Origin of the sequence: Nocardia sp. NPDC087230, from assembly GCF_044744725.1 — a bacterium.
Lineage (GTDB): Bacteria > Actinomycetota > Actinomycetes > Mycobacteriales > Mycobacteriaceae > Nocardia > Nocardia canadensis.
Window position 1 is genome coordinate 1 of sequence record NZ_JBIUYV010000001.1, and the last position, 110,743, is coordinate 110,743.

General features: G+C 69.5%; 115 protein-coding genes and 3 riboswitches (1 of these 118 cut by a window edge). Of the genes, 56 read left to right on the forward strand and 59 right to left on the reverse strand.

The window, feature by feature from the left end; translation table 11 throughout:
* On the reverse strand, positions 1-560 hold a 560-nt coding region (locus ACIO52_RS00005; protein WP_402640341.1), incomplete at its 3' end, for an FAD-dependent oxidoreductase.
* Between the two features lie 189 nt (positions 561-749).
* Between ACIO52_RS00005 and ACIO52_RS00010 the strand changes: the two genes are divergently transcribed.
* The 3 genes from ACIO52_RS00010 to ACIO52_RS00020 all read left to right on the forward strand — a co-directional run bounded on the left by ACIO52_RS00010 (position 750) and on the right by ACIO52_RS00020 (position 3,025).
* Entirely contained in the window at positions 750-1,208 is a 459-nt protein-coding gene (locus ACIO52_RS00010) for a hypothetical protein (RefSeq protein WP_402640344.1), read from the forward strand.
* Positions 1,209-1,254: 46 nt separating this feature from the next.
* A riboswitch (SAM riboswitch) is annotated at positions 1,255-1,372 on the forward strand.
* Between the two features lie 17 nt (positions 1,373-1,389).
* Complete coding sequence (locus ACIO52_RS00015; protein WP_218722192.1) at positions 1,390-1,806, forward strand: rhodanese-like domain-containing protein; 417 nt, start codon at positions 1,390-1,392, stop codon at positions 1,804-1,806.
* Positions 1,807-1,816: 10 nt separating this feature from the next.
* Positions 1,817-3,025, forward strand: coding sequence for an O-succinylhomoserine sulfhydrylase (locus ACIO52_RS00020; protein WP_342801835.1), 1,209 nt, complete (start codon positions 1,817-1,819; stop codon positions 3,023-3,025).
* Positions 3,026-3,096: 71 nt separating this feature from the next.
* On the opposite strand, the gene ACIO52_RS00025 is transcribed toward ACIO52_RS00020, so the two are convergent.
* The 3 genes from ACIO52_RS00025 to ACIO52_RS00035 form a co-directional block, all read right to left on the reverse strand.
* On the reverse strand, positions 3,097-3,612 hold the full coding sequence (locus tag ACIO52_RS00025; RefSeq protein WP_402640348.1) for a hypothetical protein: 516 nt from the start codon (positions 3,610-3,612) through the stop codon (positions 3,097-3,099).
* Complete coding sequence (locus tag ACIO52_RS00030; protein ID WP_402640351.1) at positions 3,609-4,316, reverse strand: hypothetical protein; 708 nt, start codon at positions 4,314-4,316, stop codon at positions 3,609-3,611. Before ACIO52_RS00030 ends, ACIO52_RS00025 begins: the two co-directional genes overlap by 4 nt.
* A gap of 103 nt (positions 4,317-4,419) precedes the next feature.
* Positions 4,420-4,794 (reverse strand): hypothetical protein, encoded by a 375-nt coding sequence (locus ACIO52_RS00035; protein ID WP_218722187.1) that lies wholly within the window; start codon positions 4,792-4,794, stop codon positions 4,420-4,422.
* A 104-nt stretch (positions 4,795-4,898) separates the two neighbouring features.
* Between ACIO52_RS00035 and ACIO52_RS00040 the strand changes: the two genes are divergently transcribed.
* Complete coding sequence (locus ACIO52_RS00040) at positions 4,899-5,438, forward strand: hypothetical protein (RefSeq protein ID WP_342801839.1); 540 nt, start codon at positions 4,899-4,901, stop codon at positions 5,436-5,438.
* 12 nt (positions 5,439-5,450) lie between these two features.
* Here the strand turns inward: ACIO52_RS00040 and ACIO52_RS00045 are convergent, their stop codons facing one another.
* The 3 genes from ACIO52_RS00045 to ACIO52_RS00055 form a co-directional block, all read right to left on the reverse strand.
* Positions 5,451-5,798, reverse strand: a complete 348-nt coding sequence (locus ACIO52_RS00045) for a hypothetical protein (protein ID WP_218722185.1) — start codon at positions 5,796-5,798, stop codon at positions 5,451-5,453.
* 89 nt (positions 5,799-5,887) lie between these two features.
* Complete coding sequence (locus ACIO52_RS00050; protein WP_218722184.1) at positions 5,888-6,985, reverse strand: flotillin family protein; 1,098 nt, start codon at positions 6,983-6,985, stop codon at positions 5,888-5,890.
* Between the two features lie 2 nt (positions 6,986-6,987).
* Positions 6,988-7,209: a hypothetical protein gene (locus ACIO52_RS00055; RefSeq protein ID WP_218722183.1), complete on the reverse strand. Its 222-nt coding sequence runs from the start codon at positions 7,207-7,209 to the stop codon at positions 6,988-6,990.
* A gap of 120 nt (positions 7,210-7,329) precedes the next feature.
* Between ACIO52_RS00055 and ACIO52_RS00060 the strand changes: the two genes are divergently transcribed.
* On the forward strand, positions 7,330-7,953 hold the full coding sequence (locus tag ACIO52_RS00060; protein WP_402640357.1) for a DJ-1/PfpI family protein: 624 nt from the start codon (positions 7,330-7,332) through the stop codon (positions 7,951-7,953).
* Complete coding sequence (locus ACIO52_RS00065) at positions 7,950-8,402, forward strand: MarR family winged helix-turn-helix transcriptional regulator (RefSeq protein WP_218722181.1); 453 nt, start codon at positions 7,950-7,952, stop codon at positions 8,400-8,402. Before ACIO52_RS00060 ends, ACIO52_RS00065 begins: the two co-directional genes overlap by 4 nt.
* Positions 8,403-8,477: 75 nt before the next feature.
* Here ACIO52_RS00065 and ACIO52_RS00070 read toward each other — a convergent pair whose 3' ends face one another.
* From ACIO52_RS00070 to ACIO52_RS00085, 4 genes are all read right to left on the reverse strand, one after another.
* Positions 8,478-9,026: a YceI family protein gene (locus ACIO52_RS00070; protein ID WP_218722180.1), complete on the reverse strand. Its 549-nt coding sequence runs from the start codon at positions 9,024-9,026 to the stop codon at positions 8,478-8,480.
* Positions 9,027-9,051: 25 nt separating this feature from the next.
* Positions 9,052-9,672: an FMN reductase gene (locus tag ACIO52_RS00075; protein ID WP_218722179.1), complete on the reverse strand. Its 621-nt coding sequence runs from the start codon at positions 9,670-9,672 to the stop codon at positions 9,052-9,054.
* Positions 9,669-10,760, reverse strand: coding sequence for an LLM class flavin-dependent oxidoreductase (locus ACIO52_RS00080; RefSeq protein ID WP_218722178.1), 1,092 nt, complete (start codon positions 10,758-10,760; stop codon positions 9,669-9,671). The genes ACIO52_RS00075 and ACIO52_RS00080 overlap by 4 nt, the downstream gene beginning before the upstream one ends.
* A gap of 88 nt (positions 10,761-10,848) precedes the next feature.
* Positions 10,849-11,607 carry an HAD-IIA family hydrolase gene (locus ACIO52_RS00085; protein ID WP_255588796.1) on the reverse strand — a complete coding sequence of 253 codons (759 nt, stop codon included), beginning with the start codon at positions 11,605-11,607 and terminating at the stop codon, positions 10,849-10,851.
* A 165-nt stretch (positions 11,608-11,772) separates the two neighbouring features.
* Between ACIO52_RS00085 and fgd the strand changes: the two genes are divergently transcribed.
* Positions 11,773-12,783, forward strand: coding sequence for a glucose-6-phosphate dehydrogenase (coenzyme-F420) (gene fgd, locus ACIO52_RS00090; RefSeq protein WP_218722176.1), 1,011 nt, complete (start codon positions 11,773-11,775; stop codon positions 12,781-12,783).
* A 104-nt stretch (positions 12,784-12,887) separates the two neighbouring features.
* Here the strand turns inward: fgd and ACIO52_RS00095 are convergent, their stop codons facing one another.
* The gene (locus ACIO52_RS00095) at positions 12,888-13,271 is read right to left on the reverse strand and encodes a MerR family transcriptional regulator (RefSeq protein ID WP_402640363.1); all 384 of its coding nucleotides are present in this window, start codon (positions 13,269-13,271) and stop codon (positions 12,888-12,890) included.
* 78 nt (positions 13,272-13,349) lie between these two features.
* A complete protein-coding gene (locus ACIO52_RS00100; protein ID WP_316576314.1) occupies positions 13,350-13,856 on the reverse strand; it encodes a nitroreductase/quinone reductase family protein in 507 nt (168 codons plus the stop codon).
* 74 nt (positions 13,857-13,930) lie between these two features.
* Between ACIO52_RS00100 and pta the strand changes: the two genes are divergently transcribed.
* Positions 13,931-16,009: a phosphate acetyltransferase gene (gene pta / locus ACIO52_RS00105; RefSeq protein WP_342801840.1), complete on the forward strand. Its 2,079-nt coding sequence runs from the start codon at positions 13,931-13,933 to the stop codon at positions 16,007-16,009.
* Positions 16,010-16,026: 17 nt separating this feature from the next.
* Positions 16,027-17,247 (forward strand): acetate kinase, encoded by a 1,221-nt coding sequence (locus ACIO52_RS00110; RefSeq protein WP_402642108.1) that lies wholly within the window; start codon positions 16,027-16,029, stop codon positions 17,245-17,247.
* Here the strand turns inward: ACIO52_RS00110 and ACIO52_RS00115 are convergent.
* From ACIO52_RS00115 to ACIO52_RS00125, 3 genes are read right to left on the reverse strand one after another with little or no spacing between them, the layout of a single operon-like run.
* A complete protein-coding gene (locus ACIO52_RS00115; protein ID WP_402640366.1) occupies positions 17,244-19,742 on the reverse strand; it encodes a tetratricopeptide repeat protein in 2,499 nt (832 codons plus the stop codon). The genes ACIO52_RS00110 and ACIO52_RS00115 overlap by 4 nt on opposite strands.
* A 5-nt stretch (positions 19,743-19,747) precedes the next feature.
* Positions 19,748-20,710, reverse strand: a complete 963-nt coding sequence (locus ACIO52_RS00120) for a glutamate ABC transporter substrate-binding protein (protein ID WP_218722171.1) — start codon at positions 20,708-20,710, stop codon at positions 19,748-19,750.
* Positions 20,707-22,179, reverse strand: coding sequence for a hypothetical protein (locus tag ACIO52_RS00125; protein WP_255588747.1), 1,473 nt, complete (start codon positions 22,177-22,179; stop codon positions 20,707-20,709). The genes ACIO52_RS00120 and ACIO52_RS00125 overlap by 4 nt, the downstream gene beginning before the upstream one ends.
* 129 nt (positions 22,180-22,308) lie before the next feature.
* Between ACIO52_RS00125 and ACIO52_RS00130 the strand changes: the two genes are divergently transcribed.
* On the forward strand, positions 22,309-22,938 hold the full coding sequence (locus ACIO52_RS00130) for an NUDIX hydrolase (RefSeq protein WP_218722170.1): 630 nt from the start codon (positions 22,309-22,311) through the stop codon (positions 22,936-22,938).
* A gap of 6 nt (positions 22,939-22,944) precedes the next feature.
* On the opposite strand, the gene thiE is transcribed toward ACIO52_RS00130, so the two are convergent.
* Positions 22,945-23,649: a thiamine phosphate synthase gene (gene thiE, locus ACIO52_RS00135; RefSeq protein WP_218722169.1), complete on the reverse strand. Its 705-nt coding sequence runs from the start codon at positions 23,647-23,649 to the stop codon at positions 22,945-22,947.
* Positions 23,650-23,728: 79 nt separating this feature from the next.
* On the opposite strand from thiE, the gene thiO reads away from it, so the two are divergent.
* The 6 genes from thiO to ACIO52_RS00165 all read left to right on the forward strand — a co-directional run bounded on the left by thiO (position 23,729) and on the right by ACIO52_RS00165 (position 28,603).
* Positions 23,729-24,811: a glycine oxidase ThiO gene (gene thiO, locus ACIO52_RS00140; protein WP_316576310.1), complete on the forward strand. Its 1,083-nt coding sequence runs from the start codon at positions 23,729-23,731 to the stop codon at positions 24,809-24,811.
* Positions 24,808-25,023 carry a sulfur carrier protein ThiS gene (gene thiS, locus ACIO52_RS00145; protein WP_218722167.1) on the forward strand — a complete coding sequence of 72 codons (216 nt, stop codon included), beginning with the start codon at positions 24,808-24,810 and terminating at the stop codon, positions 25,021-25,023. The genes thiO and thiS overlap by 4 nt, the downstream gene beginning before the upstream one ends.
* 49 nt (positions 25,024-25,072) lie before the next feature.
* Positions 25,073-25,777, forward strand: coding sequence for a thiazole synthase (locus ACIO52_RS00150; RefSeq protein WP_402642111.1), 705 nt, complete (start codon positions 25,073-25,075; stop codon positions 25,775-25,777).
* A 94-nt stretch (positions 25,778-25,871) separates the two neighbouring features.
* On the forward strand, positions 25,872-26,804 hold the full coding sequence (locus tag ACIO52_RS00155) for an ABC transporter ATP-binding protein (protein ID WP_218722163.1): 933 nt from the start codon (positions 25,872-25,874) through the stop codon (positions 26,802-26,804).
* Complete coding sequence (locus tag ACIO52_RS00160; protein WP_218722162.1) at positions 26,804-27,562, forward strand: ABC transporter permease; 759 nt, start codon at positions 26,804-26,806, stop codon at positions 27,560-27,562. Before ACIO52_RS00155 ends, ACIO52_RS00160 begins: the two co-directional genes overlap by 1 nt.
* Before the next feature lie 177 nt (positions 27,563-27,739).
* Positions 27,740-28,603, forward strand: a complete 864-nt coding sequence (locus tag ACIO52_RS00165; RefSeq protein ID WP_394358763.1) for an adenylate/guanylate cyclase domain-containing protein — start codon at positions 27,740-27,742, stop codon at positions 28,601-28,603.
* A gap of 110 nt (positions 28,604-28,713) precedes the next feature.
* On the opposite strand, the gene ACIO52_RS00170 is transcribed toward ACIO52_RS00165, so the two are convergent.
* Positions 28,714-28,857, reverse strand: coding sequence for a hypothetical protein (locus tag ACIO52_RS00170; RefSeq protein WP_218722217.1), 144 nt, complete (start codon positions 28,855-28,857; stop codon positions 28,714-28,716).
* Positions 28,858-28,942: 85 nt separating this feature from the next.
* Between ACIO52_RS00170 and ACIO52_RS00175 the strand changes: the two genes are divergently transcribed.
* The 7 genes from ACIO52_RS00175 to ACIO52_RS00205 all read left to right on the forward strand — a co-directional run bounded on the left by ACIO52_RS00175 (position 28,943) and on the right by ACIO52_RS00205 (position 38,435).
* Positions 28,943-30,658, forward strand: coding sequence for an acyclic terpene utilization AtuA family protein (locus ACIO52_RS00175; protein WP_402640374.1), 1,716 nt, complete (start codon positions 28,943-28,945; stop codon positions 30,656-30,658).
* Positions 30,659-30,731: 73 nt separating this feature from the next.
* Positions 30,732-31,883 (forward strand): acyl-CoA dehydrogenase family protein, encoded by a 1,152-nt coding sequence (locus ACIO52_RS00180; protein ID WP_316576307.1) that lies wholly within the window; start codon positions 30,732-30,734, stop codon positions 31,881-31,883.
* A complete protein-coding gene (locus ACIO52_RS00185) occupies positions 31,880-33,478 on the forward strand; it encodes an acyl-CoA carboxylase subunit beta (RefSeq protein WP_218722159.1) in 1,599 nt (532 codons plus the stop codon). The genes ACIO52_RS00180 and ACIO52_RS00185 overlap by 4 nt, the downstream gene beginning before the upstream one ends.
* Positions 33,479-33,528: 50 nt before the next feature.
* The gene (locus tag ACIO52_RS00190) at positions 33,529-35,601 is read left to right on the forward strand and encodes a biotin carboxylase N-terminal domain-containing protein (protein WP_402640378.1); all 2,073 of its coding nucleotides are present in this window, start codon (positions 33,529-33,531) and stop codon (positions 35,599-35,601) included.
* A 71-nt stretch (positions 35,602-35,672) separates the two neighbouring features.
* Positions 35,673-36,833 carry an acyl-CoA dehydrogenase family protein gene (locus ACIO52_RS00195; protein WP_316576305.1) on the forward strand — a complete coding sequence of 387 codons (1,161 nt, stop codon included), beginning with the start codon at positions 35,673-35,675 and terminating at the stop codon, positions 36,831-36,833.
* 206 nt (positions 36,834-37,039) lie between these two features.
* On the forward strand, positions 37,040-37,822 hold the full coding sequence (locus ACIO52_RS00200; protein WP_218722156.1) for an enoyl-CoA hydratase family protein: 783 nt from the start codon (positions 37,040-37,042) through the stop codon (positions 37,820-37,822).
* Positions 37,823-37,826: 4 nt separating this feature from the next.
* Entirely contained in the window at positions 37,827-38,435 is a 609-nt protein-coding gene (locus ACIO52_RS00205; protein WP_218722155.1) for a TetR/AcrR family transcriptional regulator, read from the forward strand.
* Between the two features lie 313 nt (positions 38,436-38,748).
* Here the strand turns inward: ACIO52_RS00205 and ACIO52_RS00210 are convergent, their stop codons facing one another.
* Together ACIO52_RS00210 and ACIO52_RS00215 are read right to left on the reverse strand one after the other, a co-directional pair.
* Positions 38,749-40,806, reverse strand: coding sequence for a glycosyltransferase family 39 protein (locus ACIO52_RS00210; protein ID WP_402640383.1), 2,058 nt, complete (start codon positions 40,804-40,806; stop codon positions 38,749-38,751).
* Positions 40,803-42,086 (reverse strand): bifunctional glycosyltransferase family 2/GtrA family protein, encoded by a 1,284-nt coding sequence (locus ACIO52_RS00215; protein ID WP_316576302.1) that lies wholly within the window; start codon positions 42,084-42,086, stop codon positions 40,803-40,805. Before ACIO52_RS00215 ends, ACIO52_RS00210 begins: the two co-directional genes overlap by 4 nt.
* 136 nt (positions 42,087-42,222) lie before the next feature.
* Between ACIO52_RS00215 and ACIO52_RS00220 the strand changes: the two genes are divergently transcribed.
* Positions 42,223-42,729, forward strand: coding sequence for a DUF6790 family protein (locus ACIO52_RS00220; RefSeq protein ID WP_218722152.1), 507 nt, complete (start codon positions 42,223-42,225; stop codon positions 42,727-42,729).
* A gap of 7 nt (positions 42,730-42,736) precedes the next feature.
* Here ACIO52_RS00220 and ACIO52_RS00225 read toward each other — a convergent pair whose 3' ends face one another.
* Positions 42,737-43,363, reverse strand: coding sequence for a class I SAM-dependent methyltransferase (locus ACIO52_RS00225; protein WP_316576301.1), 627 nt, complete (start codon positions 43,361-43,363; stop codon positions 42,737-42,739).
* Positions 43,364-43,502: 139 nt separating this feature from the next.
* On the opposite strand from ACIO52_RS00225, the gene ACIO52_RS00230 reads away from it, so the two are divergent.
* Complete coding sequence (locus ACIO52_RS00230) at positions 43,503-44,225, forward strand: TetR/AcrR family transcriptional regulator (RefSeq protein ID WP_218722150.1); 723 nt, start codon at positions 43,503-43,505, stop codon at positions 44,223-44,225.
* Between the two features lie 115 nt (positions 44,226-44,340).
* Here the strand turns inward: ACIO52_RS00230 and thiD are convergent, their stop codons facing one another.
* Complete coding sequence (gene thiD, locus ACIO52_RS00235; protein WP_402640387.1) at positions 44,341-45,189, reverse strand: bifunctional hydroxymethylpyrimidine kinase/phosphomethylpyrimidine kinase; 849 nt, start codon at positions 45,187-45,189, stop codon at positions 44,341-44,343.
* Between the two features lie 77 nt (positions 45,190-45,266).
* Between thiD and ACIO52_RS00240 the strand changes: the two genes are divergently transcribed.
* Positions 45,267-46,415 carry a GTP-binding protein gene (locus tag ACIO52_RS00240; protein ID WP_402640390.1) on the forward strand — a complete coding sequence of 383 codons (1,149 nt, stop codon included), beginning with the start codon at positions 45,267-45,269 and terminating at the stop codon, positions 46,413-46,415.
* 104 nt (positions 46,416-46,519) lie between these two features.
* Here ACIO52_RS00240 and ACIO52_RS00245 read toward each other — a convergent pair whose 3' ends face one another.
* Positions 46,520-47,665: an epoxide hydrolase family protein gene (locus ACIO52_RS00245; protein ID WP_218722147.1), complete on the reverse strand. Its 1,146-nt coding sequence runs from the start codon at positions 47,663-47,665 to the stop codon at positions 46,520-46,522.
* An 88-nt stretch (positions 47,666-47,753) separates the two neighbouring features.
* Here ACIO52_RS00245 and ACIO52_RS00250 point away from each other — a divergent pair, with 88 nt between their 5' ends.
* The 5 genes from ACIO52_RS00250 to ACIO52_RS00270 all read left to right on the forward strand — a co-directional run bounded on the left by ACIO52_RS00250 (position 47,754) and on the right by ACIO52_RS00270 (position 51,636).
* The gene (locus tag ACIO52_RS00250; RefSeq protein WP_316576298.1) at positions 47,754-48,401 is read left to right on the forward strand and encodes a TetR/AcrR family transcriptional regulator; all 648 of its coding nucleotides are present in this window, start codon (positions 47,754-47,756) and stop codon (positions 48,399-48,401) included.
* An 84-nt stretch (positions 48,402-48,485) separates the two neighbouring features.
* Positions 48,486-48,908 (forward strand): VOC family protein, encoded by a 423-nt coding sequence (locus ACIO52_RS00255; RefSeq protein ID WP_218722145.1) that lies wholly within the window; start codon positions 48,486-48,488, stop codon positions 48,906-48,908.
* A 45-nt stretch (positions 48,909-48,953) separates the two neighbouring features.
* Positions 48,954-49,760, forward strand: coding sequence for an ABC transporter permease (locus ACIO52_RS00260; RefSeq protein WP_402640396.1), 807 nt, complete (start codon positions 48,954-48,956; stop codon positions 49,758-49,760).
* A 97-nt stretch (positions 49,761-49,857) separates the two neighbouring features.
* The gene (locus ACIO52_RS00265) at positions 49,858-50,610 is read left to right on the forward strand and encodes an ABC transporter ATP-binding protein (protein ID WP_316576296.1); all 753 of its coding nucleotides are present in this window, start codon (positions 49,858-49,860) and stop codon (positions 50,608-50,610) included.
* Positions 50,611-50,640: 30 nt separating this feature from the next.
* Positions 50,641-51,636: an ABC transporter substrate-binding protein gene (locus ACIO52_RS00270; protein WP_218722142.1), complete on the forward strand. Its 996-nt coding sequence runs from the start codon at positions 50,641-50,643 to the stop codon at positions 51,634-51,636.
* A 6-nt stretch (positions 51,637-51,642) separates the two neighbouring features.
* Here ACIO52_RS00270 and ACIO52_RS00275 read toward each other — a convergent pair whose 3' ends face one another.
* The gene (locus ACIO52_RS00275; protein ID WP_402640401.1) at positions 51,643-52,887 is read right to left on the reverse strand and encodes a KasA/KasB family beta-ketoacyl-ACP synthase; all 1,245 of its coding nucleotides are present in this window, start codon (positions 52,885-52,887) and stop codon (positions 51,643-51,645) included.
* 39 nt (positions 52,888-52,926) lie between these two features.
* Here ACIO52_RS00275 and ACIO52_RS00280 point away from each other — a divergent pair, with 39 nt between their 5' ends.
* Positions 52,927-53,532 carry a TetR/AcrR family transcriptional regulator gene (locus ACIO52_RS00280; RefSeq protein WP_218722140.1) on the forward strand — a complete coding sequence of 202 codons (606 nt, stop codon included), beginning with the start codon at positions 52,927-52,929 and terminating at the stop codon, positions 53,530-53,532.
* Here ACIO52_RS00280 and ACIO52_RS00285 read toward each other — a convergent pair.
* Positions 53,506-54,792 (reverse strand): amidohydrolase, encoded by a 1,287-nt coding sequence (locus tag ACIO52_RS00285; RefSeq protein WP_316576293.1) that lies wholly within the window; start codon positions 54,790-54,792, stop codon positions 53,506-53,508. The two genes, ACIO52_RS00280 and ACIO52_RS00285, sit on opposite strands and share 27 nt — an antisense overlap.
* A 219-nt stretch (positions 54,793-55,011) precedes the next feature.
* Here ACIO52_RS00285 and ACIO52_RS00290 point away from each other — a divergent pair, with 219 nt between their 5' ends.
* From ACIO52_RS00290 to ACIO52_RS00305, 4 genes are all read left to right on the forward strand, one after another.
* Positions 55,012-56,532, forward strand: a complete 1,521-nt coding sequence (locus ACIO52_RS00290; RefSeq protein WP_218722138.1) for an MFS transporter — start codon at positions 55,012-55,014, stop codon at positions 56,530-56,532.
* 72 nt (positions 56,533-56,604) lie between these two features.
* Positions 56,605-57,036, forward strand: a complete 432-nt coding sequence (locus ACIO52_RS00295) for an SRPBCC domain-containing protein (protein WP_218722137.1) — start codon at positions 56,605-56,607, stop codon at positions 57,034-57,036.
* Entirely contained in the window at positions 57,026-57,355 is a 330-nt protein-coding gene (locus ACIO52_RS00300) for a helix-turn-helix transcriptional regulator (protein WP_218722136.1), read from the forward strand. The genes ACIO52_RS00295 and ACIO52_RS00300 overlap by 11 nt, the downstream gene beginning before the upstream one ends.
* Positions 57,356-57,372: 17 nt before the next feature.
* Entirely contained in the window at positions 57,373-57,885 is a 513-nt protein-coding gene (locus tag ACIO52_RS00305) for an SRPBCC domain-containing protein (RefSeq protein WP_218722135.1), read from the forward strand.
* On the opposite strand, the gene ACIO52_RS00310 is transcribed toward ACIO52_RS00305, so the two are convergent.
* From ACIO52_RS00310 to ACIO52_RS00365, 12 genes are all read right to left on the reverse strand, one after another.
* On the reverse strand, positions 57,886-58,680 hold the full coding sequence (locus tag ACIO52_RS00310; protein ID WP_402640407.1) for a thioesterase family protein: 795 nt from the start codon (positions 58,678-58,680) through the stop codon (positions 57,886-57,888).
* A gap of 68 nt (positions 58,681-58,748) precedes the next feature.
* Positions 58,749-58,958, reverse strand: coding sequence for a hypothetical protein (locus ACIO52_RS00315; RefSeq protein WP_218722133.1), 210 nt, complete (start codon positions 58,956-58,958; stop codon positions 58,749-58,751).
* A gap of 86 nt (positions 58,959-59,044) precedes the next feature.
* Positions 59,045-59,587: a hypothetical protein gene (locus ACIO52_RS00320; RefSeq protein WP_402640410.1), complete on the reverse strand. Its 543-nt coding sequence runs from the start codon at positions 59,585-59,587 to the stop codon at positions 59,045-59,047.
* Positions 59,588-59,628: 41 nt separating this feature from the next.
* On the reverse strand, positions 59,629-60,654 hold the full coding sequence (locus ACIO52_RS00325; RefSeq protein WP_402640413.1) for a linear amide C-N hydrolase: 1,026 nt from the start codon (positions 60,652-60,654) through the stop codon (positions 59,629-59,631).
* A 125-nt stretch (positions 60,655-60,779) separates the two neighbouring features.
* Positions 60,780-62,420, reverse strand: a complete 1,641-nt coding sequence (gene thiC, locus ACIO52_RS00330; RefSeq protein ID WP_218722130.1) for a phosphomethylpyrimidine synthase ThiC — start codon at positions 62,418-62,420, stop codon at positions 60,780-60,782.
* Positions 62,416-62,541: riboswitch (TPP riboswitch) on the reverse strand. (Overlaps the previous gene by 5 nt.)
* Positions 62,542-62,730: 189 nt before the next feature.
* Complete coding sequence (locus tag ACIO52_RS00335) at positions 62,731-64,992, reverse strand: MMPL family transporter (protein WP_218722129.1); 2,262 nt, start codon at positions 64,990-64,992, stop codon at positions 62,731-62,733.
* Between the two features lie 133 nt (positions 64,993-65,125).
* A complete protein-coding gene (locus tag ACIO52_RS00340; protein WP_218722128.1) occupies positions 65,126-65,314 on the reverse strand; it encodes a hypothetical protein in 189 nt (62 codons plus the stop codon).
* A 68-nt stretch (positions 65,315-65,382) separates the two neighbouring features.
* Complete coding sequence (gene fahA, locus ACIO52_RS00345; RefSeq protein ID WP_342800492.1) at positions 65,383-66,570, reverse strand: fumarylacetoacetase; 1,188 nt, start codon at positions 66,568-66,570, stop codon at positions 65,383-65,385.
* The gene (locus tag ACIO52_RS00350) at positions 66,567-67,769 is read right to left on the reverse strand and encodes a homogentisate 1,2-dioxygenase domain-containing protein (protein ID WP_218722213.1); all 1,203 of its coding nucleotides are present in this window, start codon (positions 67,767-67,769) and stop codon (positions 66,567-66,569) included. The genes fahA and ACIO52_RS00350 overlap by 4 nt, the downstream gene beginning before the upstream one ends.
* A 74-nt stretch (positions 67,770-67,843) precedes the next feature.
* On the reverse strand, positions 67,844-68,659 hold the full coding sequence (locus ACIO52_RS00355) for an exodeoxyribonuclease III (RefSeq protein ID WP_218722126.1): 816 nt from the start codon (positions 68,657-68,659) through the stop codon (positions 67,844-67,846).
* A 16-nt stretch (positions 68,660-68,675) separates the two neighbouring features.
* Positions 68,676-69,602, reverse strand: a complete 927-nt coding sequence (locus tag ACIO52_RS00360) for a GNAT family N-acetyltransferase (RefSeq protein ID WP_402642115.1) — start codon at positions 69,600-69,602, stop codon at positions 68,676-68,678.
* Between the two features lie 138 nt (positions 69,603-69,740).
* The gene (locus ACIO52_RS00365) at positions 69,741-70,331 is read right to left on the reverse strand and encodes a peptide deformylase (RefSeq protein ID WP_218722125.1); all 591 of its coding nucleotides are present in this window, start codon (positions 70,329-70,331) and stop codon (positions 69,741-69,743) included.
* A 181-nt stretch (positions 70,332-70,512) separates the two neighbouring features.
* On the opposite strand from ACIO52_RS00365, the gene ACIO52_RS00370 reads away from it, so the two are divergent.
* The 5 genes from ACIO52_RS00370 to ACIO52_RS00390 all read left to right on the forward strand — a co-directional run bounded on the left by ACIO52_RS00370 (position 70,513) and on the right by ACIO52_RS00390 (position 74,877).
* The gene (locus ACIO52_RS00370) at positions 70,513-70,830 is read left to right on the forward strand and encodes a DUF3263 domain-containing protein (RefSeq protein WP_218722124.1); all 318 of its coding nucleotides are present in this window, start codon (positions 70,513-70,515) and stop codon (positions 70,828-70,830) included.
* A 115-nt stretch (positions 70,831-70,945) separates the two neighbouring features.
* The gene (locus ACIO52_RS00375) at positions 70,946-71,518 is read left to right on the forward strand and encodes a LytR C-terminal domain-containing protein (protein WP_316576285.1); all 573 of its coding nucleotides are present in this window, start codon (positions 70,946-70,948) and stop codon (positions 71,516-71,518) included.
* Positions 71,519-71,637: 119 nt separating this feature from the next.
* Positions 71,638-72,330: a superoxide dismutase[Cu-Zn] gene (sodC, locus tag ACIO52_RS00380; RefSeq protein WP_402640421.1), complete on the forward strand. Its 693-nt coding sequence runs from the start codon at positions 71,638-71,640 to the stop codon at positions 72,328-72,330.
* 10 nt (positions 72,331-72,340) lie between these two features.
* Positions 72,341-73,483 (forward strand): glutamate--cysteine ligase, encoded by a 1,143-nt coding sequence (locus ACIO52_RS00385; RefSeq protein ID WP_218722122.1) that lies wholly within the window; start codon positions 72,341-72,343, stop codon positions 73,481-73,483.
* Positions 73,484-73,533: 50 nt separating this feature from the next.
* Positions 73,534-74,877 (forward strand): phosphatase PAP2 family protein, encoded by a 1,344-nt coding sequence (locus tag ACIO52_RS00390; RefSeq protein WP_255588745.1) that lies wholly within the window; start codon positions 73,534-73,536, stop codon positions 74,875-74,877.
* Here ACIO52_RS00390 and mnhG read toward each other — a convergent pair.
* From mnhG to ACIO52_RS00430, 8 genes are all read right to left on the reverse strand, one after another.
* A complete protein-coding gene (gene mnhG / locus ACIO52_RS00395) occupies positions 74,874-75,209 on the reverse strand; it encodes a monovalent cation/H(+) antiporter subunit G (RefSeq protein WP_218722121.1) in 336 nt (111 codons plus the stop codon). The two genes, ACIO52_RS00390 and mnhG, sit on opposite strands and share 4 nt — an antisense overlap.
* Positions 75,206-75,466 carry a monovalent cation/H+ antiporter complex subunit F gene (locus tag ACIO52_RS00400; RefSeq protein ID WP_218722120.1) on the reverse strand — a complete coding sequence of 87 codons (261 nt, stop codon included), beginning with the start codon at positions 75,464-75,466 and terminating at the stop codon, positions 75,206-75,208. Before ACIO52_RS00400 ends, mnhG begins: the two co-directional genes overlap by 4 nt.
* Positions 75,463-76,023 carry a Na+/H+ antiporter subunit E gene (locus ACIO52_RS00405; RefSeq protein ID WP_218722119.1) on the reverse strand — a complete coding sequence of 187 codons (561 nt, stop codon included), beginning with the start codon at positions 76,021-76,023 and terminating at the stop codon, positions 75,463-75,465. The genes ACIO52_RS00400 and ACIO52_RS00405 overlap by 4 nt, the downstream gene beginning before the upstream one ends.
* Positions 76,020-77,615, reverse strand: a complete 1,596-nt coding sequence (locus ACIO52_RS00410) for a Na+/H+ antiporter subunit D (RefSeq protein ID WP_218722118.1) — start codon at positions 77,613-77,615, stop codon at positions 76,020-76,022. The genes ACIO52_RS00405 and ACIO52_RS00410 overlap by 4 nt, the downstream gene beginning before the upstream one ends.
* On the reverse strand, positions 77,612-77,995 hold the full coding sequence (locus ACIO52_RS00415) for a Na(+)/H(+) antiporter subunit C (RefSeq protein ID WP_218722117.1): 384 nt from the start codon (positions 77,993-77,995) through the stop codon (positions 77,612-77,614). Before ACIO52_RS00415 ends, ACIO52_RS00410 begins: the two co-directional genes overlap by 4 nt.
* Positions 77,992-80,778, reverse strand: a complete 2,787-nt coding sequence (locus ACIO52_RS00420) for a Na+/H+ antiporter subunit A (protein WP_342800494.1) — start codon at positions 80,776-80,778, stop codon at positions 77,992-77,994. Before ACIO52_RS00420 ends, ACIO52_RS00415 begins: the two co-directional genes overlap by 4 nt.
* 117 nt (positions 80,779-80,895) lie before the next feature.
* A complete protein-coding gene (locus ACIO52_RS00425; protein ID WP_402640428.1) occupies positions 80,896-82,170 on the reverse strand; it encodes a hypothetical protein in 1,275 nt (424 codons plus the stop codon).
* A gap of 162 nt (positions 82,171-82,332) precedes the next feature.
* Positions 82,333-84,537, reverse strand: coding sequence for an AAA family ATPase (locus tag ACIO52_RS00430; RefSeq protein ID WP_316576282.1), 2,205 nt, complete (start codon positions 84,535-84,537; stop codon positions 82,333-82,335).
* Positions 84,538-84,748: 211 nt separating this feature from the next.
* Here ACIO52_RS00430 and ACIO52_RS00435 point away from each other — a divergent pair, with 211 nt between their 5' ends.
* Complete coding sequence (locus ACIO52_RS00435) at positions 84,749-85,138, forward strand: hypothetical protein (RefSeq protein WP_316576281.1); 390 nt, start codon at positions 84,749-84,751, stop codon at positions 85,136-85,138.
* Between the two features lie 5 nt (positions 85,139-85,143).
* On the opposite strand, the gene ACIO52_RS00440 is transcribed toward ACIO52_RS00435, so the two are convergent.
* From ACIO52_RS00440 to ACIO52_RS00460, 5 genes are all read right to left on the reverse strand, one after another.
* On the reverse strand, positions 85,144-85,497 hold the full coding sequence (locus ACIO52_RS00440) for a UBP-type zinc finger domain-containing protein (protein ID WP_218722113.1): 354 nt from the start codon (positions 85,495-85,497) through the stop codon (positions 85,144-85,146).
* The gene (locus ACIO52_RS00445; protein ID WP_402640432.1) at positions 85,497-86,966 is read right to left on the reverse strand and encodes an ATP-binding protein; all 1,470 of its coding nucleotides are present in this window, start codon (positions 86,964-86,966) and stop codon (positions 85,497-85,499) included. Before ACIO52_RS00445 ends, ACIO52_RS00440 begins: the two co-directional genes overlap by 1 nt.
* An 82-nt stretch (positions 86,967-87,048) precedes the next feature.
* On the reverse strand, positions 87,049-88,716 hold the full coding sequence (locus tag ACIO52_RS00450; RefSeq protein ID WP_218722111.1) for an FAD-dependent oxidoreductase: 1,668 nt from the start codon (positions 88,714-88,716) through the stop codon (positions 87,049-87,051).
* A 46-nt stretch (positions 88,717-88,762) separates the two neighbouring features.
* Complete coding sequence (locus ACIO52_RS00455) at positions 88,763-88,942, reverse strand: hypothetical protein (protein ID WP_218722110.1); 180 nt, start codon at positions 88,940-88,942, stop codon at positions 88,763-88,765.
* Between the two features lie 191 nt (positions 88,943-89,133).
* On the reverse strand, positions 89,134-90,162 hold the full coding sequence (locus ACIO52_RS00460; protein WP_316576279.1) for a beta-ketoacyl-ACP synthase III: 1,029 nt from the start codon (positions 90,160-90,162) through the stop codon (positions 89,134-89,136).
* 239 nt (positions 90,163-90,401) lie between these two features.
* Between ACIO52_RS00460 and ACIO52_RS00465 the strand changes: the two genes are divergently transcribed.
* The 5 genes from ACIO52_RS00465 (at position 90,402) to ACIO52_RS00485 (ending at position 94,462) form a co-directional block, all read left to right on the forward strand.
* Positions 90,402-90,674: a GlsB/YeaQ/YmgE family stress response membrane protein gene (locus ACIO52_RS00465; RefSeq protein ID WP_218722108.1), complete on the forward strand. Its 273-nt coding sequence runs from the start codon at positions 90,402-90,404 to the stop codon at positions 90,672-90,674.
* A gap of 76 nt (positions 90,675-90,750) precedes the next feature.
* Entirely contained in the window at positions 90,751-91,464 is a 714-nt protein-coding gene (locus tag ACIO52_RS00470; protein WP_218722107.1) for a phosphatidylserine decarboxylase, read from the forward strand.
* Positions 91,461-92,330, forward strand: coding sequence for a phosphatidylcholine/phosphatidylserine synthase (locus tag ACIO52_RS00475; RefSeq protein WP_218722106.1), 870 nt, complete (start codon positions 91,461-91,463; stop codon positions 92,328-92,330). The genes ACIO52_RS00470 and ACIO52_RS00475 overlap by 4 nt, the downstream gene beginning before the upstream one ends.
* Before the next feature lie 70 nt (positions 92,331-92,400).
* The gene (locus tag ACIO52_RS00480; protein WP_218722105.1) at positions 92,401-93,291 is read left to right on the forward strand and encodes an RNA polymerase sigma-70 factor; all 891 of its coding nucleotides are present in this window, start codon (positions 92,401-92,403) and stop codon (positions 93,289-93,291) included.
* A gap of 82 nt (positions 93,292-93,373) precedes the next feature.
* Complete coding sequence (locus ACIO52_RS00485; RefSeq protein ID WP_402640440.1) at positions 93,374-94,462, forward strand: NAD(P)/FAD-dependent oxidoreductase; 1,089 nt, start codon at positions 93,374-93,376, stop codon at positions 94,460-94,462.
* A gap of 33 nt (positions 94,463-94,495) precedes the next feature.
* Here the strand turns inward: ACIO52_RS00485 and ACIO52_RS00490 are convergent, their stop codons facing one another.
* Positions 94,496-95,770, reverse strand: coding sequence for a hypothetical protein (locus ACIO52_RS00490; RefSeq protein WP_402640443.1), 1,275 nt, complete (start codon positions 95,768-95,770; stop codon positions 94,496-94,498).
* 72 nt (positions 95,771-95,842) lie between these two features.
* Here ACIO52_RS00490 and ACIO52_RS00495 point away from each other — a divergent pair, with 72 nt between their 5' ends.
* Together ACIO52_RS00495 and groL are read left to right on the forward strand one after the other, a co-directional pair.
* On the forward strand, positions 95,843-96,574 hold the full coding sequence (locus ACIO52_RS00495; protein ID WP_218722103.1) for a Clp protease N-terminal domain-containing protein: 732 nt from the start codon (positions 95,843-95,845) through the stop codon (positions 96,572-96,574).
* Between the two features lie 243 nt (positions 96,575-96,817).
* A complete protein-coding gene (gene groL, locus ACIO52_RS00500) occupies positions 96,818-98,440 on the forward strand; it encodes a chaperonin GroEL (RefSeq protein WP_218722102.1) in 1,623 nt (540 codons plus the stop codon).
* Between the two features lie 73 nt (positions 98,441-98,513).
* Here the strand turns inward: groL and ACIO52_RS00505 are convergent, their stop codons facing one another.
* The 4 genes from ACIO52_RS00505 to ACIO52_RS00520 all read right to left on the reverse strand — a co-directional run bounded on the left by ACIO52_RS00505 (position 98,514) and on the right by ACIO52_RS00520 (position 102,915).
* On the reverse strand, positions 98,514-99,470 hold the full coding sequence (locus ACIO52_RS00505) for a hypothetical protein (RefSeq protein WP_218722101.1): 957 nt from the start codon (positions 99,468-99,470) through the stop codon (positions 98,514-98,516).
* A gap of 322 nt (positions 99,471-99,792) precedes the next feature.
* Entirely contained in the window at positions 99,793-101,241 is a 1,449-nt protein-coding gene (locus ACIO52_RS00510; RefSeq protein WP_218722100.1) for a GTP pyrophosphokinase family protein, read from the reverse strand.
* 151 nt (positions 101,242-101,392) lie between these two features.
* Complete coding sequence (locus tag ACIO52_RS00515) at positions 101,393-102,145, reverse strand: DUF6585 family protein (RefSeq protein WP_308248712.1); 753 nt, start codon at positions 102,143-102,145, stop codon at positions 101,393-101,395.
* 188 nt (positions 102,146-102,333) lie between these two features.
* A complete protein-coding gene (locus tag ACIO52_RS00520) occupies positions 102,334-102,915 on the reverse strand; it encodes a TetR/AcrR family transcriptional regulator (protein ID WP_402640448.1) in 582 nt (193 codons plus the stop codon).
* Positions 102,916-102,969: 54 nt separating this feature from the next.
* Here ACIO52_RS00520 and ACIO52_RS00525 point away from each other — a divergent pair, with 54 nt between their 5' ends.
* From ACIO52_RS00525 to ACIO52_RS00535, 3 genes are read left to right on the forward strand one after another with little or no spacing between them, the layout of a single operon-like run.
* Positions 102,970-103,341 (forward strand): DUF2867 domain-containing protein, encoded by a 372-nt coding sequence (locus ACIO52_RS00525; protein ID WP_402640451.1) that lies wholly within the window; start codon positions 102,970-102,972, stop codon positions 103,339-103,341.
* Complete coding sequence (locus ACIO52_RS00530) at positions 103,331-103,996, forward strand: molybdopterin-dependent oxidoreductase (RefSeq protein WP_218722096.1); 666 nt, start codon at positions 103,331-103,333, stop codon at positions 103,994-103,996. The genes ACIO52_RS00525 and ACIO52_RS00530 overlap by 11 nt, the downstream gene beginning before the upstream one ends.
* Before the next feature lie 47 nt (positions 103,997-104,043).
* The gene (locus tag ACIO52_RS00535; protein WP_402640454.1) at positions 104,044-104,823 is read left to right on the forward strand and encodes an alpha/beta fold hydrolase; all 780 of its coding nucleotides are present in this window, start codon (positions 104,044-104,046) and stop codon (positions 104,821-104,823) included.
* Between the two features lies 1 nt (position 104,824).
* On the opposite strand, the gene ACIO52_RS00540 is transcribed toward ACIO52_RS00535, so the two are convergent.
* Complete coding sequence (locus ACIO52_RS00540) at positions 104,825-105,793, reverse strand: SMP-30/gluconolactonase/LRE family protein (RefSeq protein ID WP_402640457.1); 969 nt, start codon at positions 105,791-105,793, stop codon at positions 104,825-104,827.
* A gap of 114 nt (positions 105,794-105,907) precedes the next feature.
* Between ACIO52_RS00540 and ACIO52_RS00545 the strand changes: the two genes are divergently transcribed.
* Positions 105,908-106,354 (forward strand): MarR family transcriptional regulator, encoded by a 447-nt coding sequence (locus tag ACIO52_RS00545; protein WP_316576271.1) that lies wholly within the window; start codon positions 105,908-105,910, stop codon positions 106,352-106,354.
* Positions 106,355-106,411: 57 nt separating this feature from the next.
* Here the strand turns inward: ACIO52_RS00545 and ACIO52_RS00550 are convergent, their stop codons facing one another.
* The gene (locus tag ACIO52_RS00550; protein WP_316576270.1) at positions 106,412-106,864 is read right to left on the reverse strand and encodes an SRPBCC family protein; all 453 of its coding nucleotides are present in this window, start codon (positions 106,862-106,864) and stop codon (positions 106,412-106,414) included.
* A 144-nt stretch (positions 106,865-107,008) separates the two neighbouring features.
* A riboswitch (SAM riboswitch) is annotated at positions 107,009-107,126 on the forward strand.
* Between the two features lie 14 nt (positions 107,127-107,140).
* Between ACIO52_RS00550 and ACIO52_RS00555 the strand changes: the two genes are divergently transcribed.
* Genes ACIO52_RS00555 through ACIO52_RS00565 form a run of 3 tightly spaced genes read left to right on the forward strand, consistent with a single transcriptional unit; the run spans position 107,141 to position 109,475 of the window.
* A complete protein-coding gene (locus ACIO52_RS00555) occupies positions 107,141-107,917 on the forward strand; it encodes an AfsA-related hotdog domain-containing protein (RefSeq protein ID WP_402640461.1) in 777 nt (258 codons plus the stop codon).
* Positions 107,914-108,639, forward strand: coding sequence for an HAD family hydrolase (locus ACIO52_RS00560; RefSeq protein WP_402640463.1), 726 nt, complete (start codon positions 107,914-107,916; stop codon positions 108,637-108,639). The genes ACIO52_RS00555 and ACIO52_RS00560 overlap by 4 nt, the downstream gene beginning before the upstream one ends.
* Positions 108,633-109,475 (forward strand): hypothetical protein, encoded by an 843-nt coding sequence (locus ACIO52_RS00565; RefSeq protein WP_402640466.1) that lies wholly within the window; start codon positions 108,633-108,635, stop codon positions 109,473-109,475. The genes ACIO52_RS00560 and ACIO52_RS00565 overlap by 7 nt, the downstream gene beginning before the upstream one ends.
* 29 nt (positions 109,476-109,504) lie before the next feature.
* Here the strand turns inward: ACIO52_RS00565 and ACIO52_RS00570 are convergent, their stop codons facing one another.
* Positions 109,505-110,398: an ADP-ribosylglycohydrolase family protein gene (locus tag ACIO52_RS00570; protein ID WP_402640468.1), complete on the reverse strand. Its 894-nt coding sequence runs from the start codon at positions 110,396-110,398 to the stop codon at positions 109,505-109,507.
* A gap of 106 nt (positions 110,399-110,504) precedes the next feature.
* Positions 110,505-110,743 carry the final stretch of a DUF4265 domain-containing protein gene (locus ACIO52_RS00575; RefSeq protein ID WP_316576268.1) on the reverse strand. It continues 592 nt past the right edge of the window, so 239 of the gene's 831 nt are visible here — the last part of the coding sequence; the start codon falls outside the window, past its right edge — the gene reads right to left on this strand; its stop codon occupies positions 110,505-110,507.

Below are 110,743 nucleotides of genomic sequence, written 5' to 3' on the forward strand. Positions count from 1 at the left end.
AGCCCCTTGTAGACGTTCGGCGGGATCTCGGTCGGCAGCAGCTCGTCACCGGTCTTGGCCAGCACGCGCGCCACGTCGAGGGCGACGTTGCCGACGCCGAGCACGGCGACCTTCTCCGCGTCCAGCGGCCACGAGCGCGGCACGTCGGGGTGTCCGTCGTACCAGGACACGAAGTCGGCGGCACCGTAGGAACCGTCGAGGTCGATGCCGGGGATCGGCAGGGCGCGGTCGGCGTTGGCGCCGGTGGAGAAGATGACCGCGTCGTAGAACTGGCGCAGGTCGTCGAGGGTGATGTCGGTGCCGTAGTCGATGTTGCCGAGCAGGCGCACCTGGTCTTTGTCGAGGACCTTGTGCAGGGCGGTGATGATGCCCTTGATGCGCGGGTGGTCGGGGGCGACGCCGTAGCGGATCAGGCCGAAGGGCGCGGGCATGCGCTCGTAGAGGTCGATGCTGACATCGGCATCGGACTTCATCAATGCGTCGGCGGCGTAGATACCGGCCGGTCCTGCGCCCACGATCGCAATGCGGAGCGGGCGGGTCGCTGCACTCTGTTCGGTCATTTTCTACGCGCACCCTTTGGTCGAGAACTGTTGACGGCGTCGATTTAGCTTAGGCTAAGTTGACGATCCGGCTGCTGGCAGCTGCCTTCCGAGTCGGCAGCGCACCGCATTCTGGCGATTCTATCTGCGGCGTTGTGGCCACCCGGCGTGCGGTGTGGTTGCCCGCACCGGGTCTGTCAGGATTACAGCATGAACGAGGAGCAGACAGGCTCGGACGACCAGTCCATCGTGGTGGATCAGACCGACAAGCGTTCCATCGTCCCGTTCGTCGCGGCCGCGGTGATCGCGGTCATCGTGCTCATCGGCATCGTGCTCGGCGGCCTGCTCTCGCCCGCTGAGAAAAATGTCACAGAGGCCGACCGTCTCGCCGCCGCTGTCACCAACTATATCGACGCGCGCTCGCGCAGCGAGCTGCGTCCGCCGGCCGGTGTCGCCTGCCCCGGCTTCGACGAGGAGAAATCCGGCCTGTCGGAGCGGCTCGGCGGCCCGAAATCGGCAGTGACGATCGACAAGAAGAGTTTCGACAAGGCGACGGTGAACGGCGACCGGGCCAAGATCGACGCCACCGTGCAGATCGGCGACACGTCCGCCACCAGCACCTGGAACCTGACCAGGGTGGACGGCACCTGGCTGGTCTGCACTCCGTAGCACTGTTTGACACGGTGACCTGTGCCGGGGCAATCTCAGATCGCAAGGTCATGAGTACCAGCGCCAAGCCCCGGCTCGCTGGTCGGCAACCCTCCTCCGCGGTGGGGTGCTCCGGGTGACGACCTGGCCGTGTGTCCGGACAACCGGCACGGCAAGAGCGGATTCACGCAGGAGGTTCGACATGACTTACGCCGGCGACATCACCCCTGAGAAGGCGTGGGAGATCCTGACCGAGCACCCCGACGCGGTGCTGGTCGACGTGCGCACCGAAGGCGAGTGGGCGCAGATCGGTATCCCCGACACCAGTTCGATCGAGCGCCCGGCCCACTTCATCGAGTGGGTCGACGGCACCGGAACCCGCAATCCGAACTTCGGCGCGCAGCTCGAGCAGGCGCTGGGTGATCGGCCGGACGGCGCGCCGGTGGTGTTCCTGTGTCGCTCCGGCCAGCGCTCCATCGGGGCGGCGACCGTGGCGACCGCGGCGGGCATCACCCCGTCCTACAACGTGCTGGACGGTTTCGAGGGCGGTCCCGACGCGTTCGGGCAGCGCGGCAGCGTCGGCTGGCGCGCGGTCGGCCTGCCGTGGCGTCAGGCATAAGGAGAACAGCATGATCACCGGTGGTTCGTTCGACAAGCCACTGCCCGAGGGCGTCGGCCCGGCCACTCTCGGCGTCCGCGGCGGCCTGCGCCGCTCCGGCTTCGAGGAGACCTCCGAGGCGCTGTACCTGACCTCGGGTTTCGTCTACGAGAGCGCCGAGGCCGCCGAGGCGTCCTTCACCGGCGAGGTCGAGCACTTCGTCTACTCGCGTTACGGCAACCCGACCGTGGCCATGTTCGAGGAGCGCATCCGGCTGCTCGACGGCGCCGAGGCCGCGTTCGCCACCGCCTCCGGCATGTCCGCGGTGTTCACCGCGCTGGGCGCGCTGCTGAAGGCGGGCGATCGCCTCGTCGCGGCCCGCAGCCTGTTCGGCTCGTGCTTCGTGGTGTGCAACGAGATCCTGCCGCGCTGGGGCGTGGAGACCGTCTTCGTCGACGGTGACGACCTCGAGCAGTGGGAGCAGGCGCTCTCGGTCCCCACCCAGGCCGTGTTCTTCGAGACCCCGGCCAACCCGATGCAGACCCTCGTCGATGTCCGCAAGGTCACCGAGCTCGCGCACGCCGCGGGCGCGAAGGTGGTGCTGGACAACGTCTTCGCCACCCCGCTGTTACAGCGCGGCTTCGAACTCGGCGCCGACGTGGTGGTCTACTCCGGCACCAAGCACATCGACGGCCAGGGCCGCGTGCTCGGCGGCGCAATCCTCGGCGCCCAGGACTACATCGACGGCCCGGTCAAGAACCTGATGCGCCACACCGGCCCCGCGCTGAGCCCGTTCAACGCCTGGACCCTGCTCAAGGGCCTGGAGACGATGCCGCTGCGTGTGCGCCAGTCCACCGAGTCGGCACTGCGGGTCGCCCGGTTCCTGGAGACGAACAAGTCGGTCAACTGGGTGAAATACCCCTTCCTCGAGTCCCACCCGCAGCACGCCCTCGCCACCGCCCAGATGTCCGGCGGCGGCACGGTCGTCACCTTCGAACTGGCCGGCGACGACGGCAAGAAGCGCGCCTTCGAGGTCCTCAACCGCCTGCGCATCATCGATATCTCCAACAACCTCGGTGACGCGAAGACCCTGATCACCCACCCCGCCACGACGACCCACCGTGCGATGGGCCCCGAAGGCCGCGCCTCGATCGGCCTCTCCGACGGCGTGGTCCGCATCTCGGTCGGCCTCGAGGACATCGAGGACCTCCTCGGCGACCTCGACCACGCCCTGCGCTGAGTCCGCGAATACCCCGGGTCAGCCTCTCGAAACGAGACTCGGCCGGCCGTCCTGGGGCTTTCGATCGGTTGTTACAGCGGGTGGGGACTGCAGAAGGAGCGGAAGGTCTTCCCGTCCTGCGCGGCGACATCGGCCGCGTTCAGCCAGCCCACTCCCTGGAACCAGTAGGTATCGGCGGGGTGCGCCGCGGAGTCCCGCACAATGGTCTCGATGTCGGCGGCCACGCCCGAACCCGCGTCGATCTGCGTGAGGTAGAGCTTTCTCTCGTTTCTCCACTCGAAGCCAGGAGGGAGCGGCTCCGCGATCTTCCAGCCGGGGTTCGGTCCGACTGTCAAATACTCGATATCGGTTCCCGCTCCGCTCGCGGGAACCAGAATGAGCGCGGAGTGGCTCGGCTCGAAGGCGACAACGGCCCGTTCGGCGCCAAGGCACCGCGATCCGGTCCAGATCCGCAATTCACCATCGGTGATCCGCGCGCCGAAGGCATCCGGTAGCCCTGGCCGCAGGTCCACTTGGTCTTTGCCGAATATGCCGCAGGAGGTCAGCAGCGCAGCGATGGCGACGAGTACGGCGGCCCGGCGAATCATTTCTTGTATCCCCCGTCGTGCAGGCCGGCGTCTTCTTCGATCTCGTCGTCACTGTCGGTCCACCACGCCTTCAGACCGGACCAGGCCACCGACCCGATCATGCCTGCGTATCCCTTCTCCGCCCACTGCTGGGAGTGCCGTTCCTCGTGGTGCAACAGGCGATCCAGATCGGTCGTACTCTGCTGTGGTCCGCTCCCGTTGTCGAACCACTTACTTCCGGATTCGGCGATCTCGCGCAGCTGGCCGGCCGGGTCGTCGAGGTCATCGAGATTCATCATGAAGATGTCGCCGTAGGTGGTGCCACCCTTTTGGCTGTACAAATCCTGTAGCTCGTTGCCCCCGAGTCCCATGAGCATGCCGTTGGGTGTGGTTGCGAGCCGCCCACCGTTGCTATCGATGAACGCTACGTCTTGGTCGTAGCTCCAGTCGTTCTTGTCCTGCCGGTCGATGATCCGCTGTACTTCCGCACTGGAGTACGGCGTTTCCTCGAAGTCGTTGACGACACCCGGTACCAGGCCGGCCTTGTCGTAGTCGGTGCCCGCGTTGAGGATGTAGGTCATGAGCACCGCCTTCTGCGCATCGTCGCCGCTGGTGCCGGAAGGCATGATGAAGTAGGTCTTGCCGTCTTTGTCGGTGACCGGCTCCATTCCGTCGAGCACGGTGAAGTCCTCCGGGGTGATGCCGTGCGTGCCGGCGATCTCCACGATGGTCTCCGGTGACACGCCCCGCCGTTCCGCGCCTGCTGCAGATCGGCGGGCACGCCGGCGACGTTCTTGCCCGCCGCGAGGTCCTGGATCTCCTGGGTGGTCAGTCCCTTGGGCCGGTGCGCCATGATGGCGGCGGCCTCGGTGTAATCACCGCGCCGCAGCGCGGCGGCGAGCGCGGCACCGTCTGCGCGAAGTCCTCATCTGTGGCCTGAATACTCGACGCAGTGGCGGTCACCGCCGTCGAGATCTCGTGCAACCGATTGGTCACCCGCCAATAGGCGCCTTCGATGAACTCACCCAGCTGTACGCACGCCGCCACCACGTCGGTTCCGGCTACCGCCGTACCGAGATGATCGGATTCGCAACGGACGTCCCGTTGGTCGATCTCTCGACCGACGTCATCGAGGACCGTCACCAGCTTGCCCAATTCATCGATATCGGCCTGCAACATCCGCCCGCCCCCGGCCTCGATCACGTTCTTGTCCGGGAACCTAACACGTCCCCCGAGATCTTGCCGTGGTGCCGGGCTGTCAACCGCCATCGTTACCGGATGGCTTGGCGCGCTGTTAGTTTCGGGTGATGAACGCCGAGGAGCGCGCGGCCTACTATGCCGAGAACGATCGCCGCAGGCAGCGGGCGCAACAGCTCTTCGACGAGCGGACCTGGCACTTCCCGATCGACGACTCGATCGAGGCGTGGGCAGGCCGCACCTACACCGGGCCCGCCACCGAGCTGCCACTGCGCGAGGAGCACCGGGGTCCGTGGTCCGCGGAGGTCGGTTACGCCACGGCCATCGGCCTCACCGGGGTCATGGGGAAGATTCTCGATCGCGCGGTGGCCGACGGGATCGTGCGGCTGCCCGAACCGGGTCGGATCGATTCGGCCTACTCGACCCGGCACGAGTACTACGAGACCACCGACGGCATCGGCTACGGCTTCTATCCCGCCCGTACCGACGAGCTCATCGTCTACGCCGGCGCGGCGGTGAAGTTCGCGGCGATCGAGCGATGGCCCGAGGTCGGGCCCGATGCCGCGGTGCGGGTCGTGCGTGCGGTGATCGCCACCTTCGCCAGCCCACGGCCGGGTTTCCGGCAGGCCCCGTCGAACTGGCGGGGGTGACGGTCTTCGGCGCTACGAGGGCACTGCGGCGTCGAGGACAGCGAGCACCTCGTCGAGCTTTCCTATGACGAAGAGTTCGGTGCCGGTGTCGGTCTCGATGCGCAGGCGAGTGCGCAGGCCACCGCTGAACAGTCCACCGTCCGGACTCTGTCGGCCGATGGCACGCACCCGGCTCAGCGGTATCTCCCAGCGCTTGCCACCGGTGAGCGCGTCCAGATGATTGGGCACGAAGAGCAGGCGGGTGTCGGTCAGGGAGAGGCGTCCGCCGACGGCCCGGCCACCCTGCGTTCGATTGGCGAGCTGCTGCCAGATCACCTTCTCGGCGGCGCCCAGCTCGGGGTTACCGATCCACAATCCCATCAGTCATTCCTTGCGTCGATCCCGGCGTTCGTGCCAGAGAATCGACATCCGGTCGGGCACCGTTAATGGCGCCCGGCCGGATGCCGGGATCAGACCTTGTCGACCTCGCCGTTGGACAACGCCTTCTGCAAGGAGTTGAAGACGGTCAGGCCCTGGCCGACCATGCCGTTGACCAGTTCGCCGACGCCGTCGGGCCCGTTGAGGACGGTGAGGTTGGCGTTGGCGAGGCCGTTGGAGGCCTGCTTGACGATTTCGGGCAGTTGCTCGATGAGCAACTGGTCCAGGGCGATCCGGTTGTTGGAGGCGGCGGCCTCGGCCTGGATGCGGGTGCGGTCGGCTTCGGCCTCGGCGAGGATGCGGACGCGTTCCGCTTCGGCCAGTGCGGGTTTCACGACCTCGGCCTGGAGTTCCTGCTCGCGCAGTTCGGCGTTCTTGCGGGCCTGCTCGGCCTGGGCGGTGAGGACTTCCTGGCGGGCGATGGCGTCGGCGAGCGGACCCGCTTGGGCCGCTTCGGCATTGGCCTTGTCGATGTCGCGCTGGTACTGCGCCTTGAGGATCGCGGTCTCCCGCTCGTACTCGGCGCGGCGGCGCAGCGATTCCTGTTCGGCCTCGGCGGCGCGCTGGGCGGCCTGAGCCTGGGCGATCTGGGCATCGCGCTGCACGGCGGCGTTGTGCGGTGCGGCCAGGGCATTGATGTAGCCCAGGTTGCCGTCGTCGATGGACTGGATCTGGAACGAGTCGACCCACAGGCCGATATTGCTCATCTCCACCTTCGAGGCGAGCAGCACCTCGTCGGCCAGCTTCTGGCGTTCGCGGATGATCTCCTCGACTGTCATCGAGCCGACGATGGAGCGCAGGTGACCGGAGAAGATGCGGCCGGTGAGCACCGACATCTCCTGCTCCTGCTCGGACAGGAAGCGCTGGGCCGCGTTGACGATCGAGGAGGTGTCGTTGGCGACCTTGAACGCGATCACCGCGCGCACGTCGAGCTGGATGGCCTGCTTGGTGACGCAGCGTTCCCTGATCTCGGACTCGAACATGGCCAGCGACAGGTAGCGGACCTTGCGGAACAGCGGCACCACCCAGGTGCCGCGGCCGATGACCACCTTGAAGGGGGCGTTGTCCTTGGTCTTGGCGCCGCTGACCAGCATCGCCTCGTCGGGATCGGGAACGTGATAACCCAGCATGTTCAGTCCTCCTTGGTGAGCGGAATCCAGGCGACGACGTCGACCAGCCGGCCGGGATGCACCGCGACGATCAGAACGGTGGCACCGGCCGGGAGGGGCTCGTCGGCCCGCGCGAGGTAGGTCTCGGTTCCCCCGCGGATCGCCACGAGTACTTCGCCCAGCGCGCCCGCGGCCCGGATCGGTGACGTGAGCGTGCCCGTGAGGCCGTGCACCGGGTCGGTCATCGCGCTGAGTCTCCTTGTCTCGCATCGAATGACGTCAGCGTACGATGCGCGGCCTGCCGATGGGTTTCAATATTCTTATTGACAGCTTGCTGTCAATTATGACAGGATACTGTCATGACGATGCGAACAGTTCACATGGCCGTGTACGACACTCTCGCCGACTGGGAGGTGGGCGCCGCCACCGCGCACATCGCCAACGGTGGTTGGCATCGCGAGCCGGGCACGTTCGAGGTGAAGACGGTCGGGCTCAGCACCGAACCGATCACCACGATGGGCCGACTGCGGGTCACCCCGGACCTCGCGCTGGCCGATCTCGACCCGGCCGACAGCGTGATGCTGATCCTGCCCGGCGCGGATCTGTGGGAGGGTGAGGAGCTGGTGCCGTTCGCGGAGAAGGCGCGTCAGTTCCTCGACGCGGGCGTGCCGGTCGCCGGAATCTGCGGCGCCACCTTCGGATTGGCCAAGGCGGGCCTGCTCGATGATCGCGCGCACACCTCCAACGCGGCCGAATACCTGGTCTACAGCGGATATTCGGGTGCCGAACACTATGTGGAGGCGCAGGCGGTCACCGACCGCGACGTGATCACCGCCGACGCCATGTCGCCGTTCGAGTTCGCCAGGGAGATCTTCACCCGCCTCGAGGTGTCTGAGCCGCACGTCATCGACGCCTGGTACGTCCTGTTCGCGCACCGCGACCCGGCGGCCTACGCGGTGCTCGCCGAGTACGAAGCCGCCAACGCGTGACAGCCGGCGAGCAGGAACTGTTCTCGACCGCGGCGATCACCTCGTTCAAGCTCAACGGCCAATTCCTCGCCATCGCCGAGGAATTGGCCGCCCCGGCCGGTCTCACCGCGGCCTGGTGGCAGGTGCTCGGCGCGGTGCTCGCCGAACCGCTGCCGGTCGCGGGCATCGCCCGCGCGATGGGCATCACCCGGCAGAGTGTGCAGCGCATCGCCGACCTGCTCGTCGACAAGGGACTGTGCGAATACCGGCCCAACCCCGCGCACAAGCGGGCGAAGCTGGTCGCGGCGACGGAATCGGGCCGCGCGGCGGTCCAGCGCATCAATCCGCAGCACGCGAGAATCGCTCGCCGCCTCGCCGACGAGCTCGGTCCGGTGGAGTTCGCGGCGATCGTGGCCGCGCTGACCCGGCTGTCCGCCGCGGTCGAGGCGATCACCGTCGCCGAGGAGTGAGGTCGTCGGCAGCCGGCACACCGACGCCCCCGTCGCCGAAGTGGCGACGGGGGCGTCGGACTGTGCGGTCGGAGCTCAGCTCTGGAGGCCGACCTCGATCTCGAGGGTGAGGGTGATCTTGTCGCCGATGACGGCGCCGCCGTCGGGCAGCGGCATGTCGATGTCGAGGCCGAAGTCACGGCGCGAGACCACGGTCTTGGCTTCGAAACCGGCGACCGGGCCGTTGCCCATGCCCTCGTTGACGCCGAGGAACTCGACCTCGAGGGAGACCGGCTTGGTGTTGCCGCGCACGGTGAACTCGCCGTCGACGACGAAGTCGCTGCCCTCGCCGCGGAACCCGGTGGACTTGAAGGTCATCACAGGAAACTGTTCGGCGTGGAAGAAGTCGGCGGTGCGCAGGTGGCCGTCGCGCTGGGCGTTGTCGGTGGTCAGCGAGTCGACGCGGATCTCGGCGTGCGCGGAGGCGGTGCCGTCCTCGCCGATGACGAGCGCGCCGTCGAAGTCGGTGAAGCGGCCGCGGACCTTGCTCACCATGAGGTGACGTACGGAGAAGCCGACGGTGGAGTGAGCGGGGTCGATGGCCCAGGTGCCCGCGGTGAGGCCGTTGGCGATGGCGGTGGTCATGGGAACTCCTTGTGGGGGTTGGGTTCTAGCGTGGGAGGTTGGCGGCGAGCAGATCCGCGAACGGGGTCGGCTCGTCGTACGGGTCGGCGGGTCCGGCGCTGGGCCTGCCGAGGATCTGGGTGGCGAATTCGCTTGCGGCGCGGTCTATCCGGTTGTTCAGCGCCTGGTCGGCACCGTGGGCGCCCCAGTCCGACGACGCGGCGTACACGGCGGTGGGTACGACGATCGAGCGCAGGTAGGCGAACAGTGGACGCACCGCGTGTTCGAGGGCCAGCGAGTGCCGTTCGGTGCCGCCGGTGGCACCGGCCAGCACCGGCTTGCCCGCGAGCGAATCCGGTTCCAGCACATCGAAGAAGGTCTTGAACAGACCGCTGTAGGAGGCGCTGAAGATCGGCGTCACCGCGATGAGCCCGTCGGCGGTGACGACCTGGTCGATCGCCGAGCGCAGCGACGGCGCGGGGAATCCGGTGATCAGGTTGTCGGCGAGTTCGCGGGCGTGATCGCGCAGGTCGACGAAGTCGAGTTCGACCTCGGCGCCGCCGGCGCGCAGCTCTCGTGCGGTGGCGGTGGCCAGCCGGTCGGCCAGCAGCCGGGTCGACGAGGGCTGCGACAGCCCGGCCGACACCACCGCGATGCGAGTGGTCATGCGGTCACCTCCGTGGTGGTCTCGGCGGCGAGCAGCGAGGCGTGGGTCGGCGCGTCCGGCACGTGCGCGGGACGCCCGGCGGCGAATTCCTTGCGCAGCACCGGAATCACTTCCTCGCCGAGCAGGTCGAGCTGTTCGAGCACCGTCTTCAGCGGCAGGCCGGCGTGGTCGACCAGGAACAGCTGGCGCTGGTAGTCGCCGAAGTGCTCGCGGAAGGTGAGCGTCTTCTCGATGACCTGCTCCGGGCTGCCCACGGTGAGCGGGGTCTGCTCGGTGAATTCCTCCAGCGACGGGCCGTGTCCGTAGACGGGCGCGTTGTCGAAGTACGGGCGGAACTCGCGGATCGCGTCCTGGGAGTTCTTGCGCACGAACACCTGGCCGCCGAGGCCGACGATGGCCTGGTCGGCGCTGCCGTGGCCGTAGTGCTCGTAGCGGCGGCGGTACAGCTCGATCAGCCGCTGGAAGTGGTCGGTGGGCCAGAAGATGTGGTTGGCGAAGAAGCCGTCGCCGTAGTAGGCGGCCTGCTCGGCGATCTCCGGGCTACGGATGGAGCCGTGCCAGACGAACGGCGGGACGTCGTCGAGCGGGCGCGGGGTGGAGGTGAACGACTGTAGCGGCGTGCGGAACTTGCCCTCCCAGTCCACGACGTCCTCGCGCCACAGGCGGTGCAGCAGGTGGTAGTTCTCGATGGCCAGCGGGATGCCGTCGCGGATGTCCTTGCCGAACCACGGGTAGACCGGGCCGGTGTTGCCGCGGCCGAGCATCAGGTCGACCCGGCCGTCGGCCAGGTGCTGCAACATCGCGAAGTCCTCGGCGATCTTGACCGGGTCGTTCGTGGTGATCAGCGTGGTGGAGGTGGACAGCAGGATCTTGTCGGTGCGGCCCGCGATGTAGCCGAGCATGGTGGTCGGCGAGGACGGCACGAAGGGCGGATTGTGGTGCTCGCCCATCGCGAACACGTCGAGTCCCACCTCCTCGGCCTTCTGCGCGATCGCGACCATCGCCTTGATCCGCTCGGCCTCGGTGGGGGTGCGGCCGTTCGTGGGGTCGGTGGTCACATCGCCCACGGTGAAGATTCCGAACTGCACGGGCCCTCCTCGACTCGCTTTGGTTGCCATGGCAACTATAACCAGCGAGGGCGGGAACCTATTCCACTGTGAGGCAGCTCACATGCAGCTACTCCGGGAAGGGGGAGCGGGTGCGGCCGATCAGGTCGGCGACCGAGTCGACGACCAGGGTGGGGCGGAACGGGTATTTCTCGACCGAGTGCTTGGTGGAGATGCCCGAGGTGACCAGGATCGTGCGCAGGCCGGCTTCCAGGCCGGAGATGACGTCGGTGTCCATGCGGTCGCCGATCATCACCGTGGTCTGGGAGTGCGCGTCGATGCGGCGCAGGGCCGAGCGCATCATCAGCGGATTCGGCTTGCCCACGTAGTACGGGTCCTTGCCGGTGGCGTGAGTGATCAGCGCGGCGACCGACCCGGTCGCGGGCAACACGCCGTCGCGGGACGGACCGGTCGCGTCGGGATTGGTGGCGATGAAACGGGCGCCGCGATCGATCAGGCGGATCGCGGTCGTGATCGCCTCGAACGAATAGGTACGGGTCTCGCCGAGGACCACATAGTCGGGGTCGACGTCGGTGAGGACATAGCCGATCTCGTGCAGCGCGGTGGTCAGGCCGGACTCGCCGACGACGTAGGCGGTGCCGTTGGGGCGCTGGTCGTCGAGGAAGGTGGCGGTGGCCAGCGCCGAGGTCCAGATGGATTCCTCGGGGATGTCCAGGCCGGTCTGGCGCAGCCGGGCCTGCAGATCGCGTGGGGTGCGGATCGAGTTGTTGGTCAGGACCAGGAACGGGATCTCGTTGTCGCGCAGCTCGGTGAGGAATTCGTCGGCGCCCGGGATCAGTTGATCCTCGTGCACCAGCACGCCGTCCATGTCGGTCAGGTACGACAAGATCTGCTCATCCTTGGCGGTCACCAGCTAATCATCCGCTAAAACCGGCGGCGGTGCGAGCCACCGCTCCCGGAGAACTCGGTGACGGTGTTGGTTAGTGTCGATGCGGCAGGGGCCGCGACGAAGCGAACGACAGGAGTGGCTGAGATGGTTGATCTCAAGCTCGGATACAAGGCATCGGCAGAACAGTTCGGGCCGCGTGAGCTCGTCGAGCTGGCGGTGGCCGCCGAGGAGCACGGTCTCGACAGCGCGACAGTCAGCGATCACTTCCAGCCGTGGCGGCACGACGGCGGGCACGCGCCGTTCTCGCTGGCCTGGCTGGCCGCCACCGGTGAGCGCACCGAGCGGATCATGCTCGGCACCTCCGTGCTCACCCCCACCTTCCGCTACAACCCGGCGGTGATCGCCCAGGCCTTCGCCACCTTCGGCTGCCTGTACCCGGGCCGGGTGATGCTCGGGGTCGGCACCGGCGAGGCGCTCAACGAGATCGCCACCGGTTACAAGGGCGAATGGCCCGACTTCAAGGAGCGTTTCGCCCGGCTGCGCGAGGCGGTGTCGCTGATGCGCGCGCTGTGGACCGGCGAGCGTACCGATTTCGACGGCGAGTACTACCACACCGTCGGCGCCTCCATCTACGACGTGCCCAAGGGCGGCATCCCCGTCTACATCGCCGCGGGCGGCCCGGTCGTGGCCCGCTACGCCGGTCGCGCGGGCGACGGTTTCATCTGCACCTCGGGCAAGGGCATGGACCTCTACACCGAGAAGCTGCTGCCCGCGGTCGCCGAGGGCGCGGCCAAGGCCGAGCGCGACCTCGCCGGCATCGACAAGATGATCGAGATCAAGATCTCCTACGACACCGATCCCGAACTGGCGCTGCAGAACACGCGCTTCTGGGCCCCGCTGTCGCTGACCCCGGAGCAGAAGCACGACATCACCGACCCGATCGAGATGGAGGCCGCCGCCGACGCGCTGCCGATCGAGCAGGTCGCCAAGCGCTGGATCGTCGCCAGCGATCCCGACGAGGCCGTCGCCCAGATCAAGCCCTACCTGGACGCGGGCCTCAACCACCTGGTCTTCCACGCCCCCGGCCACGACCAGCTGCGCTTCCTCGACCTGTTCAAGCGCGACCTGGCACCCCGCCTGCGCGCGCTGGGCTGATCCTTCGACGCTCACCCGCCCGGGTGGTTCGGTGTCACGCCGAACCACCCGGGCGGTGTCGTCTCCGATGAGTGATCCTCCGGGACACCGGAATTCGACGCGACTCAGCGCAGCGAACAGGCGGGGTCGCCGGGTTCGGTGGCGAGGGCGTCGGCGAGCTGGGTGGCCAGCTGGGTCCGGATCGCGGCCAGGCGGCGGGTGGCCGCGTCGACCTCGTCGAGTTTGCGGCGCAACTCCTCCACGGAGTCGGGGCAGCCGTCGCCCGAGCCGTCGCCCGCCCGCAGACAGGCGACGAACGGGTGCATGTCGGCCAGTTCGAAGCCGACGGTGCGCAGGGCGTGGATCTTGCGGACGACGCGCAGTTCGACGTCGTCGTAGATCCGGTAGCCCTTGCCGTCGCGGCGCGGTTCGACCAGTCCGTGCTGTTCGTAGTAGCGCAGCGCGCGAGCGCTGGAACCGGTGCGCTCGGCCAGTTCGCCGATCAGCATGCGACCTCCTCGATGACCGTGGCCGTCACGGTAGACCTTGCCGCCGGTGTCAAGGCAACAACGCCGCGGCGGTCGGCCCTATGCCCGGCGCAGCGCGAACATGCGCAGGTCGCGCGTGGTCCGGTCGCGGTAGGCGGCGTAGGCGCCGGTGATCTCGATGAAGCGGGCGAACAGCGCTTCCTTGTCGGCGTCGGGTACCGGGGTGGCGACGACGGGGATGCGCTCACCCGCGATGGCCACGGTGGCCGCCGGGTTCGCCAGCAGGTTTCCCGTCCACGCGGGATGGTGCTCCTGGCCGAAGTTGGAGCCGACCACGTACAGGGTGTCGCCGTCGTGCACGTAGAGCAGCGGCTGGGTGCGCTGCGCGCCGGATTTGCGGCCGGTGGTGGTCAGCAGGATCACCGGCGCGCCGATCGGGCCGAGCACGGTGTACTTGGCGTCGGTCCGCTCGAGCAAGGCCCGATCCAGCGGGGTCACCGTGCGGATCAGCCAGGAACCCGGCTTCGTCGCGGCGAAACGATTGGCGGCGCGGGACAGGAGATTGGTGCGCGAACCCCATTGCCGATCCGGGAACTGCGATGTCATGGGCCGGACTATAACGCGGCCGATCGCGCCACACCGAACCCCCGAATCGCCGTCGATTAACTAAGCTCGCGACCATGGTCGAACATGCCACGTCCACCGTGTACATCGCTTCACCCGAGGGTGACACCGGAAAATCCACGGTGGCGCTGGGCGTGCTCCAGATGTTGTGCGCGACCACCGCGCGCGTCGGGGTGTTCCGCCCGATCACCCGCTCGACCGCCGAGCCCGACTACATCCTCGAACTGCTGCTCGAGCACAGCACCGCCGATATCGGCTACGAGCAGGCCATCGGCGTCACCTACGAGGACGTGCACCGCGACCCCGACGCCGCGATCAGCGAGATCGTCATGCGGTTCCACGACGTCGCCAAGGCCTGCGACGCGGTGGTGATCGTCGGCAGCGACTACACCGATGTCGCCAGCCCGAGCGAGCTGCGCTACAACGCGCGCATCGCGGTGAACCTGGGCGCGCCGGTGTTGCTGGTGGTGCGCGGCGCCGAACGCACGCCCACCGAGGTCAAGCAGCTGGTGGAGCTGTGTTCGACCGAGCTGTCCGCCGAGCACGCCCAGCTGGTCGCGGTCGTCGCCAACCGCTGCGCGCCCGCCGAGATCGACGAGATCGGCGCCGCGCTGGCCGGTTTCGACGTGCCGTCCTGGACGCTGCCCGAGGTGCCGCTGCTGATGGCGCCGACCATGGGCGAGCTGTGCGGCGCCATCGACGGCGAGATCTACAGCGGCGACCCGGAACTGCTGCAGCGCGAGGCGTTGCGGATCATGGTCGGTGGCATGACCGCCGAGCACATCCTGGAACGACTAACCGACGGAGTGGTCGTGATCGCCCCGGGCGACCGCTCCGATGTTCTGCTCAGCGTGGTGAACGCCCATGAGGCGGAGGGCTTTCCGTCGCTGGCCGGCGTCATCATGAACGGCGGCATCCGCCCCCATCCGGCCATCGCGCGCCTGATGGAGGGCCTGCACCCCAAACTGCCGATCCTCACCACCGAACTCGGCACCTACGACACCGCCAGCGCGGTACACCGCACCCGCGGCCGGATGTGGGCCGGCAGCCCGCTCAAGGTCGACACGGCGCTGGCATTGATGGAAGAGCGCGTCGACGCGCCGGAACTGCTGCGGCGCATCCAGGTACCGCCGTCGAACGTGGTCACCCCGCAGATGTTCGAGTACCGGCTGATCGAGCGGGCCAGGGCCGATCGCAAGCGGATCGTGCTGCCCGAGGGCGACGACGACCGCATCCTGCGCGCCGCGGGCCGGGTATTGCAGCGCAAGATCGCCGACCTCACCATCCTCGGTGACGAGACCTCGGTGCGGGCTCGCGCCGCCGAACTGGGCGTCGACATCGCCGCCGCGCAGGTGCTCGACCCACGCACTTCCGGCTACCTCGACGAGTTCGCCGCCGAGTACACCGAATTGCGCAAGCACAAGGGCATGACGCTCGAGCGTGCCCGCGAAACCATGGCCGACATCTCGTATTTCGGCACCATGATGGTCTACAAGGGGATCGCCGACGGCATGGTCTCCGGCGCCGCGCACACCACCGCGCACACCATCCGGCCCTCCTTCGAGATCATCAAAACGGTGCCCGGCGTCGCCACGGTGTCGAGCGTGTTCCTGATGTGCCTGGCCGATCGGGTGCTCGCCTACGGCGACTGCGCGGTGGTGCCCGACCCGACCTCGGAGCAGCTCTCCGATATCGCGATCTCCTCGGCGGGCACCGCTGCTCGGTTCGGGATCGATCCGCGGGTGGCGATGCTGTCGTACTCGACCGGGTCGTCGGGGTCGGGCGCCGATGTCGACAAGGTCAGGGTCGCCACCGAACTCGTGCGCGAACGCGCGCCGGAGCTGCCGGTGGAGGGGCCGATCCAGTACGACGCGGCGATCGAGCCGACGGTCGCCAGTACCAAGCTGCCCGACTCCGAGGTGGCCGGGCGGGCGACGGTGTTCGTCTTCCCCGACCTCAACACCGGTAACAACACCTACAAGGCCGTGCAGCGCAGCGCGGGCGCGGTCGCGATCGGCCCGGTGCTGCAGGGCCTGCGCAAACCCGTCAACGACCTCTCGCGCGGCGCGCTGGTCGCCGACATCGTCAACACGGTGGCGATCACCGCGATCCAGGCGCAGGGCGACCAGGCATGAGCGGTCAGCGCCCGAGCATGCCGAACGGAGACAGTGTGAGCGACCTGGTGCTGGTGCTGAACTGCGGCTCCTCCTCGATCAAATACCAACTGCTGCACGCCGACTCGTCCGAGGTGCTCGCCTCCGGGCTGGTCGAGAAGATCGGTGAGTCACACGGCGGCCGGATCGTGCACGAGTGCGGGGACCGCAAGCTGGTGCACGAGGGCGTCATCGCCGACCACCGGGCGGGACTGCGCCAGGCGTTCGAGATGTTCCGCGACACCGGCATCGACCTGACCACGATCGGCATCGGCGCGGTCGGGCACCGGGTGGTGCACGGCGGCGAGGTGTTCTGGGAGCCGACGCTGATCACCGACGAGGTCCTGCGCACCATCGACGAGCTGTCGGTGCTCGCGCCGCTGCACAACCCCGCCAACGTGGTCGGCATCGAATCGACCAGGGAACTGCTGCCCGGCATCCCGGAGGTCGCGGTCTTCGACACCGCCTTCTTCCACACCCTGCCCGAGGCGGCCAAGACCTACGCGATCGACGCCAAACTGGCCGCCGCGCACGGCGTCCGCAAGTACGGGTTCCACGGCACCTCGCACCAGTACGTCTCCGCCAAGGCGGCCGAATTCCTGGGCAGGCCCGTCGAGGAGCTCAACCAGATCGTCTTCCACCTCGGCAACGGCGCGTCGGCCTCGGCCGTGGCGGGCGGCGTCGCGATCGACACCACCATGGGCATGACCCCGCTGGAGGGCCTGGTGATGGGCACCAGGCCGGGCGATCTCGACCCCGGGATCCTGCCGCACCTGATGAACGTCGCCGGGCTGGACCTGCCCGCGGTCGAGCAGTTGCTCAACCGCAATTCCGGCATCAAGGGACTGTCCGGCGTCAACGACTTCCGCGAATTGCAGCAGCTCATCGACAACGGCGACGCCGCCGCGAAACTGGCCTACGACGTCTACATCCACCGCCTGCGCCGCTACCTGGGCGCCTACCTGGTGGAACTCGGCGGGATCGACAGCATCGTCTTCACCGCGGGCGTCGGGGAGAACAGCGCGTCGGTGCGCGCGGACGCGCTGGCGGGGCTGCAGAACCTCGGCATCGAGGTCGACCCGGTTCGCAACGAGACCAGAACCCCCGGTGTCCGCCATATCTCGCCGGAGTTCGCGCCGGTGCACGTGCTGGTGGTGCCGACCAACGAGGAACTCGCGATCGCCAGGGCCGCGCACGCGCTGGTCGGCGGGTCGGCCTAGAACCAGGACTTCGCGCGCAGCGAGTTGGCCAGGTCGACCAGGGCGTAGCGGTGCCCGCGGTCGGGCGCGTTGCGGGCCAGCGCGCGCAGGCCGGTCTCGGTGCCGTCGCGAAGGTCGCGTTCGTCGAAGGGGCGGCCGAACAGCTTGGCGTCCTTGCGCTTCGGTGTGTTGCCGGCCTGCAGCCAGGCCAGCGCCGTGCCCTGCACCAGGGTGCGCATGAGAGTGGAGCGGTGTTCGCCCGGCGGGATGGACTGGGCCCGGGAGGCGGCCAGGCGCAGCACCTGTTCGTCGAGCTGGGCGACGGGAGCGCTGGTGAGCAGCAACAGGATCGCCGTGGTCTGAGCGGTCGTGAAGTGCCGGGACGCGGCGGGGACGTCGTCGAGGGCGTGCACCGCCTCGCCGACCCGGCCCGCCACCGCCAGCTGCCTGGCCAGACCGAACGCGGCGCTCACCACCGCCCGATCGGTGCGCCACACGGTGTCGTAGTAGCGCTCGGCGAAGGAGCGCCACTGTTCGGGCGCTTCGGAATCCCAGTGCTGCAGAATCAGTTCCGCGGTGGCGGCCAGCGCGAGCTTGGGCGCGATCTCGCCGGGCAGCACCCGCAGCACCGCTTCGAAGGCGGCGAAGGCGGCCTCGTAGTCGAGTTCGAGCAGGTAGGCCTGGCCGGTGAACCAGTCGGCGCGCCAATCGGATTCGCCGGAGACGCGGTCGAGCAGATGCAGCACCGCCGCCGATTCGCCGAGCTCGAGCCGGGCCCGCGCCTCGGCGAAGACCAGTTCGCCCGCCAGCGTTTCCGGCGCGTTGTCCGGGTCGGCCTCGGCGCGTTCGCGCGCCTCGTGCAGGGCCTCGAGCACCCGCTCGGGTTCCAGATTCGCGGTCGCGGCCAGCAGCGGCGCCGACGGATCGGCGGGGTCGATCAGCGGAACCGGTAGCGCGGCGACCACATCGCCGGAGTCGAGCAGGGGAGAGCGGCCGACGCCGTCGAGGTAGGCATCGGTCTGGCTGATCAGTTCCTCGGTGCCGAAGCTGGTGCGCTGGGGACTGAACACGGTGGACAGCTGGGGGTGCTCGGCGCCGGTGTCGTAGGCCAGGATCTCCCGCAGCACGCCCGCCAGCTGGGCCGACATCGCCCGCGCCGACGGAAACCGCCGGGCCGGATCAGGGTCGGTGGCGGTGAGCAGGAACCGGTAGAAGAATTCGTAGCGGGCCAGCAGCGGCTCGTCGGCCGGATCGGGGATGCCGTCGAGGTAGCGGCCGTGCTCACTGGGCAATGCCAGGGTGAGCGCGGCCAGCGTGCGCCCGACCGTGTGCACGTCGGAGGCGGGGGTCGGGCCGGTCCTGGCGATCTCGGGAGCCTGGAAGCCTTTGGTGCCGTAGAGGTTTCCGTAGGCCTCGATGGTGGCGACCGCGCCCAGGTCGATCAGCTTGACCTGGTCCTCGGTGACCATCACGTTGTCGGGCTTGAGGTCGTTGTAGGTCAGCCCGATCGAGTGCAGGTGTTCCAGTGCGGGCAGGATCTCCAGCACATAGGCGATGGCCTCGGCCAGCGGCATCCGCTCGCCCGGCGGCTTGGCGTCGAGAATGTCGCGCAGCGAATGACCGCCGACGTACTCCATGACGATGTAGCCGGTGCTCGACCCGTCGGCCGCCGTGTGCTCGACGAAGTTGTGGATCTTGACGATGCTCGGGTGCGCCACCTCGGCCAGGAACTGCCGCTCGGCCACCGCGACCGCCTGCGCCTCGGCGTCGCCGGCGTGCAGCAGGCCCTTGAGCACCACCCACCGGTCGCTGACATTGCGGTCGATGGCCAGGTAGATCCAGCCGAGGCCGCCGTGGGCGATACAGCCCTGGATCTCGTACTGTCCGGCGACCATGTCGCCCTCGTGCAGCGAGGGCCGGAAATCGTAGGCGGCGCCGCAGGTCCCGCACTGCCCGGCCGAGGTCCCGGCATGGGTCGGGGTCGAGCGGCCGACCGGGTCGCCGCAGCGCCAGCAGAACCGCCTGCCCTCCGAGACCACCGGATCGGCCAGCACCGCCTCGCGGGGGTCTGCGGGGCTGACGGTCGGGATCGGCACCAGGCCCGCGCCGAGTCTGCGGGTGGGGCGTGACCTGGCGGTGCGCACACTGCGCCCGGACCTGGACGTGCTCGGCCCGGTCTGGGCGCCGGACGGCCAGGCGAGGTCGCCGGATCCGGTGCGGGCGGGGGTGGCCTGGGTGCCGGGCGGTTCGGTCACCGCGCGCGAGGCCTCGGTACCGCGTCGGTCGCCTGCCCGCTGGGTGGCCGGTGGCTGGTCCGGTTCGGCGGGTCTGGCGGCCGCGATCTCGGTGGGCGCGTGCGGTGCCTGGATCGGCAGCGGCATGGTCTCGTCGTCGGCCGGGGCAGGCGGCAGCGTCCAGCCGCCCGGCAGTTCGCCCTCGGGGCGGTGGGTGAGCTGGGTCGGTTCCTGGCGCGCCGGATCTTCCTGCGCCGGTTCACCGTTCGTCGGTGTGGTCATGCCGATCAGTCCTGGTACGTCGGAGCGGGCGGGCTCGGCGTCTCCCCGAGCGAGGCGAGCCAGCGGCGGTGGATGCGCACCCAGGTGCCGTCGTTGCGGATGCGGTCGAGGGTGGCGTTGACGAAGCGGACCAGGTCGTCGTCGCCCTTCGGGATGCCGATGCCGTAGGGCTCGGCGCTGATACTCGCGCCCACGACCTCGGTATAGGGGTCCTGCGCGGCCAGGCCGGCCAGGATCGAGTCGTCGGTGCTCACCGCGTCGACCTGGCGCTGCTGCAGCACGACCAGGCAGTCCGCCCAGGTCGGCACCGTCAGGATGGTGGCGGCGGGCTGGTCGCGGCGGATGTGGTCGAGCGAGGTGGTGCCGCGCACCACGCACACCCGCTTGCCCGCCAGATCGGCCAGGCCGTTGATGCCGGAATTCTTCACCGCGAGCACCCGCTGGTCGGCGCGCAGGTACACGGTGGAGAACGCCACGCGCTGGCGGCGCTCGCAGGTGATCGTCATCGTCTTGGCGATCAGGTCGACGGTGTGCTCCTGCAACGCCCGCTCGCGTTCTTCCGAAGCGAGACTGCGGTATTCGATCAGATCCGGGTTGCCGAGCAGGTCGCGCGCGATCTCGCGGGCGATGTCGGCGTCGAAGCCGACGATCCGGCCGGTCAGCGGGTCGCGGAAGCTGAACAGGTTGCTGCCCGCGTCGAGGCCGACGATCAACCTCCCCCTGGCGCGGATGGCGTCGATCGTCGGACCGCGCGAGGTGCTGGGACGCAGGCTCGCCGTCGGGTCGCCGCACTGCTCGCCGCCGCGGGCGGGCACGGGGGTGTCGGTGCCGATCGGGATCGCCTTGGCGGGCAGGGGCGGTTCGGAGTAAACGCTGCGGTCGTCCGGCGCGGGGGTGCTGTCGGCGCAGCCGCCGAGCAGCGCCGCCGCCGTGAGCAGCAGCGCCGCGGTGATCCGCCCGCGCCTCACCGGTACTCCCGCAGTCGCGGCCACAGGCCGAGCGCCACGCACACCGCGGCGACGATGCCGAGGATGAACGCGCCGGGAGCGAGGAAGGTCAGCACGTCGATGGCCTGGGAGACCTTGTCGCGCAGGGTGTCCCTGGTGGCCGCGGCGGCCTTGCCGAGGGCGCGATCGATCGCGTCGACCTGGGCGGCCGCGTCGGCGGCGCTGGGCCCGGTGGCGACCGCGGCCGCGCCGGCGAAGTCGCCGCGGGCCAGGGTGTCGTTCATCCGCTGATGCGCCGACTGCCAGCGGGCGAGCGCGGTGCGGGCGTCGGCGACCTCGGCGCGGGCGGGCGCGTCCTGCGGGTAGCCGGCGAGCAGTTCGGTGAGCCGGGCGGTGTTGGTGTCGAAGGTGCGGTCGTAGTCGCCGGTGGCGTCGCGGCGCACCAGCTTCACCATCTCCGCCGACCTGGCCTGCTGCACCAGGATGCGGCTCTCGGCCAGCCGGGCGGCGGGCACGGCGCCCTGGTCGCGGCACTGCATCATCGACACCGCCGACACCGAGCCCGCGGCCACGGTCCACACCAGCGTCAGCGCGAGCGCGGCGGTGCCGAGCAGCAGGCCCATGTTGAATACCCGTCGCGAGCGTCTGGCCAGCTCCACCTGGACCCACAGCAGGGCGCCCAGCGTCGCCATCAGCAGCACGATCGCGGGCCAGGGCGGCAACACGTGCCGGTGCTGGGCGGCGGTGACCGCGTCGAGCCGGTGGTTCTCCAGTTCCTCGGCCATCGGCAGCAGCGCCGTCTGCATCTGGTGCGACGCCTCACTGAGGTAGGCGGCGCCGACCGGGTAGCCGTTGCGGTTGTTGGCGCGCGCGGTCTCGATCAGGCCGGTGTAGACCGGCAAACCCGTGGCGATGCCGGTGCGCAGCTTGCGATCGGTGCCCGACGGGTCGGCGGCCTCCTCGACGGAGATGTGCCCGGCCTGGGTCACCAGTTCGGCGGCGGCCTCACCGATGGCCTGGGTGTAGCGGTCGCGCACGGTCTTGGGCTCGAGTCCGCCCGCGATGAACGCGGTGCCCGCGGCGGCGTCGGCGATCGAGAGCGAGGTGTAGAGGTGATTGGCCGAGTGGGCGTCGGGTTCGGTGTCGTCGAGCAGGACGCCGAGAGCTTGCTGGCGGTCGCTGACGGTCGTCGAAGTCACCGCGCCCGCGGCGACGCACAGCAGCATCAGCACCAGACCGGCAGCCACGAGCCGACCCGGCGAGGACTGCACGAACCCGCGCAAGCGGGCGGGATGGAACTGCGCACGCAGGGCCTTCACGTCCGGCGCCGGCGGCCGGTCGACGACGATCGCCGGTTTCCGCAACGCGGCGCGCCGGCTCGTCACCGGCGCGGCCGGAGCCGTCGCCGAACCCTGCGTGGCCTGCGGCGACGGGCCGGAACGAACGGCCGCGACCTCGGTCGAGGCATCGCGACTCCCGGGTTCGACCATCGTTCACCTCCCCGTGCTGTCCGCGCACCCCTCGTGGTGCGGAGTTTATTGTGGTCCTACCGGTGGCGCAGCCCCGCAGACACCCCCGAAGCGGTTGCTGCTCGGCTGCTACGGAGGAAAGAGTATTGGATGCGCGGTGACGGAGACGGCTGGTCGAACAGTCCGGGCGGGGTTCGGCACTGGGGCAAGTACGGTGCGGCGGGCTTGTTGCTGCGCGCGCCGCTGCCCCGGGGCGGGTCGGCGGTGCTGCTCCAGCACCGCGCGCCGTGGAGTCATCAGGGCGGCACCTGGGCCATCCCCGGCGGCGCGCGGGATTCCCACGAGAGCGCCGAGCACGCCGCGGTCCGGGAAGCCTGGGAGGAGGCGGGCATCACCGCCGACGCGCTGCGCGTGCGCGCCGAACGGCTGACGATGACCGCCCCGAGCGGCTGGACCTACACCACGGTGGTCGCCGACGCCGAGTTCCCGCTGCCCACCGTCGCCAACAAGGAGAGCTCCGAGCTGGTCTGGGTGGCCGAGGGCGAGGTCGACGACCTCCCGCTGCACCCCGGTTTCGCCGCGGCCTGGCTCGGGTTGCGCGCGGTCCCGCTGCGCCTGCGCTTCGCCGCCGACCCGGTCACCGACCTGCCCCGGACCGTCGAACTCGCCGATCGCGGGTTCTTCTGGTTGCACGCGCTGGACGGACCCGGCGCCGAGGTCACCATCGGCCCGGACCCGGCCGATGACCTGGCCGCGGCCCTGACCAGTCTGCTGACCTGAGTCGCGCTACTCGGCCGCCGCGGCGACCAGTGCCTGCTTGAGCTCGCGCGCCGCGGCCTCCGGATCGGCAGCCGCGGTGATCGCGCGGACCACGACGATCCGCCGCGCACCCGCGGCGAGCACCTCGGGCAGCCGCTGCGCGTCGATGCCGCCGATCGCGAACCACGGCATCGTCGGGTGCGCGTCGGCGGTGGAGCGCACCAGGTCGATGCCCGCGGCCTGGCGGCCCGGCTTGGTCGGCGTGGTCCAGATCGGGCCGGTGCAGAAGTAGTCGAGATGGCCGTCGATGGCCGCCAGCCCGGCTTGGGCTCGATTGTGACTCGACCGGCCGATGACGACATCGGGGCCGAGAATGCGGCGCGCGTACGCGGGCGGGAGGTCGCCCTGGCCCAGATGCAGGACGTCGGCGCCCGCGGCCAGCGCGATGTCGGCGCGGTCGTTCACCGCGAGCAGGGCACCGTGCCTGCGGGTCGCCGCCTTGATCTCGGCGAGGGCGCCCAGCTCGGCCTTGGCCTCCAGCGGGCCGAACTCGGCCTCGCCGGGCGAACCCTTGTCGCGGAGCTGGACGATGTCGACGCCACCGGCTAGCGCGGCATCGACGAAGCGGGCCAGATCGCCCTTCTCCCGGCGCGCGTCGGTGCACAGATACAGCAGCGCGCTCGACAGGCGCTCCCTGGGCGGGACGGATCGATTCGGATGGGAGGGCTGCACAGTGTCGACGGTAGTCGCGCTACCGTGGAGACGCGAACGCCGAGGCGCTCGGTAGGCGGAAAAAGACAGGTGGAACGTGATGCGAACTCTGGCGGTCGTTGGCGGCGGCGCCGTCGGACTCGCCGTCGCATGGCAGGCCGCCGAGGCCGGCTGGACCGTCACCGTCTTCGATCCGGCGCCGGGCTCGGGCGCGTCTTTCGTGGCGGGCGGCATGCTCGCGCCGCTGTCGGAGGGCTGGCCCGGTGAGGACCGGGTGCTGGCCTTCGGCGCCGCCGCGCTGGCCGCCTGGCCCGCCTTCGCCGAGCGGCTGCGCGCGATCACCGGTGAGTCGGTGTTCGTCGCCGACGAGACGCTGACCGTCGCCCTCGACGGCGCCGATGCCGCCGACCTGCGCACCGTCGCCGACTGGCTCGCCGGATTCGGCCACGAGCTGAGCGTCCTCGACCGGGCCGGGGTGCGCGCGCTCGAACCGGCGCTGGCCCGCACCGTGCGCGCGGGTCTGCTGGCCACCACCGAACCCGCCGTCGACAACCGCCGGGTGCTGACCGCCCTGCGCGCCGCCTGCGCCGGTGCGGGCGTCGAGATCCGGGCCGCAGCCGTCACCGCGCTCGCCGAGCTGCCGCACGACCGCGTGGTTCTCGCGGCGGGCGCGCGCTCCGCCGACCTGTGGCCGGGGCTGCCGGTGCGCCCGGTCAAGGGCGAGATCCTGCGCCTGCGGCAGCGGCCCGGCGTGAGTCCGGCGCCGAGCCGGGTGATCCGGGCCAGGGTGCACGGCCGGCAGGTGTACCTGGTGCCGCGCGCGGACGGAATCGTCGTCGGCGCAACACAATACGAGGCGGGCTTCGACACCACGGTCACCGTCGGTGGGGTGCGCGACCTGATCGCCGACGCCGAGGCGATCCTGCCCGGCATCGCGGAATACGAACTGGCCGAAGCGAACGCGGGCTCGCGGCCCGGCACCCCCGACAACCTGCCGCTGCTCGGCGCGCTCGACGACCGCGTCGTCGCCGCCACCGGCCACGGCCGCAACGGCATGCTCACCCTCGCGCTCACCGCGACCCTCGTTCCCGGGCTGCTCGACGACGAGTCGCCCGCGATCGCGGAAATCGCATCACCGCAACGCTTTCCGGCGCTGCAGCTGTCCCCAGGAGGAGTTCGATGACCTCGACCATCCCGATCGGCGTCACCGTCAACGGTGTCGACCACGAGTTCCCCGAGCCGCTCAGCATCCGCGAATTGCTGACCAGGCTCGCCTTGCCGTGTCAGGGCGTGGCATTGGCCGTCGACGGCGCGGTGTTCCCGAAGTCGCGCTGGGACGAGCCGGTCGGCCGCGGCTGGACCATCGAGGTGCTGACGGCGGTGCAGGGTGGCTGAGCCCGCACCGCTGCGCATCGCGGACAAGGAGTTCGGCTCGCGCCTGATCATGGGCACCGGCGGCGCCGAGAACCTGGCCGTCCTGGAAGAGGCCCTGATCGCCTCCGGCACCGAGCTCACCACCGTCGCCATGCGCCGGGTCGACGCCGCGGGCGGCACCGGCGTGCTCGACCTGCTCAAGCGCCTCGACATCACCCTGCTGCCCAATACCGCGGGCTGTCGCACCGCCGCCGAGGCCGTGCTCACCGCGCAGCTGGCGCGCGAGGCGCTGGAGACGAACTGGGTCAAGCTCGAGGTCGTCGCCGACGAGCGCACCCTGCTGCCCGACCCGTTCGAGCTGCTCGACGCCGCCGAACAGCTGGTCGACGCCGGTTTCGTCGTCCTGCCCTACACCAACGACGACCCGGTCCTGGCCCGCAGGCTCGAGGACGCGGGCTGCGCAGCGGTGATGCCCCTCGGCAGCCCCATCGGCACCGGCCTCGGCATCGGCAACCCGCACAACATCGAGATGATCGTGGCCGCCGCGGGCGTGCCCGTCATCCTCGACGCGGGCATCGGCACCGCCAGCGACGCCGCCCTGGCCATGGAACTCGGCTGCCAGGCCGTCCTCCTGGCCACCGCCGTCACCCGAGCCCGCGACCCCGAACTGATGGCCTCGGCCATGGCCGCCGCCGTCCGCGCCGGCCACCTCGCCCGCCGAGCGGGCCGCATCCCCAAGCGTTTCTGGGCCCAGGCATCCTCCCCAGCCCGGTAGTCCCCCTCTCAGGGTCGGGGTCATCCTCGAGGATGACCCGACTCGCGACCTCACGGCGACGCGCTCGCCGTCTTCGTGCGGCAAGCTGGGGCGCATGATCGAGCTGAAGGGCCTGACGAAGCAATTCGGCCAGACCGTCGCGGTGCAGGACCTCTCGTTCACCGTCCATCCCGGACAGGTGACGGGGTTCCTCGGACCCAACGGTGCCGGTAAATCGACGACCATGCGGATGATCCTCGGCCTGGACCGGCCGACCTCGGGCACCGCGCTGATCGGCGGCAAGCGCTACGAGGATCTGGAGCGGCCGCTGACCCAGGTCGGCGCGCTGCTCGATGCCAAGTGGGTGCATCCGAACCGCTCGGCGCGCGCGCACCTGGAGTGGCTGGCCGCGTCCAACGACCTCCCGAAGTCGCGGGTCGAGGAGGTGCTGCGGCTGGTCGGCCTGTCCGAGGTGGCGGGCAAGAACGCGGGCGGGTTCTCGCTGGGCATGTCCCAGCGGCTCGGCCTGGCGGGCGCGCTGCTCGGCGATCCGAAGGTGCTGCTGTTCGACGAGCCGGTCAACGGCCTCGACCCGGAGGGCATCCTCTGGATCCGCCGCTTCATGCAGCGCCTGGCCGCCGAGGGCCGCACCGTGCTGGTGTCGAGCCATCTGCTCTCGGAGATGGCCCAGACCGCTGAGCACCTGATCGTCATCGGCCGTGGTCAGCTCATCGCCGACACCACCACCAAGGACTTCATCGACCGCGCCTCCGAGCAGTCGGTGCGGGTCCGCAGCCCGCAGCTGGATCAGCTGCGCAGCCTGCTCACCTCGCACGGCATGACCGTGCGGGAAGAGGGCGACGCCGCGCTGATCGTGGCCGGGGTGACCAGCGACGAGGTCGGCAAGGTGGCGGGCACCAACAACGTCACGCTCTACGAGCTGGCGCCGCAGCAGGCGTCGCTCGAGGAGGCGTTCATGCGGATGACCGGCGGCGCCGTGGAGTACCACGGCGCGGGCCTCGACCAGGTGATGGGAGGTGCGCTCTGATGGGCGTGCTCGCTGCGGAACGAATCAAGCTCACCTCGACCCGGTCGCCCTGGTGGTGCTCGGCGATCGTGGTTCTCCTCGGCATCGGCCTGGCCGCGCTGATCGCGCTGGTCACCAAGGCCGAGAACACCCAGGCGGGGGAGGTGCCGACGCTGCTCACCCCGAGCGTGGTGGTCTCCGGTGTCTCCGGCTTCGGCGTGATGGTGCTGATGATCATGGCCGCCCTGACGGTCACCAGTGAGTACCGCTTCGGCGTCATCCGCGCCAGCTTCCTGGCGGTGCCGAACCGCTCGAAGGTGGTGCTGTCCAAGGCGGGCCTGGTCGGTGTGTACGCGGCGGTGCTGACCGGCGTGCTCGCGCTGATCGCCTTCGTGGTGGCCAAGCTGTTCGTCGGTGACGAGGCGCCGGAACTGGTGCTCGACGGAAACTGGCGGGCCATCTACGGCATTCCGATCTACGCTTTCCTGTGTGTGGTCCTGGCCATCGGCGTCGGTGTGCTGGTGCGTCAGTCCGCCGCCGCGATCTCGCTGATCGTGCTGTGGTCCCTGCTGCTGGAGGGTCTGCTCGGCGCGTTCGGTAGCTTCGGTCGTACCGTCAAGCCGTTCCTGCCGTTCCAGAACGCCAACCGTTTCCTGACCGTCGAGGACGTCTCGGGCAACTGGCACTGGGGTGTGTGGGGCAGCCTGATCTACTTCGCCGTCTTCGTGGCGATCGTGTTCGCCGGCGCCTTGGTGATGATCAATCGCCGAGACGCCTGACAGACCGTCCCGGGCTGCCCTCGCAGATGCCCGGGACCGCCCCCGGCGTCCGCTGCCCGGACGCCGGGGGCTTTTTCGTCCGGTGGGGCAGCGGGCTGGACCAGGTACGATCTGGGCGTGAGTGAAACGCCTTCTGGCGGGGTGGATCCGCGGCGGCGTGACGCTGCCGCGGAGGTGGTGATCCCGTTGGAGCCCACCGATAGTGCGCAGTCCGATACGCCGGACTCCGACGATGCCCGGCCCGGTCGGCGGCGTGCCCAGTTCTCGTCGAAATTGCAGGCGGCCAATCGGCGGGCCGATCTGATCGGTGCCGTACGGAAGGCTCGTCATCAGCTCCCCGGTGACCCGGCCTTCGGCGATCCGCTTTCGGTCTCCGGTCCCGGTGGGGCCCGCGCGGTCGCCCGTGCCGCGGACAAGATCGTCGGCGGCACCCCCAGCGCGGCCAGGGAGATCGGATTCGGCGCGCTCCAGGTGTGGCAGGCCGCGCTCGAGCGGATCGGCCGCGGTCGGGGCACCGAGGAGGTGACCATCGTGTTCACCGACCTGGTGGCGTTCTCCAGCTGGTCGCTGTCCGCGGGCGACGAGCGCACCCTGGAACTGCTGCGCAAGGTCGCCAAGGCTATCGAGCCGCCGATCGCCGAGCGGGGCGGTCAGGTGGTCAAACGCATGGGTGACGGCCTGATGGCGGTCTTCTCCTCGCCTGATCGCGCGGTCCGCGCCGCTGTCGCCGCCCGCCGCAATCTGGCGACCGTCGAGGTCGACGGCTACAAGCCGCGCATGCGGGTCGGCCTGCACACCGGTTCCCCCCGTGAGATCGGCGGCGACTGGCTCGGCGTCGACGTCAATATCGCCGCCCGCATGATGGAGGCCGGCGGCAACGGCAACACGATGCTGTCCAGCACCACCCTCGCCGCCCTGCGCCCGGAGACCCTCGCCGAGCTCGGCGCGACGGTCAAGCCCTACAAACGCAACTTCTGGGCGGCCCCGCTCAACGGCGTCCCCGAGGACGTCCGGATCTTCAAGCTCAGCGTCCCCAGCTGAGCCCCGGATTCACCCGCGCTGCTGTTGCCTGTTGCCGCTGGTAGCCACGCCAGGCCTGCTGAGTGGGCGTCGCGACGGGCTTGCTCGCGGCTTCCGAAATGCTGGGGTGGCTATTGCAGCCAGAGAGCCGCGCCGACGGCGGCCAGCACCGCGGCGGCGATCAGGGCGATCGACAGCGCGCGGTTGTTCTTCCAGGTCGTGTAGGCGCCGCCGAGCAGGAAGCCGGCCAGGGCGAAGAGAAGGACCGATGACATGGTCTCCATCTTGCCTGGTGGATTGCCCGCAATTAACAAGCACGCATGCTTGCTTTTTTTCTGAACCGATGTGATCCTGGGGTTCATGAGTGCACTCTCGGCGGACCCGGACCTGATCCGGATCGGAAACTGCTCCGGGTTCTACGGCGACCGGCTCAGCGCGATGCGCGAGATGCTGGAAGGCGGCGACCTCGACGTGCTGACCGGCGACTACCTCGCCGAGCTCACCATGCTCATCCTGGGCCGTGACCGCATGAAGGACCCCAGCCTGGGCTACGCCAAGACGTTCGTGAAGCAGATCGAGGACTGCCTGGCCCTCGCGCTGGCGAAGAACGTCCAGATCGTCACCAACGCCGGCGGCCTCAATCCGGCCGGGCTGGCCGAACGGCTGCGCAAGGTCGCCGCCGACCTGGGCCTGGACGCCAAGATCGCCCACGTCGAGGGTGACGACCTGATCGGCCGCGCCGCCGACCTCGGCCTCGGTCAGCCGCTGACGGCCAACGCCTACCTCGGCGCGTGGGGCATCGTCGAGTGCCTGAACTCCGGCGCCGACATCGTCGTCACCGGCCGGGTCACCGACGCCTCGGTCATCGTCGGTCCCGCCGCCGCCCACTTCGGCTGGAGCCGCACCGACTACGACGCCCTCGCCGGCGCGGTGGTGGCCGGGCACGTGATCGAGTGCAGCACCCAGGCCACCGGCGGCAACTTCGCCTTCTTCACCGAACTCGGCGACTTCGGCCGCCCCGGCTTCCCGATCGCCGAGATCCGCCGGGACGGCTCCAGCGTCATCACCAAGCACGACGGCACCGGCGGCGCGGTCACCGTCGACACCGTCGAAGCCCAGCTCATGTACGAGATCCAGAGCGTGCGCTACGCGGGCCCCGACGTCACCACCCGCCTCGACAGCATCGAGCTCAGCCAGCAGGGCAAGGACCGGGTGCTGATCAGCGGCGTGACCGGCGAAGCCCCGCCGCCGCAGCTCAAGGTCTCGCTGAACACCCTCGGCGGCTTCCGCAACGAGATGGAGTTCATCCTCACCGGCCTGGAGATCGAGGCCAAAGCCGCACTGGCGCAACGACAGCTGGAGGCCTGGCTGCCCGCCAGGCCCGCCGAGCTGGCCTGGACCCTGGCCCGGCTCGACCGCCCCGACGCCGACACCGAGGAACAGGCCAGCGCGCTGCTGCGCTGCGTGGTGCGTGACCCCGACCCGAACAAGGTCGGTCGCGGATTCTCCAATGTCGCCGTGGAATTGGCGCTGGCCAGCTACCCGGGCGCGACCTTCACGACCCTGCCGGGCAACGGTTCGCCCTACGGCGTCTTCACGCCGGGCTTCGTCGACGCGCACGAGGTGCCGCATACCGCGGTCCTGGCCGACGGCACTCGCGTCGCCATCGAGCCCGCCGCCGAAACCGCTGTGCTGGAACCGGTCGCCGAGCCCGAACTGCCCGCGCCCCCGCCGCCGTCGGAGACCAGCCGCGTCCCGCTCGGCACCATCGCCCTGGCCCGCAGCGGCGACAAGGGCGGCGACGCCAATATCGGCGTCTGGGTGCGCACCGACGAGCAGTGGCGCTGGCTGGTGCACACGCTCACCGTCGACAAGCTCCAGGAACTGCTGCCCGAGACGGCCGAGCTGACCGTCACCCGGCACGTGCTGGCGAACCTGCGAGCCGTCAACTTCATCATTTCCGGTCTGCTCGGCAAGGGCGTCGCCTACCAGGCGCGTTTCGATCCGCAGGCCAAGGGGCTCGGCGAATGGCTGCGCTCCCGCCACATCGATATGCCGACGGAGCTGCTCGCGTGATCGGTCAGCGCCCGGAGGCGGCAGCGGAGCGTAACCACGGAGGGCGCCCGATCATGCGACAGGAGACAGCAGCATGACGACAATTTGGGACACGCCGGAACGAAAAGAACTGCGCGCCACCGTGCGCGGGTTCGTCGAGCGGGAGATCCTGCCCGACCTCGACACCTGGGAACGCGAGGGCGCGCTGCCGCGCGAGCTGCACAAGAAGGCCGGCGAGCTCGGCCTGCTCGGCATCGAGTACCCGGAATCGGCGGGCGGCGAGGGCGGCAGCATCGTCGACTCGATGATCGTCGGCGAGGAGATCCATCTCGCCGGTGCCTCCGGCGGGCTGTGGGCGTCGCTGTTCACCTGCGGAATCGCGTTGCCGCACATCATCGCGTCCGGTAATCAGGACCAGATCGACCGCTGGGCCGTGCCGACGCTGCGCGGTGACCTGATCGGTTCGCTGGCCATCACCGAACCCGGCGGCGGCTCCGACGTCGGCCACCTCACCACCGCGGCGGTGCGCGACGGCGACGACTTCATCATCAACGGCGCCAAGACCTTCATCACCTCGGGCACGCGGGCGGACTTCGTGGTCACCGCGGTCCGCACCGGCGGCGCGGGCGCGGCGGGCGTCTCGCTGATCATCGTGCCGACCGATACGCCAGGCTTCACCGTCAGCCGCAAGCTGGAGAAGATGGGCTGGCTGGCCTCCGACACCGCCGAGCTGTCCTACGTGGACGTGCGGGTGCCCGCCGCGAACCTGGTCGGCGGCGAGAACACCGGCTTCGCGCAGATCGCCAACGCGTTCGTCAGCGAGCGGGTCGGCCTCGCGGTGCAGGCGTACTCGCTGGCCCAGCGCGCCCTGGACCTGACCGTGCAGTGGTGCCGGGACCGGGAGACCTTCGGCCGCCCGCTGATCAGCCGCCAGAAGGTGCAGATGACGCTGACCGAGATGGCCCAGCGGGTCGACGTGTCGCGCACCTACACCCGGGCCCTGGTCGAGCGCTTCGTCGCCGGGGACGCCAACCAGATCGCCCAGGTCTGCTTCGCCAAGAACAATGCCGTCGAGACCGCCGAATGGGTCGCCAACCAGGCGGTCCAGCTGCACGGCGGCATGGGCTACATGCGCGAGTCCGAGGTGGAGCGCATCTACCGCGATGTGCGCATCATCGGCATCGGCGGTGGCACCAACGAGATCCTGACCATGCTGGCGTCGAAAGTATTGGGGTACCAGTCGTGACGACCTTCCGTTCCGCCGTCGACACCGCGTCGCCGGAGTACACCGCCGCCGCCGAGGCGATGGCCACCAAGCTCGCCGAGGTCGAGGCCGAGTTCGCCAAGGCGATCGCCGGTGGCGGCCCCGACAAGGTGGCCCGGCATCACAAGCGCGGCAAGCTCACCGCGCGTGAGCGGATCGAGCTGCTGCTCGACGAGGACTCGCCGTTCCTGGAGCTGTGCCCGCTGGCCGCGTGGGGCAGCGACTTCCATGTCGGCGCGTCGACGATCGCCGGCATCGGCATCGTCGAGGGCGTCGAGTGCATGATCGTCGCGCCCGACCCGACCGTGCGCGGTGGCACCTCCAACCCGTGGACGCTGCGGAAGACCTTGCGCATCAACGAGATCGTCAAGCAGAACCGCCTGCCGGTGATCTCACTGGTCGAGTCCGGCGGCGCCGACCTGCCGACGCAGAAAGAGGTCTTCATTCCGGGTGGCGCGATGTTCCGCGACCTCACCCAGGCCTCCGCCGCCGGAATCCCCACCATCTCACTGGTTTTCGGCAACTCGACCGCCGGTGGCGCCTACATCCCCGGCATGTCCGACTACGTGGTGATGGTCAAGGAGGGCGCGAAGGTCTTCCTGGCGGGCCCGCCGCTGGTGAAGATGGCCACCGGTGAGGACTCCGACGACGAGACTCTCGGCGGCGCCGAGATGCACGCCCGCACCTCGGGTCTGGCCGACTACATGGCCGCCGACGAGCAGGATGCGATCCGGATCGGCCGCAACATCGTGCGCAGGCTGAACTGGAAGAAGCAGGGCCCCGAGCCGCGCGCCGAGGTCATCTCGCCGCTCTACGATCCCGAGGAACTGCTCGGCATCGTGCCCTCGGACCTGAAGATCCCGTTCGATCCGCGTGAGGTGATCGCCCGCGTCGTCGACGGTTCCGACTTCGACGAGTTCAAGCCGCTCTACGGTTCCAGCCTGGTCACCGGCTGGGCCGAGATCAACGGCTACCCGATCGGCATCCTGGCCAACGCGCGCGGCGTGCTGTTCTCCGAGGAATCGCAGAAGGCCACCCAGTTCATCCAGTTGGCGAACAAGAAGAACACGCCACTGTTGTTCCTGCACAACACCACCGGCTACATGGTCGGCAAGGACTACGAGCACGGCGGCATCATCAAGCACGGCGCGATGATGATCAACGCGGTCGCCAACTCGACGGTCCCGCACATCTCGCTGCTGATCGGCGCCTCCTACGGCGCGGGGCACTACGGCATGTGTGGTCGGGCGTTCAACCCGCGCTTCCTGTTCGCCTGGCCGAGCGCGAAGTCCGCCGTGATGGGCGGCGCGCAGCTGGGCGGCGTGCTCACCATCGTGCAGCGCGGCGCGGCCGAGGCCAAGGGTCTGCCGTTCGACGAGGAGGCCGCCGCCGGGCTGGCCGCCATGGTCGAGGCGCAGATCGAGGCCGAGGCGATGCCGATGTTCCTGTCGGGCAGGCTCTTCGACGACGGCATCATCGACCCCCGCGATACCCGCACCGTGCTGGGGATGGCCCTGTCGGCCATCCACACAGCTCCGATCCAGGGCGCCGAGGGCTTCGGCGTCTTCCGAATGTGAGGCGCGACATGACAACAGCATCGCGAAGCGATTCCGTGAGCGGCGGTCGGGTGACGGGTGGGGCCATCACGAACGTCCTCGTCGCCAACCGTGGTGAGATCGCGCGCCGCGTGTTCGCCACCTGCCGCCGGATGGGCATCGGGACCACCGCGGTGTACTCCGACGCCGACGCCGCGGCCCCGCACGTGGCCGAGGCCGACGCGGCTATCCGGCTGCCCGGCAACACTCCCGCCGAGACCTACCTGCGCGGTGAGCTGATCATCGAGGCCGCGCTCTCCGCCGGTGCCGACGCCATCCACCCCGGCTACGGATTCCTCTCCGAGAACGCCGAATTCGCGCGGTCGGTGCTGGACGCGGGCCTGGTCTGGATCGGTCCGCCGGTCGCGGCGATCGAGCAGATGGGCTCCAAGGTCGAGTCGAAGAAGATGATGGACGCCGCCGGCGTGCCCGTCCTCGCCGAGCTCGATCCCGCCGAGGTCACCGAGGCGCACCTGCCGGTGCTGATCAAGGCGTCCGCCGGTGGTGGCGGTCGCGGAATGCGCGTGGTGCGCGAGCTGGGTGAACTGAAGGACCAGATCGCCGCCGCGCAGCGCGAGGCCGAGTCGGCCTTCGGCGATCCGACCGTGTTCTGCGAGCGCTACCTCGAAACCGGCCGCCATATCGAAGTCCAGGTCATGTCCGACACCTTCGGCACGACCTGGGCGGTGGGCGAGCGGGAATGCTCGATCCAGCGACGGCACCAGAAGGTCGTCGAGGAGGCGCCCTCGCCGCTGGTCGAGAAGATCGACGCGCTGCGAGCTCCGGGGCCGGAGGCGGTAGCGGAGCGTGCCGCCGCGAGCAGCGCGGATGGGCAGAGCATGCGTGAGCGGCTCTTCGAAGCGGCCCGGCTGGCCGCCGAGGCGATCGGCTACGAGGGCGCGGGCACTGTCGAATTCCTCGCCGACGAGAAGGGCGAGTTCTTCTTCCTGGAGATGAACACCCGCCTCCAGGTGGAGCATCCGGTCACCGAGCAGACCACCGGCCTGGACCTGGTCCGCCTGCAGTTGCAGGTCGCGTCCGGGCTGCCGCTGCCCGCGACCCAGCCCGCCCAGCGCGGCCACTCGATCGAGGTCCGGCTCTACGCCGAGGACCCCGCGCAGGACTGGCAGCCGCAGAGCGGACCGGTGCACAAGATCGAGATCCCGTTCACGGCCGGAGAGTTCACCGTTCTCGAGCAGGCGGGCGTGCGGCTCGACACCGGTGTCGTCGACGGCTCGGTCGTCGGCGTGCACTACGACCCGATGCTGGCCAAGGTCATCTCCTACGCCGAGACCCGCGCCGAGGCAGCGCATCTGCTGGCGACCGCCTTGCAGCGCGCCAAGATCCACGGTCTGGTGACCAACCGCGACCTGCTCGTGCGGGTGCTGCGGCACCCCGCGTTCCTGGCCGGTGACACCGATACCGCGTTCTTCGCGACCCACGATCTGGCCGCGCTGTCCGCGCCGCTGGTGTCCGAGGCCGACGAGGCGCTGTCGATCGTGGCCGCCGCCCTCGCCGACGCGGCGCTGGCGCACACCACGAACCGGTTCGCCAAGCTCGCCCCGAGTGGCTGGCGCAACCTGGCCTCGCAGCCGCAGTGCAAGTCCTACGAGAGCCGCACCAGCGGCACGCACGAGGTGCGGTACCGGTTCACCAGGGCCGGTGGCATCGAGGTCGACGGCCACGACGGCCTCGAACTGATCTCGGTGGCGCCCGAACGGGTGGTGCTCGCGGTGCCGGGCGAGCGTGGCTCGGTGCGTCGTCAGTTCGAGATCGCCCGCTACGGCGACCTCGTGGCGGTCGACTCGCCACTCGGCCCGGTCGCCGTGCGCCGACTGCCCCGCTTCACCGACCCGTCGGAGCAGGTCGCGGCCGGTTCGCTGCTCGCGCCGATGCCCGGCAGCGTGATCCGCCTCGGCGCAGCCGAGGGCGACCAGGTGCGGCAGGGTCAGCCCATCCTGTGGCTGGAGGCCATGAAGATGGAGCACACGATCGTCGCGCCGGCCACCGGCGTCCTCAGCGCACTGAACGTCACCGTCGGCCAGCAGGTCGAGGTCGGAACCGTCCTCGCCGTCGTCGAGGAAGAAGAGCAGGAGCCGTCCTGATCCGGTCAAGCCCGGAGGCGGTAGCGAAGCATGACCACGGAGGGCTCCGGGTCAGGACAGAAGGGTTCAGCATGAGCTTTCACGAAACCGAAGAGCAGAAGGCGCTGCGCGCGGCGGTCGCGTCGCTGGCGGCCAAGTACAACTACCGCGACTACGTGCTGCCGCTCTCGCGCAAGAACGAGCCGCTCACCGAACTGTGGGACGAGGCGGGCAAGCTCGGCTTCCTCGGCGTGAACCTGCCCGAGGAGTACGGCGGCGGTGGCGCGGGCATGTACGAGCTGGCGCTGGTGCAGGAAGAGCTCTCGGCCCAGGGCGCCGGCCTGCTGCTGATGGTGGTCTCCCCGGCCATCTGCGGCACCATCATCACCAAGTACGGCACCGACGCCCAGAAGCAGACCTGGCTGCCCAAGCTGTCCGACGGCTCGGCCAAGATGGTCTTCGCGATCACCGAGCCCGACGCGGGCTCCAACTCGCACCAGATCACCACCACCGCCCGCCGCGACGGCAGCGACTGGATCCTCAACGGCCGCAAGATCTTCATCTCCGGTGTCGATCAGGCCGAGGCCATCCTGGTGGTCTCGCGCACCGAGGACCACAAGACCGGCAAGCTCAAGCCCGCGCTGTTCATCGTCCCGGTCGACGCGCCCGGCCTGGTGAAGAACGTCCAGGAGATGGACGTCATCGAGCCGGATCACCAGTACACGCTGTTCTTCGACGACGTGCGCCTGCCCGCCGACGCCCTCGTCGGCTCCGAGGACGCCGCCATCGCCCAGCTGTTCGCCGGCCTGAACCCCGAGCGCATCATGGGCTCGGCGATGGCGATCGGCCTGGGCCGCTACGCCATCGATCGCGCGGTGGAGTACGCCAAGGAGCGCACCGTCTGGAAGACGCCGATCGGCGCGCACCAGGGCATCTCGCATCCGCTCGCGCAGATCAAGATCGAGCTGGAACTGGCCAAGCTGATGATGCAGAAGGCCGCGACCCTCTACGACGCGGGCGACGAGTTCGGCGCCGCCGAGGCCGCGAACATGGCCAAGTACGCGGCCGCCGAGGCCAGCATCAAGGCACTGGACCAGGCGATCCAGACCCACGGCGGGTCGGGTCTGACCAAGGAGGTCGGGCTGTCGGCGATGCTGCAGGCGGCGCGCATCATGCGCATCGCCCCGGTCAGCCGGGAGATGATCCTGAACTTCGTGGCCCAGCACTCCCTCGGTCTGCCGCGGTCGTATTAGTTGGAGCGCTGGCGCGCTCGAGTCGCGGCCCTTGGGGGTCGCCGGTCAGGCACCGTTTCTTGCTCCTTCGTCGCTTGCGAAACGGCGCCTGACCGGCGACCCGGCCGCGACCGGCCACTGCGTGGCCGCCGCTCCTCGGGGTCGCGGGTGCGGGGCTGGGAGCGGTCAGGTTGAGTTCGATCTAGTGAAAGGTTGAGGTGGGTTCGATGAGTGATCCTGAGGGCGCGCCCTTTGTCCGGTACGAGGTCGTCGATGGGTTCGCCACGCTGACGTTCGATTCCCCGCACAATCGCAATGCGCTCTCATCGAAGCTGGTGCGCGAGCTACTGGCCGGATTGGACGCGGCGAACGCCGATCCCGTCGTGCGCGGCATCGTGCTGGCGCACACCGGCGACACCTTCTGCGCGGGCGCGGACCTGAAGGAGGCGAGTACCGCCGATCCGGCGACCGCGGCCGATCAGCGCACGCGGGTGATGATCGACGTGCTGCGGGGCATCCTGGCCTCGCCCAAGCCGGTCGTCGCCCAGATCGACGGCAATGTGCGCGCCGGCGGCATGGGCATCATCGGTGCCTGCGATCTCGTCGTCGCCGGGCCCAGCAGCAGTTTCGCGCTCACCGAGGTGCGGATCGGGATGGCGCCGTTCATGATCTCGCTCACCCTGGTGCCGCGGATGGACCAGCGCTCGGCGAGCCGCTACTTCCTGACCGGCGAGAAGTTCGACGCCGCGACGGCACAGCGGATCGGGCTGGTGACCATCGCGGCCGCCGATGCCGCCGCCGAGGTCAAGCGCCTGTGTGGCGAGCTGCGCAAGGGTTCGCCGCAGGGGCTGGCCGAGTCCAAGAAGCTGGTCAATTCGACCCTGCTCGCGCGCTTCGACGCCGAGGCCGAGGAGCTCGCACAGCGCTCGGCCGGGTTCTTCGGCACCCCCGAGGTGATCGAGGGCATGACCGCCTTCTTCCAGAAGCGCCCGCCCAGCTGGGCACAATAGTCCGATGGCGACACCCCACGAACCCAAGCAGGACCGCAGCCGGGCCACCCGGCAGCGGCTGCTCGAGGCGACCATCGACTGCCTGGCCGAGACCGGCTGGGCGGCCGCCACCGTGTCGGTGGTCGCCGAACGGGCCGGGGTGTCGCGCGGGGCCGCCCAGCATCATTTCCCCACCAGGGAAGACCTGATCACGGGCGCGCTCGAGTACATGTTCGACACCAGGATGGATCAGTCGGCCGCCGAGGCCGCCGCCATCAGCGAGGTCGCCGAGGGCGTCGGCCGCACCCGCGCCGTCGTCTCGGGCCTGGTCGAGTCCTACACCTCGCCGCTGTTCAAGGCGGCCTTGCAGGTGTGGACGCACGCCGCCGCCGATCCCGCGCTGCGCGAACGCATCGTCCCGCTCGAGGCCCGGTTCGGCCGGATCGCGCACCGGCGCGCGGTCGAAGCACTCGGCGTCGACGACTCCGATCCGGTCAACCATCACCTCGTCCAGGCGACCCTCGACCTGGCTCGTGGGCTCGGCCTGGCCGACGTCCTCACCGACGACTCGGCGCGCCGCAAACTCATCGTCGACCAGTGGGCGGCGACCTTGCATTCGGCGCTGAACACCTAGGTATAACCCTGGTGACCTGCGCAGTTCCGAGTGTCGGCCATCTCGGCCAGACCATGGTGGATGTGCTGACCGAGCGCGGCCACGAGGTGGTCGCGTTCTCATCGCGTGAAGCGCAGTGCCGCAGGGCAAACGACGACCGATCCCTGCCGGTGGTCGGTGGGGCTGATCGGGTCCGCGTGAGCCGCACCGGATGCGAACGCTGCGTCGAGCGGGTGAGCCTTGGGGGTCTTCACGTCGAGGCCGGGTCTGTCGGACCGGGGTGATCCGACCGAGCCCGGCCCCGAGTGTTCTTGCGGGCGTTCGGCGCTGCCGACTACTTCGGTTGGGTGAGGTCGTACAGCGTCACGCCGTCGACGGTGGTCGCGGTGTAGTTCGCCGTCACCCAGGCGGTGATCGCCGAGCTGGTCGACTCGCTGTTTCCGCCGGGGCCGCCCCGGCCGCCCGCCACGAAGTAGTGGATCTTGCCCTCGGCCACATAGGTTGTGAACTGGTCGAGGGTGGGGGAGGGGTCGCTGCCGTTGAAGCCGCCGATCGGCATCACCGGCAGCTCGGTGGCCAGCTGGTATCCGGCGGCGCTGTTGGAACCGACCGTCGCCGCGACCCAGGTGTAGTTCTCTCCGTCGCGCTCGAGCAGGCTGACGATCCGATCACTCGGTCGCGAGCCACCGAGCAGACCGCCGGCCCCACCCGGCTGGGCCGCACCACCATCCGACTGCGAACCGCCACCCTGGGCAGCACCTGACGGAATACCGCCGCCCTGAGCGCCGTCCGATGGCATCCCGCCCTGTGCATCGGCACCACCCGACGAGTTCGCCCCATCCGCGCCCGGCATCGCGCCCATCCGAGCATCACCGCCAGGCCACATCCCTGGCCCACCCCGACCTCCGAACCCGTGCATCCCACCGGCGTTCGGCCCGGCCGACGGAATCGCGCCGGAGTGCGCGGTCGCGAGGGTATCGATGGAGTAGGCGACGGGCCCGGCGAGCCCGACGAAAGCGGCGGCGATCGCGGCGATCACCGCCTGTCTGCGGGCCAGCGGGAAGGCGGCCGCGATAGTCGCGAGCACACCGACCACGAGGATCGTCCAGCGCAGCCACGGCTGGAAGGACGCGCTGCGCGACAACAACACCCACGCGGTGGCGGTGGTGAGGCCGATGGCGAGCGCACCGGTGAGGCGCACCCACAGCCGATCCCGCGCACCCCACAGCTGTGTCGCGCCGATGCCGATCAGCGCGGCGACGGCGGGCGCGAGGGCCACCGTGTAGTACTGGTGGAAGATGCCCGCCATGAAGCTGAACACCAGGCCGGTCACGAGCAGCCAACCGCCCCACAGGATCAGCGCGGCCCGGCGTCGATCGGTGCGCGGCGATCGTCCGCACAGGACGAGTCCGGCGACCAGGGCCACCAGTGCGCCGGGGATCAGCCAGGCGATCTGGCCGCCCTGCGCGGGCTCGAACAGCCGGGTGATCCCGGTGCTGCCCCACATGCCGTTGCCGCCGGCGGGCAGTTCGCCGCCGGGGCCGACACTGCCGCGCTCGTTGCCGTTCAGTCGGCCGAGCCCGTTGTAGCCCAGCGTCAGCTCGATGATCGAATTCTCGTGCGACCCACCGATCCACGGCCGCTGATCGGCGGGCCACAGCTCCACTGTCAGCAGCCACCAGCCCGCCGCGACCACCATCGCGGCGCCCGCCGCGAACAGCTGCGCGATCCGCTTGCCCAGCTTCGGCGGGCCCGCGAACAGGTAGGTCAGCGCCAGCGCGGGCACGACCAGCAGTACCTGTAACTGCTTGGCCAGGAACCCGAAACCGATCAGCCCGCCGGTGAGCAGCAGCCACCGCCAGCGCCCGTCGGCGACGGCGCGGGTCATCGCCCAGGCGGCCGCCGTCATCAACAGCACCAGCAGGGCGTCGGGGTTGTTGAACCGGAACATCAATACCGCGACGGGCGTCACCGCGAGCACCGCGCCCGCGATCAATCCCGCTGCGGGACCGAAGGATCGGCGCACCGTCGCCCACAGCACCGCGACCGTCGCGACGCCGAGCAGCACCTGCGGTACGAGCATGCTCCAGCTGTTGAGCCCGAACAGCCGCACCGACAGCTCCATCACCCACAGGGAGGCGGGCGGCTTGTCCACGGTGATCGAGTTGGCCGCGTCGGAGGAGCCGAAGAAGAACGCCTCCCACGATCGCGAACCCGCTTGCACCGCAGCGGCATAGAAGTCGTTGGCCCAGCCGTTGGCGCTGAGGTTGATGAGGTAGGCGAGGGCGGTGCCGAGCAGCAGAACCGCCAAGGCCGGCAGTTCCCAGCGCTTTCGGCGCGGCGCGGTGTCGGTGATCCCGGCGGGCGAGGGCGGGGCGATGGTGGCGGTCATCGGCGCGCCTCCACCGTGTCCGTCGCGGCGCGCAGGACGACATCGGGCCCTGGGTCCGCCACCGCGCGGTCGGAGCCGGCGTGCCGGAACACCCAGCGCAGTCCGACGAACCGGGCCAGTGTCGCCACGAGATTGGCGAAGACCAGCACGCCGAGCTCCACCACGACGGGGGCGTCGGGCGCCCAGCGATGCAGTGCGAACAGCGAGCCACTGGTGATCGCCAGCCCGAAACCGAAGATCGCCAGACCCTGGAACTGATGGGTCATCGCGTCACCGCGTCCACGCACACCGAAGGTGAAGGCGCGGTTGGCCGCGGTATTGCCCACCGCGGTGATCAGCAGCGACACCAGATTGGCGCCCTGCCCGCCGAGCAGCGGTTGCAGCAGCAGATACAGCACGATGTAGGCCAGCGTCGAGGTCACGCCGACGATCGCGAAACGCACCAGCTGCCCGATCATCCCGAGCGGCACGCCCGCCACCAGCGGCTCGCGGCCGACGGCGGCGCGCAGTTCGTCGAGCGGGAGCGCGCCGGTGGCCAGCGCCCTGGTCAGCCGCCAGATACCGCGCAGGTCTTTGCGGGCGGTGTCGACGATGTCGACCCGGCTGTCGGGATCGTCGATCCAGTCGACGGGCACCTCGTGGATGCGCAGCCCGGCGCGCTCGGCCAGGACCAGCAGTTCGGTGTCGAAGAACCATTCCCCGTCCCGCACCAGCGGGAGCAGTTCACGGGCGACATCGGTGCGCACCGCTTTGAACCCGCACTGCGCGTCGGAGAAGTGGGCCCGCAGCGTGGTTTTCAGCAGCAGGTTGTAGCAGCGGGAGATGATCTCGCGCTTGGGGCCGCGCACCACCCGCGACGACGCGTCGAGCCGGGTGCCGATCGCCAGGTCGGAATGGCCGGACACCAGGGGCGCGACCAGCGGCAGCAGCGCGTTCAGATCGGTCGACAGGTCGACGTCCATATAGGCGACCACCGCCGCGTCCGATCCCGCCCACGCCGCGCGCAGCGCCCGGCCCCGGCCCTTGGCGTCCAGGTGCAGCACCTGGACACCGTCGAGCTCGTCGGCCAGCAGCCGCGCCACCTCGAGGGTGGCGTCGGTGCTGGCGTTGTCGGCGATCGTGATCCGGGCGGTGAACGGGAATCCGTCCCGTAGGTAGGCATGCAGCCTGCGTACGCACAGGCCCAGGTCGGTTTCTTCGTTGTAGACGGGGATCACCACGTCGAGCACCGGCGCGCGGCTGCTCTGCGTGGGCTGTGGCTCGGCCTCGGTCTGGGTCATGCCACCTACCCTCGACGGCGGCGCTGCCACCCAGCTGGGACCGAGCTGGGAGGTTGCTGGGGATCCGCGAGGGTACACTGGAAGAGCTCGTCTACCTGCTCGAACAGTGCTCGACTCGAGGCATGGAGGCGCTCGGATGCCTACCGTCATCGCGGTACTCGTCGCCCTCGTCGGCGGGTTCGTACAGAGCCGGCGTCAGCCCGGTCGACCCGCGGCCGACATCCACATGGTCTGGTGGATGGTGGCCGTCGTCGGGGTCGCCTCGGTTCTCGGCGCCGCCGCCCACATCTTCGACGGCGCCCAGGTCGCCGAGCAGATCGGCTACACGCGGGGCGACGGCGGCTTCCAATGGGAGAACGCGATGGGCGACCTGGCCATCGGCGTGGTCGGCATCATGGCCTACTGGTACCGCGGCCACTTCTGGTTGTGCGCGATCGTCGTCCTGACCATCCAGTACTGGGGCGACGCGGCCGGGCACGTCTACTTCTGGGTGGCCGAGGACAACACCAAGCCGTACAACATCGGGATCCCGCTGTGGACCGACATCCTCCTGCCGATCGTCATGTGGGCGCTCTATGTGCTGTCGCGACGAAGCAACGGCGACGCGGTGCCGAAAGCCGAAGCGGGTACCCGGGGCGGCTGACCCTCCGCTAGCCGCGGCGCACGCGCAGCACGCTGTCGGCCCGTTCGCCCTCGACGCCGTCGGGGCTCGTCGACGGGCTGGTGAGCAGGCCCGCGGTCTCCACCTGCCACTCGGGGCCGAGGTCGAGCTGGGCGAGCATCTGCTCGATCGTCGGGAAGGAGACGTCGTGCGGCGGGGTGGTGACCCAGGTCGGCCAGTGCGCGTGGCTGCCGATCACCAGCACGCCACCGGGGGCGACGGCGGCCGCGGCCTTGCGCAGGATCGTCGCGCGCTCGTCGGGGCGTTCCACCGGTGAGTGCAGGAACTGCGCCGAGACCAGGTCGAAGGTGCCCGCCGGGAAGCTCGTCTGCAAGTCGTGGCGCTCCCACGTGATCCGCACGCCCGCGTCGGCCGCGTGCCGGGCACCCCGCTCCATCGCCGTGGCGGAGACGTCGACGGCGGTGACCTGCCAGCCCTGCTTCGCCAGCCAGATGGCGTCGCCGCCCTCGCCGCATCCGAGGTCGAGCGCGGTGCCCGGCGTCAGCCCGGCGACCTCGCTGACCAGGGTCTTGTTGGCGTTGCCGGTCCAGATCTGGTCTCTTTCGCGGTAGAAGTCCTCCCAGAACTGTTCGGCGGTCGGCGCGGTCTCGGTCATCGGGGCTCCTGTCGGTCGGCGGACGCGTAGACGATTCGATGGTGCGGGCACCGGGCGAAAACCCGCAAGAAAGATTGCCGGTCCGGCAAAAGTCGCCCCGCGCAGCACCCGGGCCGACCGCGCCAATAAGCTGCTGACCGTGACGCGCGGTTACCGGAAGGCAGACGAGCCGGTCCGTCGTGTCGATGCGCGGACCGAGCGGTGGCGCGAACATCGCGTGCAGGTCCGGATCGAATTCGTCGACGCCGCGTTCCGCGCGCTGGATCGGGTCGGCCCCGATGTCAGCATGGGCGATATCGCCAAGGAAGCCGGTGCGGCCAAGCCGAAGCTGTACCGCCATTTCGAGGACAAGACCGATCTCTACAACGCGATCGTGGACCGGGTCCGCGACATGCTGTGGGAACGGGTGCTCAGTGGGGTGAACCTGACCGACGATTCCGTCGCCGACCTGGTGCGTCGCGCGGCCGCCGAATACGTGGCCGTCGTCTCCGAGCACCCGAACGTCTTCCGGTTCATGCTGCACAGCCATTTCAGCCAGCAGGCCAAGGAAACGGAACGGGCGCTGGTCGCGGCCAGGCAATCGGCGCGGCGGGCCGCGGAATTCTTCGCCGGTCTGCTGCCCACCGAATCGATCGACGTGGCCGGGATCGAATTGGTGAACTATTCGATTTTCGGCGCGGTGGCCTCGGCCACGGACTGGTGGCTCGGCGCGAATCAGCGCGAGGTCTCGGCGATGCCGGTGGAACGATTCGTCGATTATCTGGCCGAGAGCATCTCGGCGCTCGCCACGGCGCACGCACGGTTCAACGGAGTCAGGATCGACCCGTCGCAGCCGTTGCGCGACGCGTTCGTCGTCGGCTGAAAGTCGTCGCGCCCGAGGCGAACTCCGTTGTTCTCGCCGGCTGCGTCGTTGGAACCGGTGGTGGGTGCGATGGATTCAGTATGAACCTGCCCACCGACAAGTTCGCGACGCCACGCTAGACATCGGTGCGCAGTCGCCACAGCGGGGAAACCGGCCCGTGGCCCGCGCCGAGGTCGTAGGAGGCGGCCAGGCAGCGATAGGTCCACTCCTTGGCGAAGGCGACGGCGTCGGGCACCGAGTAGCCGTTGGCGAGCGCGCTGGCGATGGCCGCGGCGAGGGTGTCGCCGCCGCCGTGATCGTTGCCGGTGGCGATGCGCGGCGCGGTGAACTCCCGGAAGGTGTCGCCGTCGTAGAGCAGGTCGGTGCTGTATTCCGAGGAGCGCAGGTGCCCGCCCTTGACGATCGACCACTGCGCGCCCAGCGCGTGCAGCGCCTCGGCGGCCGTGCGGGCGGTGGCATCGTCGGCCACCTCGATGCCGGTGATCAGGCGGACCTCGTCGAGATTCGGCGTGACGACCGTGGCCAGCGGGATGAGGGTGTTGCGCACCGCGTCGAGCGCCTCCGCGTGCAGCAGCGGGTCGCCGTGCATCGAGGCCGCGACCGGGTCGACCACCAGCGGCACGCCGGCGTCGCGCCCGATGCCGACCTCGCGGCACACGTCCGCGACGGCTTCGATGATCGCGGTGGAGGCGAGCATGCCGGTCTTGGCCGCGCCGACGCCGATGTCGCGGACGACCACCCGCACCTGATCGGCCACGATCTGCGGCGGGATCTCGTGAAATCCGCTGACGCCCACCGTGTTCTGCACGGTCACCGCCGCCACCGCCACGCACGCGTGCACTCCGCACAGCGCCATCGTCCGGGAGTCGGCCTGGATGCCGGCGCCGCCGCCGGAGTCGGTGCCCGCGATGGTGAGCGCGCGAACGGGGGTCTGGCCATCGGGGGTCAGCGGCAACATCTTCACGCTCCAACCCTACGACCGGCGCCCGGTTCGCCGGACCCCGCCCGCAAACAGCAAATGAAAACCATTATCATTAACCCGTGACCAATTCCGCCCCCACCGCGCATCTGCCCGTCACCGTCCTGTCCGGCTTCCTCGGCGCGGGCAAGACCACGCTGCTCAACCACATCCTCGCCAATCGGGAGGGCCGCCGGGTGGCGGTCATCGTCAACGACATGAGCGAGGTCAACATCGATGCCGCGCTCGTCGCGGGCCAGGGACATCTCGACCGGACCGAGGAGAAACTGGTCGAGCTCACCAACGGCTGCATCTGCTGCACGCTGCGCGAGGACCTGATCGAGGCCGTGGCCCGGCTCGCCCGCGACGGCCGGTTCGACCAGCTGGTGATCGAGTCCACCGGCATCTCCGAACCGATGCCGGTGGCCGCGACCTTCGACTGGGAGTTCGAGGACGGGTTCCGCCTCGGCGACCTCGCGCGTCTGGACACCATGGTGACCGTGGTCGACGCGTCGACCTTCCTGGCCGAGCTGGTCAAGGGGCAGGCGCTGGCCGAGCGCGAACTCGAAGCGGGCGAGGGGGACACCCGCACGATCGCGGATCTGCTGGTCGACCAGGTGGAATTCGCCGACGTCCTGCTGATCAACAAGACCGACCTGGTGAGCGCGAACGCCGCGGCCACCGTCGAGGCGACCGTCCGCAGGCTCAACCCGAGGGCGCGCGTGCTGCGCACCGAGAAGGGGGTGGTCGGGCTGGACGAGGTGCTCGCCACCGGCCGCTACAACCCGGTGGTGGCCGCCGAGGCCGAGGGCTGGGCCGAGGAGCTGGCCGGCGGCCACACCCCCGAGACCGAGGAATACGGGATCAGCAGTCTCACCTACACCGCCGACCGGCCGTTCCACCCGGACCGGCTCGCCGACGCGCTGGCCGGACTGCGGGGGATGTTGCGCAGCAAGGGCTTCTGCTGGATCGCCAGTCGTCCCGAGCTGGCCGCGATCTGGTCGCAGGCCGGGCCGAACCTGACCTTCGAGCCGGGCGCGTGGTGGTCGTCGCTGGAAGTGCCCGCGGGCCAGGAGATCGTGTTCATCGGCGTGCGCCTGGACTCGGCCGCGGTCCGGCGCGCACTCGATGCCGCGCTGCTCACCGACGCGGAGTTCGCCGCGGGTCCGGCCGGGTGGGCCGGCTTCGCCGATCCCTTCCCGGCCTGGGGTGAATTGCACGAGCATCACTGATTGCGTTCTTTGGTGCGCGTATAACACTGCGCTGGTGCATGATTCGAATGGGTCGCGACCCACGCGCCGATGAGGGGAGCGTGGGCCGCGGCACCGAAGCCGAATCAGGCGAGGCCGGCGAAGAATCGGCGGATGTCGCCGACCAGCACCTCGGGCGCCTCGTGCGCGGCGTAGTGCCCGGCCGCGTCGTTCGCGCCGCCGCTGCCCGCGGCGGTGTCGTAGGAGTTCCAGCTGACGATATTGCTGTGATCACGCTCGGCGAACCGGCGGATCGACTGGAAGTCACCGGCGAACATGGCCAGCCCGGTAGGAACCGTGGTCGGCTCGGTCGGGTGCTCGGTGGCGTGGGCGTCCTCGTAGTAGAACCGCAGCGACGAGCCCGACGTGCCGGTGAGCCAGTACAGCGCGATGTTCGCCACGACGAACCGCGCGTCGATCGACTCGCCGAACAGCTGGGCGTTCCAGCCGAGCAGCCCGACCGGCGAATCGGCCAGGGCGTAGGCCAGGGTCTGCGGCTGCTGGCTGTGCAGGGTGTTGAAGGCCATCTTGTTCTCGTGGAACCACTGCAGATGCGCCAGCGCGGCCATATCAGCTTCCGACAGGCCCTCGAACTCGGCCGGGTCGCCGGACGGGAACGAGTACAGCTGGGTGACATGCACGCCGAGCACCCGCTCGGGCGCGATCCGGCCGAGCTCGGGGGAGACCATCGAGCCGCCGTCGTTGCCGATGGCGCCGTAGCGCTCGTAGCCCAGGCGCGCCATCAGTTCCGCCCAGGCGCGGGCGGTGCGGTAGCGGTTCCAGCCGGTGCTGCGGGTCGGGCCGGAGAAGCCGAAGCCGGGCAGCGACGGGATGACCAGGTGGAAGGCCGGATCCTCGGCCGATTCCGGCTCGGTGAGGGGCGCGATCACGTCGATGTACTCGAGGATCGACCCCGGCCAGCCGTGGGTGAGGATCACTGGCGTCGCGTCGGGCCGCGAGGACCGGATGTGCAGGAAGTGGATGTTCTCGCCCTCGATCTCGGTGGTGAACTGCGGGTAGGCGTTCAGCTCGGATTCCAGCGCCCGCCAGTCGAACTCCTCGAGCCAGTACTGGGCGAGAGTGCGGACGCGCTCGGCCGGGACGCCGTAGGCGTCGCCGACGCCGGGCAGCTCGTCCGGGAAGTGCGCGCCGCGCAGGCGGGCGGCGAGGTCGTCGAGCTTCGCCTGGGGCACGTCGATGCGGAAGGGGGTGATGGTGGCCGTGGCGGTCATGTCGACTCCTTGTTGTGAAACGGAATGCTTCGTTCTGTTCCAACCGTAGCAGAACGGATCATTCCGTTTCAAGTGGTAGTCTGGATTCATGCCCAAGCAGACCGAAACCGCAGCTCAGCCCCGCCTGTCGGGCCGCAAGGCGCAAGCCGCGCGCAATGACAGCCTCATCCTCGACGCCGCCCGCGCCGTGTTCCTCGACGATCCGACCGCGCCGATCGCGGCTGTCGCGGAACGCGCGGGCGTCGGCATCAGCGCCCTCTACCGGCGCTATCCGAGCAAGGAGGTGCTGCTGCGCACGCTGTGTCACGAGGGATTGCGCCGGTTCAACGCCGAAGCGGATGCGGCGCTGGAAGATCCGGACGGGTGGCGCGGATTCGTCGGCTTCCTGGAACGCGTGGTGGAGGCCGACGTGCACTCGCTGACGGTCAAGCTCGCGGGCACCTTCACTCCCGACGAGTCGATGCTGCCCGACGTCATCCACTCGGGCGAAGTGAGCGCGGAGCTGGTGCGCCGGGCCCACACGAGCGGACGACTGCGCGCCGACTTCGATCCCCAGGACGTGGGGCTGCTGCTGGAAGCGTGCGCCGCGGTCACGATGCCCGACCCGGTGCGCACCGCCCAGCTGCGGCAGCGCGTGCTGGCCCTGCTGCTCGACGGCATGACCGCCGAGGGGGACCTGCCCGGTCCACCACCCGCCGACGGCGAATACGCCTGGCGCTGGGAGCGCAGGCCGTGAACAGCCTGTTCGGCCCGCGTCTCGGCCCTGCCGGTGGCAGACTCGGCACCACCGCGTGACCGAACCACCCTCGGGAGGCACCTCGTGAACTGGACCCTGGAAGTCGTGATCGTGCCGGTCTCCGATATCGACCGGGCCAAGGACTTCTACGCGAATCGGCTCGGCTTCGTCGTCGACCACGACACCGTGATCTCCGAGGACGTGCGCATCGTGCAGCTCACCCCGCCGGGTTCGGGCTGCTCGATCGTCATCGGCAAGGGCGCGGTGCCCGAGATGCCGCCCGGTTCGCTGAAAGGCCTGCAACTGGTGGTGCCCGATATCGAGCGGGCGCACGCCGAATTGGTGGCCCGCGGCGTCGAGGTCACCGACGTGCAATCCCTCGGTCAGAACCCCAGGCCGACACCGCATCCGCTCGACAATGTCGGCTTCGTCTTCTTCAGCGATCCCGACGGCAACGGCTGGGCCGTCCAGCAGATCTCGGCCAGGGCCGAGAAATCCTCGAGCTGATTCGAACCCTGTCGGGCGACCCGTGCGGCCGGGCACCATGCACGAATGCTGTTGGCGAGCCCCACCGAGACCGACGAGCGACGGATACCCCTGTACCGCCGCTCCGGCTTCCTGCGCGCGCTCTCGCCGATCGTGCTGCTGCTGGTCTGGCAGATCGGCAGCAGCAGTGGCTGGATCCCGGCCAAGAAGCTGCCCGCGCCCTCGGTCGTCTTCGACGCGGGGCTGGAGACCTTCCAGTCGGGCCAGCTCGGGGACGCACTGCTGGTCTCCGGCCAGCGCGCGCTCTACGGCTTCGTCCTGGGCGCGGTGCTCGCGCTGGTTCTCGGCGTCCTGGCCGGACTGAGCAAGATCGGGGAGTACGCGGTCGATCCGCCGTTGCAGATGATCCGCACCATCCCGCTGTTCGGCCTGATCCCGCTGTTCATCATCTGGTTCGGCATCGGTGAGGAACCGAAGGTCTACCTGATCGCTCTCGGCGTGTTCTTCCCGCTGTACCTCAACACCTTCGCCGGCATCCGCCAGCTCGATCCCAAGCTGTTCGAGCTCGGCAGCGCCCTGCAACTGGGCCTGGCCGAGCGGCTGCGGTTGCTGATCCTCCCCGGTGCGCTGCCGCAGATCCTGGTCGGCGTGCGGCAGAGCCTCGGCATCGCCTGGCTCTCGCTGATCGTCGCCGAACAGATCAACGCCGGCGCGGGTCTGGGCTTCGTCGTCAACAACGCCCGCGAATTCCTGCGCACCGACATCGTGGTGTTCGGCCTGGTGATCTACAGCTTGCTCGGCCTTGCCACCGACTCCATCGTGCGCCTGCTCGAACGCCGCGCCCTGCGCTGGCGCCCGGCGGTCCACCGCTGATGTCCGCCCCCGCTCCCCGCGCCGATCGCCGGACCCACCCCGTCCCGGCCTTCGGCTGGCCCGCCACCCGCCGCCGCACTACCGCGAGGATCCCGTCATGACCGCTGCCGCAGTCACTCCCATCTCGGCCAAGGCCGCCGCGCGTACGCCAGCAACGCGAATCGCCGGTCTGGGTAAGAAGTTCGGCGAACGGATCGTGCTGGACGGGATCGATCTCGAGATCGGGGCGGGCGAGATCGTCGCGCTGGTCGGTCGCAGTGGGTCGGGCAAGTCCACGCTGCTGCGGATTCTCGGCGGACTCGAGACCGCCGGTCGCGGTGAGGTTTCCGTCGCCGGCAGGCCGACGATCGTGTTCCAGGAACCGCGGCTCGTCCCGTGGCAGCCGGTGGTCCGCAATGTCGCGCTGGGCAGGCCGAAGCCGCGCAATCGGCGCGCTGACGACAAGGCCGCCCGCGATCTGCTGGCCGAGGTCGGCCTGGCCGGGCGCGCGGACGCCTGGCCGCTGACCCTGTCCGGCGGCGAGGCCCAGCGCGCGGCGCTGGCCCGCGCGCTGGTGGCCGAGCCGACGCTGCTGCTGCTCGACGAGCCCTTCGGCGCGCTCGACGCGCTGACCCGCCTGACCATGCACGAGCTGCTGCTCGGCCTGCACGCCCAACGCGCGTTCGGCGTGCTGCTGGTGACCCACGATGTGCTCGAGGCGATCACCCTGGCCGACCGCGTCCTGGTCCTCGACGAGGGGCGCATCGCCGCCGAGGTGTCCATCGACCTGCCGCGACCGCGCACGGCGGCCGCGCCCGAGGTCGCCGAGTACGCCACGCGGCTGCTGGCCCTGCTCGGCGTCACTTCCTGAGATGTCCACCCCCGCACGAAAGTTGTTCCCGTGAAACGCACTCCGAAGTCCCGCCTGGCCGGGCTCGCCCTCGCCGTCGTCGCCGCGCTCTCGCTGAGCGCCTGCGGTGACGACGCGGCGACCGACGCCGCGCCGTCGGGCCCGGTCGATCTGAGCACCGTCACGTTGAAAGTCGGGGACCAGAAGGCGATCTCGATCGAAGTGCTGCTCGCGGCCTCCGGTCAGCTGGAGAACCTGCCGTACAAGATCGAGTTCTCCACCTTCACCGCCGGTCTGCCGCTGGTCGAGGCGGCCAGCGCCGGCGGCATCGACATCGCGCAGACGGGCAACACCCCGGTGATCTTCGGTGCGGCGTCCAACGCCGACATCAAGATCGTCGGCGCGCTCTCGGCGACCGGAAAGGGCGACGCGATCCTGGTCGGCAAGGACTCCTCGATCGGCTCTGTCGCGGCCCTGAAGGGCAAGAAGGTCGCGGTCTACAAGGGCAGCTCGGCCAACGCGAATCTGCTGCTGCAGCTGCAGAAGGCGGGCCTGTCGCTCGGCGATGTCGAGCCGGTCTACCTCGCTCCCGCCGACGGCTACACCGCGCTGACCCGCGGCGATGTCGACGCCTGGGCGACCTGGGATCCCTACACCGCCATCGCCGAGAAGGAGATCGGCGCCAAGCCGATCGCGACCGCCGATCAGGCCGCCAACGGCTACAACTTCTGGGTCGCGGGCAAGCACGCGGTCGGCGACGCGGGCAAGTCGGCCGCGATCGCGGACTTCTTCCAGCGCTACGCCGCCGCCACCAAGTGGTCCTCGGACAATCTCGACACCTGGTCGACCAAGTACGCCGAACTCACCCAGATCAGCGTCGACGCCTCCCGCACCACCTGGACCCGCTCGATCAAGCAGCCGATCAAGCTCTCCGATCCGGTGATCGCCTCGGAGCAGGAGATCGCCGACGCCTTCACCAAGGCCAAGGCCATCCCGGGCAAGGTCGACTTCGAGTCCTTCGTCGACACCAGGTTCGACAAGGCGTAAGCGCCGCTACGCTTTTCCGAATGCCAGGGCGACGTTGTGCCCGCCGAAACCGAACGAGTTGTTGAGCGCGTAGTCGATCCGCTGCGGGCGGGCAGTGCCCGCGACGATATCGAGCTCGATCGCCGGATCGGGGTGCTCGAAATTCAGGGTGGGCGGGACGATCTGCTCGCGCAGACTCAGTATCGTCAGCACCGACTCCAGCGCGCTCACCGCGCCGATCGAATGGCCGAGCGCTGATTTCGGCGCGTACACCGAGGCGTCGGGGGTGACCGCGGTGATGGCCGCGGCCTCGGAGGCATCGCCGACCGAGGTCGACGTCGCGTGCGCGTTGACGTGGTCGATGTCGCAAACCCGCAGTCCCGCGGTCTGAATCGCCTTGCGCATCGCACGGGCCGCCCCGGCGCCCGCCGGATCGGAGGCCACGATGTGGAAGGCGTCGGAGGTGATGCCCGCGCCGAGCACCCTGGCGTGGATTCGCGCGCCGCGCGCCCTCGCGTGCCGTTCGGATTCGAGCACGAGCAGCGCGCCCGCCTCACCGAAGACGAAACCGTCGCGGTCGCGCTCGAACGGGCGCGAGGCGCGTTCCGGCTCGTCGTTGCGGGTGCTCATGGCCCGCATCATCGCGAAACCCGCGATGGGCACGGGGTCGATATGGCCCTCGACGCCACCGGTGACCACCACGTCGGCCTCGCCCGTGCTGATCAGCCGCCAGGCGTGCGCGATCGCCTCCGATCCCGACGAGCAGGCCGAGACCGGCGCGAAAACGCCGCCCTGCGCGCCGATCTCGAGTCCGACGGTGGCCGCGGGGCCGTTGGGCATGACCATCGGGACGGCCAGCGGCGAGACCTTGCGGTAACCGCCCGCGCGCATCGCGTCGACGGCGTCGATCAGCGCGTCACCGCCGCCGAGCCCGGTGCCGATGGCCACGGCCAGGCGCTCGGGGTCGACCGCCGGCGCGCCCGCCGCCCGCCAGACCTGCCTGCCGAGGACCAGGGCCATCCGCTCGACGTAGGAGTGCCTGCGCTGTTCGATCCGGGTGAGTTCGGCGTCGGGTGCGGTGACCAGCGGTCCGCCGATCCGGACCGGCAGGTCGTGGTCGGCGAGGAATTCCGGTGCCAGCGCGCGGATTCCGCTCTCGCCGCGCAGCAGGCGCGACCAGGTCTCGTCGATGGTGTCGGCGAGGGCGGTGGTCGCCGCGTACGCGGTCACCACGACACCGGCCCGAGTTTCTGAAGCGATCGGTACAGTCACGCCGTCATGGATACCTGTAGCAGTCGCTACAGTCAACCCATGGCCCGTCCTCTCGACCACCGCAAGCGCGCCGAACTGCTGGCCGGTGTCGTGGCGTACATCGCCGCGCACGGCCTGGCCGAACTGTCGCTGCGCCCGCTGGCCGCCGCCCTCGGCACCAGCTCGCGCATGCTCATCTACTACTTCGAGACCAAGGAGGAACTGCTGGTCCAGGCGCTGGCGACGCAGCGCCCCGACCTCGCGGCGGTCTTCGCCGATGTCACCGAGCCCGCCCAGTTGCGTGCCCGGCTGACCGGCTTCTTCGACCTGAACTCCGAGGGCGCCGAGGCCGACAGCGTGCGCGTGCTGTTGCAGGTGCTCGGTGCGGCGTGTGCCCCCGATTCGCCGTACCAGGACTACGCGAACGCGGCGATCGCCACATTCGTCACCGAGCTCGCGGCCGCGCTGCGCCGCACCGGCCTGGCCGCGGACCCCGAGGTGGTCGCGACCCTGCTCGTCTCCGGGCTGCGCGGCATCCTCCAGGACCGGGTGATCACCGGCGACCGGGAGCGCACCGGCCGGGCCGCGCGCGTCCTCATCGACGCCGCGCTCCCCGAGCCGGTGCGCCGAGCATCGCCGTCACCGGGGGACGACTGCTCCGCGTAGGTGGTCGTAGGCCAGGTAGGTATGCAGACGCACGCCGGTCACCAGCGTGTCGTCGTCGGCGTAGAAGTGCGGGTTGTGGTTCATGTACATCCCGCGTCCGCCCGGCGTCGGCTCCAACCCGGCCGCGCCGCCGAATTCGGTGTCCTGCACGCCGAGCGTGACGTAGAGGCCGCCGTATCTGTTGACGAACTCGGAGACGTCGTCGTATCCGAGGGTGGGGGTCGTGGCCACGACCCGCTCGTCGCCGACGACCTTGCGCAGGGTCGGCAATGCCGCGTCGACCCAGGGTCGCAGATTGTGCACGGCGGGCACGTCTTGCAGGTACTCCACGGTCGCCGTGCAGTTGTAGGCCTGGGCGGAGTGGGTAGCCAGCGTTTCGAGCCGCTGCCGCACCTGCGACATATCGGCTTCGACCGAACACCGGATGGTGCCCCACAGCGTGACCGTCCGGCCGACGATATTGAACCTTCCGACGTCCTCGATGTGACCGATGGTGACGGTGACCGGATCGAAGGCGCTGAGCTGGCGGTAGATCTGCCCGATCCCGGTGAGGACGGCCCCTGCCGCGGGCATCGGGTCGATGCCCATCCACGGCGTCGACCCGTGGACCTGCTCGCCGGTGATGACGATCTTGATCAGGCTCGAGGCGCCGAACTGGTTGCCGACCCGATAGCCGATATAGCCCTTGGGATACGGCGTGACATGGAATCCGAATGCCATCGTGGGCGCCGGATCGTCCAGTGCGCCCTCGGCGAGCATTTCCCGCGCGCCGCCCTTCTCCTGGACCGGTGGACCTTCCTCCGCGGGCTGGAACACGAACAGTACGGTGCCTGGCAGGTGGTCGCGGACCCCGGCCAAGACCGTGGCCGCGCCGAGCAGCATCGCGGTGTGGCAGTCGTGCCCACAGGCATGCGACACCGGGAACGGGCCGCCGGGATAGTCGTCGTCGACGACGGTCGACGCGAACGGCACTCCGCACTCGTCGGGCACCGGCAGGGCATCGATGTCGGCGCGCAACGCGATGACCTGGTCACCGGGCAGGCCACCGGTGAGAACGCCGACGACACCGTGGCCGGCGATACCGGTCCGAACCTCGTCCAGCGGCAGCGACCTGAGGTGGTCGGCGATGAGCGCGGCGGTGTCGACCTCGCGGTTGGACAGCTCCGGGTGCTGGTGCAGGTGGTGCCGCCAGGCGATGACCTGGTCGGCCACGGCGGCCGCGTCCCGGTCGAACCGGTCGTAGATCGAGCTCTCGGACATCGGTTTCTCGCCTCCGTCGCCTCGCCCCAGGGAAACAAACGTGCTGTACGAGCGGGACAGATCATACGGCGACAGGACAGCGTTGCCGGACAACCCGACCGGTTGCCCACTCCGGGGTTGCGCTCCGGCCGCAATCGTCGGCGACTGGGTAGGTTGAGCAGCGGATCGAGCGCCACGGATCCGGAAACCGGTCGGTGATCAGGAATCGGGTGATGCGCCATGGTGGACGAGACCACGAAGACCTACGGTTCGGTGCGCTGGGTGATGCTCGGGGTGCTGTGCGCCAGCCTGTTGCTGGTGGCGATGGACGCCACGATTCTCAATGTCGCGTTGCCCTCGCTCATCGACGACCTCCAGGTCGGGCCGCTCGAGCAGCTCTGGATCATCGACATCTACGGCCTGGTGCTCGGCGGTCTGCTCATCACCACCGGCGCGCTCGGTGACCGGGTGGGCCGGAAGCTGTTGTTCATCAGCGGTTTCGTGCTGTTCGGCGTCGCCTCGGTGGTCGCGGCGACCGCCGGGAGCGCGGCTCAGCTCATCGGCGGACGCGTGCTGCTCGGCATCGGTGGCGCGATGGTGATGCCGTCGACGCTGTCGCTGATCCGCAACATCTTCACCGATGTGCGCGAGCGCACGATGGCCATCGGGATCTGGGCCGCGGTGGCCGGTGTCGGCGCGACGGTCGGCCCGATCATCGGTGGTTTCCTGGTCGAGCACTTCGGCTGGTCGTCGGCGTTCTGGCTGAACGTGCCGGTGGTGCTGGTGACGGTGGTGGTCGGGCTGTGGGTGCTGCCGGAATACCGGGCGCCGCAGGCGGGCAGCCTCGACTGGTTCGCCGCGGCGCTGTCCATGATCGGCATCGTCTGCCTGGCTTGGGGCATCAAGCATCTGGCGAAAGGTGAAGCGGGATCGGTCGACTGGGTGGTCCTGCTCGTCGGGATCGGCGCGATGGTCTGGTTCGTCCGCCGCCAGCTCACCGCCGACGATCCGCTGCTGGACGTGCGGTTGTTCCGCAACAGCGCGTTCACCGCGGCCGCCGTGGCGACCCTGCTGGCCATGATGGCGATCGGCGCGGCGATGTTCCTGGTGTCGCTGTGGCTGCAATACGTGCACGGCTACAGCCCGTCCCAGGCCGGCATCCGGATGCTGCCCGCCGCGCTCACCCTGCTCACCGCCTCGCTGCTGACGCCGATGCTGATGGAGAAGTTCGGTGTCCGCGCGGTGCTCGGCGTCGGACTCGGCGCGGTGTCGCTGGGGTTCCTGCTGCTGGCGGTGAGCCCGGAGCCGACGACCTATCCGGTGGTCGCGCTGGTGCTGGTGTCGTTCGGGCTCGGCGACGGGATGGCGGTGACCGCGGCCGCCGCGGTGCTCGTCGGTGCCGTGCCCGCCGATCGGGCGGGGCAGGCCGGGGCGGTCGAGGAGACCAACTACGAGGTCGGCGTCGGTTTCGGCGTCGCGCTGCTCGGCAGCCTGCACGCGCGGATCTTCAGTCAGCACATGACGAACCTGCCGGTCCCGGCCGACCAGGTGGAGCAGGCGAGCGGCTCGGTCGGCGGGGCCTACGAGGTGGCCACCGACCTGCCCGAACCGGCGCACACGCAGGTGGTCGACGCGGCGAGCCATGCCTTCGACACCGCGCTGACCACGACGTCGTACATCTCCGCGGTGGTGGTGGCGCTGGTGGCGATCGGCACGGTGTGGCTGGTCCCGCGCGGTTTCCGGGTCACCGGCGGCCACTGACCTTGACGCAACCATTCGGTTGCCATACTCTGAGTTGCAACCAACTGGTTGCTACTGACTGAGGAGAACACCATGGGATTCCCTGATCAGATCGTGCGGACCGTCGAGCTCGCCCATCCACCCGCCAAGGTGTGGGCGGCCATCACCACCGCCGAAGGACTCGCGAGCTGGTTCGGCAATACCGCCGAGATCGACCTGCGCCCGGGCGGGGACATGCGGATGACCTGGAAGGAAGGCTTCGCCGCCGACATGCGGGTGGAGCGGGTCGAGGAGCCGACCGTGTTCGGCTACACCTGGCCGATCAACGGCCTGCCCGACGACGACCCGCGACGCACCTACGTCGAGTTCACCCTCGAACCGCACGGCGACGGCACCCGGCTCACCGTCGTCGAATCCGGGTTCGCGCAACTGCCCGAGGATGCGCACAAGGAGGCGTTCGAGGGCAATGTCGGTGGCTGGAAGAGCGAGCTGGGCGAGCTCGTCGAGTACCTCGATGCGGCCTGAGCTCGAGGCCACCGCCGAACGGGTCTTCGTCGCACTGGCCGATCCGAGCAGGCGGTCGGTCCTGGCCGCCCTCGCCGCGCACGGCCCCGCCACCGCGACCGACCTCGCCGATCGCCTGCCCATCACCCGTCAGGCGATCGCCAAACACCTCGCTCTGCTGACCGATGCGGGCCTGGTGATCCCGGAGCCGGGCGAGCGCAGGCGCGTGCGCTATCGCCTCGACTCGGCGCCGATGCAAGTGGCACAACAATTCCTGGCCGCCCTCTCGCGTGATTGGGACAGCCCCTTGGACGCGCTCCGCCGGCATCTGGACGGCTGAGCCCGGAAGGAAAAGCAATGAGCACCAACGATTTCACCGCCACCATCACCGTCGACAAGACCCCGGCCGAGGTGTTCGCCGCCGTCAACAATGTCTGGGGCTGGTGGTCGGAGACCATCGAGGGCACCACCGGCACGGTCGGCGACAGCTACCTGTTCGAGGTGCCCGGCATCCACCGCTGCACCCTGACCACCACCGAGTCGGTGCCCGGACGCAGGCTGGTCTGGCATGTCACCGACTCGCATCTGTCCTTCATCGAGGACACGACCGAGTGGGAGGACACCGATATCGTCTTCGACATCGCCGAAACGGCCGACGGCACCGAAGTCCGTTTCACCCATGTGGGTTTGGTGCCCGCGGGTGAATGCTACGAAGTGTGCTCCAACGCCTGGGGCGCCTACATCACCACCAGCCTGCGCGGCCTGCTCACCACCGGCCAGGGCGATCCGTTCCGCCGCACCAGCACCGCGGAATCGGAGTTGCTCAAGCACGGCAACGGCGACCTGGTGAACCTGGACGTGCTGCGCTGATCAGCCGCGCGGCGCGATGAGCAGCGTCTGTGTGCTGCGCCCGATCGGCCCGGTCTCGTCGAATATCGCCGATTCGGCGAGACCGATGCCGTGCGGCTGCGGATGGGTCACCGCGTCCAGGCACACCCATTCCCCGACCGGCTGCCGGTGCAGGGTGACGGTGAGGTCGGTGTTGATGAACAGGTATTTCGACCAGTCGAGGACCGCGCTGACCCCGTTGCCCGAATCGGCGGCGGCCAGCGTGCGCTCCAGTGGACTCGGGGTGGTGCCCGCGACAATCGGGTACTTCACCCGGATCCAGCAGACCGCGGGGCCGGGCGCGGTGAAAGAGCCTGCGGTGAAACGGTATTCGATGCCCGTGTGGAAACCGATCTCCTGATCGGACGGGAACGCCTCCGGCTCTGTCTCCGAGGGCAGCGGCCGGGAACCGGTCGGCAGGAATTGCTGGGGGAGATCCAGCGGCGGATCGGCGACCTTGAGCCGCCACGCGTTGGCCTGCATCACCGGCCCGCGATCCGACGACAAGGTCGCCTCGATCAGCTCGACGCTGCGCCCCGACCGCACCACCTTCGTTCGTGCGGTCAGCGGCGCGAGCGGCACCGGCCCGAGAATCTCGACCGCGACCCGCCCGACCTGGAAGCCGGGTCGCGGTTCGCACCGCTCGATGACATGCCCGAGGAGCGCCGAGGGTGGCCCGGCATGCTGCGCGTCCGGTGACCAGGGTCCCCTGGTCAGCTCGGTCGACAGGTAGCGGCTCGGGTCCGCCGGGTCGGGGAGATAGAAGGCATCGGCCACCTCGTCGACGTTACCCCGGACAACGATCCGGCTTCCCCGGTGGCCCGATCGCCGGGACCGATCTTGTCTCAGGCCTGGGCGCTGCCCGTGGAAAGGGCGGTGATCAGGTCGAACAGCGGGCGCAGGGCGCACGGACTGGTGTCGGAGGTGCAGCCGATGGACGACGAGCCGGAGTCGGCGACCGGGGAGGCCGCCTGGGCGGTGCCGAGCGGGGCAGCGAAGGAGATGGCGGCGGCCGCTACGGCGCCGGCGACGAGACGTGTGGTGCGAGCTGACATGCAAGAACCCTACTGACCGGGCTCGGCGAGGAAAGCCCCCGAAATTCCGGGCTCGCCCCGTCGGGCCGATTTCTCGGCGGACGATCCTACGGTCGGAGATCCAGGATGGTCACCCGGTCGTCCGGAGTGTCCAGAAGATCCTCGGCGCGAGGAAGCGCTGCCCGCGCCGCGAAATAATCACGGTCGAGATCGCAGGTGATTCGGGTGCCGGGGGTCCCGATCGGCTCGTGGTCGCGCGAGTCGGTGAGCGTCGGCCCCGTGAATTCCCGCAGCCATTGCCGATCCGCGGTTCGGATCTCGATCGCGGCGTGTGCGCTCACCGCCACCAGCGCGCCGATCGTCCATCGGCGCAACGGCCAGCCGTTCGCGTCCAGCTTGTCCATGTCGTTGACGAGGTTGTCGGTGAGGGTGAACCGGTGGTCCGATTCGATGATCAGCTCGACGACCAGATCGGGGGCCGCCTCCCGGTCCGGTCCGAGCGTATCGCGCAGCACCGTGCTGAGAACGGCACCGGCCAGCGCGGGATCCGACCGTTGGCGTCCGAAGAACATGTGCGGCAGCAGCCGAATGGTCTCCTCGAACGAACGCACGACGATGTGCGCCGCGGAGTAGTCGTTCGGGGGTGCCACGACCTCGATCCTCCCAGATCGAGGTCGGGTGGTGTGGACGGTCAGGGGGTCGGGGTCACGTCGACGCACCAGGGGGCGGCGGTGTCGATGGGGGTGACGTCGGCTTGGTCGAAGTCGAGGTTGCCCACGTCGACGGCGCACCAGACGGGGCTGTCGTAGTAGCGGACGAAATAGCGGCGGTGGGCGGGGGCGAGGGCGGCGATGGTCGACCATTCGGTGTATTCGATGGAGGCGGGGCCGGCGTCGCCGGAACGGACGAAACCCTTGGGGATGTCGAAACTGTCGAGGATGTGGGCGGCCACGAGGGCGGAGCCGGTCGCGTCGGCCGCGGGTTCGGCGGCATGGCTCAGCGCGACCGCGCGGACGAAACGGGAGGGTGGAGTGAAATCGCCTGGCAGGCCGAGCATTCCGCTGCCCTGGCCGAGTGCACTCACGTCGTATCCCGACAGCGGCAGGTCGGGGACATTGACGGCGGAGAGATTGACGTAATTGCCGGTGTTGAGCAGATGCCACTCGAACGGCGGTGAATTCGTCAGGACGGACAGCGGATTGTCGTGGAGCTGGAGGTCACCGTCGATGTATTCGGCGACCAGTGAACTGCCGCTCGCGTCGTGCAGGGTGTAGTGCAGATCGATGGGCTGACCGGTGCTCGGATCGGGCAGACCCCACACCAGCACCCGCTCCAGCGCGGCCGCCGCCTCGCTCACCGTCGCGCAGGTGGACAGCAGGTAGTTGCCGACATCGTGGATCTGCGACATCGACTCGGATTCGTGTCCGACGGGGACCGACTGGTACTCGGTGAAATGCGGCAGATACAGCGCGCCGAAATACAGACCGGCCTCGTTCACGCCGTCGAGCAGGCAATCGCGGCCGAGCAGATTCATGCCGACCGTGCCGTACGCACCGCGCCAGGAATAGCCGGGAACGTCCGGGTCCGGGCTCTTGGCCTGATACGACATGCCCCGTGGGAAGACGATCATCCGTGATTCGAGATCGAACGCGAATTCCATGGTCCGCCCGGCGGTGACCGAGCCGTCCTCGGCGGTGACGGTGAAAGAGGTGCACATGCGGGTGATCCCTTTCCGGTCGGTACAGAAAAGGCTGCGCAGAGCTGTTCTGCCGGGACAATGCTAGCCCCGGAAACGGCCGGGACCGGCGCGGCGCAGCCGTGCCGGTCCCGGGAAACCGGAGGTCAGACCACCGGCAGGTAGACCTGGTTGCCGTGGTCGGCGAACTCGGCCGACTTCTCGGCCATGCCGGCCTCGATGGCGGCGACGTCGGTCAGGCCCTGTTTCTCGGCGTACTCGCGCACGTCGGCGGAGATGCGCATCGAGCAGAACTTCGGACCGCACATGGAGCAGAAGTGCGCGGTCTTGGCGGGCTCGGCGGGCAGCGTCTCGTCGTGGTATTCGCGGGCGGTGTCCGGGTCGAGCGAGAGCGCGAACTGATCGTGCCAGCGGAATTCGAAACGGGCCTTGGACAATTCGTTATCGCGGTCCTGGGCGTGCGGGTGGCCCTTGGCGAGGTCGGCGGCGTGGGCGGCGATCTTGTAGGTGATCACGCCGACCTTGACGTCGTCGCGGTTGGGCAGGCCCAGATGTTCCTTGGGGGTGACGTAGCAGAGCATCGCGGTACCGGCCTGCGCGATGATCGCGGCGCCGATCGCCGAGGTGATGTGGTCGTAGGCGGGCGCGATATCGGTGGCCAGCGGGCCGAGGGTGTAGAACGGCGCCTCTTCGCAGAGCTCTTCCTCGAGCTTCACGTTCTCGACGATCTTGTGCATCGGCACGTGGCCGGGGCCCTCGATCATCACTTGCACGCCATAGGATTTCGCGATCTTGGTGAGCTCACCGAGGGTGCGCAGCTCGGCGAACTGCGCCTCGTCGTTGGCGTCGGCGATGGAGCCGGGACGCAGGCCGTCGCCCAGGGAGAAGGTGACGTCGTAGCGCGCCAGGATCTCGCACAGTTCCCGGAAGTGCGTGTACAGGAACGATTCCTGGTGATGGGCCAGACACCACGCGGCCATGATCGACCCACCGCGCGAGACGATGCCGGTGACCCGCTTGGCGGTCAGCGGGATGTAGCGCAGCAGTACGCCCGCGTGCACGGTCATGTAGTCGACACCCTGCTCGCACTGCTCGATCACGGTGTCGCGGTACATCTCCCAGGTGAGCTTGGTGGGGTCGCCGTTCACCTTCTCCAGCGCCTGGTAGATCGGCACGGTGCCGATCGGGACGGGGGAGTTGCGCAGGATCCACTCGCGGGTCTCGTGGATGTTCTTGCCGGTCGACAGATCCATGATGGTGTCGGCGCCCCAGCGCGAGGCCCACACCATCTTCTCGACCTCTTCGGCGATCGACGACGACACCGCCGAATTGCCGATATTGGCGTTGATCTTCACCAGGAACTTCTTGCCGATGATGGTCGGCTCCAGCTCCGGGTGCTTGTGATTGGCCGGGATCACCGCGCGACCGGCGGCGACCTCGTCGCGCACCAGCTCCGGGGAGACGCCCTCGCGCGCGGCGATGAAGCGCATCTCCGGGGTGATGATGCCCTGGCGCGCCCAGGCCAGCTGGGTGGGCGGGCCGTCGACGGTGGGCCGGTCCCACTCGTCGCGCAGCTTCGGCAGGCCTGCCTCGAGGTCGATCACCGCGTTGTCGTCGGTGTACGGGCCAGAGGTGTCGAAGACGTCGAAGTGCTCGCCGTTGGTGAGGTTGATCCGGCGCACGGGAATGCGCAGGCCGTCGACCTCTTTGTAGTGCTTGACGCTGCCCTGGATCGGCCCGGTGGTGACGGTGTCGACCGCCCCGGTCGAAGACGTGGCTGTGCCCATGATGGTTCCTCCCTACGCCGGCATTACCCGGTCAGGTTCATACGGTCGACGGCCCTGATCGCCCGAGAAATGGGCTAGCCGTCCTCTCAGCCCGCTGGTGCGAGCCCCCGTGCTGGTCGGAGCGCTGGCGCGCTCGAGTTCGCGGCCCCCTGTGTCCCGCCGATGGGAGGCCGTTGCTTGCTTCTTCGTCGCCTACGCAACAGCCTCCCATCGGCGGGACGGCCGCGAACCCGCCGCTGCGCGGCGGGCCCTCCTCGAGGTCGGGGAGTGCGTGGCGTTTCACAGTGTAGGTGCCGGGTTGGGCTGATCGCTAGCGGACGGCGACCTTGTCCTGGGCCACGACCGGGGCAGGCTCGGCATCGTCGGCTTCGTGCAGCCCGAACCTGTTGTGCAGCACCACCAGTGGCTTGGGCGCCCACCAGTTCCAGGTGCCCATCATCCGCATCAGGGCCGGGGCGAGCAGGCCGCGGATGACGGTGGCGTCGCTGATCACGGCCAGCGCGCAGCCCAGGCCGAACAGCTTCATCATCGACACGTCGGAGGTCGCCACGCCGAGGAACACGATGCTCATGAGCAGGGCGGCGGCGGTAAAGATGCGGCCGGTGCGGGCCACGCCCATGGCGACGGCCTCGGTATTGCCCTCAGTCGTCTTGGGCCCGGCCAGCCACTCCTCCCGGATGCGGGAGAGCAGGAACACCTCGTAGTCCATCGAGGCGCCGAAGGCGAGGCTGAACATGAGGATCGGCATGGCCAGGTTGAGCGTGCCGGTAGAGGTGAAGCCGAGCAGCCCCGACAGGTTCCCCTCCTGGAAGATCCACACCATCGCGCCGAACGTCGCCGCCAGCGACAGGATGTTCAGCGCCAATGCCTTGACCGGGAGCACCACGCTGCCGGTGAACAGGAACAGCAGCACCAGGGTGGTGATCGCGATCAGGGCCCCGGCCAGCGGCAGCTTGCCGGTGATCGCGGTGACGGAGTCCTGATTCAGCGCGGCGGGGCCGGTGATCAGGGCCTCCGACGGCGCCGGGACGGCACGCAGCGCGTCGAGCTGGATCCGGCCCGCGTCGGAATAGGGGTCGAGCGTGGTCGCGACCGACAGATAGGTGCCCGCCGACGGGTCGGCCATCTCCGGCACGCCCGGCGCCACCCGCCACCCGTTGCGGTAGACCGCGGCGCTGCTGAGCACGGCGGGCACGTCCGGCACCTTGGACAGGGCGAGGGCGTAGCCGTCCAGCTCGGCGGGCGTGCCACGGAACTCCGGCAGCACGATGGTCGCGCTCGCGGCCATATCGGCGTCGAACTCGGTGCGCAGCACGTCGCCGACCTCGCGACTGGCCACGCCGGTGGGCAGCGAGCGGTCGTCGGGGTAGCCGAACTGGACGCCGAGGAACGGCGACCCGAGCAGCAGCAGGAACGCGGTGGTCGCCAGCGCGATCGGCAGCGGCCGCTTCATCACGGCGGTGACCAGGCGGTACCAGAACGTCTGCTGGGGCTGCTTGTCCACGCGCGGGGCCCGCCGGAACAGCTTGCGCAGCGGCGCGCGCAGGTCGACGGCATCGATCCGGGTGCCCACCAGGATGAGCAGGGCGGGCAGCACGATCACCGCGGCGGCGGTGGCGGCGGCGACCACCGCGATGCCCGCGTAGGCGAACGATTTGAAGAAGTACTGCGGGAACACCAGCAGCGCCGACAGCGACAGCGCGACGACCAGCGCCGAGTAGACCACCGTGCGGCCCGCGGTCTGGATCGAGCGGAGCACCGCGGCGGCCGGTGTCGCGCCCCCGGTCAGTTCCTCGCGGTACCGGCTGACGATGAACAGGCTGTAGTCGATCGCCAGCGCCAGGCCGAGCGCGGTGGTCATGTTCAGCGCGAAGATCGACACGTCGGTGACGGAGGTCAGCACGCGCAGGATGCCCAGCGCCGCCGCGATGGCGAACAGCCCGATCGCGATGGGCAGCGCCGCGGCGACGACACTGCCGAACACCACGGCCAGCAGCAGGCCGGTCACCGGGATGGCCACGGCCTCGGCGATCACCAGATCCTTGCTGATCTGGACATTGATGTCGGAGAACGAGGCCGCCAGCCCGCCCGCCTCGACCGTCACCGGCCCGCTCTCGACCTGCACTTCCTTGCTGAGCTTGCCCGCGCGGTCCGGTAGCTGGGCGTCGTCTCCTTCGATGCTGGCCAGGATGAGCGCCCGCTTGCCGTCCTTGCTGCGCAGCGCCTGCTTGAGGTCCGGTCGCGAGGTCCAGTACGACTGCACGCCGCTGACGATGTCGGAATGGCCGCGGAGCTGGGCGATCGCGGTGTCCGCTGCGGCGCGTGCGGCCGGTGAATCGGCGCCGTCCTCAGCGGTCACCAGCAAGACGTAGTTCGGCTCGGAGCCGGGGAAATGCTCGTTCAGATACTGGCTGGCCTGCACCGAGTCGAGATCCTCGGTGACGAATCCGCCTGATTTCATGTGCGAATGCACGGTGGCGCCGATCGCGCCGCTGAGGATCATCAGTAACAGGGCGACCGCGACGACCAGTCGTGGTCGGGCCACGGCGGCGCGGGCGATTCTCGTCAACATCGTCGGGCTCTCTGCTAGGGATCGTCGAACGTCACCGTATCCCGCACTGAAATCCGCTCGATACCACCCCAAGGTGGAGGTTGACCCGTACTATCTCCGCCCCTGGGTGGTTGCCGGAGGTACCGCTACCGATTCACCCCGTCGCCGATCCACTGGTCAGGGCGCCCAGCAGATTGGCGATGATGTGCTCCGCCTGTTCGGAGGAGCTCGGTGCGCAGGTCGGCGGATACGGTGGGCAATCGGCCGCGGCCGGCGCTGCCAACGGCAGCTGAGCGAGGCTGATGAGGGCAAGACCGGCCATGGCGGCAAGGGAGGCTTTCATGGTTGGTCACGGTATCGATGCGGACGGGAGCCGGGCCAGACCCGAGTTTCGGGGTGGCTCCGGCGGCGTCAAGTGGTGCGGGCGGGCAGGATTCGTCCACCGACCTCGCCGAGGCCGATGCGGCGGCCCGCCGTGCCGGGGGCGGTGGCGGTGATCGTCACCTCGTCGCCGTCGGCCAGGAAGGTCCGGGATTCCCCACGCACGGTGACGGGTTGCGTTCCGCCCCAGGACAGTTCGATGAACGAACCGCGCTGGTCGGGCTCCGGGCCGGAGATCGTGCCGGAGGCGTAGAGGTCCCCGGGCCGGACCGAGGCGCCGTTGGCGGTGAGGTGGGCCAGCATCTGCGCGGGCGACCAGTACATCCGCGCATAGGGCGGGTGCGCCACCACGTCGCCGTTCCAGCTGACGGTCAGGTCGATGTCGAGGCCGTGGTCGTCGGTTCCGCGCAGGTAGGGCAGCGGTGGCGGGTCCTGCGGCGGCAGCGCGACCCTGGCCTCGGCCAGCGCGGCGAGCGGGGTGATCCACGCCGAGATCGACGTGCTGAACGACTTGCCCAGGAACGGCCCGAGCGGCTGGTACTCCCAGGCCTGGATGTCGCGGGCCGACCAGTCGTTGACCAGGGCCACGCCGAAGACGTGCTCGGCGAAGTCGTCGACGTCCACCGGAACGCCGAGCGGCGACCCGGTGCCGACCACGAAACCCAGCTCGGCCTCGATGTCGAGCCGCCGCGACGGCCCGAAATCCGGGGTCCCCGCATCGGTGCGACGCTGGCCCCGCGGCCGGATGATCGGGGTCCCCGACACGACGACGGTCCCGGCCCGGCCGTGGTATCCCACCGGCAGGTGCCGCCAATTCGGCAGCAGCGGTTCACTGTCGGGCCGCAACAGCCTGCCGAGATTGGTGGCGTGGTCGATGCTGGCGTAGAAGTCGACGTAGTCGCCGATTTGTACGGGCAGCGCCGTCCGCACGCCGTTGACCGGGTGCACCGCCTCGATCGGCAGCTCGGTGTCCGCCAGTTCCCGCAGGCGGGCGCGCACGGTCCGCCAGTGCTCGGGCCCGGCGGCCAGCAACGCGTTCAACGACGGCTGGGCGAAGACGGGATCACCCAGCAGCGCGACGAGATCGAGCACGGTATCGCCCAGCCGGGCCCCGACGCGGAAGCCGCCACCGGGCGGCGCGAAGACGCCGTAGGGCAGGTTCTCCGGCCCGAACAGCGAGTCCGGCGCGACCTCGACCCGCAGCAGTCGCCCGCTCATCGCAGCCCCGGTCCGCGGCCCGACCAGGTCCAGGCATAGGCCGGATCCTCGCAGGCCAGCGCGCCCTCGCCGAGTTGCAACGGCCGGAAGGTATCGACCATCACCGCCAGCTCGTCGAAGAACTCGGCGCCGATGCTGCGCTCGTAGGCGCCGGGCTGCGGGCCGTGCGCGTAGCCGCCGGGATGCACCGACACCGAACCCTGGGTGATCCCGGAACCCCGGCGCGCCTCGTAGTTTCCGCCGCAATAGAACATGATCTCGTCGGAGTCGACATTGGAGTGGTAGTAGGGCACCGGGATCGACAGCGGGTGATAGTCGACCTTGCGCGGCACGAAGTTACAGACCACGAAATTGATGCCCTCGAACGCTTGGTGCGCCGGCGGCGGCTGGTGTATCCGGCCGGTGATCGGTTCGAAATCGGCGATGTTGAAGGTGTAGGGATACAGGCAGCCGTCCCAGCCGACCACGTCGAACGGGTGCGTCGCGTAGATCATCCTGGTGCCCACCACCTCCGCGCCCGGCCGATGCTTGACCAGCACCTCCACCTCCTCGCCCGTGGCGAGCAGGGGTTCGGTGGGTCCGTGCAGGTCCCGTTCGCAGTACGGCGAATTCTCCAGCAGCTGACCGAATTTCGAGAGGTACCGTTTGGGCGGGGTGAGGTGGCTGGACGCCTCGATCACATACGCGCGCACTGGTTCCTCGCCCGTGGGCAGCCAGCGATGGGTGGTGGCGCGCGGCATGATCAGCTGGTCGCCCTGCCGGACCGGCACCGTGCCGAACACGCTCTCCACCACGGCCGCCCCGGATTCGACGTACACCAGCTCGTCGCCGATGGCATTGCGGTACAGCGGCGACGCGCCCTTGGCGACCACGTACGAGATGCGCACGTCGGCGTTGGCGAGCAGCAGTCTGCGGCCGGTCACCGGATCGGTCTTGGCGGGGGTGTCACCGGGGAACAGATTCGGTAGCCGCAGATGGCGGTGGCGCAGTGGGTGATTCGGGGTCAGCGACTGGTCGGGGAGTTCCCAGACCGTCGCATCGACGATCGCGGGCGGTAGGCCGCGGTGGTAGAGCAGCGAGGAGTCGCCGGAGAAGCCCTCCTCGCCCATCAGCTCCTCGTAGTAGAGGTTGCCCCGCTCGTCCCGATGCTGGGTATGCCGCTTCGGTGGAACATCGCCGAGCCGCCGGTAGAACGCCACAAGCACACCTCCCGCTCCGTCGCAGGTCGGATGATCCTGTCATCCACGGTACCGCTCGAGGCGCGCGAGACGGCTCAGTCGGAGAACTCCGCGATGACCGGGGCGTGGTCGCTGGCGCCCTTGCCTTTGCGCTCCTCCCGGTCGACCGAGGCGTCCTTCACCTGGTCGGCGAGCGCGGCCGAGGCCAGGATGAAGTCGATGCGCATGCCCTCCTTGCGGGGGAAACGCAGCTGGGTGTAGTCCCAGTAGGTGTAGACGCCGGGGCCGGGCGCGAACGGACGCATCACGTCGCGGAAACCGCTGTCGAGCATGGCCTGGAACGCGGCCCGCTCGGGGACGGAGGTGTGGGTCTTGCCCTCGAACAGCTCCGGGGCCCAGACATCGTCGTCGGTGGGGGCGATGTTCCAGTCGCCGACCAGCGCGATCTCGGCCGCCGGATCCTGGGCGAGCCAGTCGGTCGCCCGCTCGCGCAGGGTCGACAGCCAGCTGAGCTTGTATGCGTAGTGCGGGTCGTCGAGGGCGCGGCCGTTGGGCACGTACAGGCTCCACACCCGCACCCCGCCGCAGGTCGCGCCGATCGCCCTGGCCTCCACCACCGGCGACTCGATCAGCGAGTCACCGGCGTTCTTGTCGAAGCCGGGCTGGCCGGGGAACGCGGTCTCGACGTCGGTGAGCCCCACCCTGGACACGATCGCGACGCCGTTCCACTGGTTCAGCCCGACGTGGGCGACCTCATAGCCCGCCTGGTCGAACTGCTCGTAGGGGAACTGGTCGTCGCGACACTTGGTCTCCTGGATCGCCAGCACATCGATGTCGTGGCGGTCCAGGAAGGCCGTCACGCGATCGACGCGGGAGCGGATCGAGTTGACGTTCCAGGTGGCGAGACGCACGGGTCGCGGTCCTTTCCTACGACGCGCTCGGCGGCGCGGCGTAGCGGTAGCTGTGGTGTTCCAGGAAGCCGAGTTCGCGGTAGAGCGCGAGCCCGGTGGCGTTGCCTACCTCCACTTGCACGTAGGCGTGGGTGGCGCCGTGGTCGGCGCCCCAGCGGATCAGCTCGGCGCACAGCAGCGAGGCCAGACCGTTGCGGCGGTGCGCGGTCGCCACCGCGACGCAGGTCAGGCCGACCCAACGCCTGCCGTCGGGCGCGGTGGTCACCGCGCCCCGGCCGATCGCCAGCGCGTCCGGTAGGCCGAGCGAGGCGAAACCGAGGGTGCCGTCGATGACCGAGGTGAGCACCGAGACGTCCGGTTCCCGGACGGCGGGGTCGAGCGGGATCTCACCACGGTAGCGATGCGTCCTCAGCCAGCCCTGATCGGGCGCGTCGGTGATCTTGACCATCGACGGTCCTTGCGGCAGCACGAAATTCGCGATGTCGAGGCCGAGGACGACGGTCTCGCTCCAGGTGTTCCAGCCCGGCGGCACCGGCGCGAGCCGATCGGGCAGCTGCAGCAGCAGCGGCAGCCCGTTGGCGGTGTACCAGTCCGCGATCTTGTGCATGGTCTCGATCGACAGCACCGCTGGCAGGCCGGACTCGCCCAGTGGCACCGCGGAATTCGCGCGCCCGGTGTAGCCGTTGCCCGCGCGCGCGAGCCAGCCGTCGATCCACAGGTGACCGCTGCCCGGCCAGGCGGCCGCCGCCGCGGCCTCCAGCGAGCGGATCTCCTTGGTGCGAATCGGTCTCGGCCCCAGGGCTTTCAGCGCGACAACCCGATCGGGCGCCACGGACACCAGTTCGCCCTCGGCGGTCCGCACCGAGGGCGGGCTCAGCGACACCAGCTCACCGATCACATCGGTGAGCGGCTGCGGATACCCCTCCGGCAGCTGGTACCGCATGACGACGCGGCGACCGAGCGGGATCACAGTTCTCGGCCGCCTCGATCTGGACTGACCAGAGGGCGCGACGAAGCAGTGCCCGGCGGGAGGGAAGATCGAGGGAACAGACCGAGAACTCGCGGCGCCGGCCGCCATGACTCAGTCGTCATGGCCGAACGGGTCGGGCACGGTGCCGGGGATCCAGCTCAGACCCGGTATGCCCCAGCCGTTGCGCTTGATGGCCTTCTTCGCCGCGCGGGCGTTGCGGCCGATCAGCACGTCGACGTAGAGGAAGCCGTCGAGGTGGCCCACCTCGTGCTGGAGCATCCTGGCGAAGAAGCCGGTGCCCTCGATGTCGACGGGCTCGCCCTTCTCGTCGGTACCGGTGACCCTGGCCCAGTCGGCGCGGCCGGTGGGGAACTGCTCGCCCGGCACGGACAGGCAGCCTTCCTCGTCGTCGTCGGGATCGGGCATGGTCTCCGGGATCTCGGAGGTCTCCAGCACCGGGTTGATCACCACGCCCTTGCGGCGGATCGGCTTGCCCGCGGCGTCGAAGTCGGGGCAGTCGTAGACGAACAGCCGCTTGCCGACCCCGACCTGGTTGGCCGCCAGCCCGACACCCTTGGATTCCTCCAGGGTGTCGTACATGTCCGCGATCAGGTCGGCCAGCTCGGCCGGCGTCTCCGTCACCGGTGCGGTGGGGTTGTGGAGGACGGGGTCACCGACGATCACGATCGGGAGAATTGCCATGGGCGCCATTATCGCCGGTCGCGCGGGTGCGTGGGCGGCGACCCCTGTGGGGCACGACACCCCTACTGGCCCGTAGTCAACACGCCGGGACATCGGTCGAAGGATCCGGCTCCTGCGTGGTTGAATGATCCGCGACGTGCAAGCGTCATTTTCATCTCGTGATACTCGGCGAGGGAGCAAGATGGACGGCGCAGCGGCTCGCAACATCGAGGCGGGAACCACACAGGACTCGGCCCCCGACGAAAGCAGCGGGCTGAGTCGCCGTGAGCTCGACATCCTCGACTTCGAACGCAAATGGTGGAAGTACGCGGGCGCCAAGGAGGACGCGATCCGCGAGCTGTTCGCCATGTCGGCCACCAGGTATTACCAGGTGCTCAACGCGGTCGTCGACAAGGACGAGGCACTGGCGGCGGACCCGATGCTGGTCAAGCGCCTGCGCAGGTTGCGGGCGAGCAGGCAGAAAGCGCGAGCAGCGCGCCGACTCGGTTTCCAGGTCTGAGGTGTCCGATGGCGCCACTCACCGGCCCTCCGTGGTCACGCAGGCTCCCGTCTTCGGGCCGTGAGTTCGCGTCGCGCGGGGCCACACAGCACTCGTTGCGACTAGGGTTGCGCGGGTGAGCAACCCGAATCCCACCCCCGGCGGCCCGCCGCTGCGCGCGCTGGCGATGGTGTTGATCGCCCTGGCCATCGTTTTCGCGGGTCTGGGTGCGATGTCGTTGTCGAACTCCGGTGCCGACTCCGCCGATTCGGCCGAGCAGACCGAGACGACGACGTCGAGCGTGGTCGCGCAGGCGCCGGCCACCACCGCCGCCACGACCACCAGCGCGGCCGCTGCCCCGACCACCACCACCGCGACGACGACCGTCGCGCCGAGCACCACCACGGCACCGCCGACCACCGCGCCCGCGGCCACGGTCGATCAGAGTGTGCCCGTGCGGGTGCTGAACAACAGCCTGGTCGCCGGTCTGGCCGCGCGCACCGCCGGCGAGCTGACCTCGTCGGGCTGGAGCAATGTCAGTACCGGCAACTACAGCGGCGAGAACCTCACCACCACCACGGTGTTCTACGGCGGCGGCGCGGGCGACAAGGCCGCGGCCGCCGAGATCGCCGCGGAGATCGGCGGGACCGTCGCGCCGAAGACCGGTGACACGTCGCCGGGCGTGATCGTCGTACTGACCGGTCGCTGAACGAGGCTCGGCACGCGGTGCCGAGTGGGGTACTTGCGCTGTGGCATCATCTTGAGCGGTACAGCCCCTGTCCACCCAGCTTTACTCGTTAAACTCGGTACTCGTAAAGGAGTTCCCTGATGGCCACGTCGACAACTCGTCGCCCGTCCTGGCGCATTGTGACCCCGGTGCTGGCGGTTGCCGCGTTCGGGCTCGCTGCTTGCACCAACAGCCAGGAGTCGAGTGACGTCAAGGGAACCACGCCGCCGGTGTGGACCAGCTCGCCCGCGCCCGCCGGTTCCGGCACCGAGCACGGCGGCGGTCACGGCATGCCGACCCCCGCGAACCACGGTGGCGGCGACCACGGCACTCCCGCCGCGGGCGGTCTGAAGACCGAACTCAAGTCCGGCTCCGGCGCGACCGTCGGCACCGCGACGTTCGTCACCGAGGGCAGCCACCTGGTGGTCACCGTCGAGGCGCAGGGTCTGACCCCCGGTTTCCATGGCCTGCACTTCCACCAGAACGGCACCTGTGAGGGCGACTTCACCTCGGCCGGCGGTCACCTGCAGGTCGGCGCGGCCAACGCGCACCCGGCCAGCGGCGACCTGACCTCGCTGCAGGTCGGCGCCGACGGCAGCGCCAAGCTGGTCACCCGCACCGACACCGTCACCCTGGACAACATCAAGGGCAAGGCGCTGATCGTGCACTCCGGCGCCGACAACTTCGGCAACATCCCGTCCCGGTACACCCGTGAGGGTGGCACGGGCCCCGACGAGACCACGCTGTCCACCGGTGACGCGGGCTCCCGGGTCGCCTGCGGCGTGGTCGGTTAGCGAGACGTAGATGGCCGGGGCAGTCCAGTCGGTACCCTTCCCTGGTTCGCCCCGGCCGACCATCGGCATCGAATGGGAGATCGCGCTCGTCGACAAGGTGACGCGCGATCTGTCCAACACCGCCTCGGCGGTATTCGACGCGGTCGGTGACCTGCGCGCCCACGACGGCACACCCCAGGTGACCAAGGAATTGCTGCGCAACACCGTCGAATTGGTGACCGGTGTGCACGACACGGTCGGGGGCGCGGTCGAGGACCTGCGCGGCACCATGGACGCGGTGCGCCGCGCGGCCGACCCGCTCGGCGTCGACCTGTTCTGCGCGGGCACCCATCCGTTCGCGCAGTGGTCGGCCCAGCAGCTCACCCGCTCACCGCATTACGACGAGCTGATCGAGCGCACCCAGTGGTGGGGCCGCCAGATGCTGATCTGGGGCGTGCACGTGCACGTGGGAGTCTCGCACCGGGACAAGGTCTTTCCGATCCTGAACTCGCTGCTGCTGTCGTATCCGCATCTGCTCGCGCTCTCGGCGTCCTCGCCGATGTGGTCCGGCGACGACACCGGCTACGCCAGCAACCGCGCGCTGATGTTCCAGCAGCTGCCGACCGCGGGCCTGCCGTTCCAGTTCGAGAGCTGGCGGCAGTTCGAGGGTTTCGTGCACGACCAGCTCAAGACCGGGGTGTTCGAACAGCTCGGCGGCATGCACTGGGACATCCGGCCGGCGCCCAAGTGGGGCACGATCGAGATCCGGGTGTGCGACGGCCTGTCCAGCCGGGCCGAACTGGCCTCGGTGGCCGCGCTGATCCACTGCCTCGTCGTCGATCTGGAGCGCAGGCTGGACGAGGGCGAGGACCTGCCGACGCTGCCGCCGTGGCACGTGCAGGAGAACAAGTGGCGGGCCGCGCGCTACGGGCTCGACGCGATCGTGATCGTCGACGACGCCAGCAATGAGCGTTTGGTCACAGACGATCTGATGGACCTGCTCGGCAAACTGGAGCCGACCGCCAAACGGCTCGGCTGCTCCGACGAACTGGCCGCGGTCGCCGACATTCCCCGTCACGGTGCCTCCTACCAGCGGCAACGCCGGGTCGCGGCGCAGTCGCAGGGTGATCTTGTCGCCGTCGTGGATTCGCTGGTGCGGGAGCTGGATCAGTAGCGTTCAGCTACGCGGCGGGGTGGCGTTAACCCGCCGTTTACGATGTTTGGATGCTTGTCGAACATCCGCGCACCGATGCGGGGGGTGCCACCCTTCGGAACCGTCTGCGTGAGCCACGCACCCTCGCCGTCGTCGCGGTGTCGGCGGTGCTCGCGCTGCTGGTCGGATTGCAGATCGCGGCCTGGGTCAGCGGGTTCGACGGTCCGTTGGCGAGCCTGGCCCGCGACTACGTCGGAACGCCGAAATCGATGTCGGTGCCGTGGGCGGGTCTGCTGCTCGCCCTCGTCGGGGTCAACGCGCGCAGGCGGTTGTCCGCGGTGGTCGCCGCGATCGGGATCGACGCGATCTACGCCGCGCTACGGCTGCTCGACGGCAAACCCTTCACGGTCGGCAACGGGCCGACCATCGTGCTGACCGGGCTGGCGATCGTGGCGGCCGTGCGCTGGCGTGGGCGCGAGCGCACCGACGCGCTGAAGGCGGCGGCGCTGGGCGCGCTGCTGGTGCTCGCCACCAAGGTGGGTGACGTGTGGCTGCACGTCACCTCGGCGGTGCGGCCCTCGGTGCTCGACGAATACCTCGTCCTCGCCGACCACGCGCTCGGTGACCCGTCCTGGGTGCTCGGCCGGGTGCTCGAGGTCCTCGGACCCGAGGTGTACGGCGTGCTGCACTGGGTCTACATCGAACTGCCGGTCGCGGCGATCGTCGTCGCGGTGTGGCAGTTGCGCCGGGTGGTCCCGACGGGGGAGTGGCCGACGCACTACCTGGTCCGGACCTTCCTGGTGCTCGGGCTGGTCGGGCCGCTGTTCTATGTGCTGTTCCCGGTCGTGGGACCGATGTTCGCCTTCGGCGCGGACGGGCACGGCTTCCAGGTGGGCAACTTCTGGCCCTCGATGCTGCCGCCGATCGACCACAACCCGGCGCCACTGCCGTTCGACGCGTTCACTCCGCGCAACTGCATGCCGTCGATGCACACCGCCTGGGCGCTGTCGCTGTTCATCCATACCCGTCGCGATGTCGACGGCTCGCGCGCACCGGCCTGGCTGCGCTGGGGCGGCGCGTTCTGGCTGGCCGCGACCGTGGCCGCCACGCTCGGGTTCGGGTACCACTACGGCGTCGACCTGGTGGCGGGCGCGGTGCTGTGCCTGACCGTGGAGTCCGCGCTGCGGGCGCCCGAACGCGGCTGGGGCGCGTTCCGGGTGCGGATGGTCGGTTTCGGCGCCGTGGTGTTCGCCGGGCTGCTGCTGTCCTTCCGGTATCTGGCGGTCCCGATGGCCGAGTACCCGGTGCTCGCGGGCGCCGTCGTCCTCGGGCTGCTGGCCGCGGTGGCCGCCGCGTTCCACGCGACCTGGTTCGCCGCGGCCCCGCGACGGGCGCTCGCGCCGGTGGCCGGTTAGTCGTCGGCGTCGCGGCCGAGTTCGTTGATCCGCAGCAGGCCGTCGCGGTGCCGCTGCTCGCGGTAGGCGGTGCGGCCGAGGAGATGGGCGATGACCGGTGCGGTGAGGATGGTGAACAGGCCCGTCAGCACCAGCATCCAGACGTTGACGTCGCCCCTGATGTCGATGCCCGTGCCGATCAGCACCAGGACCAGCCCGACCACTTGGGGCTTGGTGGCCGCGTGCATGCGGGTGAGGGTGTCGGGGAAACGCACGATACCGATGGCCGCGGTGAACGCGAGCGTGCAGCCGGTCAGGATCAGCACGGCCGAGACCCACTCCCATGCCGTCATCGGTCGTCCCTGACGCGGAAGCGCGTGACCGCGGCCGAGCCGAGGAAGCCGACCAGGGCCAGCGCCACGATCGCGGGTATGACCGTGGTGTCGTCGCTGTAGGCGGCCCAGACCGCGAGCCCGCAGGCGGCGATGGCCATCAGCGAGTCGATCCCGACGACCCGGTCCAGGGTGCTGGGTCCGGCCAGCACTCGGTAACTGGTGATGACCGCGGCGGCGGTGAGCAGGATGCCCGCGAGCACGGCGACGACCGTCACGACGGCACCTCCGAGTCGGGATCGAGCCGGCGGCGTTCGCTGGGTCGTTCGAAGGCGTTGATCAGCAGATGCTCCAATCGCCGGGTGGTGCGGTAGAACTTCAGCACCGATTTCTCGCTGCCCACGTCGAGCACGTGGACATAGACCACGCAGCGCGGCCGGTCCAGCTCGAGCACCATGGTGCCGGGGATCAGGTTGAGCAGGTCGGTGGCCATCACCAGCACCAGATCGGACTGGATGCCCAGGTGCACGCGCAGCACGCCCGAGACCGGCGGTCCGGCGGGGCGCAGCGCGAACCAGGCCACCTGCAGACTCGACTCGAACGCGTAATAGGCGCTGACCACGATCAATTCGATGAACGACACCGGATGGAACCGGCCGGTCACCGGGACCAGCGGCAGCGGCAGCGCGAAGACCACGATCAGCGCGACGACGAAGCCGGCCGCGACATTGGCCGCGCTCAGGTCGCCCCAGAGCGCGACCCAGACCGCGGTCAGCCACACCAGGACCCCGATCCGCAGCACGTTGTCGCGGTTGACCAGCCCTCCGATCGTCATCGCGGCTCCGATCCGAGGACGGCGCCGATGTAGACCGACGGGTCGTCCAGGTCGGCGGCCGCGCGTTCGGCGATGCCCAGGATCGGTCCGGCGAGCACGGTCAGCGCCAGCCCGGCGGTGACCAGGCCCGCGGTCGCCAGCACCATCAGCACCGGCATCCGGCCGGGGTCGGTGCGGTCCTCGTAGTACACGTCGGTCGAGTCCTCGACCAGCGTCGGTGGTTTCGCCGCGGTGAGATGGCCCTCCGGCGCCTCTTCGCGCGGCCGCCAGAACGCCTTGCTCCACACCCGCGCCACCGCGTACAGCGTCAGCAGACTGGTGACGACCGAGCCGCCCACCAGTACCCAGGCCAGCACACTGCCCTCGGCCGCGCCCGCCTCCAGCAGCGCGACCTTGCCGATGAACCCGGAGAACGGCGGGATACCACCGAGATTCAGGGCCGGGATCAGGAACAGCACGCCCAGCAGCGGGCTCGCGGCGGCCAGTCCGCCGATCCGGCGCAGCGAGACCGACCCGGCCTGGCGTTCGATCAGACCGACGGCCAGGAACAGCGCGGTCTGCACCAGGATGTGGTGGGCGATGTAGAAGACCGCGCCGGTCAGGCCCGCCGTGGTGGCCAGGCCGATGCCGAAGACCATGTAGCCGATATGGCTGACCAGGGTGAACGAGAGCAGTCGCCGGATATCGGTCTGCGCGATGGCGCCCAGGATGCCGACCAGCATCGTCGCCAGCCCGCACACCAGCAGGATGTCGTCGAACGCGCCGTCGGGGAACCACAGGGTGTGCGTGCGGATGATCGCGTACACACCGACTTTGGTGAGCAGACCGGCGAAGACGGCGGTCACCGGCGCGGGCGCGGTGGGGTAGGAGTCGGGCAGCCAGCTCGACAGCGGGAACACCGCCGCCTTGATCCCGAACGCCACCAGCAGCACCGCGTAGCAGGCGGTGCGCACGCCGCTCGGGGTGGCCTCGAGGCGCACGGCCAGTTGCGCGAGATTCAGTGTCCCGGTGGCGGCGTAGGTGATGCCGATGCCGATCAGGAAGATCAGTGACGACACCATCGAGACCATGACATAGGCGATCCCGGTGCGGATGCGCTCCTCGGTCGCGCCGACGGTGAGCAGCACGAACGAGGCGACGAGCAGGACCTCGAACCCGACGAACAGGTTGAACAGGTCACCGGCGAGGAACGCCGTCGCCACGCCCGCGGTCAGCACCAGGTACGTGGGCCGGTAGATCGAGGTCGGCTGGTTCTCGCCGCCGTCGGAGATGTTCTGTCCCGCACCGTAGATCGACACGACCAGCAGCACGAACGCCGACACCAGCAGCATCGCCGCCGAGAGCCGGTCGACCACCAGCGTGATCCCGATGGGCGACGACCAGCCGCCCACCTGGACCGCGGTGGTGCCGTCGCGGTCGGCCAGATACAGCAGCAGCGCGCTGATCACCAGCACACACGACAGCGCGCTCAGCGAGATCATCGCCTGGAGCCGGGGGCGGCGGCCGAACACCAGCGTCGCCGCGGCTCCGAGCAGCGGGACCAGCACCGGCAGCGCGGCGAGCGTGGGGAGCAGATCCGGGGACAGCGTCACTGTTCGGGATCCTCCCGTTCCCGCCGGGCGGCGATCTGGGCGTCCTCGGGGTCGTTGTCGACGTCCTCGGTGGTGGTCAGCATGTAGGAGCGGTAGGCCAGCGCGAGCACGAACGCGGCCAGGCCCATGGTGATGACGATGGCGGTGAGCACCATGGCCTGGGCCAGCGGGTCGGCCATGCCGTCGTGGGAGGTATCGGAACTGCCGAGGACCGGCGGCCGCCCGTCGGGGCCGCCCATGGTGAGGATAAGCAGGTTCACCGCGTTGCCCAGCAGGATCATCCCGAGCAGCATCTTCGAGACCACCCGCTCGAGCAACAGGTACACCCCGCACGCGGTGAGCGCGCCGATGGTGATCAGCAGAACGAGATTGGCACTCATACCAATTCCTTGTCCAGGCGGGCGCCGAGGCTGCGCAGCACGTCGAGGACCAGCCCGACCACGACCAGGTAGACGCCGAGGTCGAAGAACATCGCGGTGACCAGCTTGATGTGGCCGAGCACCGGCAGCGTCACCTCGACGATCGCCGACGACAGCGGCGGCGCGCCGAGCAGCAGCGAGGCGGTCGCGGTGCCCGCGGCCAGGGTGAGTCCGGCGCCGAGCAGGTGTCCGGCGTCGACCGGCAGCGCCTCGCCCAGCTCGTAGCGGCCGCCCGCCAGGTAGCGCAGGGTCAGCGCGAGCCCGGCGACCAAGCCGCCCGCGAAGCCGCCACCCGGCGCGTTGTGCCCGGAGAAGAAGAAGTACACCGACAGCACCATGATGGTGGGGAAGATCAGCCGGGTGGTGATCTGCAGGACCATCGAGCGGTCGCGCCGGTCGACCAGCCGGGCGGCCGACAGCCAGCTCACCGCGTCGGGGTCGTAGTTCGGTGAGTCGGCCGCGCGCGGCGCGCTGCCGAAGCGGCGGCTGCGGAACACCAGCGAGGCGACGCCGGTCGCGGCGACGACGAGTACCGAGATCTCGCCCAGGGTGTCCCAGGCCCTGATGTCGACGAGCAGCACGTTCACCGCGTTCTTGCCGCCGCCGATCCGGTAGGCGGCGTCCGGGATGGCCTGCCAGATCGGTTCGGCGCGGCGGGCGGCGGTGGCGAACGCGGCCAGCACCGCGACGGTGACGCCGACGCCGACGGCGAGCAGTGCCCGGCGGATCTTGAAGGCCGTCGCCTGGTCCTCGGCGATCTCGGCGGGGAACGCGCGCAACACCAGCACGAAGATCACCAGGGTCAGGGTCTCGACCAGGAATTGGGTCAGCGCCAGGTCGGGCGCGCCGTGCAGGGCGAAGATCACGCCGCAGCCGTAGCCGGTGACCCCGACGACGAGCACGCTGGCCAACCGGTTGCGCAGCACCGTCGCCGCCAGCGCCATCGCGATCATGATCGCCCCGATCGCGGCTTGCAGCGGCGAATCCCACAGCCGCAGCTCCACTCCCGTGCGGGTGCCGAGCGCCAGCAGGACCGTCGGCAGCACGATCAGGGTGCCCAGGATGGTGGCCTGGCTGGCGGGCAGCGAACCGGACTGCACGGTGCCGGTGATCTTCAGCGAGAGCCGGTCCATCGCGCGCAGGGCCGCGTCGTAGGCGCGGTCGGCGTTGCCAAGGCGCGGATGGACCGGTTCGGTGATCCGGCCGCGGATGAGGAACAGGGCGACGCCGGCGACGATGATGAACAGCGTCAGCACCAGCGGCCAGGTGACGTCGTGCCAGAGCGCGAGGTGGGCGTCCAGTTCACCGGGCAAGGTCTGGGCGTAGGGGCTCAGCCACCGGTCGACGTCGGTCGTGTCCAGCCCGCCCGCGACGCCCGCCGCGGCGAGCACCGCGGGCGGCACCAGCAGCAGTGGACCCGGCGCGTGCCAGGTCATCGGTGGGGTCGGCGACCCGGCGCCACGGAAGGCACCCCAGATGAAGCGGGTGCTGTAGGCCACCGTGAACGCCGAGCCGATCGCGATGCCAGCCAGCTCGGCCAGCTTGACCGGTGTCGTCAGTACTTCCGCCGACCACACCGAGCTCAGCGCCGACTCCTTGCCGACGAAGCCGAGCAGCGGGGCGATCCCGGCCATGCTCAGCGCGGCGACGACCGCGATGGCGCACAACCACGGCGCCCGCCGCCCGAGCCCGGACAGCTCGCGCAGGTCACGCGTGCCCGCGCCGTGATCGATGATGCCGACCACCATGAACAGGCAGGCCTTGAACAGGGCGTGCGCGACCAGCAGCGTGATCCCGGCCAGGGCCGCGTCCGGCGTGCCGATCGCCATCATCGTCATCAGCAGGCCCAGTTGGCTGACGGTGCCGAAGGCCAGCACCAGTTTGAGGTCGTACACCTGCATCGCCCGCCAGCCCGCCAGCAGGATCGAGATCAGACCCAGCGGCAGCAGCATGACGTGCCAGGGCGGGGTCTGGGCGAAGGCGGGCGCGAGCCGGGCCACCAGGTAGATGCCCGCCTTCACCATCGCGGCCGCGTGCAGATAGGCGCTGACCGGGGTCGGCGCGGCCATCGCGCCGGGGAGCCAGAAGTGCAGCGGGACGATCGCCGATTTGCTGATCGCGCCGATCAGCACCAACCCGATGCCGACCGAGACCGCGGTCCCGCCGGGCGGCGCGGTGGCCAGCAGATCCGACAGCAGGTAACTGCCGTAGCGGTTGCCGAGCACGACGATCCCGACCAGCATCGCCAGCCCGCCCGCCCCGGTCACCAGTAGCGCCTGGATCGCCGCCCGCCTGCTCACCGACCGCTCGGCGTAGTGCCCGACGAGCAGGAACGACAGCACTGTCGTGATTTCCCAGAAGACATAGAGCAGCAGCATGTTGTCGCTGGTGACCAGGCCGAACATGGCGCCCGCGAAACCGGTCAGCTCGGCCGCGAAGACCCCGAGCTTGGCTTCGTCGCGCTCGAAATAGCGTCCGCAATAGGCCAGGATCAGCGCGCCGATGCCGAGAACCAGCGTGCACATCACCGCGGCGAGGGAGTCGAAGCGCAGATCGATGTCCATCGAGATCTGCGGCGCCCATCGCACATGCGTGCGCACGGTCGTTCCCCAGTGCGCGATCACCCAGCCGAGACTGCCCAGCGGTACCAGCGCGAGCAGGTAGAAAGCGTTGCGGCCCAGCACTCGCACACACACCGGGGCCACCAGTGCGGCCAGCGCGTGGGCGAGTAGAACGGCGAGCAACTCCTCCTCCGTCGGGTAGGTGGCGGTCGAGTAGTGCGCCCCGATCCTACGGGCGATCCCATCGGGTTTCGTGGCACCGGTGCTGTCGCGTCGGCCATGTCGCGGGGCGCCCGGCTATCACCGCGCGACGGATTCCGTTTCCGCGGGCCGGATCCGGTACAACACGGCCAGACCGGCCGCGGCGCCGATCGTGATGGTCAGCGCGACCCAGCCCGGAATGCTGTCGTCGACCGAGGTCGTGCCCGTGGGCCAGTGGCGCTGCCGGGTGGGGATGGACCACAGGATCGACGGCAGGTACAGCGCGCCGAGGCCGAGCACGGCGCTGGGCAAGTAGACGACCCGCAGCGAACCGGCGGCGAAACCCACGACGCCGGTCAGCGCCACGACACCCGCCGTCCAGGCGAACGCCCACGGAAGCCGTTCGGCCACGGTGGCGAACACGCAGATCGCGGCCGCGCCGAGCAGTACGAGCCACGGTCGCGACCAGCGCAGGCCGGCCAGGATGGCGGCGGTCGCGACGAGCAGGATCAGGACGAGATTCCAGCCGAGACTCAGCGCGTCGGCGAGCGAGTCGGCCGCGGCGCCCAGGCTGACCGCGATCAGCACGCCCGTGCCGTCGCGGCCGGGCAGCAGGACGGCGGCGGCGAAGGCGGCGGCCAGCGTGACCACCACGGCGAGGGTGATCTGCCAGGTGTTGCCGTGCAGGTCGTCGAACTCGCGATCGAGCCAGTCGGTGGCGATCAGCAGCGTCAGCGACAGCACGGTGGCGGCCACGATCGGGCTGATCGGCAGGTCGGCGGCCAGGCGCGCGATGCCGGGCAGCATGATGCCGTGCCGGTGACGCAGGGTGTTCAGCGTCAGCAGCACGACCGCGGCGACTACCAGCCAGGCCGGGGTGTGCACGGACCTGCTGGCCGTGGCCGAGGTGTTCGAGCTGAACACGGCCACGACCTCGCCGTAGACGAACACCGTGACGACCCCGAGCAGGAAACCGACCGCGGGCCAGCGCATCCGCAGCGCGCAGATGCCGAGCGCGCCGAACAGCACGCCACCGCAGAGCGAGTCGACGTAGTTCTGGGTGGTCAGCACGTCGGTGGAGGTCATCGTCTGCCCGACGAAGTAGTTGATCGCCAGGGCGAGTGAGCCGCACGCCGCGGCCAGCCAGACCAGTCCGGGCCGGGTGATCGGCCGGGCCAGCACCGCGACGACGACGGCGACGATGAGCCCCAGCGCCGCCGCGCGCGGCACGCTGTTGATCAGGCTGGTCACCCGGTAGGGCGAGTCGACCGCGGACTCGGCGCCGAAGGTGAACGGCAGGAACAGCGACATCCCCGCCGCCGCGGCCCCGGCGAAGGCCGCCACCGCGTCCAGACCATCCCGGATCTTGGGCACCCTTCGACGATACCGGCGAAAACCGTCCTACCTGGGATGTCACGACCGGATGACCGGGCGGCGCGTTCGCCGACGGTGCGCGATCCGGTCGCGCCGGACACCGTTACGGCGCGACGGGTGTCGGCGCCGCGGGCCGGATCCGGTACAGCAGCACGGGAATGGTCAGGCGCGGCTCTCGGCATACCGGCGCAGCGACTCGACCTGCTCGCGATCCAGCGACGGCCGCACGCTCGCCCGGGCGGCGGCGACGTCCTCGACGGTGACATCGGCCGCCGCCATATCGCGGCGCAGCGCCGACAGCGCGGCCTCGCGCAGCAGGGCCGAGCAGTCCGCGGCGGAGTAGCCGTCGAGGTCCTCGGCCAGTGCGGCCAGGTCGACGTCGGCCGCCAGCGGCACCGAGCGACCCGCGGTGCGCAGGATGTCGAGCCGGGCGGGCCCGTCGGGCGGCGGCACGAACACCAACCGGTCCAGCCGCCCCGGTCGCAGCAGCGCCGGATCGATCAGCTCGGGCCGGTTGGTCGCGCCGACGACCACCACATCGCGCAGCGGTTCCACCCCGTCGAGCTCGGTGAGCAGGGCCGCGACCACCCGGTCGGAGACCCCGGAGTCGCTGCTCTGCCCGCGTCGCGGTGCCAGCGCGTCCACCTCGTCGAGGAAGATCAGCGACGGCGCCGAATCGCGGGCGCGCTGGAACAGTTCGCGCACGGCCCGCTCCGAGGAGCCGACCCACTTGTCCATCAGCTCAGCGCCTTTGACCGCGTGCACGCTGAGCTGACCGGTGCCCGCCAACGCCCGCACCAGGAAGGTCTTACCGCAGCCGGGCGGACCGTAGAGCAGCACACCGCGCGGCGGGTCGATGCCGAGCCGGGCGAACGAATCGGGGTGCCGCAGCGGCCACAGGACCGCCTCGGTGAGCGCCTGTTTGGTCTCCACCATGTCGCCGACATCGTCGAGATCGAGCGAGCCGATCGCCAATTCCTCGGTCCCCGAACGAGACAGCGGCCGGATGACATCGAGCGCGCCGACCAGGTCGTCCTGGGTGAGTTCGGGCTCGGACTGCTCGCGGCTGGCCCGTCCGGCCGCGCGCACCGCGGCCTCCCGACACAGCGCGGCCAGGTCGGCCACCACGAAACCGGGTGTGCGCGAGGCGATCAGCTCCAGGTCGAGGGTGCCCGAGGGCACCTTGCGCAGCAGCTGTTCGAGCAGAGCCCGCCGGACCACGGCGGTCGGCAGCGGCAGGGTGAGTTCGCGATCGCACAGGTCCGGCGCGCGCAAGCGCGCGTCCACCTGGGCCGGATGGGCGGTGGTGGCGAGCAGAGCCACGCACGGCGCGCGCATCGCGGCCCGCAGCTGGTCGAGGATCAGCGTGGCGACCGGCTCCGCCTCGACGGGCAGCAGCGCGTCGATATCGGTGATCAGCAGGATGCCGCCCTGCCCGGCGGCGACGTCCCCGACCGCCTCGGCGACCTCGCGCAACCGGTTTCCGCTCTCCATCGCGCCGACGCTGGGTCCGTCGAGTTCCACCACGCGCCGCGGCGCGGCCACCGCCCTGGCCAGCGTCGCCTTGCCGACTCCGGCGGGCCCGGTGACGAGCACGCCCAGATGTGCCGGTGCCCCCAGGGTTTTCAGCAGCTCGGGCTCGTCGAGCGCCAGGCTCAGCCACTCCGACAGCTTGGCCGCCTGCCCCTGCACGCCGGCCAGCTCCTCGACCTGGATCGGCGCGGTCCCCGTGCTCACGGAGACGGCATCGGCGGGCAGGCCGTTGAGGCCGGGGTCGGCGTCGCGTTCCATCGCGTGCAGGATCGCGGCCGGGCCACGACCCCAGCCGACGGCCGAATTGGGTTGCACGCTCACCGGTCCCGGCATCGGCTCGATCGCGGTGACGGTGAGCAGTTCGGTGGTCCAGGCGATGCCGAAGGCGCGCGAGAGCGCCTGGGTGGCCGCCGCCGAACTGATGTCGGGGCCGAGGTCGCGCGGCAGCAGCGACACCGTGTCACCGACGGTGACGACCTTGCCGAGCAGGGCCTGGCGCAGCGTGGCCGCCGGGATGCTGGCCGTGGCGTGGGCCGATCCGCTCAGCGAGATCTGCTTGGCGCCGTAGACCGTCACCGGTGCGACCGTCACCGCCGCGTTCTCGCGCAGCCCCACATTCGACAGCGTCACGTCGTCGAGCAGTGCGACGCCGGGCGGAGTGCTCGCCGGTGCCTTGGCCACCACCGCCGCCGTCCGGCGGGCGCCGGTCAGGGCGATGCCGTCCCATTCGCGCAGGCCGAGCGCGGTCAGCGTCTCGGGGTGCAGACGCACCACCCCGCGCCGGGCATCGGCCGCCGAAGGGTTGAGCCGGGCGGTCAGCGAGAGTTCAGCCACCACCCCATCCTATGGACGCCCGGACCGCGGCCATTGGCATCCGCTCGAACAAGCTGGCATCCTTACCTCCCGAACCGGACCACCACGTTTTCGGCCGCCTCGCATCCGAGCGGCGAGACGTAACGCCGCAGGCGGAGTATCGCCGCTCGGACGCGAGGTTACGAGGCCGAAAACCCGCGGCGCCAGCCGCCGAGAACACAGTGAGCTGCAGATGAATCGAATCTCCCTCGTCGTCCTGGCTGCTGGGGCGTTGTGCTTGACGGTGGCCGGATGCGGTTCCGACGACGCCGCCGACGCGAGCGGGCTGCGCAAGGGCACACCGACCTCGAGCGCGAGCGCGAGTGCCACCACCACGACCAAGGCCGGCGCGCCGACGACATCGGCGAGCGCCGCGCCGGCCGCCGCCGAGATCACCTGCGGTCAGTTCAAGGAACTCGACACCGAGGGTGAGAAGCAGGCGATCGAGCAGATCCTGGCGGCCAATCCGGGCAGCCCCTTCGAGGGCAGCCCGAACGTGGCGCTCGGCACCGCGAAGCTGGTCTGCCTCGCGCCGGGCAACGCCGACAAGACCGTCGCCGAGGCCGCCGGGATCACGCCCTAGCGCTGCTAGTGGACCAGTGACTGCCAGTTCGCGGGCACCCGGTCGGCCGGTCCCGGCACGGACTGGCCGATCGGATGACTGGTCGGCGCCGCGAGTTCGGGCCCGCCGCTGTACATCTCGCTGGTGGTGAAGTTGTAGAACCAGTCCTCGCCCGGCTCGTAGCTCTGCATGAACGGATGCCCGGTCGAGGCGAAATGCTTCGACGCGTGCTGGCTCGGCGAGCTGTCGCAACAGCCCACGTGCCCGCATTCGGCGCAGCGGCGCAGATGCACCCACCAGCCGTTCGCGGCGTCGCATTCCACGCAACCGGCCCCGCTCGGCGGGACGCTGGTGTCGATACCTTCGAACTCTTCAGCCATCACTGATCTCCTGTGTTCGACGGGGTGCTGTCGTTGTCCGCCTGGGGATCGAGCGGCAGGCGGACGATGAAACGGGTGTCGCCCGGCTCGGATTCGACTCGGATGTCGCCGTTGTGCTTGTTGACCACGATCCGGAACGAGATGTCGAGGCCGAGTCCGGTGCCGTCACCGACCGGTTTGGTGGTGAAGAACGGTTCGAAGATCCGGCCCTTCGCCTCGGGCGCGATGCCGGGGCCGGTATCGCCGATCTCGACGACCGCGCAGTCGTTCTCCTGGTAGGTGCGCAGCGTCAAGGTGCCTGCGCCGTCCATCGCGTAGACCGCGTTGTCGATGAGGTTGGTCCACACCTGGTTGAGTTCGGCCGCGAAGCACGGGACCGGCGGCAGCGAGCGGTCGTAGTCCTTGACCACCCGCACGCCGTCACCGAGCTTGCGATTGAGCATCACCAACGTGGAATCGAGCAGTTCGTGCAGGTCGACGACCTGGTAGGGCGCGCGGTCCATCTGCGAGTACTGCTTGGCCGCGCCGACCAGGGTGGAGATGCGGGCCGTCGAGTCGCCGACCTCGTTCATCAGCAGCTCGGTCTCGATGGTGTAGTTCAGCCAGCGGATCGCGCCCTCGAAGACCTGCGCCTGACAGGCCTCCAGGGTCGCGTGCACGCCTTCGAGCCAGTCGATGTCGAGCCCGGCCTGGACGAAGGTCGGCGCCAGATTCCAGCCGTCGGCGATGCCGTGCTCGTCGAACCAGTCGGCGAGCGCGTCCTCCCGGTCGGCGGCCTCGAGCGGCGACAGGTCGGGCGCCTTGGCGACCCGCTCGGCCGCCTGCTCCTGCAGATCGACCAGATGCACCAGCGCCTCGGGCGGGAACTTGCCGGTGGCCATCATCTTGAGCTTGTGGCGCATGCCCGCGACGCGTTCGCGCAGGCCGGCGGTGGCCCGCACCGCGGCGGCGGCCGGGTTGTTGAGCTCGTGGGTCAGCCCGGCCGACAGCGATCCGAGCGCGAGCAGCCGTTCCCGCTCGGCGATCCGCTGACTGGACTTCTGCCCGCCGTAGAAGGCGCCCTCCAGCAGGTGCACCGCCATCGGGAACCAGTCCTTGACCATCCGCGCGAAGTCCGCGGCCGCCAGCACCAGGAACCGGGAGCGCCGCTGGACATACATCGAGCCCGCGTAGTCCTGGCTCACCTTGTCGCCCAGGTAGGCCATCCAGGCGCCCGCGTAGACGCCGCGGTGGTCGGTGCGGTTGATCTCGATCTCGATGCCGCCGGACAGCTTCGTCAGCCGCACTTCGCCGTCGATCAGCACGTAGAAGCAGGTCGCCGGCTCGCCCTCGCGGTAGACCGGGCCCGGGTCGATGTATTCGATCCGGCCCGCCTCACACAGCTGCGCGAGCTGGTCGTCGTCGAGCTTCTCGAACAGGAACAGCGTGCGCAGTTCGTTCGGATCGCAGATCAGCATGCTGTCGGTCATCGCCGCTCCTGAGCAGTAGCAGTGGGCATGATCGGACGGCCCCCGTGGTGACGCTCCGCTCCCGCCCCCGGCCGCTGGCTACTCATGCCAGATACCGGTGGACGAGCATGACCGCCATCGCGCCCTCACCGACCGCGGAGGCGACCCGCTTGGCCGATTCGGCGTGCACGTCGCCCGCCACGAAGACACCGGGGACGCTGGTCTCCAGGTGATGCGGTGGGCGGGGCAGTTCCCAGCCCGGCGGGCGGGCGCCGTCGATCATCAGGTCGGGTCCGGCCACCACGTAGCCGGCGTCGTCGCGGATGACGACGCCATCGAGCCAGCCGGTCTGCGGCGCGGCGCCGATGAACAGGAACAGCCGTTGCGCGTCGACCTTGTCCTCGGTGCCGGTGCGGTTGTCGCGCAGCACGATCCGTTCCAGGTGATCGTCACCGTCGACGCCGACCACCTCGGTCTCGGTGTGCACCACGATGTTCGGGATCTGCGCGATCTGCTGGATCAGGTAGTGCGACATCGACTTCTCCAGCGCGTCGCTCCGGACCACGATGTGCACCCGACGGGCGTTGCGCGAGAGGAACACCGCGGCCTGTCCGGCCGAGTTGGCCCCGCCGACGATGTAGACGTCCTGATCAGCGCACTCGGCCGCCTCGGTCATCGCCGAGCCGTAGTACACACCCCGACCGGTGAACTCGTCGACGCCGGGTGCCGGATGACGCCGGTAGTCGACGCCGGTCGCGATCAGCACCGTGTGCGCGCACAGCTTGCCGCCGTCGGCGAAGCGCACCGTGCGCGCCGACCCGTTGACCTCCAGCCCGACGACATCGCGGGTGGTGATGATCTCCGCGCCGAATTTGGCGGCTTGCCGTCGCGCCCGGTCGGCCAGCTGCGCACCGGACAAGCCGTCGGGAAAGCCCAGGTAGTTCTCGATCCGCGAACTCTGCCCGGCCTGTCCGCCGGTCGCGGTGCGTTCCACCAGCACCGTGCGCAGTCCCTCGGACGCGCCGTACACCGCGGCGCCGAGCCCGGCCGGGCCACCGCCGACGACGATCAGGTCGTAGAAGTCGCCGCTGGGTTCCACGGTGAGGCCGACGTTCTCGGCGAGCTCGCTGTCGCTGGGCTGGATCAGCGCGGTGCCCGCCGCGGTGATCACCACCGGACAGGTCAGCGGATCGGCGCCCGCCGCCTCGAGCAACCGCGCACCCTCCGGCTCGTCGACGGGGTACCAGCGGTACGGCAACTGGTTGCGCGCCAGGAACTCGCGCACCTGCGAGGACCGCGGCGACCAGCGATCGCCGACCACCTTCGTCTCGTGGACCGGCCGCTGCTCCGCGCTGCGCCAGGCGTCGAGCAGGCCGTCGAGCACCGGGTAGAGCTTCTCCTCCGGCGGGTCCCACGGCTTGAGCAGGTAGTGGTCCAGATCGATGACGTTGATCGCGTCGATGGCGGCGTTGGTGTCGGCGTAGGCGGTCAGCAGGACGCGGCGCGCGTAGGGGTGCAGGTCCATCGCCTGCTCCAGGAATTCGATGCCGTCCATGCCCGGCATCCGGTAATCGGCGATCAGCACCGCGACCGGCTGGCCGCGCAGTTTCATCTCCCGCAGCGCCTCGAGCGCCTGTGGTCCCGACTCGGCCCGCAGGATCCGGTAGTCCGCGCCGTAGCGGCGGCGCAGGTCGCGCACCACCGCCCGGGAGACCCCCGGATCGTCGTCAACGCTCAGAATGGCCGGTTTGGTTACCGCTGGAGTGCTCACCAGAGAAGTATCCCCCTCCGCGGAGGTGGTGCGCCGCCGCGCGTGGTCAGAGCTGGTTGTGCAGCACCAGGTCCAGTTCGCTGGGGGTGAGCAGGCGTTCGAGGCGTTCGTCGCGTTTACGGCGGGTGAGGGCGGCGCGCAGCGCGGAGCTGTCGTCCGGCTCGATGGTCGGCAGCAGCGGGACGTCGTTGGTGTGCCTGCGCGGCAGGAAGGAACGCATTTTCACGGCCGATCACCTCGGGTTGACGACGGGAACGCTGGGAGCTGAGCATCGTCGATCAGCAACGGCGATTAGCGAAGAGTTTGCCAGCGTGTCCGGGTTGGTGCAAGCGGGACAGGGTGGACACGGCGAGCCCACCGCTCGGCGGCCTGCCCGAGGGCCTGCCTGTCGAGCGGTGGGCGAAGTTGCTGCCTCGGCTATCGCCAGGCGGGCAGGGTGACAACCTGTGCGGCGTAGGACAGTCCGGCGCCGAAGGCGATCAGCAGCGCGGTATCGCCCGGCTTGGACTCGCCCTTGCGTAGGAGCGCCTCCATGGCCAGCGGGATCGACGCCGCGGAGGTGTTGCCGGAATCCTCGATGTCGTTGGCCAGCGCGCAGTTCTCCGGCAGCTTGAGCACCCTGGCCATGATCTCGATGATCCGGCCGTTGGCCTGGTGCGGGATCATCGCGTCCAGGTCCTCGGTGGTCAGCCCGGCCCGATCGATCGCGTCCCGGCAGACCTTCTCCAGCGAGTGCGCCGCCCACCGGAACACCGCGGTGCCCTCCATCTCGAGATAGGGACGCACGGCGTCGGTGCCCTTCTCGTCGATCTCGGCGAAGAACTCCATCCAGTCCTTGCTCTGCCGGATGGCGTGGTGCTGGGTGCCGTCCGAGCCCCAGACGGTCGGGCCGATGCCCTGGTCCGCGGCCGGGCCGACGATCACGGCGCCGGCGCCGTCGGCGAACAGGAACGCCGTCGAGCGGTCGGTGAAGTCGACGGTGTCGGTCAGCTTCTCGACGCCGATCACCAGCACGTTCTTCGACGTGCCCGCGCGCACGAGATCCGAGGCCATCGCCAGGGCGTGACAGAACCCGGCGCAGCCGGCCGAGATGTCGAAGGCGGCGGCGCCGGTCATCCCCAGGTCGGTGGCGATGCGTGGGCCGATGGCGGGGGTGAGCAGCAGGTGGGTGGACGTCGCGACGATGACGCAGTCGACCTGATCGGCCGCGATGCCCGCCGCGGCCAGGGCGTCGCGCGAGGCCGCGACGCTCATCGTCTGGATGGTTTCCTCGGCTGAGGCGAAGCGCCGGGTCTTGATCCCGGACCTGGTGCGGATCCACTCGTCGCTCGAGTCGATCGGCCCCGCGACTTCGTCGTTCGTGACCACCCGGGCCGGGCGGTAGACGCCCAAACCGAGAATCGCGGTGTGCTCAGCCCCAGTCGTCTGGGCGATTCGAGCAGCCATGTTGCGTCTCCTATGTACCTGTCAACCTGCGGTCGCACCGCTGGGTGTACCCGAAGCATCGAAATCCGTCGCTCATCGCCCATGACCCCCGCGTGGGCAACATGTGAACGCGCAGACATGAGGACGCCTCATATTAGCGCGTCCGCCCCGCCGATTCGTGTCTTATGTCACAACTGCTCCGGGGTATACCTTGGAGACAAGGCGATTGCTCGCCGACCCATCGAGGGAACGAGGACACCATGCTTGGACTCGGGATAATCAGTTGGATCATCATCGGCGGCCTCGCCGGTTGGATTGCGAGCAAGTTCATGAAGACCGACGCGCAGCAGGGCATCCTGCTCAACATCGTCGTCGGAGTCGTCGGCGGTCTGCTCGGCGGATTCATCCTCAGCCTCTTCGGCGTCGACGTCGAGGGAGCGGGCTGGATCTTCAGTTTCTTCACCTGTCTGGCGGGTGCCTGCATCCTGCTGTACCTCGTGAAGCTGTTCACAGGGCGTAAAGCGGCGCACTGACCACGGGTGGATGCGGCGGGGTTCGGCGTAAGGTGTGAACGCTTGCGTTGTCGTCACACCACGAAAGAGGGAGCCCGTGGCACGCCGCCCCACTCCGCCCGGCACGCCCGAAACCACCGGCGTCGGCCATGTCGTCGACCTGGTGCGGGCCGCTGTACCACCGCTACACCCCGCCGGCCTGCCGTTTGTCGCGGTGCCGCTGGCGGTCGCGGTCGTCGGCGGACGGAACAAATGGGTGCGCCGGGCCGGGCTCGCCGCCGCCGGCGCCTGCGCGGCCTTCTTCCGGCACCCGCACCGGGTGCCGCCGAACCGGGCGGGCGTCGTCGTCGCGCCCGCCGACGGTGAGGTCGCCCTGGTCGACACCGCGGTGCCGCCCGCCGAGCTCGGTCTCGGCGATCAGCCGCTGCCGCGCGTCAGCATCTTCCTGTCGGTGCTCGATGTGCACGTGCAGCGCGTCCCGGTGTCCGGCACCGTGCGCGAGGTGCTGCATCAGCCGGGCAAGTTCCTCTCGGCCGATCTGCCCGAGGCCAGCGACGCCAACGAGCGCAACAGCATGGTGATCGACACCGCCGACGGCAAGCAGGTCGTCGTCGTGCAGATCGCCGGTCTGCTCGCGCGGCGCATCGTCTGCGACGCGCGCGTCGGCGATGTGCTCACCATCGGTGACACCTACGGCCTGATCCGGTTCGGCTCCCGCGTCGACACGTACTTCCCGGTGGGCACCGAATTGCTGGTGGCCCCCGGCCAGCGCACGATCGGGGCCGAAACAGTCCTGGCTGTGCTGGGATGATCGAACAGGCCGCCCGCCGGAAGCGTCCGCGCTCGGTCCGGTTGCTGCCGAGCGTCGTCACCATCCTGGCGCTGTGCGCCGGTCTGTCCGCGGTGAAGTTCGGGCTCGACGGCGAGCTGGACGTGGCGCTGGCCATGGTCGGCGCCGCCGCCGTGCTCGACACCCTCGACGGCCGCCTGGCCAGGATGCTCGACGCGACCAGCAAGATGGGCGCCGAACTGGACTCGCTCTCGGACGCGATCTCCTTCGGCGTCGCGCCCGCGCTGGTCCTCTACGTCACCCTGCTCGACGGCTACAGCGCGGGCTGGATCGTCGCCCTGCTGTACGCGGTGAGCCTGGTGCTGCGCCTGGCCCGCTTCAACACCCTGCTCGACGACGACTCCCGCCCGAACTGGGCGCGCGAGTACTTCGTCGGCGTGCCCGCCCCGGCGGGCGCGCTGATCGCCCTGGTCCCCATCGCGCTCAAAGTGCAGTTCGGTGACGGCTGGTGGGACGGTTTCGCCTTCGTCGCCGCGTGGACGATCTTCGCCGCGCTGCTGTGCGTGAGCACCATCCCCACGCTGGCGATGAAGTCGGTCTCGGTCGCGCCCCAGGCGGCCGCGGGTCTGCTGGTGCTGGTGGCCCTGGCCGCCGCGCTCCTGGTGACCTACCCGATCGTGCTGCTGCTGATCCTGGTCGGCCTGTACCTGGCGCACATCCCGTTCGCCTGGCGCTCGGCCCGCTGGGTCGCGGCCCGCCCGGAGACCTGGCAGCACAAGCCGGCCGAGCGCCGGGCCCAGCGGCGCGCGCAGAGCCGGATCCCGCAGATCCGCCGCCCGGCGATCCGCGGTTCGGCCCGCCTGCGATTGCGTCGTCCACGGGACTGAGTTTTCGGCGGCCGAAACCGTGGTGGTGAGGTGGCCCGGGGGATCGGGTGGGCAGATCTGGGAGGGGCACGTGAGGGGCGACGACGAGGTCGATGAATTCCTCCGGCATCGGTCGCGGTTGTTCGGGCTCGCCTACCGGATGTTCGGGGCGGCGACGGAGGCCGAGGACATCGTGCAGGAGGTCTATCTGCGCTGGGCTGCCGCGAATCCGGCGGGGATCGAGAACGCCGAGGCCTGGCTCACCGCCGTCACGGTGAATCTGTGCCGTACCTGGCTGGTGTCCGCCCGTGCCCGGCGCGAGACCTATGTGGGCCCGTGGCTGCCCGAACCCGTCCCGACCGGCGGCGGGGCCCTCGGCCCGCTGGAGACGGTCGAGGCCCGCGAGTCGATCTCGCTGGCCCTGCTCACCGCGATGGAACGGCTCAGTCCGATCGAGCGCGCGGTCTTCGTGCTGCGCGAGGCGTTCGGCTACCCGCACGCCGAGATCGCCGCGATGCTCGACCTCACCGAGGCCAACTCCCAGCAGATCCTGCACCGCGCGAGCGAACGGGTGCGCACGGGCAAGCGGCGCTTCGCGGTGCCCGAGTCACACGCCCGCACGCTGATCGACCGGTTCCTGCTCGCCGCCGGCACCGGCGACGTCACCGCCCTGCGGGCGATGCTCGCCGACGATGTGGTCTCCACGGCCGACGGCGGTGGCAAGATCACCGCGGCCCGTCGCCCGGTGCGCGGCGGCGACCTGGTGGCGCGCTACCTGATCGGCCTGAACAAGTTCCTCACCCCCGCGAGCTCGTTCTCCGTCGCCGAGATCAACGGCGAGCTCGCGCTGGTGGTGCGGGCCGACGGTGTCGTCGCGAGCTCGGTCATGCTCTTCGAGCTCGACGCCGACAGCCGGGTCGACGCGATCCGCATCGTCGTCAACCCCGACAAGCTGGGGTTTCTGGTCGCCGAGCAGGCGTGACCCGGATCACCGCACCGAGCTGTCAGGAAATCGGGGGCTGTCCGGTCTGGAAGGTGTCGGCATTGTCGAGAGGAGCCACACCATGACCGGGCAGCAGCAGCGAATCGTCGTCCTCGGCGCGGGATACGCGGGACTCGGCGCGGCGCGCCGCTTGGCGAGCAAGGCGCGCGGCGCCGCGATCACGGTGGTCGATACCCGCGCGGAGTTCGTCGAACGAGTGCGCCTGCATCAGGCGGCCGCGGGCCAGTCGATCAGGCGCTGGGACCTGCGGGAGTTGCTGGAGCACAAGGGCGTCGAATTCGTGCGAGCACAGGTCACCGCGCTGGACCCGGTCGCGAAACAGGTCTACCTCGACGGCGAGTGGGCGATCGGCTACGACACCCTCGTCTACGCCCTCGGCAGCGCCGCCGACCGCGCCGGCGTGCCGGGCGTCGCCGAGTACGCGCACTCCGTGGCGGTCCCCGAGGACATCCGGGCGCTGCCCGCGGGTCCGGTGGTCGTCGTCGGCGCCGGTTCGACCGGCATCGAGCTCGCGGCGGAACTGGCGGAGTCGCACCGGGATTCGCGGGTCACACTGCTGGGTTCGGAGGAGCCGGGCAGCTGGTTGTCCGCCCGCGCGGCCGAGCACATCCGCACCACGCTGACCGCTCTCGGCGTCGAGATCAGGTCCGGCGTCAAGGTCGCCGAGGTGCTGCCCGAGGGTGTCCGCCTGGTGGACGGCACTGTGCTGCCCGCGGCGGCTGTCGTCTGGACCGCCGGATTCACCGTCCCCGACCTGGCCCGCCGCGCGGGCCTCGACGTCGACGAGCAGGGCCGCATCCGCACCGACGCGACGCTGCGCTCGATCTCCCACCCCGCCATCTACGCCGCGGGCGACGCCGCGCTGATCGACGGCCCCGGCGATCGCCCCCTCCGGATGGCCTGCGCGACAGCCCTGCCCGCCGGGGCCTACGTCGCCAAGGCCATCATGGCCCGCGCCGACGGCATCGAGCCGAAGCCGATGACCTTCCGTTACCAGTTGCAGTGCGTCAGCCTGGGTCGCCGCGACGCCGTCATCCAGTTCCTCCACGCCGACGACAGCCCGGCGACCCGCGTCGTCCGTGGGCGCACCGGTGCCTGGGTCAAGGAGCGGATCGTGCGCTTCGCGGGCAGAGCGGCCGGTCTGCGCTGAGCGAGGGGGCGAAGCCGTTCCTGGTCCGGGTCCCTACAGGGCGGCGGCCCGAGGCTTCCCTTCGCGGTCTCCCGAGAGTTCGGGCCTGCGCCGGATCGCTCCGCCGAGTGACCCGACCCAGGGCACACCGGCGATCACACCGAGCACGATCAACCACGGCACCCGCCACCACCAGCGCAGATCCAGCGCGCCCACAGCCGGTTCCGTGGTGAGCGGCCGAGCCGTCGACGACCACACCACGAAAGCGTCCCCGATCGGCACCAGCCCGAAGGCGTACCGCTTGGAGCCGGGCAGCTCCATCGGCAGCCCGAGCAGTTCGCCTTCGGAGCCGATCGCCGCGGCCAGGTCGTGGTCACCGTTGACTCGGGCGGCGCCGAGTGCGACCACCGTCGCGGAGAGGCTGATCCCGCCGACCAGCGGTCCGGAATCGACGTCGCCCGCCTTGTCCACCCCGCGCGGGTACTCCCGGAGCGCGGGTCCGAAACCGCCGGGGTAGGACAGGAATTGGTCGCGGAACAGCTGGTACTGGCTCCGGGCGAAGTCGGCGTCGAGTTCCGGCAGGAAGCGCAGGATCATCGTCTGCGAGGTGGCCCGCGCGCCGTCGAGTCGGGTCCCGTCCGGCGCGACCCGGTGCGGCAGCAGTCCGGTGGCCGGATCGAGGTGCGCCCGCGCCGAGGCGAGCCAGCGGGTGGTCACCGCGCCGAAGCGCTCGCCGAACAGGCTGTCGTGCAACCGCAGCGAGGCCACCGCCACGGTGGAATCCACCGGCCAGGCCTGGCCGTGATAGGCCTGCAGGAACGGTGTGTCCGACGCGGCGAACGCCTGCGCGATCTCCTCGCTGTGCGCGGTGAATCGCCGCACCTCGTCGGGATCGTCGGCGTCCAGCGACAGGATCGCCCCACGCAACCAATTGGTCCACCCCGCCCAGAACACCCCGTACGCGGGCCGCAGCGCCGGGCTGAACACCGCCCGCCCCTCGGCTGATTCCACTCGCGCCAGCGCCCAACGGGATTCGCGCAACGCCGCTGCACGCAGGACCGGGTCGGTGTGCGCCGCCTGCACCCACGACAGCCCATAGAGCGCGTTCAGGAAGAAGTGCCCCTCCGGAAACTGGCTCTGCGCGGCGACATCCGCGCCGTCGTCGAGCGCGGCTCGAAGGAACGCCAGCTGCCGCTCGGTCGACCCCGGCTGCTCATCGATGCCCGGCTGCGGCCACAGGAACCGGCCCAGACCGACCACGCACGCCAGCGTCACGACAATCCCCACTATGCGCAGCGCCCACCGGGCCGTGCGCCGAAATCTCCCCATGGGAACACTCTGCCATCGAGAAATCGTCAACCAATGGTTGACGATCGCAAATCGTCAACTTAGAGTTGACGCATGAGCACCCCGAACATTCGCCTCGACGATCTGATCGACGGCATCAAGAAGGCCCGCCCCGACAACGTTCTCGACCAGCTCTCCGACGCCGTGGTGGCCGCAGGTCATCTCGGCGAGGTGGCCGACCATCTCATCGGCCACTTCGTCGACCAGGCCCGCCGCTCCGGCGCCTCCTGGACCGATATCGGGGTCAGTATGGGCGTCAGCAAGCAGGCTGCCCAGAAGCGCTTCGTGCCCAAGCAGCCCGGCGACGCCGCGGCCATGGACCCGCAGGCCGGGTTCGCCAAGTTCACCGATCGGGCGCGGCAGGTCGTCGTGGGTTCCCAGGAGTCGGCCAGGTCCGCGAGCAACAACCAGATCACCCTCGGTCACCTGATCCTCGGCCTGATCGACCAGTCCGAGGGCCTGGCCGCCAAGGAGATCGTCGCCCGCGGGGTCAGCCTGGAGTCGGTGCGGGCCGCGGCCGTCGCCTCGCTGCCTCCCGCGACCGACGACATCCCGGCGCTCATCCCGTTCGACGGCGACTCCAAGAAGGCCCTGGAGCTGACGTTTCGCGAAGCGCTGCGCCTCGGCCACAACTACATCGGCACCGAGCACATCCTGCTCGCGCTGCTCGAGCAGGAGAACGGCACGGGCGTGCTCAGTGACCTCGGCCTGGACAAGGCTGTGGTAGAGGCCGATCTGGTGGAGCTGCTGAACCAGTTCCTGGCTGCGGCGGAGTACGAGTCCTGAGCCGCTGGACGCGCCCGGCGCGGTCCTCTCGTCGGGCGCGACCTTGCACTCTCACTACCCGAGTGCTAAAAATGGCTTTGGCACTCGCGTCTGTTGAGTGCCAGGTCGGGACGGTGAGATCGGGTTCCATCGACACCCTCGGTCGTCCGTCGCGGGCACCGCACCTGGCCAGCGTACTTTGGGGCGATCCAACCTGTGGTCGTCTCGTGTGTCAGCCATAGACATGTGGAGGATCTCAACGCAATGGCCAAGACAATTGCGTACGACGAAGAGGCCCGTCGCGGTCTCGAGCGGGGTCTGAACGCCCTCGCCGACGCTGTCAAGGTGACGCTGGGCCCGAAGGGTCGCAACGTCGTGCTCGAGAAGAAGTGGGGCGCCCCCACGATCACCAACGATGGTGTGTCCATCGCCAAGGAGATCGACCTCGAGGACCCGTACGAGAAGATCGGCGCCGAGCTGGTCAAGGAAGTCGCCAAGAAGACCGACGACGTCGCGGGCGACGGCACCACCACCGCCACCGTGCTCGCCCAGGCGCTCGTGCGTGAGGGCCTGCGCAACGTCGCGGCCGGCGCCAACCCGCTGGGCCTGAAGCGCGGCATCGAGAAGGCCGTCGAGGCCGTCACCGCCAAGCTGCTCGACACCGCCAAGGAGGTCGAGACCAAGGAGCAGATCGCTGCCACCGCCGGTATCTCGGCAGGCGACGCGTCCATCGGTGAGCTCATCGCCGAGGCCATGGACAAGGTCGGCAAGGAAGGCGTCATCACCGTCGAGGAGAGCAACACCTTCGGGCTCCAGCTGGAGCTCACCGAGGGCATGCGCTTCGACAAGGGCTACATCTCCGGTTACTTCGTGACCGACCCCGAGCGTCAGGAAGCGGTCCTCGAGGACCCGTACATCCTGCTGGTGTCGGCCAAGATCTCGACCGTCAAGGACCTGCTGCCGCTGCTGGAGAAGGTCATCCAGGCCGGCAAGCCGCTGCTGATCATCGCCGAGGACGTCGAGGGCGAGGCCCTGTCGACCCTGGTCGTGAACAAGATCCGTGGCACCTTCAAGTCCGTCGCCGTCAAGGCCCCGGGCTTCGGTGACCGCCGCAAGGCGCAGCTCGCCGACATCGCCATCCTCACCGGTGGCGAGGTCATCAGCGAAGAGGTCGGCCTCTCCCTGGAGACCGCCGGTCTGGAGCTGCTGGGCCAGGCCCGCAAGGTCGTCGTCACCAAGGACGAGACCACCATCGTCGAGGGCGCGGGCGACGCGGAGGCCATCAAGGGCCGCGTGGCGCAGATCCGCACCGAGATCGAGAACTCGGACTCGGACTACGACCGTGAGAAGCTGCAGGAGCGCCTGGCCAAGCTGGCCGGCGGCGTCGCGGTGATCAAGGCCGGTGCCGCCACCGAGGTCGAGCTCAAGGAGCGCAAGCACCGCATCGAAGATGCCGTGCGCAACGCCAAGGCCGCCGTCGAAGAGGGCATCGTCGCCGGTGGTGGCGTGGCCCTGCTGCAGTCGGCTCCCGCGCTGGACGAGCTGAAGCTCGAGGGCGACGAGGCCACCGGTGCCAACATCGTCCGCGTGGCGCTGTCGGCTCCGCTGAAGCAGATCGCGTTCAACGCCGGCCTCGAGCCCGGCGTCGTGGCCGAGAAGGTCGCCAACCTGCCCGCGGGTCAGGGCCTCAACGCCCAGACCAACGAGTACGAGGACCTGCTGGCCGCCGGCGTCGCCGACCCGGTCAAGGTCACCCGTTCGGCCCTGCAGAACGCGGCCTCCATCGCGGCCCTGTTCCTCACCACCGAGGCCGTCGTCGCCGACAAGCCGGAGAAGGCCGCCCCCGCGGGCGACCCGACCGGTGGCATGGGCGGCATGGACTTCTGATCCCCTGGATCACCAGTTCCCGCAAGTCACGAAGGCCGGTCCACTCCGAGTGGGCCGGCCTTCGGCGTTCCGGTCAGTCGTCGTACAACAGATGTTCGGCCCGAATAGGCAGTGCCGCGAGTTCGACCAAGGACATGCGATCGATCGCTCGATGCAGGCGTTGCCTCAGCCGCTCGGCATCTCCGCCCTGCCGTGCGATCTCAGGTATCGGGACTGGTCCTCGGGAGATGGCCTGTCGCGGAGTCGGCGACGACGCCGTGGCCAGCCGAGCGCTGACGGCGTTGGGCTGCCGGTTGTCCAGCAGATGCGTGAGTGGAATGCTCTGCTGAGCGGCCCAGCTGGAAAGGTGCTCGAAGACGTTGTGTTGCAGAGTTGCCCGCCACTGTGTGTTCAGACCCAGCCTGGTCAATTCGCGGCGGAACTCGCCTTTCGGTGCCGAGGGGGCCAGCGACTTCGCCAGTTCCGATCGCGCCGGCTCGGGCAGAGTGTTTGTCCACTCTCGCATCCACGCTACTTGTTGATCGAGACCGACCGCGGGGATCTCGACGAAGCGCTCGGCTGAGGACTCCCAGGCAGGCTTGCCGTCTATTGTCGGATACATGAAGGCGTGCTGGCCTTCTCGATCCCAGAGTCGCCGAAGCCCGCTACGCCAATCGACAAACACTGACCACACATCGGACTTGATCTGGCGGTTACCCGATGCATCGGACGTGGTCCCGGCTGTGCTGTTGGGCTCGGCGGGCCTGGCCATGGCCGCTACCTGATCCAGGGCCTCGGATGTCTCCCCGGGGAGACCGACAAGGTTGTGGCCGTTGGGAAGTCGGCGAACCTGCACACACCCGGCGTGCTCGGCGGCAAGGATGAAGTCACGAAAAGTGTCGAATCCGTATTCCTGCTCGGTGAAACCTTCGAGTGCGTCCTGCATAGCCGGCTTCAAGCCTGCGGTCGTGGTGATACGGCCGAGTTCGCGCCACTCGGAGATGATGTTCTGCAGTGCCTGGAAAGCGACCTGCGGATCAGCGGCGGTCATGACATCTGCCTCCAGATACGAAGATAGCCCCAGGTGAACGGGGCTATCTGCTGGAACATATGTCGTCGACTCGCCCTGGCACGGCTCCTTCGACTTCTGCGGCAGGCCGATTCAATCGAATCCCGTAGGAAGTGACTCCTTGCAGCGTTGCGGCGGTAGCGTCGCTGTGGTGGTCGACCGGAGTTGCCATTCAGCCAAGCTGTTTGGCCCGACGTCCTATGTTTTGAGTTCGGACCGAAATTTCTCGAAGGCATTGCCATCGAACGAAGTAATCTCGATCGGGCCCGATTATAGCACGGTGTCGTAGTGGCATAGGGCGTGTTCACTGCTCGTCGGCGAGCCATTGCCGGACTCGACGTGGGTCTTCGGGTTCGACGGGTATCCCGACGATGTTCGCGCGTGAGATCAGATGGGTGGCCAGGCATTCCCTGATCTCCTCGACGGTCAGATCGGCCTTTAGACAGTGGTTCCACAGCAGTGCTTTGAACACGTAGTCGAGATGAGGTCGGCTGACGATCTCCCCACGCTCGGAAGCTGCTGTCCGTGCTCTCTGGCTGAGTTTGTTCACATCGCGAATGCCGGTCAGGCCGTCCGAGGCGAGCTCCAGCTCGTGCCACACTGTCGCGGTTACGGCGTCGCGTACGGCAGTGACAACCTGCGAGATCTGGCGCCTACCGACCGCGGGAGTGTTGCGATCCTTGACCCGGAGCTTGCGGATGATCATCGGAATCTCGAAATCGGTTCGGGTGCTGAGGTCGACGATCTCATCGTGTGGAGTACCCGGCGGAACCACCTTGGCCGGGGTGCCGGCGATGCGGACATCGGCGACGGCGGCGGTCAGCAGATCGCGAAAGGAGCCATGGCCTGCCCAACCTCGGATGAGATCGGTTCCGAACTTCGACTGCACCTGTTGCGCGACGTCGGTCAGCAATGCCGGATGTTTGAGGCTGGCAACGATGGTGCGTACTCCGTCGTAGAGCGCTTCGCGGGAGTCATTGCTGATCGGCGGTGGGGGTGACGTCTCGGAAGTGTTTGCTTTCGAATGGTTTTCGGTTGGCCGGACGTCGCCGGATTCCTCATCCGCGATCGTGCGCTCGGCGATTCGATCCAGTTCGTTGCGAAGGTCCTGGGCAAGATCATCGACCGTCGCGAGGAGGTCGGCCATGCGCCGGGCGATCGTCGTGGCGAGATCAGGAAGTCGAACACCGGGTTTGTACGTGTCTTCGTGCGTGAGTTCACCCCAGCCGTCCTGCAGGAGCGTGCGCACCTGAAGTTCGCCACGAACACGTGCATGTTTGTCGAAGCCCGGAACGATGGTCACCAGGTTGACGTGGTAAGCGCGATAGCCGGACTCTTTCGGAGCATCGAAGTAGTCCTTGGTGGAGTTCGGCTCGATCGCCAACGAGTAGGCATCACTCGTGTCGGACGACGGGAGACCGGCCAGGATGTCCTGGAGTCGCGTCACGTCACTGAGGTTGTTACAGATAACCCGAAAACCGACCAGATCGTCGATCGCCTCCGGAATCGACTCGAGCGAAACGATCTGTCCGTGGTACTTGCGCTTCGTCATCTTCGCCCAGAGTCGCGCTGGGTCCTTGACCCGGCTCGTTGCCACCCTGATTCGGTGCCGGTCGAACTGTGGCAACTGCTGATCGAGCGCGCTGGTCAGGATACGGTCGAAGGTTCTGGCTGCGGGATCGAGTTGGTCTGCCTTGATGCGCTGATACCAGGTGATGTACTCGGACCAGCTGAACACGAACGGCGAATCCACTGGTGCCTCCGACGGTTCCACGCCATCCGCCCCTTCTGAAACGCAGGTTCGATGTCGATTCCAGTGTCCACGTCACTGGCCGACGCGTCCATTGGACGCCGTACGCACCTACCGAGGCGGCGGCCGTCCAGACGGTCGAGAATGGAGGGGCTCAGCCCACCGGGGTCAACCGCAGGCGCTCGGCGAGTTCGTTGAAGATGTAGAAGTTGGGGATGGTGCCGACCGGGGTGAGGGAGATCCACATGCCGGCGAGTTTGATGCGGATGTGGCCGCTGCGGGCGTCGATGAGCTGGATGTTCTCCCAGGGGAAGGACTCGCCGTTGAAGGTGAGGGCGTCGAGGGAGAGGGCCAGGTCGCCGAAGGCCACGGTGTCGCCGTTGTCGATGGCGGTCACGGCCGGGGGGAGTTGGGTTGCGGTGACGGCGGATTGGATGGCGCGGGCCCATTCGCGGGCGCGGGCGAAGCCGTCCTCGTCGATGGTGGCCTCGACGCCGCCGGGGCCGGTGAGCTCGAGATAGTAGGAGACCGGCGTGGTGTCGTGGAACGGGATCATCTGCTGACGGACTTCGGTGCTGTCCCAGCGGAATCCGGCGACGCGCTGGCCGGAGCGGTAGACGGTGACGCCGTGGTCGAACAGATCGATGCGGGCGGCGCGGTTCTGCCGGTTGAGGATTCCGCGGCGGAACGCCAGCAGGACCGGGAGCGCGGCGATCGAGAGCAGTGCGACGCCACCCTGCCACGCGCCGACGGCGGTGCAGATGACGCCGATGGTGGCGATGCTCCCCGCGACGATGCCGCAGCCGCGCACGAACGTGTCGTCGGCCGGGGTCGCGAGGAAGGTGTCACGGTGCGCGCCGAGGTGCTGATACTCCGCCATCAGGTGTATCAGTTGGGTCAACGGCACGGTATGCCGGGCTTCGGCTGCGTCCTCCGCCCTGTTCGGAGTGATCACTCGTCCCTCCATGAGGCGTTTTCATCCGCGGCGAAGCGTATTCGACGAGGCCGAATACCGCCACTGGTGTGCCGACAATGCTCGCCCCGGAACCGAAATCGGCTGTTGAGCGGGGTGAGCGCGCTGTCGATACGACCGATTCAGCGCTGCGGATCGAGCAGCCGCAGCAGCACGGCATCGACCAGTTCGTCGGTGGCGGGCAGCGTCTTCGGCGCGATTCTGGCCAGCTGATTGAACCCGTGATAGATGCTGACGGCGACCGCCGCGCGAGTGTGCGCCTGCGGGTCGGGCACTCCGAGCATTCGCAATTGCGCTGCGACATAGGCGATGCGGCGTTCGGCGACCCGGCTCATCGCCGCGGCGACGGCGGGCCGATCCACCGACGCGAGCAGTGCGAGGTCCTCCCTGCCGTGCGCGGCGTAGTCGATGACGTGGGTGAACAGCTGCTGCAAGCGTTCGGCCGGTCCGGGCAGCTGGTCGAGTTCGTCGATGACGTCCTGGGTGCCGCGCTGCTCCCAGCGCGCGAGGACGGCGTCGACCAGCGCGGCCCGGTCTTTGAAATGCCAGTAGAAGCTGCCCTTGGTGGCGCCGAGCCGTTTCGCCAGCGGTTCGACCGCGACCGCGGCGAGGCCGCCCTCGCCGAGGGCGTCGAGCGCGGCCTGGGCCCAGTCGTCGGCGGTGAGCCTGCGTCCCGCCGACTTCGCGTTCTCCTCTTGCGGCATGCACATACGCTACCGTATGGTCAAGTCCATACGGGACAGTATGGAGGTTTGACCATGCCGATCGTCTCTGCGGCGCCGCTGGCCGAGGCGGCCATCGCCGCTCCCGACTACGCCGACGCGTACTCCGTCGACGTGCCGCCCGGCGCCACCACCGACCCGGCTGCCTGGACCCGGGCGATCTTCGGCCGCAACGCCTTTCCCGAACGGGCCCGGTCGGCCACCGAGCACCTGACCGGCAAGGCGATGCCGATGCTCGACTTCGTCGCCTCGGTGCGCGTGCTCGACGGCCGCGTCACCCTCACCACCCTGGTGCGCTACCGGAATCCGCTGGGAAGGCTGTATTTCGCGATCGTCGGTATCGCCCACCGCAGGCTGGTCCCGCGCATGATGGCCCGCGCCGAGCGAAGGATGCGCGATGCCGGGTGAGTTGCCGCCGGGGCAGCGACCCGCACCGCACGAGCCGTTCGGGCTGCCGCAATTCGGCGGTGTCCGAGCGCGTTCCGGGCCCGGCCATCGGGTGTCGGTCGGCGGCACAGCCCGGCACCCGGCGCAATTCGGCATCGCCGAACTCCTCGGCGCGGGGCAGCGGTGCGTCCGGACCAGTGACCTGCACTGTGTCACGACCTGGAGCGCGATCGGATTGACCTGGGAGGGAGTGCGTTTCGCCGATGTGTACCGGCTGCTGGCCGAGCGCGTCGTCCCGCATCCCGGCGTCCGCTGGGTGCGCTTCACCGGCCTCGACGGTTACTCCTCGACGTTGTTCCTCGACGACGCCCTCGCCGCCGATGTCCTGCTCGCCGATCGCCTGTCCGGCGCGGAGCTCACCGACACATTCGGCGCGCCGCTGCGTCTCGTCGCGCCCGCGCACTACGGGTACAAGAACGTCAAGCAGGTGTGCGCCATCGACTTCCTGCGGTCCTACGATCCGGGGCAGGCCAGGATCATCTCCCACCCGCGCGGCCGGGTCGATCGGGAGGAGCGGGGCCGGGTGCTGCCGGGACGGTTCTGGCGTGCGGTGTGGCCGGGGCAGGTCGAGCGGGTGCGCGCGCTGTTCCGCGCCGAGCTGGACGAGCCACGCTGACCGAACGGTGCGGCGATCGAACCGATCGGTCTCGATAGTCTGGACTGGTGCTGTTTCTGGACGAAGGCCCACGGACCGGCCCGGCGATCGTGTTCGTGCACGGCATTCCCGGCTCGGTCGACTGGTTCGCCGCGGTCGCCGAGCGGCTGGCGCGCGACCACCGGGTGATCCGCGTGGACGTCCACGCCCAGGGCGCGGACTCCGGTGACTTCACCGCCGCCGCCCGGACCGCGCCGATCATCGAACTGTTCGACGAGCTCGACCTCGCGCGGGTGACGGTGGTCGGGCATTCGTTCGGCGCCGAGATCGCCCTGGAACTCGCCGCGGTCTCGCCCCGGGTAGCCCGCGTGGTGGTGGTCGGACAGGCGCCGGACTACCGGATCGCGGCGATCCCGTCGGCGGCGACCTGGGTGGTCCGGCCGTGGACGGTGCGGCTCGCGCAGCGGTGGACGCCGAGCCTGGTGGTCCGGCTGGCCCACCGCACCGCGTTCGCGCCGCGCTTCCGCTACGACTCCGCGCCCGGTCTGGCCGACGCGGTGGTGCGTGACTTCCGCGCCGCCGTCCCCGCCGGCCTGGCCTATGCCGCGGGCCCCCGGGGCGACGACCTGGCCGCGCGTCCGCTCGACGATCGGGCCGCTGCGCTCGACCTGCCGGTCCTGGCTATCCACGGCCGCCATGACCACCTCTACGACAGCACCGCCACCCTGGACCGCTACGCCGCGGCGGGTGCGCGGACCCATCTCGTCGAACACGCCGGTCACTCCCCGCAGGTCGAGCAGCCGGACGAATTCGTCGCGGTCCTGCGGGAATTCGTCGCCGAGACCTGACTCAGAACCCGTCGACGGCGGTCACCACGAACGGTCCCGGCGCGCCGGTGCCGCCCATCGGCCCGCCCTTGTCGAACTGCGACGACACGATCAGCGCCCGATCGCCCGCGTGCGCCATCGTGGTGGGGATGCTCAGTGCGGGATCGTGGAATTCGGCGACCCGCGTCGCGGTGGCGCCATGGTCGGAGACGGTCCAGCGGCTGAGCGTGTTCTCGGTGTTGTGGACCACCCACAGGGTGTCGTCCCGCAGTTCCATCCCGTCGCCGTGGCGCACGTCGCCACCGGTCAGCGCGACCTTGCCGATCGGCTCGCCGCCGGTCAGGTCGATCCGGTACAGCTCGCCCGCCGACATCGCCACGACCAGCAGATACGCGCCTGCCGGATCGGCGACGATGCCGTTGAGCTCGAAGGTCTGCGGATCACGCGGGCCCAGCACCGGGCCCAGGTCGTAGCCGACCGCCAGTTCCCCGCGGCCCTCGGCGATCCGGTCCGGAGTGACCCGGTAGACGACATTGCGCACGCTGTCGGTCAGATAGGCGCTGCCGTCGGCGCCGAAGTCGAGATCGTTGACGAAGCGCGGACCGCTGCCCGGCACGACGAACGAGGCGAGCAGCGCGCGCGATCCGGTGTCGTACACCGCGACGCCCACGCCCGAATCGATCACCCACAGCCTGCCGTTGTGGTCGACCCGCAGGCCGTTGGCGGTCTTGCGGCCGTCGGCGCCGGCGGGCAGGAACACCTCCGCCCGGGTCGCGTTCGCGGTGGCCCGGTAGACGGCGCCGTCGGCGAACGAGCCGACGAAGCTGTCGCCGGAGCGCGCGTCCACCGCGATGCCCTCGGGATAGACGGCGGCGCCGGGCAGCTCGTAGGCGGTGCTCAGCCGGGGTGTGGTGGGCGCGGTGTCGGTGCCGCACGAGGTGACGGCCAGGCAGGCGACGGCCAGGGCGAGGGTGGCGCTGGTCCTGATCATGATGAAGCCTCTCAGTGATGTAATGCTAGACATCAAGTGATAGGCAGGAATGTAGATTAGAGTTCTAATGATCGTCAAGATCATTATGTGATGATGGGCGGATAGCATGCACCCATGACGTCCATGCCCGCCGCCGAGAGGCTCGGCACGTATATCAAGCGCGCCGAGCAGTCCCTGATCGCGGCGAAGACCGCCGCGCTGAAGCCGGCCGGGCTGACCGTTCCGCAGTACAGCGCGCTGCTGCACCTGGCCGAGAACCCCGGCATCTCGGCCGCGGCGCTGGCCCGGCTGGCGGGGGTGACGCCGCCGACGATGAACACCGTTCTGACGAACCTGCAGGACCGGGGCCTGGTCGAGCGGACGCCGCACGAATGGCACAAGAACGTCCTGGAGACCCGGCTGACCGACGCGGGCCGGGAGGTGACCGCGGACGCCGACGTCCGCGCCATCGCGGTGGAACGCGACCTGGCCGCCCGCTTCACCGCCGAGGAACTGGCCGCGGTGACGGCGCTGCTCACCCGCACGGCGGAGGCGCTCGACGAGATCCGCGCCGATCTCTGACCCTGAAACGACGAGAGCCCGCCGGATCATCCGGCGGGCTCTCGGCGTTCGGGTGGGTCAGCGCTCGGCGGCGGCCTTGACCTTGCTCAACGTCTCCCGCATGCCCGAGACCAGGTCGGCCTCGAACTTCTGCTCGCCGCCCATCGCGACCTTGATGGCGCCGCGCAGCCAGCCGGGCAGGCCCCGGGGATCGACGGTGCGGGTCTCCACCACGCGGGTGCCGGTGGCGGTCGGCTCGAGGTCGTAGCGCCACACCGTGCGGTTCTCGTTCATCCGGAACGCGAAGGACTTGTTCGGCTCGAAGGTCACGATGCGCGAAGTGGTCGGGTAGATCTTCCAGCCGACCTTGTTGACGTTGACGGTGAACGCGCCGTCGCGGACGCCGCCGAAGGGGATCATCTTCAGCGTCGTCGGGCTGAGTTCGGATACGCGACGCAGGTCGGCCAGGATCGACCACACTTTCTCCGGCGCTGCGGCGATGTCGATGCTGGCTTCGAGATTGTTCGGCAACGGTGCCTCCGGGATGGGTGTGACGGTCTGTCACGCACAGCATAGGCACCCGCGACCTGGGGATCCTCCGCCCCTGGTCGGATTTTTCGCAGCCTGGTCGCAACACTGGTCAAAAGATTTGTGGCCGAATAATTTTCGTTGCACGGTCACGAGTTCCAGCTACGAGCCCCGGCTTGCTGGGCGGCAACCCTCCATCGGCGGCGGGGTGCTCCGGGTGACGACCGGATGGCGGGGGAGTTCCTCCCTGTCATAAGCGTCCTTCTGGAGGGTCCATCCATGTCTGTAGTCCAACTCGACTCCACCACCCGTGCCCAGGAAACGGTCGCGACCACGTTCGTCGTGGTAGCCGACCGATTCCTCGGTATCTCCGCGGATGAGCGGGTGCACACCGTGTCGGGCCTGGTCGCCCAGCTGCGCGGTGGTCGGCTCGCCGATCGGGAGTTGACGGTGCACCTGGGGCAGGGCATCACCCGGCACGATCTCGACTACCTCGAACACGTCGCGAAGACCTCGGGTGTCGGGCTGCGGGTGGTCGGCGAGATCGCCGAACCGGCCCGCAGGCACCACGTGCACAAGTACCAGCACTCCAACGTGCTGCTGGCGGGGCTGAGCAGGGAGAAGGAGAACGTCTTCCACGCCGATCTGCGGCTCGACAGCGACAACGAACTGCTGCTCGATCACCAGACCGGCGAGCACGTGCAGGGCATCGTGGTGATCGAGGCGGTGCGTCAGCTGTTCCTGGCCGCCTTCGAACTCGAGTACGGCGTGCGCAATCCGCGCGAGCACTTCTACATCGTCTGGAACAACGTGGACCTGCGGTTCACCTCGTTCCTGTTCCCGCTGCCCGCGACCCTGCACGCCCGACTGACTCCGGTCTCGCTGGACGATCCCGGCAAGCTGCAGTTCGGCATCGAGACCGAGGTGCGTCAGTTCGGCAAGACCGTGGCCGACTCGCGCATCGAGTTCACCGCGCTGCCCAACGAGCGCATCGCGCAGATCGAGCGCGCCAAGGCGGCCAAGGCGGTCACGGCGCATCTGGCGGCATCGGCATGAGCGAGCGTCCCGCGGGGGCGGCGTTCTTCGATGTCGACGAAACGCTGATCACCGTCAAGAGCATGTTCGCGTTCCTGCGGCACTGGCTCGCCGAGAACGGTGACGACGGCGTCGAATACGCGCGCGTCACCGACGAGATCAAGGCGCGCGCGGACGCGGGAACGCCGCGCGAGGAGATCAACCGGCACTACTACCGGGTCTTCCGCGGCGTGGAATACGCGGCGCTGGTGGCGTCGGGTCGGCGCTGGTTCGACGCGTTCGCCGCCGAGGGCGGCGCCTTCTATCTCGACACCCTGGCAGCGCTACGCGCCCACCGGGAATCGGGGGTGGGCACCGTGCTGGTGTCCGGGTCGTTCGCGCCCGCGATCGCTCCGGTGGCCGTGGCGGTGGGCGCCGATCACATCATCGCGACCGAACCGGTGCTCGACGAGCACGGCGTGCTGACCGGTGAGGTGCGTCGCCCGATGATCGGCGAGGCCAAAGGCGAAGCGGTGGTGGCGTTCCTGCGCGAGCACGGCATCAGCGCCGACGACACCTGGGGCTACGGCGATCACGGCACCGACCTGCCGTTCCTCTGGATCGTCGCGCACCCGTTCCATCGTGGTGACGACCCGCATCTGCTGGCCGCCGCCACCGCCGCGTGGCGCAGGCTCGGCGACCGCGTCGGCGACGCGAACGGCATCGAACTCTCCGACGATCGACAGGCGGTCTCCGCATGGTGAAACGGCTCTACGACCTGACCCCGACCACCCAGGGGCCGCTCTACCCGCCCAGCGAGATCGTCGACGCCGACGGCGATTTCCTCGTTGTCGGGTTCCTGAACGAGGCGGGACCCGACGGCACCGTGACGCGGCGCTGGGGTCGCGCCGTCGTCGCGGCCGATACCCCGCTACCCGCCTTCGGCGAGAACCTGCCCTACAAGGTGATTCGGGAACTGCCCGAGCAGCTTTCGGCCCAGGACGCGAACCTCGTCCTGCACACGTTGCCGTTGCCGCTGCCCGCGCACAACTACCCGATGGTGTTCGCGCCCGACCAGCTCCCGAACGCGGGGGAGGTGGTGCGGCCGAGCTACCCGTTCCACGAGGTACCGATCCCGGACCTGCGTCCCGAAGACGGCCGCAAGCTGACCGCGCCGGTGACGCTCGGTCGCTGGCTGGAAGCCCGTGGCACGGTGGAGGTCTCGGTCAGCGACGACGAGCGGTACGGCGAATTCCGGTTCGAGCTCGCCGGATTGATCCCCGATTCGCTGTACACGATCATGTCCCTGCGGTCAGGGGATCTCGATCCCGCCGCTCCCACCCGTCCCGGCCCGCTCGGTGTCCCCAACGTCTTCGTCACGGCCGCCGACGGCACCGCCACTTACCGGGCGAGGTTGCCCAATCCCTTCCCTGACCCGTCCATCCCGGGCGCGAACCGCGTCCTCAGCGTGGTCGTCCTCTGGCAGAGCTACCAGCAGAACTACGGCGGCGCCATCGGCCACTTCGGCCTCGGCGGCGACATCCACGCCCAGCTCAAACTCCCCACCCCGACCTTCCAGGAGTTCCGCACCCGTCCCTGACCCGGTGTGCGGCGTCGTCGCGCGGCGCCTCACACCACCCAGGCGGGCAATGCTTCCCGGGCTGTCAGCCAGTCCGGGGGCACCCCGCCCGGTGTCCCGATTCCCGTGCGCGCGGCCACGATTCCGCCCACGATCGCCGCGGTGGTGTCCGCGTCGCCGCCTGCCTCGACGCAGGCGGTGATCGCGGCCGGATAGTCGTCGAGAAAGCTCGCTGCCGCCCACAGCGTGAAGGGCACCGTGTCCTGCGCGCTCACCTGCGCGCCGTTGCCGAGCTCGTACGCGGCTTCGGCGACGGAGCGTCCGAGCAGTTCCCTGGCGCGCCGCACCCCACTCGCTGTCCGTCCCGGCACCAGGTACGGCTCCACCGCGTCCAGGAGTTCCGCCGGCGCGCAGTCCGTTCCGCGACCGGAAGCCGCCCAGCTCGCCGCCACCGCGACAGCCATCGCCCCCACGATCGCCTCCGGGTGCCGATGCGTCACCTCGGCCGTCGAGGCCGCCTCCGCCGCGGCCCGATCGAGATCACCGGCGAAATACGCCCCGAGCGGGGCCACCCGCATCGCCGCGCCGTTTCCCCACGACCCACGCCCGTCGAACAGCGCCCCGGCCGCCTCCGGCCAGGGCCTGCCGTCCCGAATCTGATGCAGCACAGCGACTGTCCCGCCGCTGTACCCGCGATACGGTTCGCACCGATCGGCGAACGTCGACGCCAGCGCGTCCCGGTCGATGCGCCCCCGCCGCCGAATCTCGGTGAACACCGAACACGCCATCTCGGTGTCATCGGTCCATTCCCACGGCCCCGCCGGCGGCCGCCCGGCCACCAGTTCCGTCACCGACCGACCTGGCACGAAGAACTGTGCTCCCAGCGCATCCCCGACCGACAGTCCGTCCAGGCTGTCGCGAGCGGTCTCGAATTCCCTCACCATGTGCCGGTCATCCTGCCACCCGGTAATGGTTGTCGCAACTAGAACTACTGGCCGCGCTGGTGGCGGCGGCCCGCCATGGATCGCGCCTGCGCCGTTTCGGCGACCGCTACTCGGTGTCCTCGTCGGCGTAGCTGAAGTCCTCGATGGTCCAGGGATCGGTGGGCTGGTCGCGCCAGGCGAGTCTGCCGGGGGACAACGTGGACAGCTCGATGACCGAGGAGTCGGCGTCGGTGACGTGCTGGATGGGCAAAAGGGTGGCGGTGTCGGCGCCGAGGGGGTCGCCGGAGCCGTCGCCGACGATCCACTCGCCGTCGGGGTCGCGAACGACGACCAGCGCGGGGCTCT

Bases quoted from the DNA above. Each gene is read 5' to 3' on its own strand.
- ACIO52_RS00010 (WP_402640344.1), top strand. From the start codon at position 750: ATGAACGAGGAGCAGACAGGCTCGGACGACCAGTCCATCGTGGTGGAT.
- ACIO52_RS00015 (WP_218722192.1), top strand. From the start codon at position 1,390: ATGACTTACGCCGGCGACATCACCCCTGAGAAGGCGTGGGAGATCCTG.
- ACIO52_RS00020 (WP_342801835.1), top strand. From the start codon at position 1,817: ATGATCACCGGTGGTTCGTTCGACAAGCCACTGCCCGAGGGCGTCGGC.
- ACIO52_RS00025 (WP_402640348.1), bottom strand. From the start codon at position 3,612: ATGATTCGCCGGGCCGCCGTACTCGTCGCCATCGCTGCGCTGCTGACC.
- ACIO52_RS00040 (WP_342801839.1), top strand. From the start codon at position 4,899: ATGAACGCCGAGGAGCGCGCGGCCTACTATGCCGAGAACGATCGCCGC.
- ACIO52_RS00045 (WP_218722185.1), bottom strand. From the start codon at position 5,798: ATGGGATTGTGGATCGGTAACCCCGAGCTGGGCGCCGCCGAGAAGGTG.
- ACIO52_RS00050 (WP_218722184.1), bottom strand. From the start codon at position 6,985: ATGCTGGGTTATCACGTTCCCGATCCCGACGAGGCGATGCTGGTCAGC.
- ACIO52_RS00055 (WP_218722183.1), bottom strand. From the start codon at position 7,209: ATGACCGACCCGGTGCACGGCCTCACGGGCACGCTCACGTCACCGATC.
- ACIO52_RS00060 (WP_402640357.1), top strand. From the start codon at position 7,330: ATGCGAACAGTTCACATGGCCGTGTACGACACTCTCGCCGACTGGGAG.
- ACIO52_RS00070 (WP_218722180.1), bottom strand. From the start codon at position 9,026: ATGACCACCGCCATCGCCAACGGCCTCACCGCGGGCACCTGGGCCATC.
- ACIO52_RS00075 (WP_218722179.1), bottom strand. From the start codon at position 9,672: ATGACCACTCGCATCGCGGTGGTGTCGGCCGGGCTGTCGCAGCCCTCG.
- ACIO52_RS00085 (WP_255588796.1), bottom strand. From the start codon at position 11,607: ATGGACGGCGTGCTGGTGCACGAGGATCAACTGATCCCGGGCGCCGAC.
- fgd (WP_218722176.1), top strand. From the start codon at position 11,773: ATGGTTGATCTCAAGCTCGGATACAAGGCATCGGCAGAACAGTTCGGG.
- ACIO52_RS00095 (WP_402640363.1), bottom strand. From the start codon at position 13,271: ATGCTGATCGGCGAACTGGCCGAGCGCACCGGTTCCAGCGCTCGCGCG.
- ACIO52_RS00100 (WP_316576314.1), bottom strand. From the start codon at position 13,856: ATGACATCGCAGTTCCCGGATCGGCAATGGGGTTCGCGCACCAATCTC.
- pta (WP_342801840.1), top strand. From the start codon at position 13,931: ATGGTCGAACATGCCACGTCCACCGTGTACATCGCTTCACCCGAGGGT.
- ACIO52_RS00110 (WP_402642108.1), top strand. From the start codon at position 16,027: ATGCCGAACGGAGACAGTGTGAGCGACCTGGTGCTGGTGCTGAACTGC.
- ACIO52_RS00115 (WP_402640366.1), bottom strand. From the start codon at position 19,742: ATGACCACACCGACGAACGGTGAACCGGCGCAGGAAGATCCGGCGCGC.
- ACIO52_RS00125 (WP_255588747.1), bottom strand. From the start codon at position 22,179: ATGGTCGAACCCGGGAGTCGCGATGCCTCGACCGAGGTCGCGGCCGTT.
- ACIO52_RS00130 (WP_218722170.1), top strand. From the start codon at position 22,309: ATGCGCGGTGACGGAGACGGCTGGTCGAACAGTCCGGGCGGGGTTCGG.
- thiO (WP_316576310.1), top strand. From the start codon at position 23,729: ATGCGAACTCTGGCGGTCGTTGGCGGCGGCGCCGTCGGACTCGCCGTC.
- thiS (WP_218722167.1), top strand. From the start codon at position 24,808: ATGACCTCGACCATCCCGATCGGCGTCACCGTCAACGGTGTCGACCAC.
- ACIO52_RS00150 (WP_402642111.1), top strand. From the start codon at position 25,073: ATGGGCACCGGCGGCGCCGAGAACCTGGCCGTCCTGGAAGAGGCCCTG.
- ACIO52_RS00155 (WP_218722163.1), top strand. From the start codon at position 25,872: ATGATCGAGCTGAAGGGCCTGACGAAGCAATTCGGCCAGACCGTCGCG.
- ACIO52_RS00160 (WP_218722162.1), top strand. From the start codon at position 26,804: ATGGGCGTGCTCGCTGCGGAACGAATCAAGCTCACCTCGACCCGGTCG.
- ACIO52_RS00170 (WP_218722217.1), bottom strand. From the start codon at position 28,857: ATGTCATCGGTCCTTCTCTTCGCCCTGGCCGGCTTCCTGCTCGGCGGC.
- ACIO52_RS00175 (WP_402640374.1), top strand. From the start codon at position 28,943: ATGAGTGCACTCTCGGCGGACCCGGACCTGATCCGGATCGGAAACTGC.
- ACIO52_RS00180 (WP_316576307.1), top strand. From the start codon at position 30,732: ATGACGACAATTTGGGACACGCCGGAACGAAAAGAACTGCGCGCCACC.
- ACIO52_RS00195 (WP_316576305.1), top strand. From the start codon at position 35,673: ATGAGCTTTCACGAAACCGAAGAGCAGAAGGCGCTGCGCGCGGCGGTC.
- ACIO52_RS00200 (WP_218722156.1), top strand. From the start codon at position 37,040: ATGAGTGATCCTGAGGGCGCGCCCTTTGTCCGGTACGAGGTCGTCGAT.
- ACIO52_RS00205 (WP_218722155.1), top strand. From the start codon at position 37,827: ATGGCGACACCCCACGAACCCAAGCAGGACCGCAGCCGGGCCACCCGG.
- ACIO52_RS00210 (WP_402640383.1), bottom strand. From the start codon at position 40,806: ATGACCGCCACCATCGCCCCGCCCTCGCCCGCCGGGATCACCGACACC.
- ACIO52_RS00215 (WP_316576302.1), bottom strand. From the start codon at position 42,086: ATGACCCAGACCGAGGCCGAGCCACAGCCCACGCAGAGCAGCCGCGCG.
- ACIO52_RS00220 (WP_218722152.1), top strand. From the start codon at position 42,223: ATGCCTACCGTCATCGCGGTACTCGTCGCCCTCGTCGGCGGGTTCGTA.
- ACIO52_RS00225 (WP_316576301.1), bottom strand. From the start codon at position 43,363: ATGACCGAGACCGCGCCGACCGCCGAACAGTTCTGGGAGGACTTCTAC.
- ACIO52_RS00245 (WP_218722147.1), bottom strand. From the start codon at position 47,665: ATGACCGCCACGGCCACCATCACCCCCTTCCGCATCGACGTGCCCCAG.
- ACIO52_RS00250 (WP_316576298.1), top strand. From the start codon at position 47,754: ATGCCCAAGCAGACCGAAACCGCAGCTCAGCCCCGCCTGTCGGGCCGC.
- ACIO52_RS00260 (WP_402640396.1), top strand. From the start codon at position 48,954: ATGCTGTTGGCGAGCCCCACCGAGACCGACGAGCGACGGATACCCCTG.
- ACIO52_RS00265 (WP_316576296.1), top strand. From the start codon at position 49,858: ATGACCGCTGCCGCAGTCACTCCCATCTCGGCCAAGGCCGCCGCGCGT.
- ACIO52_RS00280 (WP_218722140.1), top strand. From the start codon at position 52,927: ATGGCCCGTCCTCTCGACCACCGCAAGCGCGCCGAACTGCTGGCCGGT.
- ACIO52_RS00285 (WP_316576293.1), bottom strand. From the start codon at position 54,792: ATGTCCGAGAGCTCGATCTACGACCGGTTCGACCGGGACGCGGCCGCC.
- ACIO52_RS00290 (WP_218722138.1), top strand. From the start codon at position 55,012: ATGGTGGACGAGACCACGAAGACCTACGGTTCGGTGCGCTGGGTGATG.
- ACIO52_RS00295 (WP_218722137.1), top strand. From the start codon at position 56,605: ATGGGATTCCCTGATCAGATCGTGCGGACCGTCGAGCTCGCCCATCCA.
- ACIO52_RS00300 (WP_218722136.1), top strand. From the start codon at position 57,026: ATGCGGCCTGAGCTCGAGGCCACCGCCGAACGGGTCTTCGTCGCACTG.
- ACIO52_RS00305 (WP_218722135.1), top strand. From the start codon at position 57,373: ATGAGCACCAACGATTTCACCGCCACCATCACCGTCGACAAGACCCCG.
- ACIO52_RS00315 (WP_218722133.1), bottom strand. From the start codon at position 58,958: ATGTCAGCTCGCACCACACGTCTCGTCGCCGGCGCCGTAGCGGCCGCC.
- ACIO52_RS00325 (WP_402640413.1), bottom strand. From the start codon at position 60,654: ATGTGCACCTCTTTCACCGTCACCGCCGAGGACGGCTCGGTCACCGCC.
- thiC (WP_218722130.1), bottom strand. From the start codon at position 62,420: ATGGGCACAGCCACGTCTTCGACCGGGGCGGTCGACACCGTCACCACC.
- ACIO52_RS00335 (WP_218722129.1), bottom strand. From the start codon at position 64,992: ATGTTGACGAGAATCGCCCGCGCCGCCGTGGCCCGACCACGACTGGTC.
- ACIO52_RS00340 (WP_218722128.1), bottom strand. From the start codon at position 65,314: ATGAAAGCCTCCCTTGCCGCCATGGCCGGTCTTGCCCTCATCAGCCTC.
- fahA (WP_342800492.1), bottom strand. From the start codon at position 66,570: ATGAGCGGGCGACTGCTGCGGGTCGAGGTCGCGCCGGACTCGCTGTTC.
- ACIO52_RS00360 (WP_402642115.1), bottom strand. From the start codon at position 69,602: ATGCGGTACCAGCTGCCGGAGGGGTATCCGCAGCCGCTCACCGATGTG.
- ACIO52_RS00365 (WP_218722125.1), bottom strand. From the start codon at position 70,331: ATGGCAATTCTCCCGATCGTGATCGTCGGTGACCCCGTCCTCCACAAC.
- ACIO52_RS00370 (WP_218722124.1), top strand. From the start codon at position 70,513: ATGGACGGCGCAGCGGCTCGCAACATCGAGGCGGGAACCACACAGGAC.
- sodC (WP_402640421.1), top strand. From the start codon at position 71,638: ATGGCCACGTCGACAACTCGTCGCCCGTCCTGGCGCATTGTGACCCCG.
- ACIO52_RS00385 (WP_218722122.1), top strand. From the start codon at position 72,341: ATGGCCGGGGCAGTCCAGTCGGTACCCTTCCCTGGTTCGCCCCGGCCG.
- ACIO52_RS00390 (WP_255588745.1), top strand. From the start codon at position 73,534: ATGCTTGTCGAACATCCGCGCACCGATGCGGGGGGTGCCACCCTTCGG.
- mnhG (WP_218722121.1), bottom strand. From the start codon at position 75,209: ATGACGGCATGGGAGTGGGTCTCGGCCGTGCTGATCCTGACCGGCTGC.
- ACIO52_RS00405 (WP_218722119.1), bottom strand. From the start codon at position 76,023: ATGACGATCGGAGGGCTGGTCAACCGCGACAACGTGCTGCGGATCGGG.
- ACIO52_RS00415 (WP_218722117.1), bottom strand. From the start codon at position 77,995: ATGAGTGCCAATCTCGTTCTGCTGATCACCATCGGCGCGCTCACCGCG.
- ACIO52_RS00435 (WP_316576281.1), top strand. From the start codon at position 84,749: ATGAATCGAATCTCCCTCGTCGTCCTGGCTGCTGGGGCGTTGTGCTTG.
- ACIO52_RS00440 (WP_218722113.1), bottom strand. From the start codon at position 85,497: ATGGCTGAAGAGTTCGAAGGTATCGACACCAGCGTCCCGCCGAGCGGG.
- ACIO52_RS00445 (WP_402640432.1), bottom strand. From the start codon at position 86,966: ATGACCGACAGCATGCTGATCTGCGATCCGAACGAACTGCGCACGCTG.
- ACIO52_RS00460 (WP_316576279.1), bottom strand. From the start codon at position 90,162: ATGGCTGCTCGAATCGCCCAGACGACTGGGGCTGAGCACACCGCGATT.
- ACIO52_RS00465 (WP_218722108.1), top strand. From the start codon at position 90,402: ATGCTTGGACTCGGGATAATCAGTTGGATCATCATCGGCGGCCTCGCC.
- ACIO52_RS00475 (WP_218722106.1), top strand. From the start codon at position 91,461: ATGATCGAACAGGCCGCCCGCCGGAAGCGTCCGCGCTCGGTCCGGTTG.
- ACIO52_RS00485 (WP_402640440.1), top strand. From the start codon at position 93,374: ATGACCGGGCAGCAGCAGCGAATCGTCGTCCTCGGCGCGGGATACGCG.
- ACIO52_RS00490 (WP_402640443.1), bottom strand. From the start codon at position 95,770: ATGGGGAGATTTCGGCGCACGGCCCGGTGGGCGCTGCGCATAGTGGGG.
- ACIO52_RS00495 (WP_218722103.1), top strand. From the start codon at position 95,843: ATGAGCACCCCGAACATTCGCCTCGACGATCTGATCGACGGCATCAAG.
- groL (WP_218722102.1), top strand. From the start codon at position 96,818: ATGGCCAAGACAATTGCGTACGACGAAGAGGCCCGTCGCGGTCTCGAG.
- ACIO52_RS00505 (WP_218722101.1), bottom strand. From the start codon at position 99,470: ATGACCGCCGCTGATCCGCAGGTCGCTTTCCAGGCACTGCAGAACATC.
- ACIO52_RS00520 (WP_402640448.1), bottom strand. From the start codon at position 102,915: ATGCCGCAAGAGGAGAACGCGAAGTCGGCGGGACGCAGGCTCACCGCC.
- ACIO52_RS00525 (WP_402640451.1), top strand. From the start codon at position 102,970: ATGCCGATCGTCTCTGCGGCGCCGCTGGCCGAGGCGGCCATCGCCGCT.
- ACIO52_RS00530 (WP_218722096.1), top strand. From the start codon at position 103,331: ATGCCGGGTGAGTTGCCGCCGGGGCAGCGACCCGCACCGCACGAGCCG.
- ACIO52_RS00540 (WP_402640457.1), bottom strand. From the start codon at position 105,793: ATGATCAGGACCAGCGCCACCCTCGCCCTGGCCGTCGCCTGCCTGGCC.
- ACIO52_RS00545 (WP_316576271.1), top strand. From the start codon at position 105,908: ATGACGTCCATGCCCGCCGCCGAGAGGCTCGGCACGTATATCAAGCGC.
- ACIO52_RS00555 (WP_402640461.1), top strand. From the start codon at position 107,141: ATGTCTGTAGTCCAACTCGACTCCACCACCCGTGCCCAGGAAACGGTC.
- ACIO52_RS00560 (WP_402640463.1), top strand. From the start codon at position 107,914: ATGAGCGAGCGTCCCGCGGGGGCGGCGTTCTTCGATGTCGACGAAACG.
- ACIO52_RS00565 (WP_402640466.1), top strand. From the start codon at position 108,633: ATGGTGAAACGGCTCTACGACCTGACCCCGACCACCCAGGGGCCGCTC.
- ACIO52_RS00570 (WP_402640468.1), bottom strand. From the start codon at position 110,398: ATGGTGAGGGAATTCGAGACCGCTCGCGACAGCCTGGACGGACTGTCG.